The sequence below is a fragment of the Mesoflavibacter zeaxanthinifaciens subsp. sabulilitoris genome, assembly GCF_014191595.1.
Taxonomy (GTDB): Bacteria; Bacteroidota; Bacteroidia; order Flavobacteriales; family Flavobacteriaceae; genus Mesoflavibacter; species Mesoflavibacter zeaxanthinifaciens.
Genome location: NZ_JACHWV010000001.1, coordinates 230687 through 346029 on the forward strand (window position 1 = coordinate 230687; position 115343 = coordinate 346029).

Consider the following 115343-nt stretch of genomic DNA (forward strand, 5'->3'; position numbering starts at 1 on the left):
ATCTGTTAAATGACCTTCGTCTAAAACTTGTAATAAAATATTGAACGTATCTGGATGTGCTTTTTCAATTTCGTCTAACAATACCACTGAATAAGGTTTACGTCTTACTGCTTCGGTTAATTGTCCTCCTTCGTCATAGCCAACATATCCTGGAGGCGCACCAACTAATCTACTAACGGCATGACGTTCTTGATACTCGCTCATATCTATTCTTGTCATTGCGTTTTCGTCATCAAAAAGATACTCGGCTAACGCTTTAGCAAGTTCTGTTTTACCAACACCAGTTGTTCCTAAAAATAGGAATGTACCAATTGGTTTTTGAGGGTTTTGTAAACCTGCGCGACTACGTCTAACGGCATCACTTACTGCTTCTATAGCTTCTTCTTGACCAACAACACGTTTATGTAGCTCGTCTTCAAGTTTTAAAAGCTTTTCGCGTTCGCTTTGAAGCATTTTTGTAACAGGAATACCTGTCCATTTTGCAACAACTTCCGCAATATCATCATAGTTAACTTCTTCTTTAATTAAACTATGTTCAGATTGCGATTGTAAGTCTTTTTGAAGGCTTTCCAGTTTTTCTTGAGCTTCTTTTATTTTACCATATCTAAGCTCGGCTACTTTACCATAATTACCTTCTCGTTCTGCACGTTCGGCTTCAAGCTTAAAGTTTTCAATATCTTGTTTTGTGTTTTGGATATTGTCTACAACTTCTTTTTCGCTTTTCCACTTGGCATTAATCTCATTACGTTCTTCTTTAAGATTAGCAAGATCACTTCTTAAAGATTTCAGTTTTACTTCATCTTTTTCGCGCTTAATGGCTTCGATTTCAATTTCTAACTGCATTATTTTTCTATCCAAAACATCTAGTTCTTCTGGTTTAGAATTAATCTCCATACGCAGTTTTGAAGCCGCTTCATCCATTAAGTCGATAGCTTTATCTGGTAAAAATCTGTTGGTAATGTAGCGTTGTGATAACTCTACAGCGCCAATAATAGCTTCGTCTTTAATACGTACTTTATGATGCGTTTCGTACTTTTCTTTAATACCTCTAAGTATAGAAATGGCGCTTTCTGTATCTGGCTCGTCTACCATTACTTTTTGAAAACGACGTTCTAAAGCTTTGTCTTTTTCGAAGTATTTTTGATACTCGTCAAGTGTTGTTGCACCAATAGATCTTAACTCACCACGTGCTAATGCAGGTTTTAGGATGTTTGCTGCATCCATTGCACCTTGCCCGCCACCAGCACCAACAAGCGTATGGATTTCGTCTATGAAAAGAACGATATCACCTTCGCTAGTCGTCACTTCTTTGATTACAGCTTTAAGACGCTCTTCAAATTCTCCTTTAAATTTAGCACCTGCAATAAGAGCACCCATATCTAAAGCAAAAATTTGCTTTTCTTTTAAGTTTTCTGGTACGTCACCATCTACAATACGATGTGCTAAACCTTCGGCAATAGCGGTTTTACCTGTTCCAGGTTCACCTACCAAAATAGGGTTGTTTTTGGTACGACGCGATAAGATTTGTAAAATACGTCTAATCTCTTCGTCACGACCAATTACTGGATCAAGCTTACCGTCTTTTGCTAATTGATTTAGGTTTTTTGCGTATTTGTTTAAAGAATTATAAGTGTCTTCTTGACTTTGAGACGTTACGCGATCACCTTTTCTAAGCTCTTCTATTGCTGCTTTTAGACCTTTTTCTGTCACGCTTTGGTCTTTTAGCATTTGTGCAATCTTACTATTAGATTTTAAGATAGCTAAGATTAAATGCTCTACAGACACAAAGTCGTCTTTCATGTTTTTAGCAATGATAGACGCTTCGTTTAGTGTTTTACCAGCTTCGCGAGATAACATAAGATCTGCGCCAGAGACTTTTGCAAAACTTTCTAGTTGTTTATCTAAAGCTTGTTTTAAGACTATTGTGTTAACATTTAACTTTTTTAATAAAAAAGGTAACACGTTTTCATCAACTTCTAAGATACCTTTAAAAAGGTGTTCGTTTTCTATTTGTTGATGACCATAACTTTGCGCAATTTGTTGCGATTGTTGTATGGCTTCTTGCGATTTTATTGTATAATTGTTTAAGTTCATTTTTTTAAAATTTAGCATTGTTTGATTGCTTTATTTCAATTATCTTACCAATAGTATTTTAGCGACAAAATGTCTGTTAGCTACTGGTTTTTAGTGACTTTTAGTCAGTTTGTAAGTTTTAAAAATGAAGTCGACTTACTATATAAATTAACTTTCGCTATTGCGGAAAATGAAGTATACATTATGTTTGGAAAACTTTTTGGAAATAATAAAATACCTAAGGAAGAGAAAGTACTACCTTGGCAGAATTTAACTACGATAAAACAATTAGATGACATTGAATTATCATCTAAAGGAAAAACACAGGTTATATTTAAACATTCTACAAGATGTGGAATTAGTAGAATGGTTTTAAACCAATTTACTGAAGCTTATGATTTAGATCTAAATGCAGATTTATATTATTTAGATTTGTTAAATTATAGAGATGTATCTAATGAGGTTGGTTACAAATTTCAAGTGATGCATCAATCACCACAATTACTAATTATTAAAAATGGATTAGTGGTTGCTCATGCTAGTCACGGTGAAATAAATGATTTAGATTTAAGTAAATTTGTTTAAATTTAAAAGATGAAAAATTATTTGTTTTTAATACTTCTTGTATTTGTTGTTTTAGGATGTAATCATAAAACAGAAAATGAAGCTTTACCATCTAATAATTGGCAAGCTATGAAATGGACCGAAAGCTTGTCAGACTCGTTGGTATCAGGATCAACATACCTGTCTGTTTATTCTCATATTTATAGTACAACAGAGCATAAAACACACGACTTAACTGCTACAGTTAGTATTAGAAACATTAATAAGCAAGATACTATTTTTGTAAAAAATGCAAGTTATTACGATACTAAAGGCAATTTAATAAGAACTTATTTTAACTCTCCAATATTTGTAAAACCTATGCAAACCATAGAGATTGTTATAGACGAAAAAGATAAGTCAGGAGGATCTGGAGCTAATTTTGTATTTGATTGGTTGGTATCAAAACAATCCAACAAACCTTACTTTGAAGGTGTTATGATTACGACTTACGGACAACAAGGCTTGTCGTTTACTACTAGAGGTATTGAGATAGAATAGGAATAATGAAAAGACTTATATTATTAGTTTTAGTTATTGTTTTTGCTTGTAAATCTTCAGATTCAAGAAAACTTATTTATGATAGAAAAACACCTAATATTAATAATAAATTAAAATTAGATGGGTTTTATTATAACGAAGTTGAAGAGAAAGGTAGAGTGTTTTATAATGAAGAATATGGTGATGGTGGTATCTATAAATCAGAAGTTATATTACTTAAAAAAATAAGAGGAGTTTACTTGTCTAAAGATGGAAGTATTAGATTAAGTGATGGACCTATGAGTGGAGTATATAAAAGCGATTATTTGGACAAATGTGGAATAGATTATAATAATAATACTGAAACTGCTATCGCTTTTTTTGGTTGTTCTTTAAATACACCAATTTCTGAGTCATTTAAAAATCATGAATATTTTAGTAAAAGGCATTACGAGATATATGGAGATTCAATTAAAATTCAATATTATTTTACAAACCATTCATTTTATTTAGCTGAAAAAAAAGGAATAATATTAAACGATACTACTTTCAAATTTGTTGAATATTACGATAATAAGACTAAAAAAATTAAAATAATTGATGAATTGTATAAGTTTAAAGGATTTAAAGTGAAAAACTAAATATCTACAAATTCAAAACTCAATAAAAAAAACTCTCAATTGTTATTGAGAGTTTTTAGCTTAATAGAACGTCATTCGTTTAATAATATCTTTTAGTTTTAACTTTAAGTCTTCATTAGTATCATAAACCATTTGCTCATTTGTTGGAAATGGTACAGCTCTATTACCTAGCAACCTTTTATCATCATCACTTAAAGCACGTCTATCTCCTCTAAATCTTCCGTAGAAGTTTTCAAAAATAAATTCTGAATCTATAGGGAAACTCTCTAACACCTGATTTTGTTTTAAGTCAGTAAATACAACTTGACCTATAACTTGAGTCGATTTTACTTGCTGTACTTCAGATAATCTAGCTAAAACTCTAACTATTTTATCTTGTTTTATATCATTTCCAGAACTGTCTTTAGCAACATTTCCGTTTTCATCTAAAACATATTCCCAACCATCTACAATTTCTGCTTCTCTAACATATTCTTTTTCATAAACATGTTCTGGAGAGATATTTATACGTTTAAGCTGCAATTGCATGGCATAATCATAATTAATTTCTGCAGATGCATTAGCATGATATAAAGTCCAAAAATTATCGTTTAAGCCATAAGTATCAAAGTCTAATAATTCTTCTTCTAATCTTGTAGGTACAATTTGGTTAGTTTCATTTTTAATAGAAACTATTACAAAGTCTATTCCTTTAAAATGTGCTTGGTCCATTAAAGATCTAACATCTTTAAAATTAGGGTTGATGCGCTCTATGTCTTCTAATAAACCGTAGGCTTCTCTTGCGTTGTATTTATCTGAAGTGCTTAATAATTGTATTGCTTGACTGTATTTATAGTCGGAAACTTTAGATTTATAATCTATAATATCTGAGGTATAATTATTAAATTTAAATTTAATTGTTTTACCATTTATTTGAAGTGGTAAAACACTTTTTATAGAGTTTTGTCTACTATTTAAACGTGTGTAAAGATTGTAAATAGTCTCATAATACTCTGGATTACCATCTTGTTTTAGTTGGTTAATTCTGTAATGATTATCCTCTACAACTTTATAATAAGCGTCTCTTAACATAAGCACATAATCTTGTTTACGCTTAGCATTCTTATTTGTTTCAAGCTTTTTTAATGCATTATTAATTGCTTGATCGTAGTTACCAGTGTTTAACTGTTTTTCGATTTGTTTTCTTCCCACACAAGACGATAGTGCTAGAAAAAGTACTGTAATAATTGTAAAGTTTTTCATCTTCTTTGGGGTTTAAGGGTTATTAGGTTAAGTATTTTCAAGATGCGTGCCAAAACTAAAAATAAAACCCTTTAGATGGTCTAAAGGGTTTTATTTTTATAAAAAAAAGATGTTGTTTATCTATTTATTTTTTTTAGGTTCAAAAACAGGTAATAGTTTTGTTTTTACTTCACCAAAACCAATGCGTGTTCCGTCTTTTTCGCAATAACCACGCATAATTACAGTATCATTGTCATTTATAAACTTACGCTCGGTACCATCTGCCATTTTTAAAGGCTTTTCTCCGCGCCATGATAGTTCTAGCATAGATCCGTAACTGTCTGGTGTAGAACCAGAAATTGTTCCGCTTCCCATCATGTCTCCAGAGTTAACAGGACATCCATTAACAGTATGATGTGCTAATTGTTGGGACATGCTCCAATACATATATTTAAAGTTAGATTTACTAACTACTTTTTCTTTAGCTTTTTCTGGTTGGATTGCAACCTCTAAGTTAATATCATAACTTTTTTGTCCTTTTTGTTGTAAGTAAGGAAGTTGCTTTTTTAAAGGTTTAGGTCCATCTGTTTTAAATGGTTGTAATGCATCTAATGTTACTATCCAAGGAGAAATTGAAGAGGCAAAGTTTTTAGCTAAGAAAGGACCTAATGGTACATATTCCCATTTTTGAATATCACGTGCAGACCAATCATTAAATAAGACTAATCCAAATATGTATTCTTCAGCTTCATCTACAGGAATTGGTTCTCCTAAATCGTTAGCATCTGTTGTTATAAAAGCCATTTCTAATTCAAAATCTACTAATTTACTTGGACCAAAAACAGGCTCTTCAGCACCAGCAGGTAAAGTTTGTCCTTGTGGTCTGTGTACTGGTATTCCTGAAGGAATGATAGAGCTACTTCTACCATGATAACCAACTGGTATGTGTAACCAGTTTGGTAACAATGCGTTATCTGGATCTCTAAACATAGTACCAACATTTGTAGCATGTTCTATACTAGAGTAAAAGTCGGTATAATCACCAACCTGAACAGGTAATTGCATTTCAATTTCATCTAATCTAAATAATACAATTTCCTTGTGTTTTACATTGTTTTTTAATGTGTCGTTTTCAGCATCAAAAATTTCAGCAATTCTATTTCTTACAGCGCGCCATGTGTTGCGTCCATCTGCAATAAAATCGTTTAAAGTGTCTTGTAAGAAAATATCGTCAGTTAATGGGATACCGTCAAAATAACCTAATTGATGTAAAGCGCCTAAATCTATTGCAGTATCACCAATACGTGTTCCGATGGTAATTATATCATCTCTGGTTAAAAAAACGCCAAAAGGTATGTTCTGTATAGGGAAATCTGAATTTTTATCGACGTGTAACCACGATTTTCTATCCGGATTGTTAGCTGTTAAAGGCATAAATATTTGTTGATTTGTTGTTTATAAATTCTAAGTAAATATATGTTTTTTGAATTATTTACAAGACATATTTCTTATTTTTGATAAATTTTTAACGAGTAACAAAAATTATGCAACGCGACGAACAAATATTTGAATTAATTGAAGCAGAAAAAGACAGACAGTTACACGGTATAGAGCTTATTGCTTCCGAAAACTTTGTAAGCGACCAAGTTATGGAAGCTGCTGGATCTGTACTAACTAATAAATACGCCGAAGGTTATCCTGGTAAGCGTTATTATGGTGGATGTGAAGTTGTTGATGAGGTAGAACAAATTGCAATAGACCGTGCTAAAGCATTGTTTGGTGCAGACTATGCTAACGTACAACCACATTCTGGTAGCCAAGCTAATACAGCAGTTTACCATGCGTGTTTAAAACCAGGTGATAAAATTTTAGGTTTTGATTTATCTCATGGAGGACATTTAACACACGGATCGCCAGTAAATTTTTCTGGTAAATTATACAATCCTGTATTTTATGGAGTAGAAGAGGAGACAGGTATTTTAAATTACGATAATATACAAGAGATTGCTACCAAAGAAAAACCTCAATTAATCATTGCTGGTGCTTCTGCTTATTCTAGAGATATAGATTTTAAGCGTTTTCGTGAAATAGCAGATAGCGTAGGAGCTATTTTACTAGCAGATATTTCTCATCCATCTGGATTAATTGCTAAAGGTATTTTAAACGATCCAATGCCACATTGCCATATCGTAACTACAACGACACATAAAACATTACGTGGTCCAAGAGGCGGAATGATTTTAATGGGTAAAGATTTTGAAAATCCGTTTGGTATAACACTTAAAAACGGAAAACCACGTATGATGTCTTCTTTATTAGACTCTGGTGTGTTCCCAGGTAATCAAGGTGGACCATTAGAGCATATTATTGCTGCTAAAGCAATTGCTTTTGGTGAAGCTTTAACAGATGACTTTTTACACTACATGTTACAAGTAAAGAAAAACGCAGCAGCTATGGCAAAAGCGTTTGTAGATCGTGGTTATAACATTATTTCTGGTGGTACAGATAACCACATGATGTTAATCGATTTACGTAACAAAAATATTACCGGTAAAGATGCAGAACAAGCATTGGTAAAAGCAGATATTACTGTAAACAAAAACATGGTACCTTTTGACGATAAAAGTCCGTTTGTAACTTCTGGAATTAGAATTGGTACACCAGCTATAACTACAAGAGGCTTAAAAGAAGGCGATATGGAAGCTATAGTTAATCTTATTGATGAAGTGATTACAAACCATGAAGACGAAGATAAACTAGATACTATTGCTGTAAAAGTAAATGCAATGATGAGTGATTTACCATTATTTGCTTAAATAGATAATTTCGCTTTCGCGGAAAAAAAGCCAGCCAAATAGCTGGCTTTTTTTTATAAAATAAAATTTTATAAAGGTAAGTTATAGATAGTCTTCAGAGTCGTCATAAGTAGTCATGTTAGTTGATTTGTAAAATGGACAAAAAGCTGTAACACTTGCAAATAAAAACATGGCTGAAACTACTATAATTATAAAAGCTATCGGACCATTAAATTCTCCTACATATAATATTGATATAAGCAATAAAACCACGATAAAACGAACTAATCTATCAAAATTGCTCATATTTCTTTTTAATTTTATCATCATTTAATAATTGAGGGTATTATTTAGTCCAAAACTAAAAGAAAAAACAAATACTATTTTATTCTTTCGTTCAATCTAGAAGATGATATGTTGAAATGCACCTAAGTCTGGATTATTGGTTCTATTAATCCCCAAAATGTCATTTGGGACTTGCGTAGCAAACGTAGCATTACCTTGACCATTTGCTGCAGAATTTTCACCAATAATTAAATCGTTTTCAAAAGGTGCTCTAAAATTAGGCGCTTCATTAAAAATAATATTTTCGTAATGGTTGATGTTGTTAAAATCATAATTATCACCATCAAAATTTCCGCTAGAATTATCAAATCGTAATAAGCAGTTGGTTAATTTAAAATTAAAAACTACGCTTGCGTCTTCAATTTCATCTACAATTAATTCAGGATTATCATTACCGTAAATAATACAGTTGTTAAAATTAGCTTCGGTTAAATCTGCTATTGTTGCAGAGTTATCTGCGTTAATTACAAAGTTATTAATTAGTAATGCAGGAAATTGTCTAAAACTGCTATCCCAATAATTAGCAATCGTACTATGTGTTACGTTATATTTTCCTCCTAAAGTTGCGCCAAAACTAGCTTGACCAGAATTGTTGATGACTAAATTTTCGGCGTTTATTGATGTGTTTCTTCCTAAAATACCAAAAGTACTAGAGTTATAAATCTGCGAATTGGTAATGGTTAACTTGTTAATTGGCATGTCTGCATTTGGGTTAGCATCAGATAAAATACCAACCGTACCATTTTTGATAGTTGCGTAATTTATGATGTTATTTTGGCTGTCTTCAAATAGCCAAATGGTTCCCCATTGTCCTGGTACATCACTATAAATAGGCTCTAAACGGTCGCCTTCAAAAATAACTTCGTTTTCTAAAAGGTCTTGGTCATTACTTAACGCACCATTTACATTTAAAGAGGCATTTTCTTGAACAATTAAACCTGAATTGGCATGAAAATGCACACGTGCACCAGCTTCTACAGTTAAGGTTTCGCCAGCTGGTACAGCTGCGTAACCGTAAATAACGTAAGGTTTCTCGTCGGTAAAGGTTAATTCTTCAGGTAATAACTCGCGACCTTGCAAATCGGTTTCAACAGGTTGTCCATCAATAGTTAGGGTTAATGTTTCTACAATTTGAGTAGTTTCATCTCTATCAGGGTAAATAAAAACAGCATCTTTTATTAAGGTTACTAAATCTACGTCTTGTTGTAAATTGCCTGCCTCAAAAAGGATTTTGTCGGTGTATAAAAATTCAAAATCTGTTGCCATATGATTTTGAATATCTTCGGTAATTTCTATAAAAACAAACATGCTGTCTTTGGCTAAAATTTCGACATTGTCAAAGTTTTTTCCAGACATTCCGTCTACGTTTAATCGGTAACCAGATGTTTCTCCATTTTCTAGTCTAATGTTTGGTACGTAGATGTCTTCATCTGAATTATTATAGACTTTTAAAGTGTAAGTACTTGAGCCAATGTTGGTAAAAACAGTGTCTAAATACACAGTGTCCTTAGAGAAACCTAAAGTACCATTGCTTGGTTGAAAGTCAAAATCTTTACGACAAGAACTCCATGTTAAAATGAAAATAAAAAGTGCAGTAAAATAGAGTAGGCGCTTCATATAATTGGCAGTTATCCTTTTAATAGTTGACTAAAATATAACTTTTTTAAAGGCTATTTAGTATGTGTGTTTAAAATTATTAAAATCTATTATAGAATTTCTTGAAAACCTTCAATTTGAGTGAATTTTACGATTGAAAATGGGAAAAGTTGAATAGAGAATAGAGTTTTTTAATTCAAACAAGTTCTCGATACAGTTTTTCGTACCTCAAAACCACTCGAACTGACGCTTAATTATTATTTTGAAATCAAAATGAACAACAGGTTTAAACTGACAAAAATTAAATCATGCTTTAAATTAAAATAGGTCGATGATTTCTTGCGGAATTCGGTTTGGTTTTAAAGTTTTACTATTCATAAAACACCATTTGGTTTCAGAATAGGCGCAAAGTTTTTTATCCACTAAAATTTCGACAATACGTATAGAAAATAAACCTTCACAAGATTTTACATAGGTTTTTAGTGTTACTGTTTCTCCTAAAAGAATTTGATGTTTATACTCAATGTTGTGAGATAACATAACCCAAAAATACTGGTCTAAAACAGTTGTTGATACTTCGGTTTCCCAATGAGAAATAGCAATATCATTAACCCATTTTACATATCTAATGTTATTAACGTGGTTATTTTGGTCTAAATCCTCTTTGGTAACTAGTATTTGTGTTTGATGAATTTTCATAACGCTAAAATTAGTCTTTCTCTTTATAAGCTTTAACTATGGCGTTAAATTCTTTTGCAGATTGCACTAAATATTCGATTAAATACACTTCTTTTTCTGGTTGTAATAGCTTACTATCTATATACGAAGCTTCTATGTATTGAATAAATAAATCCTGTTGATGATTTTGTATTTTTAATGTGTTTTTGAAGAAGAATTGATCTAGTATTTTAGAGTTTTCAAAGGTTGAAATTAACTCTTCGTAAGTAGCATATTGTATAGGTTGTTGTTTGTTTTTATTTTTAAAAAGTTTACCAATCATATTAAAGACTTGAATAAAATCTATACCACCATCATTTAAATTTCCATATAAATGTGGATTGTTTTTTATGTCTTCTAATAGTTGATTATGTAAATTAGTTTCTACCTCTTCTATAGTTGCTAATTTAGGCATGTGTTTTTCTTTTAAAACAACTTCTTCTAATTCGTTATTAATTTTTTTTAATTCGATTACAAGTGTATCATTTGTATGCGAAGCATTAATAATTAAAGTTTGTTCGTGATAAAAGATAGAACTAAAATGTAATGTGTCATTAACTTTTGCTGGAATAGTAAATTGTCCTTTTTTATTAGAAACCGTAAACTTTTTTGTATTGAGGTTTACAATCTTAATATTTTCTATTGCAGCAATAGAGTTGTAAACTATTCCATTTACTTGTTGAGCATTAGCAAAAAAACAAGTAAAGAGCGTTAATATAAAAGAAAAATACCTCAATAGACTTTAGGTTAGTTAGTCCATCAAAAATAGAATTATTGCCTAGCTAATTTTAAAAATTATAAAACTTTAACGCTTTGTTTTTAAATGTTTAACAGTGTTTTACTGGATGATTTTTACCTCAAACAACTTGTCCCAACGTTTACCAGTTAAGAAAAAAGTTTTGGTTTCTGGGTTGTAGGCTATACCATTAAGCGTATTTTCGTCTAAAGAAAAATTGTCTATTTGATCTGTTAATATTTTGCAGTCTATTACAGCATCTACAGCGCCATTTTTTGGATTAATTACAGCAATACCTTTACGTTGCCAAATGTTTGCATATATTTTATTATTTGCCCATTCTATTTCATTTAAACGACCAATTTTTCCTTTAGCTGTACATACTTGGATATGGTCAGTTTCTACTAAAGTTTCAGGGTTTATAGTCCAAATCAAACTTGTACCATCGCTTTTGTAAAGCTGTTTACCGTCATTACAAAATCCCCAACCTTCTTTACTTTTACCGTAATTAAAGCTTCCTGTTTTTTCTAAAGTTTCTGCATTGTAGGTAAATCCTTTTTTTGACATCCATGTTAAATGGTAAACTTTGTTATTTAAAATGGTTAAACCTTCTCCAAAAAAAGCATCAGGAATACTTATTTCTTGTAAAACATCACCAGTTTTATAGTCAATTTTTCTAATTTTAGACTCACCGCGTTGTCCAGTACTTTCATATAAAACGCCATTATTAAACTCTAATCCTTGAGTAAAAGATGTTTTATCATGTGGATAGGTGTTTAATATTTCAACTTTATAAAATTTAGGATTTTTATCATTTAATACTGAAATAACTTCGGTTACTTCAACAGTTTCACCATCAAAATTTACAGTTGCTGTAATGGTATGTTCACCTAATTTAAAATCTGATAGTGGTTGATTTTTAGAAATCGGTTTACCATCTAAAGAAAAATCTACCGAAGAAATTTCAATATTTTTTGGATTAATAAGAGCGACTTCTAGCGTTTTATCAATGCTAATTGTGCTGTTTTCTGTATTAGTTTTTATAGATAAACTCTTTTTTAGGGTTTCTGCGTCTTCACCGCAAGATGTTAATAAAACGGTTAAAATTATGATTGTAAGCTGTTTAAGTGTATTCATTTTAAAAATAAATTATTCAGCAAGTTATTTATTAAAATTCATTATAAAAAATCATTGTGAAAAAATTAAAAGTGTGTATCTTTGCAGCCGGCAAGTCCTACACAACCAGCTCCTGCTGAATCCTCCAGGTCGGGAACGAAGCAAAGGTACGCGGTCGTAGCGGTGTGATGTAGGTAGCTTGCCTTTTTTTGTACCCAAAACTTAACGTTTTAGAGTTAAGATTTTTTAAATTCGCTTTACTTTTATTTTAAAATTCAAAACTTATTTTTCTACAATGTCTAAAGTTATATTAATTACAGGAGGATCTTCAGGAATTGGTAAATCTATAGGTGATTTTTTAACCCAAAAAGGGTACATTGTTTATGGTACCAGTCGTAACCCTAAAAACTACACCAATAGTAATTTTAATTTAGTCGCTTTAGATGTTAATAATACAGCAACTATTAACGAAGCTGTACAAACCGTTATTGACGCCGAAGGTAGGTTGGATGTTTTAGTTAATAATGCAGGAGTAGGTATTACTGGAGCTATTGAAGAAATACCTGCAGAACAAATACAGCATAACTTTAATACTAACTTTTTTGGACCAATTAATGTAATAAAAGCGGTATTGCCACAAATGCGAAAGCAGCAATCTGGTTTGGTTATTAATATTACATCTATTGCTGGCTATATGGGATTACCTTACAGAGGAATTTACAGTGCAAGTAAAGGTGCTTTAGAGATTTTAACCGAAGCATTTAGAATGGAAACTAAAGACTTTGGAATCAAATTTACAAACATTGCTCCAGGTGATTTTGCAACTAATATTGCTGCAGGACGTTATCATGCACCAGTATTAAAAGACTCGCCATATACAAAATACCCAAACGTATTAAAAGACATAGATGAAGATGTAAGTAGTAGTGGATCACCAATTGCAGTTGCCAAAAAAGTACATGAAGTAATTAATACTAAAAATCCAAAAATACATTATAAAGTAGGTGCTTTTATGCAGAAGTTTTCTATTGTATTAAAGTTTTTACTTCCAGATAAAATGTACGAAAAATTGCTTTTAAACCACTACAAGCTTTAAGAAGATAAAATGTTAATATTATTTAATATTAAATTTTAATCAACATGTATTAAAGTTGTACTTTCGTAAGCACAAATTATACACAACTAATAAATACTATTTAAAATGAAATTTTTTATTGATACTGCCAATTTAGACCAAATTAGAGAAGCGCAAGATATGGGTATTCTTGATGGTGTTACTACAAACCCATCTTTAATGGCTAAAGAAGGTATTACAGGTCATGATAATATCTTAAAACACTATGTAGATATTTGCAATATTGTAGATGGAGATGTAAGTGCAGAAGTGATATCTACAGACTTTGAAGGTATGGTAAAAGAAGGTGAAGCTTTAGCCGAATTACATGACCAAATTGTTATCAAATTGCCAATGATAAAAGATGGTGTAAAAGCTTGTAAATATTTTAGTGATAAAGGAATTAAAACTAATGTAACATTAGTATTCTCTCCAGGTCAAGCTTTATTAGCAGCAAAAGCAGGAGCGACATATGTAAGTCCGTTTATTGGTCGTTTAGATGATATTTCTACAGATGGATTAAACCTAATTGCAGAAATTAGACACATCTTTGATAACTACAATTTTGATACTGAAATTTTAGCAGCTTCTGTACGTCACACAATGCACGTTATAGATTGTGCTAAGATTGGTGCAGATGTAATGACTGGACCATTAAGTTCTATTGAAGGTTTACTAAAACATCCTTTAACAGATAGTGGTTTAGCTAAGTTTTTAGAAGATTATAAAAAAGGAAACTAGTTATATTACTAGAATAGAATAAAAAAAGTCCTAAGCATTTTGCTTAGGACTTTTTTTATTGATCATTTTCTACTTTTTTCCACATGTGTTCAGAATTAAGGTAAAAACTACCTACAAAATCAAAATTACATTCCGAAGGAGCAATTATTGATAAAAACGGTAAGTTGTTTTTATCTCTGTACAAGTGATAAACTTCACCTAAAATAGGCTCGAAATTAAATTTAGCATTATAGACAAGGTTATTATACTCAAGCTCTTCCATCATTCTATCATATTCTGCTTTAAGCTCTAAATATTTTGCCTTTATTTGTTTATTGGCTTTATGTATGTTTTTATTTTTCCAAGTAATATTTTCTTTTACAACAATAGCTGGCGCACCAACATTGGTTGCATACGGTTTTAATGCAGCATCATAAGAATTTGTGTCAGTATTAAACACTACATTATCAGGTTTTTTCTCTGTAGACATTGCTAATTTCTTTTATGCAAAGATACTAATTTTAAGAGCTACAAGATAGCATAGAACAACCTACTTTATGTCTTGCCCATTCTGGTCGTTTTGCAAACCATTTTTCATGTTCTGGTTGCTCAGCATAAGGTTGTTTTAACAGATTATATAACTCGTCGATTAAACAATAATCACCTTTATTAGCATCATCTATTGCTAGTTGTGCCATGTAGTTTCTTAAAACATATTTTGGGTTAATACTGTTCATTTGTTTTTTTCTCGCTTTCGCGGAAATTGTCTCACGCTTTAATCGTTCAGCATAGGATAAAAACCATAAATTCCATCGTGTTTTGATGGCTTCGGTAATTATTTTTGGTGTATAAAATGCTTCAGAAATTAATTGAAATCCTTCCGCATATTTTTCACTTTCAAAATCTGCTAATAACCTAAAAAATATAGTGAAATCAGTTTCAGTAAGTTGTAAGCAATCTTCTAACTCTTGAATCAAAATAGCGTCTTTTTCATCTTTCAATTGTAACCCTAATTTAGAACGCATCATAGCTTTGTAACGTTCTATTTTTTGTTCTCCAAAGTAGCCTAAAATAGCTTCAAAACCTTCAGCTTCATTTACTAAAGGATATAAAGCATTAGCAAGCTGAAATAAATTCCAATGCACAACATCTACTTGTGCGCCATAACGGTAACGTTTGTGTTGTGCATCTGTGGTATTTGGTGTCCAACTTGGCTCGTAACCTTCTAACCAACCATATGGACCATAATCTATGGTTTGCCCTAAAATGGACATGTTATCGGTGTTCATCACACCATGAACAAAACCAACGCGTTGCCAATGCATGACCATATCAAGACTTCGGTTGGCTACTTCATTAAAAAACTTTAAATAAACGTCTTTACTTGGTTTTCCTAAAAACGCATAATGTGTGTTAATGGTATAATCTACAAGCGTTTTTAAGGTTTTAAAGTCTTGTCTTGCCGAGAGAATTTCAAAATTACCAAAGCGTAAAAAGCTTTGAGACACACGACAAACAATTGCGCCTTTTTCATATTCTAGATTGCCGTCATATAATTTATCGCGCAACACTTGGTCGCCTGTAAGTGCTAAGCTTAAAGCGCGCGTTGTTGGAATGCCTAAATAGTGCATTGCTTCGCTACATAGATACTCACGGATAGAACTTCTTAGAACAGCTAACCCGTCAGCACTTCTAGAGTAAGGCGTTTCTCCAGCACCTTTTAACTGTAATTTCCAGTTAGTGTTATTGTGTTCAACTTCAAATAAATTAATAGCTCTACCATCGCCTAATTGTCCTGCCCAATGTCCAAATTGATGTCCGCCATAACACATGGCGTAAGGTTTGGTGTTATCAAGAATTTTATTTCCTGTAAAAATGTTTAGAAACTCTTCAGTATTTGCATCTTCGGCAGTTAAACCTAAGATTTCTAATACTTCAGGAGATATATGAATTAGCTTTGGATTAGATGTTTTTTTAGGTGAAACAAAGCTATAACACGCTTCCTTTACTTGTCTGCGACTGTTTTCTGTTTTAGAATCTGCAGGAAGTTGATTTATAAAGCTATTTTTTATGTTGAATTTCATTAAACCTTTTCTTTTTCAACACAAAGATAAGGATTGTTTATTTGCTTCTTTAATTAACTAACCACATTAAATTGTTTTAAATTTTATGATAAACTAACATATTAAAGCCTTAATTTACTAATATTGTTAAATGATTTTTATTTAAAATAATTAGAGTTCATTACAGATAATGATAGATAATAAGTCTATAGCTGTTCTACCTTTTGTCAATATGAGTAATGATATTGATAACGATTACTTTTGTGACGGAATTACAGAAGAAATTATTAATGCTTTAACCAAAATTAAGGGACTAAAAGTAATTGCTAGGACTTCTTCTTTTGCTTTTAAAAACAAAAGCATTGATGTTAGACATATTGGTAGTCAATTAAGTGTAGCAACCATCTTAGAAGGTAGTATTAGAATATTTAAAGATAGAATACGCATTAATACCCAGTTAATACGAACAGATGATGGATTTCAAATTTGGTCACAAAATTTTGATAGAAAATTAGATCATATTTTTGAACTTCAAGATGAAATAAGTTTAATTATAGCAGAACAGATTAGGGAAAACTTTGGACACTTACATATACATAATCATATATCTATAATTGGAACTAAAAATATTTATGCTTATAAATTATATTTAAAAGGTAGAGCTTATCAACTTAATTGGGTTTTAGAAGATTATCTTAAAGCAATAGATTATTATAAAAAAAGTATAGCAGTTGATACAAATTTTTATGATGCTTACTTTGCATTAAGTAGATCCTATGGTATTTTATCTAGTTGGGGATTTATAGATAAAACAGAAGGAGAAAGATTAGCTAAAAATTATTTAAATAAAGGCTTAAAAATTAATTCATCATCTTATTTAGCATATTTTTCTCAATCCTCATTAAGTTTTTGGAACCAATGGAATTACACAAAAGGCATAAATTTATTAAAAGAGACATTACATAAAAACCCAAACTATGCTATAGCTTATGAAGGTATTGCCGAAATATATATGGCTACTAATCAGTTAGAAAAAGCTTTGCTAAATATTAATAAGGCTATAGAAATTAGTCCATTATCACCTAATCATCATTTTACTAAAGGAAATATTTATTTTCTAAAAAAAATGTATAACGAATCTATTTTACATTTAAATGAATGTTTAAGAATAGATCCAAATTTTAGTTTAGCAATTGAAACTAAATTAGCATGTTATATATTTTTAAACGACGTTTCAAAATTTGAAAATTTTATAGCTGTAAAGCCACAACTAAATTATCCTGAAATTTGCAAAGCGTTATTTAGTTTGATTAATAAAAAACAATTAAAAAGACCTATTGACATTGCCACTATTGATATAGATGAAAGTTTTAAATATATATATCCTTGGCATTTTTATTTACTGATACATTATGGTAATACAGAAAAAGCACTAGATGTTTTTGAAGATAAAATGAAATTAAAAGTAGGTCAATTAGTTAATTTTCAATTAGATCCTTTTTTAGATTCTTTGAGAGAAAACAAGCGCTTTCAATTAATAACAAAACAAATTATTTCTTCAGAATCATTCTCAGAACACAAAGAAGTTATAAATAAAATTGAAAGAGAAATTTCAAAACCTTTTAATGATTCTGAGATTAAGGAATATAAGTTGATTTTAGAGAATTTTATTAAAAAAAGTAAGCCATTTTTAAATCCAAATCTTTCATTAAAAGAACTAGGTGAAAGTATTGATTTACATCCTAATAAATTGTCTTGGTTACTTAATACTGAATTCAATAAGAATTTTAATGATTTTATAAACTACTTTCGTCTTAATCATTTCAAAACTATAGCCTTAGATCCTAAAAATTCTCATCTTACTATTCTTGGGTTGGCTTTTGATAGTGGTTTTAATTCTAAAAGCGTATTTAATACATACTTCAAAAAAGCTGAAGGTATTACACCTAGAGTTTGGATGAAGCAAAACTTGTAGTAAATTATAATCAGTTCGTTTCAGATTATAATTTAGCACGACTCATAACTGTTTATACTTCAATTTTGCAGTATCAAACAATCAATTAAAAAACGAACAGTTATGACAACATTACACAAACTTTTAATGGCATTTATAATAGCTATTGTAATGCTTTTTACATCATGTTCATCAGATGATGACAACAACACAGCTTCCATTGATTACACAACCGCTGAAAATTTATTAACTGACATTAACTTTCAAGGTTATGCCATTATCACAAAAAATGGAAGCGATTTAGTCCGACAAGGATTTGGTTTAGCAAATGAAAATACTGCACTTCCTCAAGATTACCAATTAGCCTATCGTATTGGTTCAGTATCAAAAACCTTAACTGCAGCATCAATTATTCAGCTAAAACGCGATGGTTACATTACGAGCTTTAATCAAACTTTGGATGAATTCGATTCAGAATTCCCAAACGGTGATCAAATAACAATCGCACACTTATTATCGCACCAATCAGGTATTCCAGATTATCAATTTGTGGTTGAAGATGCTGCAGCACAAGGAAGCTTTTTTGATGAAGAAGACATCTATGAGGTGATTATTGAACTAATTACAGAAAACGGACTCAACTTTACACCTGGTGCCGGAAAACAATACAGTAACTCTAACTACCTTATTGCTGCGTTGTTGATTCAGGAATTAACTCAGATGCCTTATCATGATTATATTCAACAAAATATCTTTAACCCTTTGGAAATGACAAACACTTACAGAGGAACAGATCATATTAACCCAAATACACATGCAGAAGGCTATAATAACGGTAGCGCAAACAGTATTTACCCTATGAATTTAGCGTTTGGCGCTGGCGATTTTAGTAGCACACCAAAAGATATGGAAACGTGGACGAATGCTGTAAAAACAAACTGGTTTTCAGCTACAGAAAAAAAAGAAGACATATTTGCGCAAGATGTACCAAGCGGCTATGTAGATTTTGGTTTAGGTTGGTTTACCACACAAGAAGGCAACACCACACTTTACTGGCATGGTGGCGATATAGATGGGTATTGGAGCATGATTGGTTTTGTGCCAGAATACAACGCAACTATTGTATTATTAAGCAATCAACAAGACGATTCTGGCGAACAACGCAATACCATAATTCAGCAACTGTTAACTAATGAATTTAATTAAGGTTCAATCTTAAACATCACTCAAAATGCAACATACCAATATATTATTAGCAGGTGCTACTGGTTATCTTGGTAGACATTTATTAAAGGTTTTAATAGAAAAACAAAACCAGGTGGTTGCTATTGTCCGTAAGCCAAATCAGATAGATAATCCTAATGAAAATTATCTAGAAATTAAGCAAGCCGAAGTCACCAAACCCGAAACTTTAAGAGACATTTGTAAAGGGATAAATACGGTCATTTCAACCGTTGGTATTACGAGGCAAAAGGATGGCTTAACCTATATGGATGTCGATTATCAAGCAAATATGAATTTACTTGAAGAAGCAAAAAAGTCTGGTGTAAGCCACTTTGTTTATATGTCTGCTATTAATGGCGATAAACATCGACATTTGAAAATTTTTGAAGCCAAAGAAAAGTTTGTTGATGCTTTAAAAACATCAGGATTGAACTATACCATTGTTAGACCTAACGGATTTTTTTCTGATATGAAAGATTTTCTGCAAATGGCAAAATCAGGTCGTGTGTATTTATTTGGATCAGGAAATCAAAGATTCAACCCAATTCATGGTGAAGATCTAGCCAATGCGATTGTCGATAACTTAGAAGATTACAATAACGAATTAACCGTTGGAGGTCCTGATATATTAAGCTTAAATGATATTAGTAAACTCGCACTGACTTCATTAAACAAGCCAATAAAAATAACGCATTTACCAGATTGGATAAGACGATTCACCATTTGGACTTTAAGAACATTTACCAGCGTTAAAACCTACGGTCCTATTGAATTTTTCCTAACTTTAATGGCAGACGATAATATTGCACCAACCTATGGTAAACACCATTTAAAAGACTATTTTAGAGAAGAAGCTAATACACTAGAGATATGAATATTCCGGATCCAAATACCGTTTTTCCTTTAGCAAATTACGATAAGTTATGTTTTTTAAAAAACTACATCAACAATCCTAATATTGAAGTTGGTGACTACACCTATTATGATGATTTTGAAGATGTTTCTAACTTTGAAAAAAACGTAAAATATCATTTCGATTTTATAGGTGATAAACTCATCATTGGTAAGTTTTGCATGATTGCTTCTGGTGCTACCTTTATTATGAATGGTGGTAATCATTTAACTGAATCCACATCAGCCTATCCGTTTGCCATATTTGGTGGTGCATGGCAACATGCTATGGATGACAAAACCTATCCAACCAAATGTAATACCGTAATAGGTAATGATGTTTGGATTGGTCACAATGCTACCATTATGCCTGGTGTAACCATTGGTGATGGAGCAATAATAGCAACAAAATCAGTAGTTACAAAAGATGTTGCACCTTACACTATTGTTGGCGGAAATCCTGCAAAACCGATTAAAAAGCGGTTCTCTGAAGATACCATTTCAAAACTACTAGAACTTAAATGGTGGGATTGGGATATTGAGAAAATCACTAAAAATGTAGACAAACTTACATCGCATCCTGAAGCGTTGTTTTAAAATAAAACTTTAAAAATTAACATAAGGTTTAGCACTAATTGTGTTAAGCCTTTTTTTTATTGAAACAACTCAAATCACTGTAAGTACTGAATTTCAAAAAGGTTTCAAATCATAATTCAGGACGATTGACATTCACTTCTTTAACATCTTTGTCACATCAAATAATCAAACAAAAAACGAACAATTTAAACATCAATCACAATGAAAAAATTACTAATTATTTGTTTAGCACTATTCACAATTCACGGTTTTGCTCAACAGATTTCAAAACAAGAAAAAAACCATGACACAGATTTAAAATACAGAGTTAGTTTTCCGGCAATTATTTTAGGAAATATTGGAAAAGGAGGAGAAAGAACCAACACACAACACATTGAATTACACGTTAAACGTGAGCTTGACGCCAAAAACATCGTTGGTTTTAAATTTGCTACATGGAGATTATTTCAACCTATGGGCATTCAATGGTGGGACGGACTAAAAGATAAAATAGACTCTGAAACCGAATTTTATCCTGGTTATTTACGCGAAACAGGTATAGGTATATCTTATCAACGTATGCTTTGGAAAGGATTATTTGCTTCGGTTGAAGTTTTACCGTTATACAAAACCTATTTAGATCTTGATGACAAAAAAATAACTAACGGTTTTAAACTTTACAACTCATATCATATAGGTTATCATTTTGCTTTTGGAAAAAAGAAACAGTTTTTTATAGAACCACAATTTCATTGTAATGTTTGGCATTTTGACACCAATACGCCAGATTCATTTAAGCAACTCGACAATGAATGGGATTCTTATTTTCTATTTGAACCCAACCTTTATATTGGTATAAAATTTTAACTTATAAAATCATCATTCAACAAATTACAAATATTATGAAACATCTATTTTTTAGCTTACTCTTTTTTATAGGGTTTTCAGCAATATCACAACAATCCATAGAGACAACTATTGAAGAACGTTTTAAAACCGAATTAGAAAAAGAAAATATTAAAAGCGGAATACTACATGTATATTCTGAATCTCGTGATATCGATATTCAGTTAACGGAAAGTAAAGAAGATACTATTTCAATAAATCACCCATTTTATACAGCTAGCATTACCAAGATGTTTACCGCAACAGCAATTGGTATTTTAAAGGATCAGAATAAATTAAATTTTGAAGATAAGATTGCTGGATATTTACCAGATTCATTGATTACTAATCTTCATGTTTTAGGAGGTAAAAACTATTCTGAAGAATTAACCATAGCAAATCTATTACAACATATCTCTGGTTTACCTGATTATTTCACCGATGAAACAAATGACGGAAGTCCGAATATCATCAATCAACTATTAATGAAACCCAATAAATTGTGGTCAGCTGAAGAACTGATTCAGTTTTCAAAGGATAATATGAAGCCTCTTTTCGTTCCTGGTGAAGGTTATCATTATACAGATACGGAATATGTGATTTTGGCGTTGATAATTGAAAACGTAAGTGGTTTATCGTTAGGTGAGTTCTTTAAGAAACACATTTTTCAACCTTTAAACATGCATAGTTCGTACATGAACTTAAAATCTAAAGCTATAGATAATAAACGTTGTATAATTAAATTCTATGCAAGTCAATACGAGTTGTCAACACTTAAAAGCTTAAGCGCAGATTGGGGAGGCGGCGGTTTAGTCTCGACCACTCACAATTTAATTGCATTTTTAAAAGCCTTTAATACCGATAAAATTGTAAAGAAAGAAACACGTTTAGCCATGCAAAATTGGGTAACTGAAACAAAAGGTATGGAATACGGTTTTGGAATAAGACATGTGTCTTTAGGTGAATTAACTAACACAGAATCGGACTTGCAGCTTATTGGTCATTCTGGATCTACAGCGTCGTTTTTATGGTATTGTCCGCAATTAGATACATATATTTCGGGGACTTTTAATCAATTAGAAGTTTCGAAAAGCGCTTTAATACTAGTATATAAAATATTAACAATGATAGAAAAACAATAGGCTTATTCTTTTTTAGCTAGAATACATAAATTTACACCCATATTTATACCTAAAAGTAAAAACCCTTGCAAAACAATGTTTTACAAGGGTTTTAGCGGAGAAAGAGGGATTCGAACCCCCGGAGGTGTGACCCTCAACAGTTTTCAAGACTGCCGCATTCGACCACTCTGCCATTTCTCCAGTGTGTCTCATTGGGTATTTCCCAAATGCGAGTGCAAATATAGATAGCTTTTTCATTTATTTCAAATAAAAATGAACTTTTTTTATAAAAAAATTTTTTCAAACTCTGCTAGAGTTTAAGTATGTTAAATTTATCTTTTTAGGACTCTATATATCAGTAAGCTATATTATTTTTGCTCAAAAAATTAAGATGGATATTACACAAGATTTAAAATGGAGATATGCTACAAAAAAATTTGATAATAATAAAAAAGTATCTAAAGATGATATCGATAAAATTTTAGAAGCTTTTAACCTTACAGCTTCTTCTTACGGTTTACAACCAATAAAACTTGTTGTTTTGCAAGATGAATTAAAACAAGAAGAGTTAGTAAAATTTTCAATGATGCAACAACAAGTAAAGGATGCATCACATGTTTTAGTTTTTTGTATAGACTCTGAAGTTAATGAAGATAAAATTTCAGACTATTTTAATTTAGTAAAGCAAACTAGAAATACTCCAGACGATATTTTAAATCCTTTTAAAAAGTTTTTGATTGAAGATTTCAAACTAAAAACTCAAGAAGAAATTGAAGCATGGGCAAAAAACCAAGCATATTTAGCTATGGGAAACTTATTGACTGTTTGTGCTATGTTAAAAATAGATTCATGTCCTATGGAAGGTTTTAATCCAGATAAATTTGATGAAATTTTAGGTTTACATAAACTAAATTTAAAAAGTGTATTGGTTATGCCTATAGGTTATCGTTCTGAAGACGATTTTATGGCTAGTCTAAAAAAAGTGAGAAAGCCTATAGAAGATATGATCATCTTTAAATAATGTAATATTTTGGCTTAATTGTTGTTATTTAGATATAAATAATACATTTGTACATATAATTTTTAAGTAATGAAACATATAATTTTCATATTTAGTTTATTTTTTTCTTCACTTTTATTTTCTCAAGAAGAAGAACATTCAAGTTTAAATTGGTTAACAGACTTGAACAAAGCAAAAGTAGAAGCAACATCTTCTAAAAAACCAATTTTAGTATTATTTACAGGAAGTGATTGGTGTGCACCATGCAAAATGTTAAAAGAAGATTTTTTTGATTCTAATGAATTTGAAACTAAATCTAAGCAATTTGTTTTATTAATGATTGATATACCAAGACGTACAGATATAATTACAGAAGAACAAAGAAAAAAGAATTTTGAAGTTGTAAGAAAATACAATAAAGAAGGTAGTTACCCTAACCTTGTTGCTTTAGATGATAATTTGAAAGTAATAGGAGAGCTGTCAGGCTATACTTTTTTAAGAGAAACAGATAGACATTTTGCATTTATAGATTCAATATTAGAAAACTATTAAATATTAATAATTAATAAAAAAAAGCGTTGTGACTTTATGTTATGACGCTTTTTTTTTCTTCTTATTAATAGTAAATTTGAAATTAATAAAATAAAAATTATGCCAGGATTTGAAAGCTTTGGTGAAGCAGAGCGAAAAGAAGTACAAGATGTATTAGATAGCGGTATATTAATGCGTTACGGATTTGATGCTATGCGAAACGGACATTATAAAGCTAAATCTTTAGAAGAAGAGTTACAGTCTACTTTACAAGTAAAGCACGCACAATTAGTTACAAACGGAACAGCTGCAGTTTCTGCGTCATTAGCAATAGCAGGCGTAGGAGCAGGAGATGAGGTTATTGTACCTTGTTTTACATTTGTAGCGTCTTTTGAAGCTATTATGATGCTAGGAGCTATACCTGTTTTAGTAGATATAGATGATACATTAACTTTAAGTCCTGAAGCAGTAAAAAAAGCAATCACACCAAAAACTAAAGCTATAATGCCTGTACATATGTGTGGTAGTATGGCAAATTTAGATGCGTTAAAAAAGATTTGTAATGACTATAATTTAGTTTTAGCAGAAGATGCATGTCAAGCTGTTGGTGGTACTTATAAAGGAAAATATTTAGGAACATATGGTGATGTAGGTTCTTTATCCTTCGATTTTGTAAAAACTATAACTTGCGGTGAAGGAGGAGCAGTACTAACAAATAATCCAGAATTTGCCAAACATGCAGATCAGTTTAGTGATCATGGTCATGACCATGTTGGTAATGATAGAGGAGCAGAATCTCATCCAGTTTTAGGTTATAACTTTAGGATTTCAGAACTTAATGCTGCAGTTGGATTAGCTCAAGTAAGACGGTTGAAAGACTTTATAGCTATTCAAAAGAAAAATTACACAATTCTAAGAGAAGCGCTATCCGAAATTGAAGAAGTTACTTTTAGAACTGTTCCCGAAGGAGGAGAAGAAAGCTATGCTTTTTTAAATTTCTTTTTACCTAATTTGGATACAGCAAGGAAAGTTATTGCTTCATTTAAAGAGAAAGGTGTAGATGCTTGTTTTCATTATTACGATAACAATTGGCATTATGTGCGTAAATGGGATCATTTAAAAGACATAAAAACTCTATATCCTGTATCTAAAGAGGTAAAGGAAGGTTTGTCTTATCTAAAGCATAAAACATTTGATCAATCAGACCACTTTATTGGTAGAAATATCTCATGCTTAATCAAATTATCTTGGACTGAAGCAGAGGTGAAAGAAAGAGCTAAATTAATGGTTCAAGCTATAAAAGAATCTCTTTAATAATTTACATATTCTACAATTTCTAACCCATAACCAATCATTCCTACGCGTTTGGTTTGTTGTGAGTTAGAAATTAATTTTAATTTATGAATATTTAAATCATGAAGTATTTGGGCTCCAATCCCAAAGTCTTTATTGTCCATTGCTATAGCAGGAGCTTTTGTAATTTTATTAGGTACCTGTTTTTCTTTTAAAACCGAAAGACGTTGTAGTAAATTCATACTTTCAGCTTGTTGATTAATAAATAAAATGGCTCCTTTACCTTCTTTATTTATTACTTTAAACATATTATCTAACTTTTGGTCTGCATTATTAGTTAAAGTACCTAAAATATCATTATTAACTAAAGTAGAGTTAACTCTAGTTAATACTTCATCCTTACTAGTCCAATCGCCTTTAGTTAAAGCAATATGAATTTGGTTATTAGTGGTTTGTTGGTAAGCTCTTAATCTGTAATTACCAAAACGTGTTTCTATATTAAAATCTTCCTTTTTAATAATTAAAGAATCATGCTCCATACGATAAGCCACTAAATCTTCAATAGAAACTATTTTTAAATCGAACTTTTCAGCAACTTTTATTAATTGAGGTAAGCGCGCCATAGTACCGTCTTCATTCATGATTTCAACGATAACACCAGCTGGTTGTAGTCCAGCTAATCTAGCAAAATCTATAGCTGCTTCAGTATGACCAGTACGTCTTAAAACACCACCTTCTTTTGCTACTAAAGGAAATATATGACCTGGTCTTGCTAAATCATAAGGTTTTGTGTTTGGATTTATTAAAGCTTGAACGGTTTTAGATCTATCTGCAGCAGAAATACCTGTTGTTACACCTTGACCTTTTAAATCTACAGATACTGTAAATGCTGTTTCCATGTGGTCTGTATTATTAGTAACCATCATGTGTAGGTCTAATTCTTTACATCTTTTTTCGGTAAGTGGTGTACAAATTAATCCTCGACCATGTGTTGCCATAAAGTTGATCATCTCTGGAGTAACTAATTCGGCAGCAGCTAGAAAGTCGCCTTCATTTTCTCTGTCTTCATCATCAACAACTATAATTACTTTTCCTGCTTTAATATCTTGAATAGCTTCTTCTATAGTGTTTAATTTTACGTCTACTGCGCTAACTGTTTTTGTGCTCATTACCTTAAAATTTGTGCAAAGATAAGCTATTTTTAAGCTTTTATAGGTTTAAGAATTGATTTTTAGATTTCTATTAACATGAATAATAGGATAGAGGATAAAACCTAATATTTTAAATAAAAGTGTCTCTTTAGTTTTATTTAAAGTTTTAAGTATTTTACTGTAGTGCCTAAATGTTTTTATATAGTTAAAAATAAAAACTATATATGATATTGCACTAATCTGTATTCCTGCTTCTGCTAATTGTGGTAACTTATTGTTTTTGAAAACAAAAAATAATATAAATAAAGCTAGAGCCAATATATAGGTTATAAAGCTAATTTTTGAAAGCAGTTTAAATTCTTTTAAAGTAGTCTTATCTATTGGGTTAACTTTTGGTTTAATGATAGTTTCAGTAGTTTCACCTAAAGCCTCTGCTACAATAGCTCTTTTTTTGTCTTGATTGGTTGTTTGTGTTTTTGATTTTTTACTTCCAAATTTAGAGTTGTACCATTTTTTAATTGGTACTGTTATGTGGTCAAATTCAAACAAGCCTCTATCTTCTGTAGCACGTTTTGTTAAAAATATACTTAGAGGAAACATTATTAATGTGGAAAACCAAGCCGAAAGAACTGGATTTAATTTACCATTTTTAGCACTATTTTCTGCAAATAAACCAATAAAATGATAGGTTAAAAATAATACAATAGCAATAACCATTGGTAACCCTAATCCACCTTTTCTAATTAAAGCGCCTAAAGGAGCTCCTACAAAAAATAGAATAATACAAGCTACAGCTAAAGCAAACTTTTTATGTAATTCTATACCATGTTTGTTAATCCAAATACTCTTGTTTTTTAGAGTTTTTTCTTTAGAAGTCATTATTTGTTTTGTACTTGATACATTATTTACAGCATAATCTAATAACTGCACTTTAAATCTAGTATCAAAGAGGTCTAATAATGGTCCTTCGTATATAGTATCTTTTTTTGACTTTAAAGAGATGTTTAAGGTAGCAATGTTTGTTCTATTGTACATGGATTTAGAAAACTCCATGACATTATCTTGTCTTTCTAATTTAAGAGAATCTAAAGTGTGATTTAGCTCTGCTATATTTAGCATCGTGTATTTATTATCAACATTTTTTTCGTCTAAATCTACATTATTCAGCTCTGTTAAATCAATGTTCATAATGTGCTTCTTAAACTCACTTTTTACAAATGGTTTTTTCTGGCGGTCTTTTAGTTTTTTGGGAGGTGTATCATCATAATAATACCCATCATAAAGAATTAGTTTTAATATGTTAGAATCTTCTTGACTTGCTAATTCTCCCGTTTCGGCAATTATAACAGTATGGTTTCCTGCAACTCTAGTACTACTTTTTTTATGTATAGTAACACCTTTTAAAAACTTACCGTTTTCGCCACTTTTTTCTTCAACTTTAATATTAAAATTATCACCAATGTCGTTAAACTGTCCTTCTGCTATTGCCATAGCTGGTTTAACTTTGGCTATATTTTTTCTTAAGTTATGGCTTTCGTAATGTGCCCAAGGAATAACATTATTACTAAAGAAAAAAGTTGTTATAGATAGAATAAATATGAAAACGCCTAAACCAGACATTGCTCTTTGAAGAGAAATACCTGTACTTTTCATTGCAGCAAACTCATAGTTTTCAGCAAAATTACCAAACACCATTATAGAAGATAACAAAATAGTAAGTGGTAAAATTAAAGGAATAAGTGTAGGAGTGATGTACATTAAAAACTTAAGGATAGTAACTACGTCTAAGTCTTTTCCTGCTAATTCTTTAATGTATAACCATATGGCTTGTAAAACAAAAATCAGCATGAGTATTACAAACACGCTGATAAAAGTTTTTAAGTAAGAGGTTAATATGTATCTATCTAGTATTTTCACCCCAAAAAATTAATCTAATTTGTTGATGTAGTAGTCCTTATACTTTTCTTGATCAAATGTAAATAAGGATTTTGATAATGTTTCGTTAGTTTTAAAAGAATTAACAGTTAGGGTTGTTTTAGTACCGTTTTTGCCAATTTCAATTAATCTATAAATGTGTTTCGTTTTATTATCTATGCCTAAAAGCACATATTTAATTTCTGAAGAAGAGTCTATCGGAGTTAATTTTACAAATTGTATTTTTCTTCCTTGTACATTTTGTACAATGTCCATTTTATAAGTAAATCCATCTTCGTAAAAGCTAAGCATTTTACTTGGTGTAATTGTATTTTGATCTTCACTAGAGGCTTTAGAGACAGTAACTTCTTCATCTTCTGGGCTTATACTGTATAAATTTTGACCATCAAAAATACGTGTAATACCTAATATGTTAAGTCTATATTTTTCACCTTCCATGATTACATCACCACGTGTTTCTTGTCTTATATTCTCTTCAGTATTTTCTAATACATATTTAAAGTCAATACTTATGTTTTTGTAATTTTTAGCTTTTGTAGAAACCTCGTCTAATAAAGCTTTTGCTTTAGCGTCTTGCGCATAAGTTGTTAGAGTAAAAATTGTACTTAAAAAAAGGAATAATAACTTTTTCATTTTTATTTTGTTTCGTTTTCTAATAGTTGTTCTAAAGCTAGTAAATCAGGTACTAACACTTGTCTTGCTTTACTACCTTCAAATCCGCCAACAATACCTGCAGCTTCTAATTGATCAATAATACGACCTGCACGATTGTAGCCTAATTTAAGTTTACGTTGTAGTAAAGAAGCAGATCCTTGTTGTGCTGTTACAATAATTTCTGCAGCTTCGCGGAAGAGTTTATCTCTGTCCGATATATCTATATCAAGACTTGTGCCACTTTCTTCACCAACATATTCTGGTAATAAATAAGCATCAGGATATGCTTTTTGTGCACCAATAAAATCTACTATTTTTTCTACTTCTGGAGTATCTACAAAAGCACACTGTATACGTATCATATCATTACCTTGTGTGTAAAGCATGTCTCCACGTCCAATTAATTGGTCTGCTCCAGCGCCATCTAAAATGGTACGCGAGTCTATTTTTGAAGTTACTCTAAAAGCAATACGTGCAGGGAAATTGGCTTTAATAATACCTGTAATTACGTTTACAGAAGGACGTTGCGTTGCAATAATAAGATGAATACCAATAGCACGTGCTAATTGCGCTAAACGTGCAATAGGTGTTTCTACTTCTTTACCAGCAGTCATAATTAAATCTGCAAATTCATCAACTACTAATACGATGTAAGGTAAAAACTGGTGTCCGTCGTTAGGGTTTAGTTTTCTAGCTTTAAACTTGGCATTGTATTCAGAAATATTTCTACAAAGTGCATTTTTAAGCAATTCGTAGCGATTATCCATTTCTATACACAACGAATTTAATGTGTTAATAACCTTTGTGTTATCCGTTATAATAGCATCTTCACTATCGGGTAATTTTGCTAAATAATGTCTTTCAATTTTATTAAAAAGTGTAAGTTCAACTTTTTTAGGGTCTACTAGTACAAATTTTACTTCAGCAGGATGTTTTTTGTATAAAAGTGAAGTTAATACTGCATTTAAACCAACCGATTTACCTTGTCCTGTTGCACCAGCCATAAGTAAATGAGGCATTTTGGCAAGGTCTATAACTAATGTTTCGTTACTAATGGTTTTACCTATAGCTATTGGTAATTGCATTTCTGATTTTTGAAATTTTTGAGATGCAATTACAGATCGCATTGATACGATTGTTGAGTTTTTATTAGGCACTTCGATACCAATAGTACCTTTACCAGGAATTGGCGCAATTATACGAATACCAAGCGCAGCCAAAGATAAAGCAATATCGTCTTCTAAGTTTTTAATTTTAGAAATACGCACACCTGCTTCCGGAACAATTTCGTAAAGTGTTACTGTTGGACCAATGGTAGCTTTAATACTATCTATACCAATTTTGTAGTTGTTTAAGGTTTCTACAATTCGGTTTTTGTTTTCTTCTAACTCTTGTTGGTTTATAGTTACACCTTCGTTATCATATTTTTTAAGTAGATCTAATGGCGGATATTGATATTTACCAAGCTCTAAAGTAGGGTCAAATTGTCCAAAATCTTCAACAAGCTTGTTAGCAAGATTATCAGTTTCAGATTCTTCTTCTTTTACTGTTTCTACTTCAATTTTAACGTCTCCTTCACCATTTTCTTCTTTAATCGAAGTTTTTAAAATAGGTTCTTCAACTTCCTCTTCATCTTTTGGTGTAGACACTTCAAATGTTGTAGATGTTTCGGTTGTTGAATGATTAGTAATTGTAGGCTCTACATCTTTATTGACTTCAAAAGCAGATTTTATATTTTCTGCTTCTTCAGAATGAGAATTATCAACAGGAGTAAAATCTTCTTTTAAATCGTCTTTAATTTCTGCTTTAGCTTTATTAAAAAGCGAAGCTATACGTTGCGGAGTAAATTTAAAACGAACTGCTAAATAGGTTATAAAAGCAAAAATTAATAGAAGTACAGTTCCTAGTTTTCCTATATAATCTTGAAAAAAGGTGTTGACTTCAAAGCCTATTGTTCCGCTTAAAATGTCATTTTTAGAAGTAAAAAATCCGAATAAAATCGAAAACCATATAATTATTAATGTACCCCAAAACCAATGTCTTCTTAATTTGGTTTTGCTTAAATCCATTAGTACAAATACACCTGAAAGAAAAGTTAAGCCAGAAAATATAAATGACGCAATACCAAAACCACGTTGGATAAAAACATCACTTAACCAAGCACCAACTTTACTAAGCCAATTTTGTGTTTCGACATCTCTAGTTGTAAATTCTGATAAGGCACTTTGATCAGCTTTTCCGGTAAAAATAAAGGATAAAAAAGCAGTAAACAGCAAAAATCCAAGTATTACCAAAAAGCTACCTAAGACTAACTTTTGTTGATTGTTCAACGTAAAATCAGGTTTTTTAAAGCGTGACTTGTTTTTGGTTTTAGATGTTTTTTTTGCTTTGGCCATTAACGGTTTTTTAATTTGGGTAAAAATACAAATTGTTAACGTTTATCCTAATGGATAATTGTTTAAAAAATCTTAGGAAAATAAATTATTAAACCAATAATTGACGCAGCGATTGAAGCAATAAAAACAGCGCCAGCTGCAACATCTTTAATTATTCCAATTTTAGGATGATGATTGGGATGGATAAAATTTGCGACTTCTTCTACAGCAGTATTTAATCCTTCAATACTCATAACCATTCCAATAGCAAAGCATTGCATAATCCATTCTGTGTTAGAAATGGAGTAATAAAAGCCAGCAACAGTTACAATAATTGCAATAACAAATTGTATCTGTATACTAGCTTCTGTTTTAATTAAGCGTAACATACCTAAAAAGGCATATTTTACACTTTTAAGACGATTTATAATAAAAGGTTCTTTTGTTTTACTCATTAGATAAAGCGCTAAGAGCTGCTTCATAGTTAGGTTCGTCTGCTACTTCTTCTACTTGTTCTGTGTAAATTACTTTTCCATTTTCATCTAAAATAACAATACATCTAGAATGTAAAGTTTCAAAAGGTCCATTTTTAAACGCTAAACCATAATCATTACCAAACTCATCTGTTTTAAAATCTGATAGCATTTCTAAGTTGTCAATACCTTCTGCGCCACAAAATCTAGACATAGCAAAAGGTAAGTCTCTTGATATGCAAATTATTTTTGTGTTTTCTACTTCTGATGCTTTTTTGTTAAAAGTTCTTACCGATGTTGCACATGTACCAGTATCAACACTAGGAAATATGTTTAAAACCACTTTACTTCCTTTGTAATCAGCAAGTGTTTTTTCTGATAAATCTGTGTTAGTTAAATTAAAATTTGGAGCATCATTACCTACTTTAGGTAAATTTCCAACAGTTTCTACAGGATTGCCTCCTAGGGTTATTTTTGCCATAACATTTAATTTTTTTTTTTCAAATTTAAAAATAATACGTTAAAAACATTTTTTAAATACTGTTTATTGTTATAATTTGAAATTATTGTTTTTTAAAATTAAATAAATTTAACTTATAATTAAATAGTAACAATCAATTTTTTTGATCAATTTTTTGTAAATTTAATAGTTAATTTTATTGAAATATTATAAAAACTTAAAAACTATTAATATGAAAAGCAATTCTAATGAAAATCCTAACGGAGAGAACTTTGAAATTAATGAAAGTTCAGCAAAATGTCCTTTTCTTAGCGGAACTATCAAAAAAACAGCTGGTGGCGGAGTAAAAAACCGCGATTGGTGGCCTAACGAATTAAAATTAAATATTTTACGTCAACATGCACCAAACTCTAATCCTTTAGACGATGATTTTGACTATGCTAAGGAGTTTAATAGTCTTGATTATAATCAACTTAAGCAAGAAGTCATAGATTTAATGACAGATTCTCAAGATTGGTGGCCTGCAGATTATGGACATTATGGCGGATTTATGATTAGAATGGCTTGGCATAGTGCAGGTACTTACAGAGTAGGAGATGGACGTGGTGGCGCTGGTGGCGGTAACCAAAGATTTGCCCCAATTAATAGTTGGCCAGACAATGGTAACCTTGACAAAGCAAGACTTTTACTTTGGCCTATAAAGAAAAAATACGGACGAAAAATATCTTGGGCAGATTTAATGATACTTGCAGGTAATTGTGCTTTAGAGTCTATGGGCTTTAAAACCTTTGGATTTGCAGGAGGAAGAGAAGATATATGGGAACCAGAACAAGATGTATATTGGGGAAGTGAAACAGAATGGGGCGCAAATGAAGATAGATATGGCGACAGTAAAGATGTTGAAGAAAGAGACCTTGAAGATCCTTTAGCAGCAGTAATGATGGGTTGGATTTATGTAAATCCAGAAGGACCAGACGGAAAACCAGACCCAATGGGTTCTGCTAAAGATGTAAGAGAAACTTTTGGTCGTATGGCGATGGATGATGAAGAAACTGTTGCGTTAGTAGCAGGTGGACATACGTTTGGTAAAGCGCATGGTGCAGCAGATCCTGGTAAATATGTTGGTGCAGAACCACATGGAGCTTCAATTGAAGAAATGAGTACTGGTTGGAAAAACACCTTCGGAACTGGAGTTTTAGATGATACAATTACTAGCGGAATTGAAGGTGCTTGGACACCAAACCCAACACAATGGGATCATGATTATTTTGATGTGTTACTAAATTATGATTGGGAATTAACAAAAAGTCCAGCAGGAGCACACCAATGGAAACCAACTGAAGCTTCTAAAGCAAGAAAAGCACCAAAAGCAGGTGATCCAAATGGCTCTCAAGATTTAATGATGACTACTGCAGATATTGCTTTAAAGACTGATCCTGATTATTTAAAAATTTCTCAGAAATTCCATAAAGATCATAAAGCATTTGAAGATGCTTTTGCTCGTGCTTGGTACAAACTAACGCATAGAGATATGGGACCGATAGATCGATATTTAGGTCCAGAAGTACCAAAAGAACAATTGTTATGGCAAGACCCAATACCTAAAGTTAATTATAACCTTTCAGATGGTGATATCTCTAAATTGAAAGATATGATAGCTAATTCTGGGTTATCAATTTCTCAAATGGTAACTACAGCTTGGGCATCTGCTTCAACATTTAGAGGATCAGATAAACGTGGTGGCGCTAATGGTGGAAGACTTCGTTTAGAACCACAAAGAAGTTGGGAAGTTAATAATCCAAAAGAATTAGACAAAGTTTTATCAAAATTAGAAAGTATTAAAAATGATTTTGATGGTGAAGTTTCTATAGCAGATTTAATTGTGCTTGCAGGAAATGTTGGTGTTGAACAAGCAGCAAAAAAAGCAGGTCACGATATTGACGTGCCATTTGCCCAAGGAAGAGGTGATGCTTCACAAGAACAAACAGATATTGAAGGTTTTAATTATTTACAACCTATTGCAGATGGTTTTAGAAACTATATAAAATCTGATTTACAAATTGCAGCCGAAGATTTACTAGTAGATAAAGCTAATCTTTTAACGCTTACTGTTCCAGAAATGACAGTTTTAGTTGGAGGATTAAGAGTTTTAGGTGCAAATTATGACGGTTCTGATAACGGTGTATTTACCAATAAAAAAGAAACGTTAACTAACGATTTCTTTACTAATATTTTAGACTTTACTTACACATGGAGTGCTACAAGTGAAGACGATAGATATTTTGAAGGTAGAGACAGACGTACTGGAGAAGTGAAATTTAAAGGAACTCGTGCCGATTTAATTTTTGGTTCTAATACCGAATTAAGAGCTGTAGCAGAATTTTATGGTGCAAATGATGCACAAGAAAAATTTGTGAAAGATTTTGTAAAAGCTTGGACCAAAGTGATGAATTTAGATCGCTATGATTTAAAAAAATAATTAAAAACAATTAATTTAAGAGTGCTTGCGTGTCAAGCACTCTTTTTATTTTATAAAGCTATGACAGAAAACGAATTATTTTTTGCCACAATACAATCTGGCAATGAAGACAATATAAAAGCACAATTAAATAGAAACCCAGATTTAGTTAATATTCAAGATCAAAGAGGTTTTACGCCATTAATTTTTGCAACTTATTTTAATAAAGAAAATATTGCCGAAATATTATTAGAAAACAACGCAGATATTAACAGTAAAGACGCATCTGGTAATACAGCATTAATTGGTGTTTCTTTTAAAGGAAATACTTCAATTGCAGAAAAACTTTTGCAACATGAGGCGGACATTAATGCTAAAAACAATGCTGGTATTACAGCATTAATTTATGCAGCAATGTACAATCAAGTAGATATGGTAAAACTATTGCTAAACCATAAAGCAGATATTACAATAAAAGATAATGAAGGTAAAACAGCAAAAGATTATGCAAAAGAAAAAGGCTTCAACACTATTGCTGAAACCCTAAAATAAAAAAAACACTTCATTTGAAGTGTTTTTTTTATTTATCAATCGATCCTAAAACGCGTTGCATAAAGCTGTTTACAGCTTCTTTTTTAGGCGTACCATCTTTGATCATTTTATTAACTTCAATAGCACCGTACATATTAGAGATTAACTCGCCAATAACATCTAATTCTTCATCTTTTAATGAAGGTACTTCAGTTAAGGCTTCTAAAGTTTCAATAGTTTCAACTACGTAATCTTCGTCGTTGTCTTCTATAAATTGTGTAAGGTGTTTTATTACAGGTAATTTCATAATTTATAATTAAGCAACTTCGTTTACTAAATCTTTTAAAACGTCAAATTTGTTGGTTTGTACTTGATTAACAAAGTTTCCGTTTTTAAATGTTGCAAATGTTGGTAAGTTATCTACTGTTGCTAATTTTCTTGACTCAGGAAATTTTTCCGCGTCAGCGATAACAAAGGTTACATTGTCTAACTCGCTAGCCAATTTTTTTACTTTAGGCTTCATAATTCTACAGTTACCACACCATGTTGCCGAGTATTGTACAACTACAGTATCGTTACTATTAACTAACTCTTGTAGGTTATCTTGGTCTAATTCTTTAAGCATAATTGAAAGTTTTAGTGTAAACACCAAATTCTAAAATGTAGAATTTGGTGTTTTTAAATTAAGGAATTATTTTAGTTTGCGTGAGTTGCTAAGTAACTAGCAACGCCATCTCTGTTAGCATTCATTGCTTCTTTACCTTCTTCCCAGTTTGCTGGACAAACTTCTCCTTTTTCTTGTACGTGAGTTAACGCATCGATTAATCTTAAGTATTCACCAACGTTTCTTCCTAATGGCATGTTGTTAATGCTTTCGTGTTGTACGTTTCCTTCTTCGTCAATGATATATGTAGCTCTATAAGTTACGTTATCTCCTTCTACTGTTACAACACCAGTTTCTTCGTTGTAAGTTTCGTTAGTAATATCTAAAATACCTAATGTAGAAGCTAAGTTACGGTTAGAATCTGCTAAGATTGGGTAAGTTACACCTTCGATACCACCGTTATCTTTTGGAGTGTTTAACCATGCAAAGTGTACTTCTGGAGTGTCACAAGAAGCACCAATTACGATAGTGTTTCTTTTTTCAAATTCTGCTAAAGCAGCTTGAAAAGCGTGTAATTCTGTTGGGCAAACAAAAGTGAAATCTTTTGGGTACCAGAATAATAATACTTTTTTATTGTTTTTTTTTGCTTCTTCAAGAACGTTTAATTTAAAGGTTTCACCCATTTCGTTCATTGCGTCTACGTTTAAATTTGGAAATTGTTTTCCTACTAATGCCATGATTAAATTTTTATAAATTATTAATAAGTTTTATGTCACAAATATAAGCAGGACTTAATTATTTTAACATTAAAAAAATTTTAAAAATTTATAAAGGAATAAGTTAAAACTATCGATATAATATTTTGTTATAAATATTGATTATTTGTTAGATATTTGTCTAATTTTTATGGATAATGCAGCAAAAATTAATGTTGTTACAGGGCTTAGCCAGTTAAAAATAGCATAGGCAAAATATTCTGCAACACCAACACCTAAAACTCCACTTTGATAAGCTCCGCAAGTATTCCAAGGAATTAAAACAGAAGTAACTGTACCAGAGTCTTCTAGTGTACGACTTAAATTTTCTGGTGCTAAATTTTTGTCTTGATATGCTTTTTTAAACATTTTACCAGGAATTACAATTGCTAGGTATTGGTCTGAAGCAATAGCATTCAAACCTAAACAACTAAAAACAGTACTTGCAAAAAGACCAAATACAGTTGTTGCTATTTTTAAAAGCTCGTTAGTAATTCTTGCTAAAGCACCAATTGCATCCATAATACCACCAAATACCATTGCGCAACAGATTAATAAAATGGTCCATATCATACCATTCATTCCTCCAGATGAGAATAGTTCGTTTAACTTTTCGTTGTTTGTAGCGATTTGAGTATCTGTTAAAATAGAATTAAAAATTGCAGCAAATTTAGAATCTGATAAACTTGTTAAAATTTCAGGTTGAAAAATAAAAGCAAATATTGCAGCAAGAACAACTCCTGTTAATAATGCAATAAGAGGTTTGGTTTTCATTAAAATTAAAGCAATTACAACTGCAGGGACAATAAATAAAAGAGGTGTAATATTAAACGTATTATTTATACTGGTTAACAAGTTGCTTATATCTGCATTACCAGTTGTGTCTATAGTTGCGCTTAAAATAGAAAATATAATAATTGTAACTAACACAGTAGGTACTGTAGTAAAAGACATATATCTTATGTGTGTAAATAAGTCTGTGCCAGCCATAGCAGGAGCAAGGTTTGTAGTATCGCTTAAAGGCGACATTTTATCTCCAAAATAGGCTCCAGAAATTACAGCACCAGCAATCATTCCTGTTGGTATACCTAACGCACTACCAATACCTATTAAAGCAATACCAACAGTAGCAGATGTTGTCCAAGAACTACCTGTTGCGATAGAAATTATAGCAGCAATAACTACAGAAGCAGGTAAGAATATTTCTGGACTTAAAACTTGTAAACCATAATATACCATAGCAGGTATAATGCCGCTTACTAGCCATGTTCCTGCTAAAGCACCAACTAAAAATAAGATAAGAATAGGGACAAAAACACTTTTTAAGTTTTCCCAGATTTCTTTTACCATTAAGTTAAAAGATACCTTGTTAAATATACCTACTATAGCAGCAATGCCACCACCAATTAGTAATATAATTTGGTTGGTATAAACACCAAACCATTCTTGATCATCAACAAAAAATATGTTGTAAGCTAGTAGCGCCATAAGGCAAACTACTGGTATTAAAGCTTCTATAAGATTTAATTCTTTGTTTTCTACAATTCTTTGATCATTAATATCTATATCAGAAAGGTTATTGTCTTGCATATTTTAGTTAGTTTTTCAAATGTAATGTTACGATTTTAGACAGAGCTATGCAAATTGAAATTATCTTTTAGGTTAACTTAACAGATCTGTTAAAACGATATTTAAAACTTAAGTTTTAAGTATAGATATTAATAGATTGATAAATGTTATTTTTAAAAAATTTAAGTGATAAAACTAATCTTTAAACTATTATAATTTAGCTATTTATAAAGATTAGTTTTATCACTTTAGTTATAGTTGTATCTAATTAGTATTACAGTATACCAACTTCTTTCATACATTGATTCATCATATTGTATGTACGCTCTATATCGGCATCTAATCCAATAGAAAATCTAATTAATCCATCACTTAAACCCATTTCTTCTTGTTCGTCTTCAGGTATTTCAGAAGATGTAGAAGTTCCTGGAGCAGAAAATAAGGTTTTATAAAATCCTAAACTAACAGCTAAATAACCTAAGTTTTTTTCTTGCATTAATTCCATTAAAGCATTAGCCTTATCTAAGCTACCAACGTCTATGGTAAGCATGCCTCCAAAACCATACTGTTTGTTCATCATATTTTTAAATAATTGATGAGAAGGATGAGATGTTAATCCAGGATATACAGTTTTTAGCCCTAATTTTTCAAATTTTTCTGCTAAGTAACTAGCATTATGACTATGTTGTTGCATGCGTATATGCAGTGTGCGTAAGTTTTTTAAAATAGAAGAAGCGCGTAAACTATCCATTGTACTACCTAGTAGCATACAAGCACCATCGTTAACACTTCTTAATTCATTAATAAAGTCTTGTGTGCCGCAAACAACACCTCCAACAGTATCACTAGACCCATTAATAAATTTAGTTAAACTATGTATTACAACATCTGCTCCTAATTTTGCAGGTGAAATGGATAAAGGCGAAAACGTATTGTCTACTACTAATTTTAAATTATGTTTTTTTGCAAGCTTAGCTAGTCCTTCGATATCTGCTACTTCTAATAAAGGGTTACTAACACTTTCACAATACAAAACTTTAGTATTATTGGTAATTGCGGCTTCAACTACATCTAATTTTGTTATATCAACAAAAGATGTTGTAATATTTAATCTAGGAGCAAAATTCTTTAAAAAAGCATAAGTACCACCATAAATAGTTCTGCTAGAAACTACATGGTCACCAGCTCCACAAAGTTGCATAATTACAGGTGTAATTGCACCCATTCCAGAAGCTGTTACATTTGCAGTTTCTGTACCTTCCATAGCGGCTAACGCTTCACCTAAATATAAGTTAGAAGGAGAAGAATGACGAGAGTATAAATAACAACCATCTGCATTACCTTCAAAGGTGTCAAACATGGTTTTAGCTGATAAAAAAGTATAAGTTGAAGAGTCTGAAATAGAAGGGTTTACACCTCCAAATTCTCCAAAATACTGTAAATCCTGAATATTATTTGCTGGTTTAAAAGACATAGTTTTAAGTTTTATTACATCAAAATTGATAAATACTAGAATTTAAAACAATAATGTTAATGTATTTTAGAAAATTAAACTGAATTTTAATAATTTTACAGAAAATTAGTATTGTGTTTTAAATATAATAATTTGTTTTACAGAAAATTTTTCAACTATGGTATTTGACGATATTGACAAAAAATTACTTCAACTTTTACAAAACGACAGTAAACAAACCAATAAAGCTTTAGCAAACCAATTAAACTTATCTGTTACAGCAGTTTTTGAGCGTATAAAAAAATTAGAAAACCAAGGTGTTATAAGTAAATATGTAGTCTTAGTAAATAAAGAGAAAATAGATAAGTCTTTTGTTACTTTTTGCCACATAAAACTAATACAACATATGCAAGAATATGTAATTCAGTTTGAAAAAGAAGTGAATAAATTAACCGAAGTTATAGAGTGTTATCATATAAGCGGAGATTATGATTATCTTTTAAAAGTAGCAGTAAAAGATATGGAAGAGTTTAGAAAATTTATGGTAGAAAAATTAACCAATATAAAACATATTGGTAGCACACATAGTATGTTTGTTATCAGTGAAGTAAAACATACTACAGCAATTTCGGTTTAAATAAAAATAATTATATTGTGGTGTAAATGTTAGCTATTATCCCTTATGAAATACTCTAAAATTAAAGAGCTTTATAGCACAATTTTTGATTCTTACGCAAAACCTTCTTTAGAAACTCACATAAAGAAAATTATAGAATTAGATCAGTTTTTACCCTACAGTTCTACTTTTTTTTGCGTTACAAACACACAAGATTTAACTTTTGAATATGTAAGTAAAAATTTTACTAGCTGTTTGGGGCTAGATGATAACGATTTAAAGATTAAAGGTATGCGTTATTTTTGGAGTCGTATTCATCCAGATGATGTCGAAATATGGCTTTCTGCCATGCATCATTTAATGGACTTTACCTTAACCGAAATACCTATTAAACAAAGAAATAAAGCAAATTATACTTGGAATTATCGCTTTAAAAACGAAAAAGGAACCTATGTAAATATAGTGCAAAACACAACACCTTTAGATTTTGATAATGAAATGAAACCCATTATAGGTTTAGCACATTATACCGTTTTAGATCCTAAAATAAATATGCAAATAACAGCAACAGCAAAGCTTTTAAATGATCAAAATGAATATGAAACAGTGTATTTTAATAATTTTTCTCAAAAATTATTAAAAGAAGGAATTTCTAATAGAGAACGTGATATTATTAGGCTTTTAGTATTAGATAAAACAAGTAAAGAAATTTCAGAAAGTCTAAATATAAGTTCTCACACAGTAGATACACACAGAAGAAATATCTTGAAAAAATTAAAACTTTCATCTACAGGAGAACTAGTAGCAATGATTAAATTAAATAATATAATTTAAAAAATACTCAAATTGAGTATTGCACAAACTTTAAGATATACTCAATTTTACAATGCTATTAATCAATAAATATAAGCCTGTTTTAAATCAGATGTAGAACTCTTGTTTGATTTAACAATGGGCTTTTTTTAGGTTATAGAGTTTCTTCTAAAGCTTAGACAAATTATTCAAAATTATACTTAGAGGTTTACATTCAAAATCGTATTTTTGTATTAGTTTTTAATAAAATAATTTCCGCAAAAGCGAAAAATCAACACATATGAGTCAATACGATGTAGCAATTATAGGTTCTGGACCTGGTGGATACGTAGCCGCAATACGTTGTGCACAATTAGGTATGAAAACCGCAATAATCGAAAAATATTCAACTTTAGGAGGTACTTGTCTTAACGTAGGATGTATACCAAGTAAAGCGTTATTAAGCTCTTCTCATCATTATGAAGAAGCAACAAAACACTTTGAAGATCATGGCATCGAAATTCCTGGAGAAGTTAAAGTAAATCTAGAAAAAATGATTGCGCGTAAGCAATCTGTAGTAGATCAAACTACTGGTGGAATTGACTTTTTAATGAAAAAAAACAAAATTGATGTTTATCAAGGTGTTGGAAGCTTTAAAGATGCAACTCACATTACTATTAAAGGTGAAAAAGAAGAAGAAATTGAAGCTAAAAACACTATTATAGCTACAGGCTCTAAACCTTCTAGCTTACCATTTATAAACATTGACAAAGAAAGAATTATTACTTCTACAGAAGCTTTAAAACTTAAAGAAGTGCCTAAACACCTAATTATTATTGGTGGTGGCGTTATCGGTTTAGAGCTAGGACAAGTGTACAAACGTCTTGGTGCAGAAGTAACAGTTGTAGAGTATATGGATCGTATCCTTCCAACTATGGATGCAGGATTATCTAAAGAACTTAATAAAGTTTTTAAGAAAGCAAAATGCAACATGATGGTGTCTCACAAAGTACAATCTGTAGAGCGTAACGGAGATGAAGTTGTTGTAAAAGCAGAAAATAAAAAAGGTGAAGTTGTAGAGTTTAAAGGCGATTATTGTTTAGTGTCTGTTGGTCGTCGTCCTTATACAGACGGACTTAACGCCGAAGCTGCAGGAGTAAAACTTAACGATAGAGGACAAGTTGAAGTAAACGAGCATTTACAAACATCTGCAAGTAACATTTACGCAATAGGAGATGTTATAAAAGGAGCAATGTTAGCGCATAAAGCTGAAGAAGAAGGTGTTTTTGTTGCCGAAACTTTAGCTGGTCAAAAACCACATATTGACTATAACTTAATTCCTGGTGTAGTTTACACTTGGCCAGAAGTTGCAGCAGTAGGTAAAACAGAAGAAGAACTTAAAGAAGCAGGAACTAAATACAAAGTAGGACAATTCCCGTTTAGAGCTTTAGGTCGTGCAAGAGCATCTGGAGATATCGATGGATTTGTAAAAATTCTTGCAGATGAAACTACAGACGAAGTACTTGGTGTACATATGATTGGTGCACGTTGTGCAGATTTAATTGCAGAAGCAGTAACTGCTATGGAATTTAGAGCATCTGCCGAAGATATTTCGCGCATGTCTCATGCACATCCAACTTTTGCAGAAGCTGTAAAAGAAGCTGCTTTAGCAGCAACAGAAGATAGAGCTTTACATGTATAGTAAAACACTAAAAAGACTATTTATATAAAATTAAAGCGAGCTTTTTAGCTCGCTTTTTTTAATTTAAAAAATATATGAATCAACTAACATTAACAACGCCAGCCTTATTATTTTCAGCAATATCCTTAATCATGCTGGCGTACACTAACAGGTTTTTAGCTTATGCGTCTGTTGTAAGAAACTTAAAAGAAAAGTTTTTACAACAACAAGACGAAGCACTTTTACTTCAAATTAATAACTTAAGAAAACGGTTATACTTAACAAGATCTATGCAGATTTTTGGTATTTCTAGTTTGTTACTTTGTGTACTAACTATGTTTTTGGTTTACATAGAACAAAATGATATAGCCGTTTGGGTTTTTGGAGTTGCACTGTTATTATTAATTTTATCCTTAGGATTTTTGATAAGAGAAATTCAGATTTCGGTAGATGCGCTAAATCATCATTTAACTGATATAGAAAATCATTTATCAGATAAAAAGTAGAGTTTAAAAACGTTCTAGTTTAGCTATTACATCCTTTTTATAACTCCTGCTAATGGTTAAACACTTACCGTTTACAATCATTTCTTCATTGGTAAACGACTCAATACTTGCTAAGTTTACAATGTATGATCGGTGTATTCTTAAAAAATCTTTCTGTGGAAGTTTAGCTTCAATTGCACTAATAGTTTCTCGGGTAATGATAGATTGATCTTTTAGATGAATTTTTAGATAATCACTCAAACTTTCTATAAAAATAATGTCTTTAAACGTAATTTTTAACATACGTCTATCTGAACGAACAAAAATAAAATCGTTAGTTTCTGAAGGTTGTGATTGTGTTTCAGTTTGTTGCGTATTAACTTCAAAATATCTATTTATAGCTTGTAACATTCTTTCAAAAGAAATAGGTTTTAATAAATAATCTACAGCTTGAAGATTAAAACCTTCTACTGCATAATCACGATAGGCAGTAGTAAATATTATTTTAATGTTCTTATTTATTGATTTTGCAAATGCAATTCCAGAAATTTCAGGCATATTAATATCTAAAAAAATAAGATCTACTGCATTGTTATTTATAAAATTAAATGCTTCAATAGCATTTTTGCATTGGGCAATAACTTCAATATTTTCTATTCTAGATAAGTGCGATGCTATGATCTCTCTAGCCACATTTTCATCATCTACAATTATACAAGAAATAGGATTACTCATTAGTTAGTTTAGATTTAATATTTAGCTGTAAGTTAACTGTAAATTTAGATGGTTCTTGAAAAATATCTAATTGATATTGATTTGGATATAACAATTCTAAACGTTTTTTAATGTTTTGTAAACCAATACCTTCATTTTGTTTTTTCTTGTTTAAGCTACTATTAGAAATTTTAAAAATAATGATTTCTGAAGTTGTTTTTATAGATAAATCTATGTGCAAAACACCATTTTTTAAAGTCCCATGTTTAAAACTGTTTTCAACAAAAGGAATAAAAAGCATCGGCGCTATACTTATAGTATTTGAATGAATATCTTTAGTAAAAGACACGTTTAAGGTCTCATTAAATCGCATTTTTTCAAGACTTATATAATCTTCTATATGATTTATTTCATCTTCTAAACTCACAAACGGTTTATCAACTTGGTATAATAAATAATCAAGAAGATTAGATAGTTTTAAGATCATATTTGGTGTGTCATCAGCCTTTTTTAAAGCAGCGCCATACATTGTATTTAGTGTGTTGAACAGAAAATGTGGATGAATCTGCATTTTTAAATAATTAAGCTCTTGCTCTTTTAGTTTTAGCTGAGTTTCTAAAATTTTAGATTCTAATAAAGCTGTTTTTTTGTTTGATTTTAAGTTAAGCTGTAATAGTTTAAATGCACTTACCAAGATAACGACAAGATAGACACTAGAAGTTACTAAAATGATGTTTCTGGTAATTGGATTCATTTGATCAAATTCAAAATTTGATAAATAAATCAAACTAAAAAATATGGACAGCATAATTAAATACAACGAAATAATTAAAGTGTAAACACTATATACCGTAAACGCTGTATATCGTTTTGTTATTAAATAATCAGGTATTAATTTGTAAATAGATACATAAGTAGTTGCTATAGTTGTTGGCATTAAAAAGGCACTAAACATTAAAGTGTCTTTAAAATGTTTACTTCCAGCACTAAAAAAATAAGTAAAAAATAAAAGCACAACAGACCAAAATAGTATGTGTTTAGTGGCTTTAAAAAGTAATAATTTGATTAATTTTTGAGTTTTCAATGCTTAAAAAAATATATACAATATTACAATTTTTAATTTTTGAGTTTTTATTTTGTAGACCAATAACCAATTTAGCAAGTGATTTGACATGTTGTTAAATCGATATCTAATTAGGTTGTTTATCGCATTTTGTAAAAGCCTAAGCTATTTAAAAATAAGTTTGTAGCAGGTTTAATCAAAAAATGAAATTATGACTTTACTAACTATTTTAAATCAACAATTTTTAGTTGCCAATCTTTTTTATGAAGGCGGACCGCTTTTTATGTCTTTAATACTATTGGCATTATTAACTTCGCTATTCTTTATCATTAAAGGTTTTATCGCTTTAAAATCAAACAAAGAGCAAACTTTTAAAATGCTAAAACTAGCTGTTGATGCTAGTTTGCTAGCTTTGGTTTTAGGTTTTTTAGGTTCTGTTTTAGGGCTTATTCAAGCGTTTGATAGTGTAGAAGCAATGGGTAATCCAGATCCATCTATATTTGCTGGCGGATTAAAAATATCTTTGTTAACAGCAACTTTTGGATTGTTTTCTTTTGTTGTAACTAGAATAGGAATATTTATTTTAAGACTTGCAAATAAATAAAACTAAAAAGCCAATCTTTACGATTGGCTTTTTTTATTTTTTCTTATTACGCTTATTATAATTTTTATCACCTCGTGTTTTAGGTTTTTTATATTTTTTAGCGATTTCGCGTTTGTAACTTCCACCTAAATTAACCTTTTTATTTTTTTCTTTTTTCTCATGAAAAGCAGGTCCTGGTGCATCTTCGTCAAGTCTTCGTTTTGTAGGATTGTAACGCTCTTTTATCACTTCGCGTTCTTCAGGAATTAATTCTTCAGAAATTGAAACAGTTTCAGGTATTTCAACTAAATTAATTTCCATTTGCATTAATTTCTCAATGCGTTCTAATGCGTCTTGTTCTTTTTCTGTAGAAAATACTAAAGCATGACCTTCGCGTTCTGCACGACCAGTTCTACCAATACGATGCATGTAGTTTTCTGGATATTCAGGCGTGTCAAAGTTAATTACATGACTAATATTATCAATATCTAAACCACGCGCCATAACATCTGTTGCAACTAAAATTCGATTAACACCTTCTCTAAATTGCTCAATACTGCGTAATCTGTAATTTTGCGTTTTGTTAGAGTGAATGACACATAATTCTTCTTTAAAGAATTGATCTAAATCTTCAAAAAGCCGATCAGCCATACGTTTATTAGATACAAAAACTAAGACTTTGTTGTATTGTTCTTCGTCTTTTAAAAGTTCGATTAAAAGATTCTTTTTGGTGTGATAATTTGGGACGCTGTATTTAGTTTGTTCTATATTTTCTAAAGGCGTACCAGAAACTGCAATCGAAACACGTTCTGGAGCGATAAAAAAGTCGGTAATTAAATCGTCTACATCTTCCGTCATTGTTGCAGAAAACATGATGTTTTGTCTACGTTCTGGAAGTATATCAAAAATATTGATTAATTGATGTCTAAATCCTAAATCTAGCATCACATCAACTTCATCTATCACTAATTTTTGGATAGATTTAAGCTGTAACGCTCTACTAACCGCTAAATCATATAATCTTCCTGGTGTAGCAACAATAATATCTAAACCTTGTACTACAGCTTGTTTTTGGGTATTTATGTTTGTACCACCATAAACACCAAGTACGCGTACATTGATGTATTTGGCTAGTTTTTCTATATCATCAACCACTTGTACTACAAGTTCTCTAGTTGGAACTAAAATTAAAACACGAGGATTATCCTGTCTTGAAAATTTTAAATTTCTTAAGATAGGCAACATGTAGGCATAGGTTTTACCAGTTCCTGTTTGGGCAATTCCTACCACATCTTTACCACTTGCAACAATACTAAAAGCTTCTGCTTGTATTGGCGTAGGCGACGTAAAGCCTAAATCGTCAATAGCATTGTATAATGGTGTGTTTAATTTTAAATCTTGAAAAGTCACAGCTATAATTTAGGCTACAAAACTACTACTTATATTTTGTTTATTCCAAATGCAGGTTATGTATTTGTATGCTGTAGCTAGCTGTAAATGTTTTATTTGCTGCTAATTTAATAATACCTTCCTTTTTTGTGATATCTTGGTTGGTGTTTTCATGATCCGCAATTCCTAACCAAGGTTCTATACACACGTAAGGTGCATTTGGTTTTGCCCAAATCCCTAAATATTTAAAATCAGGAAAACTAACATTTAAAATTTCTCCGTGGTTTTTACTTACTAATGCTACTTTTTTAGAGGTTAAATCTTTAAAAATTAAAGCATCTTCATTAAATAAATCTGGTTTTAAATTAATGGTATTTTTGGTATTGAAAACTGGTTTTGTCTGGTCTGTAACAAGACCGTTATCCATATTTAGTAAGTAACTTTTTGCAGTTTCAGGATGTTCAAATTCTAAATGATAATCAGTGTAATTCTCTTCATCATAAAAAGGACATTTAAACGCAGGATGACCACCAATTGAAAAATACATATTAGAATCGTTTAGATTTTTAACTGTATGAGTTAAGGTTAATGTGTTATCTGTAAGGGTATATTTTAATAAAAGTTCAAAATCAAACGGAAACCATTTGCTTATCTGTTTGTTTTGTTTCAAGCTAAACGTTAAGCTATTTTCGGTTTGTTCTAAAAGTTTAATATCTTCATTATGTCTAACAAAACCGTGCTTTGGCATATGATAGGTTTTCTCATTAAAAACATAACTATCGTCTTTCATCGATCCAATTATTGGAAATAAATTTGGTGCGTAACTAGCCCAAACTTTTGGATCTGCATGCCACATAAATTGGCGGTTATTTTTAACTGAAGAAATCTCACAAAGCTCAGCACCTTTAGCTTTTACTTTGATGTTTAATAAGTCGTTTGATAATTGAAACATAATAATGGTTTTAAACTACTGTCAAATTAATCGTTTTTTTCTTAAATCTGCTTAACTTTACACTTCAATTTTTTTATTTGAGAACACATAAAACATATAAAGTTGCTAATGTCCAACAGTTTAAACAACATTTGTTAAACTGGAGCAACCAATTTGAAGATATTATTTGGTTAGACAGTAATAATTACAAACAGCAGTATTCTAATTACGATGCGGTTTTGGCAGTAGATGCATTTACTAGTTTACAAACCGATTTTCATCAAGCTTTTGATAAACTAAAAGATTACCAAACTACGACTAACGATTGGATTTTTGGGTATTTATCTTACGATTTAAAAAATGATATTGAGCCTCTAAAATCAGAAAATTTTGACGGATTACATTTTCCAGATTTGTATTTTTTTCAACCTAAAAAACTATTTTTTTTAAAAGGAAATTCGGTTGAATTACACTACTTAAAAATGGTTGATGATGAAATGGACACTGATTTTGAAACTATATCAAATTTTGAAAATGTAGAACAACCTTCATATAAATCACCAATTAAAATTCATCTTCGTATTCATAAAGATGAATATTTTGAAAAGCTAGAAAAAATGTTAGCTCACATACATCGTGGTGATATTTACGAAGCTAATTTTTGTCAAGAATTTTATGCTGAAAATACAACGATAAATCCGTTAGAGATTTACAATAAGTTAAACGCTATTTCTACGCCACCATTTGCTACATTTTTAAAGCAAAATGACAAGTATTTATTAAGTGCTTCACCAGAACGTTACTTAAAAAAAGAAGGTCAAAAGGTAATATCTCAACCTATAAAAGGGACAGCAAAACGTGATGAAGATTTTATGATAGATAGCTTGCTTAAACACGATTTGGTAGCTAACCCAAAAGAGCGTAGTGAGAATATTATGATTGTAGATTTAGTACGTAACGATCTGTCTTTAACTGCCAAAAAAGGAAGTGTAAAAGTAGAAGAATTATGTAAAGTGTATACTTTTGAGCAAGTGCATCAAATGATATCTACAGTCACGTCTCAAGTTAGGGAAGATGTACATCCTGTAGATGTGATTAAAACCACTTTCCCTATGGGAAGTATGACTGGTGCACCAAAAATTTCGGCAATGAAAATTATCGAAGATTTAGAGGCTACAAAACGTGGATTATATTCTGGTGCTGTTGGTTATTTTTCGCCAGAAGGCGATTTCGATTTTAATGTAGTGATAAGAAGCATTTTATACAATCAATCTAAAAAGTACGTAAGCTACTCGGTTGGTGGCGCAATTACAGCAAAAAGTGATCCGACACAAGAGTATGAAGAATGCTTGATTAAAGCCAAAGCTATGCGAACAGTTTTGGAGGATTAATAATATTTTAATATTACTTTTATAGTATGCTAAAAGCTTTCAAAAATCACATAAAACAAAACCTTCCTTTTTTAAAAGAAAGTAAGCTGTTAATTGCTATTTCTGGCGGCGTAGATTCGGTGGTTTTAACGCATTTGTGTAAAGAGGCGAAGTTGGAATTTGCTTTGGCACATTGTAATTTCAATTTAAGAGGAAATGAAAGTGACGCCGATGAGAGTTTTGTTTTAGAGCTTGCAGAAGACTTAGATGTTGAAGTATTTATCCAAAATTTTGACACAGAAAGTTTTGCAAAAAACGAAAAATTATCCATACAATTAGCCGCAAGACAACTTCGCTACGATTGGTTTTTTGAACTATCCGAACAATTAAATTTTGATTACATTTTAACAGCGCATCACGCAGATGATAATTTAGAAACCTTTCTAATCAACTTGTCACGCGGTACAGGTTTAGAAGGTCTAAAAGGTATACCTGAAGTTAATGGAACTATCGTTAGACCGTTGTTATCATTTTCAAGAGAAGACATTGAAGATTATGCAAAAACAAACCATTTAAAATGGAGAGAAGATAGCAGTAATGCCTCTACAAAATACTTACGCAATAAGTTGCGTCATGATGTGATTCCTGTTTTAAAAGACATAAATCCAGATGTTTTAGCAAACTTTCAAAAGACATTGACGCATTTAAATGATAGTTCAGCTATCGTAGAAGGTGCTGCAGATTCCTTTTTAAATAAAGCAATTGTAACCATTGACGATAACCAAATTTCATATAAAATTTCAGAATTTGAAGCGTTAAATAATCCAAAAGCTTATTTATTTGAAATCTTTAAAGATTATGGTTTTACACAATGGAAAGACATTAAAAATTTACTAAAATCGCAAAGCGGAAAGTTGGTATTTTCTAAAACGCATCAGCTATTAAAGGATAGAGGTTATTTGATTTTAAGTGAAATTTCTTCAAAAGAAAACAATGAAACAGTTACAATTCTTGAAGATCAAAACGAAATAAAATTACCAAACGGAATTTTATGTATAGAGTCTGTTGAAGAAATAGGCGAAACAGATAAATCCACCATTTATATTGATAAAAAAACGTTAAAGTATCCTTTAACTGTAAGACATTGGGAAAAAGGCGACTATTTTTACCCATTAGGAATGCAAGGAAAAAAGAAATTAAGTAAGTTTTTTAAAGACGAAAAATTATCTTTGCTAGACAAACAAAAAACCTTGCTATTGTGTAGTGATCACCAAGTGGTTTGGGTGATAAATCACAGAGCAGATAATAGGTTTAAACTAACTAAACAAACCCAAGACATTTTAAAAATTAAATATCAAAAATGAAGCATTTATTAGCTTTTTTAATTGTACTGTTTTCAATTCAAACTGTTTTTTCTCAAATAGAACCTGTAAAATGGTCTACAGAAGTCGAAAAAATTAGTGATACAGAATATAATCTGATTTACAAAGCAGATATAGAAGATCATTGGCATTTATATTCTCAAACTTTACCGGAAGGAGGCGCAATTCCTACCGAGTTTATCTATAATGAAGATGCTTTAAAAAATGACTTCAAATTAGTTGGTAAAGCTATAGAAAGCGAGAGTATTACTAAGTTTGATAAAGTATTTCAAATGGATTTGACTTATTTTGATAACGCAGCAACTTTTACTCAAAAAATAAAGCTTAAAAATCCCAATATAACACAAATTGAAGCCGAAATTAGTTACCAAGCTTGTGATGATGCCAGATGTATTTTTGAAAGTGAAATCGTTACATTTAACTTACAAGAAGGAAAAGTAAGTCAAAAGACTTTTGATACGCCAAATCTAGATGCTGAAAATTTAGATAAATCAAGACAGTTAGATTTAAATATTACAAGTTGGAACAATTACAAACAAGAAGAAGTTAAAGAAAAAACCAACTTTGGTATTTTCATTCTTGGTTTTATTGGCGGTTTAATAGCATTATTAACACCTTGTGTGTTCCCAATGATTCCCTTAACGGTTTCATTCTTCACAAAAAGCGCAGAAAACAGTCAAAAAGGTATTGCAAATGCAATATTATACGGATTTTTCATCCTTTTAATTTATGTGCTTTTAAGTTTACCATTTCACTTTTTAGACTCTTTAGATCCAGAAATTTTAAATACTATTTCAACCAATGTATGGCTTAATATTATCTTCTTTTTAATCTTAGGCTTTTTTGCGTTTTCATTTTTTGGTTTTTACGAAATCACATTACCAGCGTCTTGGGGAAATAAAATGGACGAAAAATCATCAAGCATAGGTGGTTTTATAGGTATATTCTTTATGGCGTTAACCTTAGCAATTGTTTCGTTTTCTTGTACGGGACCAATTTTAGGTTCATTATTAGCAGGATCATTAACAAGTGATGGAGGCGCAATGCAATTAACTGCTGGTATGACAGGTTTTGGTTTAGCATTAGCATTACCGTTTACCTTATTTGCAATGTTCCCAAAATGGTTAAATGCATTACCAAAATCGGGTGGTTGGTTAAATAGCGTTAAAGTAGTTTTAGGATTTTTAGAACTAGCTATGGCGTTTAAATTTTTATCAAATGCAGATTTAGTGTCGCATTGGGGACTTTTAAAACGTGAAATTTTCTTAGCAATATGGGTGATTTTAGGTATTGGGTTGTTCCTTTATTTAATAGGGAAAATCAAATTTCCGCATGATAGTCCATTAAAAAAGTTAAGTTTTTTAAGGATTAGTACCGCTGTTTTAGTCATCTCATTTGTTATTTATATAGCACCAGGAATACTAAAAAATCCAACATGGGACTTAACAGCGTTAAGTGGTTTTCCGCCACCAATTTCATATAGTATTTATGAAAAAGATTCAGAATGCCCTTTAGGTTTAGATTGTTATAAAGATTTAGACGAGGGTATTGCTGCAGCCAAAGAAGCTAACAAACCAATAATGTTAGACTTTACAGGTTGGGCTTGCGTAAATTGTCGTAAAATGGAAGAACAAGTATGGAGTCAGAGTAAAATCTATAAAATACTTAAAGAAGAGTATATCATTATTTCATTATACGTAGATGATCGTAAAGAACTGCCAAAAGAAGAGCAATTTAAATACGTAAAACCTAACGGAAATTTAAAAAATATTAGAACGATAGGCGATAAATGGGCGACCTTACAAACGCTAAACTTTCAAAATAACTCACAACCATTTTATGTGTTGTTAAATCATAATATGGAATTGTTAAATCACACAACTGCGTACACACCAAACGCAGACGAGTATTTTGAATGGCTCCAAAAAGGCGTTGAAAACTTCAAGAAATAAAAAACTAATCCTGCAAATGCAGGATTTTTTTTAGTTTAATTTTGTGACATAAATAAATAAGAATGAAAACAATCCAAGGTCAAATAGTAGACATACAAAATAGAACAATTTTTAGCGGAAGTATCTTAGTAGAAAACGGAAAAATTAAAGCTATTAAAAAAGAAGAACATAATGTAAAACACTACATTTTACCTGGTTTTGTAGATGCACATATTCATATAGAAAGCTCCATGTTAGTACCAAGCGAGTTTGCCAAAATAGCCGTAAAACATGGTACGGTTGCAACTGTTAGTGATCCGCATGAAATCGCCAATGTGTTAGGCGTAAAAGGTGTCGAGTTTATGATTGAAAACGGTAAGCAAACACCATTTAAATTCAATTTTGGAGCACCAAGTTGTGTGCCTGCAACCACTTTTGAATCGGCTGGAGCTGTTATAAATTCTGATGATATAAAAACCTTAATGGCAAATCCAGACATTAAATATTTAGCCGAAATGATGAATTATCCTGGCGTTTTATTTGATGATTCTGAAGTTTTAAAAAAGATAGAATGGGCAAAACATTATAACAAACCTATTGATGGTCATGCGCCAGGTTTACGTGGTGAAGATTTAACCAAATACATTAATGCAGGAATAACAACCGATCACGAGTGTTTTACCTACGAAGAAGGCTTAGAGAAACTTCAAAAAGGAATGAAAGTCCTTATTCGTGAAGGTAGCGCAGCCAAAAACTTCGAAGCGCTTATAGATTTACTTCCAAAGCATTATCAAAACATCATGTTTTGCAGTGACGATAAACATCCAGACGATTTATTGTTGCATCATATAAATAAATTATGTGCCAGAGCAGTCGCAAAAGGTAACGATGTATTTAATGTCTTACAAGCAGCATGTATAAATCCTGTAAAGCATTATAATTTAGACGTTGGATTATTAAATGAAGGTGATACTGCAGATTTTATTGTAGTTGAAGATTTAAAAGCATTTAAAACATTACAAACCTATATTAATGGCGAATTAGTTTTTGATAACGGTACATCTTTAATGCCTCATATTAATTTTGAAAATCTTAATAATTTCAACACAGAGAAGAAGCAGGTTTCCGATTTTAAAGTTGAAAGTCAAGCAAAAAATATTAGAGTAATTGAAGCTTTAGATGGCGAGTTAGTGACTAACCAAATCTTAGCAGAAGCTACAATAGAAAACGGAAGTTTAGTCTCTAATACCCAAACAGATATTTTAAAAATGACGGTTGTTAATCGTTATAAAAATGACACGCCAGCAATAGCATTTATTAAAAATTTTGGATTAAAAGAAGGCGCTATCGCAAGTTCTGTTGGTCACGATTCTCATAATATTATTGCTGTTGGCGTAGATGATGAAGCGATTTGTAAAGCAGTAAACTTAATTATTGAAAATAAAGGCGGGATTTGCGCAGTCTCTAACACAAAACAAGATGTTGTACCTTTACCAGTTGCAGGAATTATGAGTGACCAAAATGCCGAAACTATTGGTAAAGCCTATGCCAAATTGGACCAAATGGCAAAAGATTTAGGCACCACTTTACACGCGCCATATATGACGTTATCGTTTATGGCATTGTTAGTTATACCAGCTTTAAAATTAAGTGATAAAGGCTTGTTTGATGGTAGTAAGTTTGAGTTTACAAGTTTAGAAGCCTAATGCCAATCCTAAACACAACATACAAACCCAATTTACTATTCCGTAATGGTCATATAGCTACGATTTATTCAGGATTGTGGCGTAGGGTAAAAGGCGTTAACCAAAAACGCGAGCGTATTGTTTTACCAGATCAAGATTTTTTAGATTTAGATTGGAGTTTTTCAACTAAAAAAACTAATCAATTACTAATCGTTTTACACGGTTTAGAAGGTAACGGAAATAGGCATTACGTACTTGGATCGGCTAAAATAGCTAACCAAAATAATATGCATGCTGTTTGTGTTAATTTTAGAGGCTGTAGTGGCGAAGTCAACAAAAGTTTTCAGTCGTATCATTCTGGTAAAACAGACGATTTATCTGAAGTTATTAAACACCTTACAACGCATTATCACTACGATACAATTTACTTAAACGGATTTAGTTTAGGCGGAAACGTTATTTTAAAATATTTAGGTGAAACTGAAGATATACCAAAGCAAATTAAAGCAGCAGTTGTAGTTTCGGTACCAGTTTATTTAAAAGGATCTTTACAGCGTTTGATGGCTTTAGATAATAAAATGTATTCCATTAAATTTTTAAGAGATTTAAAGCGAAAACTGAAAGAAAAACAAGTTTTATATCCAGAAAAAATTTCAAATTCCATAATAAAATCGGTAAAGACTTTAAAAGATTTTGACGATGCTTATACTTCAAAAGCACACGGTTTTAAAGATGCTTACGATTATTATGAGCAATCCAGTAGTCTTCAGTTTTTAAAACAAATTTCAGTACCAACGTTATTAATTAATGCGCTAAACGATTCGTTTTTATCAAAAGAATGTTATCCAATAGAAGAAGCCAAAAACAACCCAAACCTATTTTTAGAACTACCAAAATATGGTGGACACGTTGGGTTTCATTATAAAAACAATATTTATTATACTGAATCTAGAATGATTTCATTTTTAAATCAAATTTCTAATTCATTTTAATGTTTAAAAGCGTCAGGAAATCCTTCGATTGTAATATTCCAAAGCAATGGAAGGATAAAGTAAACAAACAAGGTTAATAAAATAATTGATACTAAATTCATCACAAAACCTTTTTTTACCATATCTGGTATACGTAAATAGCCAGATCCAAAAACTACAGCATTTGGTGGCGTTGCAACAGGTAGCATAAAAGCACAAGACGCCGCAACAGCAGCTCCAACCATTAATATAAATGGATGAATATCTATTGAAATAGCCATAGGAGCCAACACCGGTAATAGCATTGCGGTTGTTGCTAAATTAGATGTGATTTCGGTTAAAAAATTAACCGCAGCAATTAATAATAATAGTAAAATGATGGTTGTTACACCTGCAAAAGTGGTCATTTGTTCGCCAATCCATTTCGCTAAACCTGTAGTTTCAAAACCTTTTGCTAAAGCCATTCCACCACCAAACAATAAAATAATTCCCCAAGGAATTTTCACTGCATCATCCCAACTCAACAACTTAGTTCCTTGTTTTTTAGACGGTAACAAAAACAATACGATAGAAAAAGAAATAGCGATAATAGTATCATCTAACGCAGGTAAAATAGTTTTAAATAAAAACGAACGCGTAATCCAGAAAAAAGCGGTTAAACCAAAAATAAAAGCGACCAATTTTTCTTCGTAACTAATTTTGCCTAAAGCTTTTAATTGACGGTTAACTTCGGCTTTTCCTCCAGAAAATTCTTTCTTTTCAAATTTAAAAGCAACTTCGGTTAGGTATTTCCAACAGATAAATAATAATATAATTGAAATAGGAAACCCAAACATAAACCATTGTAAAAAAGTAATTTCGTAATTATAAATATCTGAAACTACTCCAGCTAACACTAAATTTGGTGGCGTACCAATTAATGTGGCAATTCCACCAATAGAAGCGCTGTAAGCAATCGCTAACATTAAGGCTTTTCCAAAGGTTAAGTTTTCGTCTTCTGGCGTATTTGGATTATCTTTTAATTGTAAAATGATAGCTACACCAATGGGAAGCATCATCACAGACGTTGCAGTATTACTAATCCACATAGATAAAAACGCGGTAGCTAGCATAAAACCAAGGATAATTCGTTTTAGATTAAACCCAATTATTTTAATGATATTTAAGGCAATACGTTTGTGAAGATTCCATTTTTCAATAGCAATCGCGATTATAAAACCGCCTAAATATAAAAACACAAATTTATGTCCAAAAGCACTTGTAGTATCACTTAAATTAAGTCCGCCAGACAATGGGAAAAGTGCAATTGGCAATAACGCAGTTACCGCAATTGGTATTGCTTCTGTAATCCACCAAATAGCAATCCAAGCTGTAGCAGCTAATACAGCACGACCTTCTGTAGATAAACCTTCAGGTTTAAAAAATAATAGTAGGAGTACAAAAACGATAGGTCCTAAAACCAATCCAAATTTTTGAGTGTTTTTCATTTACATTGAATTGAATAAAACGAAAGTACAGAATTTATTTTTTTAGAGTGAATGTGGTTTTCAATTTTTAAATAATTAAAAGTTGAATGATTTTTCATTAACCTTTTTTATATATTAGTTTTTGTTAATCAATAAATTAAAAATTATGACCGAAGAACAAGCAAATGATATGTTAGACTTTTTAGAGTCTATTAATTCACATCTTGAGCGAATTGCAGACCCAACTTATGATTCTAGTGATGTCTGTGATAGATTAGATACAGTTACTTAGTAGATTAAGTGATTTAGAAAGTGCTGTTGGAAATGTAGAAGATGCAATTGATAGAATGAGTTAATATTGCATAATAATTGTTATAATAAAGCCAAGAATAATCTCTTGGTTATATTTATTTAAACTAATAAAATGGAAAAAATCGATAAACCAACCGAACAAACGTTAAATAGAGTAGTAGAAAAGAACTTTGATTTAATAAAAAAATATATCTATTTATTAATTTTAATTCCTACAGTAATTGGTATTTTATGGCAATTTATGGGGTTAATAGGGGTAGGTGTTGAATACCTAAGGTTCTTCTCTTTTAAACAATTAATATCTGATGGGTTAACATTACTCATTCCTTTATTACTTATTATTTTATTAGCGTTAGCAGTTTTACTTCCTTTTGCTGAATATGTTAACAATATACTTCTTATTGCTAAAAATAAAATTGAGTCATTAGAAACAAAAAAAATAAACATACTTAATGGGTTAATTCTTATAATTATTCTTTTGATGATTTATTATTGTTTTTACATTATTAAAACTTTTGTTAATATCAATGACCCATTAACATATTTAATAGTTTTCTTATCAGTTTTTTATTTACCTTTTTTTTATTTCAGTGGACAAATAATAAAGTTTATTGAAGATAATTTTATTGAGTTTAATTTAAGATATTTCGATTATTTAAAACAACCATTTTATGCAACCAAAGTCATTTCACTTTATTGTTTTTTCTATTTTGTTATAAAAGGTGTTTTTTGGTTAAACGTTTACTCATTTCCTGATAATTTAATAAATATTGAACATCTAAATTCAAGAATTGCAAATGAATATGGAATAGATAAAAATAAATATGAAATTTCATATATGAATGATAACTACATTTTTATTGAAGCTGTTTTACTTGATGATATACAAATTAAGAAGCTGAGAGATAATGACGAAAAAATACCAAAAAAGGTCATTATGTATAAATTTGAGGAATTATTTAAGATTAATTAAAAGTAATATAATAGAGAATAAAAAAAGTTAACTAAAAAGACTAGCCGTTAAGCTAGTCTTTATTTAAAGGTTGAACAATCGATAAATTATAAATGATTCTAAATTTTATAAATCATTATCGTCTTTAAAAAATTTCTCATAAACAATGAAAACAAGTTCAATAGCAGTTTTTGAGAAACTCAAAATGAATATCATCCATTTCATAATACAAAAATTTAAAGATTATTGTAGGTAACAAGAATGGGGTATTAAAGTGTCAACTCATAATTTTAGAATTTAAAGGGTTGATAAGAACTTGTTTAACTTGAATTTAATCCAAATCATTTATTTTAAAAAATAAAAATGTTTAAGTGTTCAATAAAATCTACAAAGTGTTTAAAAATTAACCTTCGAATGGCTTTTCATTCAAAATTTATATAAATTGAAACGCTAAATCAACTAATTATGCTCAAAAAAGTATTTGGAAGTGCCGTTTTTGGTGTCGAAGCAACAACTGTAACCGTAGAAGTTAATGTAGATACCGGTATAGGTTATCATCTTGTTGGACTGCCCGACAATGCTATAAAAGAAAGTAATTATCGTATTGCAGCTGCGTTACAAAATAACGGTTATAAAATCCCTGGAAAGAAGATTATCATTAATATGTCTCCAGCAGATTTACGTAAAGAAGGCTCTGCTTATGATTTGACGTTAGCTATTGGGATTTTAGCAGCATCTAAACAAATTAAAGCCGAAGATTTAGACCGTTATTTAATTATGGGCGAGTTGTCTTTAGACGGAAATTTACAACCTATAAAAGGTGCGTTGCCTATTGCAATTAAGGCTAGGGAAGAAGGTTACAAAGGATTTATTTTACCTATGCAAAATGCAAAGGAAGCAGCAATAGTAAACGATTTAGAGGTTTTTGGTGTAGAAAATATTAAAGAAGTAATTAACTTTTTTGATAAAGGTGAAGCATTGCAACAAGTTAAAATTGATACCAGAAAAGAATTTGAAAAAAATCTAGACTTCCCAGAGTTTGATTTTGCAGACGTTAAAGGACAAGAAAGTATTAAACGTTGCATGGAAATTGCTGCAGCTGGCGGACATAACATTATTTTAATTGGTCCACCAGGTGCTGGAAAAACTATGTTAGCCAAGCGTTTGCCTAGCATTTTGCCACCAATGACTTTACACGAAGCTTTAGAAACCACAAAAATACACAGTGTCGTTGGTCGTGTAAAAGACACAGGATTAATGTCGCAAAGACCATTTAGAAGTCCGCATCATACGATATCAAATGTCGCCTTAGTTGGTGGTGGAAGTTATCCGCAACCAGGAGAAATTTCTTTAAGTCATAATGGTGTGTTGTTTTTAGACGAGTTGCCAGAATTTAAAAGAGAAGTTTTAGAAGTAATGCGTCAACCTTTGGAGGATAGAGAAGTAACCATTTCTCGAGCAAAATTTACTGTGACTTATCCATCATCGTTTATGTTGGTAGCAAGTATGAATCCAAGTCCTGGCGGATATTTTAACGATCCTGATGCGCCTGTTACTTCAAGTCCAGCTGAAATGCAACGGTATTTAAGCAAAATTTCTGGTCCGTTGTTGGATAGGATAGATATTCATATTGAAGTAACTCCAGTACCTTTTGAAAAACTATCTGATGATCAAATAGCAGAGAGTTCTGTAGATATTAGAAAGCGAGTGACTAAAGCTAGAGAAATTCAGACAAAACGTTTCAAAGATTTTGAGAATGTACATTACAATGCGCAGATGTCTACCAAACAAATACGTAAATATTGTAAGTTGGACGATGCTTCACTTCAGCTTTTAAAAACAGCAATGGAGCGATTAAATCTTTCGGCTAGAGCTTATGACAGAATTTTAAAAGTAGCCAGAACTATTGCCGATTTAGAGCAAAGCGAAACCGTTTTGGGTAATCATATAAGTGAAGCAATTCAATATAGAAGTTTAGATCGTGATGGTTGGTTGGGGTAGTTGATTTATAATATTAACAAAATTTTTCCTACTTTTATGAAGTAAATGAGTTCTTAATCAAACTAAATTTAACCAAATGCCAAAACCACAAGGAATAATCTCTGCTCAAGAAGCACAGACATTAAACGACAACTGGACAAACTTAAGAGCAAAAGCTAATGAAGCAGCTGCAGGACAACCAGACAATAGATCATCTTGGTACTCTTTAGATGATATACAAAACTTTTTAGACTATATAAAAGAAAATAACGATAATGTTAATGGCGTACGTTTTTATTTAGGAGTAGAAACTACTAAAGAAGACCCAAAAGGAATGACGACTATTTTTATGGTTCCTACAGAAGAAAAGGATGGTAAAAACATTGATATTGAAGGTGCAGAAGTTATGGATAGAGGCTTAAGAGGCGATCCGCCACCTGCTAATTATCCTCAATAATTAATGGATTCTTTTATATATTTTATAAAATCAAATTACGATTTACTTTTTAAAAGTGCAGAAGTTTTAGCAGCTATTATTGGTATATTTTTGTTTAAAAAATATAAAAATGATAATGCTGCTAGGCTTTTTATATATTTTTTAATTTACGTTAATATAGTTGAAACAGTAGGAGCTTATCCACATGTTTTAAGAGGTTATCCTGATGATAATTGGGTTAACTTAGCCTTAAAAAACACCGTTTTTTATCAAAATACTTGGTGGTATACCTTAATGTGGGATATAGGCGTATCTATATTTTTATCTTTTTATTTTTTTAAAATATTAAAAACAAATTTCTTCAAAAAAGTTGTCAAGTACTTTAGTGTAATTTTAATATTATATCAAATTATACTATTTATTTACAAGTTTGACCTATTAATTAACAGTAGTATTTTAAATATTACAATGCTTCATATGATTTTGGTAGTCGTATTAACTTCACTTTATTTTATAGAGTTAATTAATAGCGATTCAATTATTAAATTTTATAAATCATTACCCTTTTATGTAGCAACTGCAACCTTAATATTTACAATAATACAGACACCAATCTATTTTTTTGAAAGCTACTATAATACAAATGATGAAAGTTTTATAGCACTACAAAGAACGATTAACGTATTTTCTATTATACTAATGTATTTTACTTTTGGTTATGGTCTTATTAAATCAGAGCCAGATACAACTACTTAAAATAATTAAGTAGTAAACTAATAAGCATTAAATTGCTGTAATGATTATACTAAATTTTTTTTATTACATTTAACCACATATTAGCTATTAATTAAAACTAACCAAAAATGAAAAATTTATTTAGCCTAATTATAGGATTAATTATCGGAGCTTTTGTTTCTTATTATTTTTTCTGTCCTTCTGGATTAACCACAGCTCCACCAACTAGCGTTGTACCAAAAGGAATCATATCTCCAAGTCAAGCCCAAGATTTAAGTGATAATTGGACTACTTATAGAAAAGCAGTAAACGACTCTGTAGCTTATAAAGGAGAAGAAAACCGATCGTCTTGGTATTCTATAGAAGATATGGAGTATTATGTTAATTATGCTCAAGATTCTTTAAACGCTAACGGGATACGTTTATATTTAGGAGTTAACACAACTTTTGGTGATGGAGGTTTAACAACTATATTTATGGTACCAACTCAAGAAGGAGATACAAGATCTTCTCCTCCTAAAGATATCTCAAATGCAGATGCTTTAGATATGGGACACAACGGAATTCCTCCAGGACACGGTTACCCAAATTAAGAGCTTTGGAAAAGTTTTTTATTGAAAATTATTCATACCTAACTTATTTTGTTGAGTTAGTAGCAGTTATTGCTGGAATTATTACGTACAAAAAATATAAAGGAACACCAGCTACTTTTTTTATTAAAATTATTTGGTTTAGTTTTTTTATAGAACTTATTGGAAGCTATTCTAATTATTATAATACTTTTGATTTTTTAAAACCTATACTTAATTCTATTTTTAAAGTTAACTATTGGTGGTTTACCTTAACCTATTTAATAGGTGTTGTAATATCTATATCCATATTCTATCAGAAAATTTTAGAAAACATCAGATTTAAACTGTTTTTAAAATATTTAACTGTAGCTTATTTTTTATCTGCAGTTATATATTTGCTAATAAATCCAGACTTGTTTTTTAGTCAAATACCGCCTATAATATCTATTTTAGCAGGTATATTGGTCTTAACATCTTGTGTGCTTTATTTGATAGAATTATTGTTAACAGATAAGATTATAAATTTTTACAAATCAGTTTATTTTTATATAACAGTCGGACTATTTTTTTGGTGGATTGTAGTTACACCTTTAACATTTTATGACGTTTATATGGTTAATAGTGATTGGAAATATATTCTTTTAAAATGGCAGGTTTTTCTGTCCTTAAATTTTATGATGTATATTGTATTTGCTGTAGGGCTACTAATATCTAAACCAGAAAAAGTCAATGAGTAATTTTATAATTTTATTATTAAAAGATCCAGCAACATCAACAGCTGCAGAAAGATATTTGCTTATCTACATGATATTTGTTTTAATAGCAATTACATCTTTAGTAATCTTATTTTTTATAGTATTTCAAAAAAGAAAAAATAAGCTTTTGATAGATAAAATTAAGCAGAAACAAGCATTTGAAAAAGAATTATCCAATGCGCAAACCGAAATACAAGAACAAACTTTAAAAAATATTGGTTGGGAACTTCATGATAATGTTGGTCAATTACTAGCAGCAGCTAGTATGCAACTTAATATTTTGAAGACAAAATTAGATAATGATGACGTTTTAAATTCATTTAAAGATGCTTCAGATACTGTAAAAGAAAGTCTAAAAGAAGTACGCATGCTTTCTAGATCATTAAATAATGAAGTTATTTTAAATATAGGTTTTGAAAAGTCTATTAGTAATGAATTAGATCGCCTTAAAAAGATGAAGTTTGCTAGTGCAGAGCTTAATGTAAAAGGAGATATAGTAGAATTTGAAAATAAAAAACACGAGATAATTATTTTTAGAATTCTTCAAGAGTTCTTTTCTAATACCGTTAAGTATTCTGAAGCAAAAAACCTATCTGTTATTTTAGATTATCAAGAAAATCACCTAAAGATTATAGCTAAAGATGATGGTGTAGGTTTTGATATGAGCACAGTTAATAAAGGTGCAGGATTATTAAATATGCAAAGTAGAGCAGAATTAATTAATATGGAATATCAATTATTATCTCAACCAGGTGATGGTGTTACTTTAGAACTACTTTATCCTTACAAACACGATACTTTAGAGCCATTTTAGTAAAGATTTTAATTTTTTTAATTTACCAGAATAAGGTGCGTATCGCAAGGGAATATCTAGCCAATTTGCTTTTTTTACAATAGCTTTTTTATGGCTAAAAGTATCAAAAGTATACTTTCCGTGATAAGCGCCAATACCACTATTGCCAACACCTCCAAAAGGTAATTTATGATTTGCAAAGTGAACAACAGTATCATTAATACAACCACCACCAAAAGAAAATTCTTTAATTAATTTTTTGGCTTGTGTAGTATTTGTACTAAATACATAAAGGCTTAATGGTTTTGGATAGCGGTTTATAATTTTATGAACTTCATTTAAATTTTTAAATGAAATAACAGGTAAAATAGGACCAAATATTTCATCTTCCATCACTTTACTGTTTAATGAAGGTTCATCAATTATTGTTGGAGAAATATAAAGGTCTTCTGCATTAGTTTTTCCACCAATCATGCAGTTTTCATTTGTTAGCATTTCTGATAGTCGATTGAAGTTTTTCTTATTAATTATACGAGCAAAATCTGAAGATTTTTCAGGGTTTTTGGTATAGATAGTAATAAGTTCATCTTTTAAAACTTCATAAAACTTATTCTTAATAGACGCATCAATTAAAATGTAATCTGGAGCAATACAGGTTTGACCAGCATTAATAAACTTACCCCAAACAATACGTTTTACAGTTAGTTCTATATTAGCAGTTTTATCAATAATACAAGGATTTTTTCCTCCTAATTCTAAAGTTATAGGTGTTAGATTAGGTGCAGCTGCTTTAGCTACAATTTTACCTACACCAACGCTACCTGTAAAGAAAATATAATCCCAAACTTGATTTAGTAGTTTGGTAGAAGTATCTACACCACCTTCAACCACGGTTACAAATTCTGGTGGAAAAACATTTTTTATAATTTTTGTAAGTAAAGCTGATGTATTAGGTGTTAACTCACTTGGTTTTAGCACTACAGTATTTCCTGCTGCTACAGCACCAATTAATGGAGCTAAAGCTAGTTGGTAAGGATAATTCCATGGTGCGATAATTAAAACTGTTCCGTAAGGTTCAGAATATAAATAGTCTGATGAAGGAAAATTTAATAAGCTAGGAAATACACGTTTTGGTTTTGCCCATTTGTTTATATTATTTATTGTACGTTTTAAGTCTTGTAAAACAATAGCGGTTTCTGTTATGACAGATTCAAATTCTGGTTTTTTAAAATCGTCATAAAGCGCTTTAACAATAAGATCTTCTTGGTTAATTATTTCTGATTGAAGTTGTTTTAGTAATTGCTTTCTGTAGGCAATAGTTTTGGTTTTACCAGTTTTAAAAAAATCTTTTTGAGAATTTACTATAGCTTCAATCATGCCTTATTTCTTTTTTAATAAAAATAAGAATTATTAAACTAAATACAGGCGTCCCAAACAGGATCTTTTGGTAATGGTGCTGTAATATCTAACTCTTCTTTAGATACAGGATGAATAAATTTAATATTTCTGGCATGAAGACTTATACTAGCATCTTTGTTACTTCTATCAAAACCATATTTTAAATCGCCTTTTATTGGACAACCAATAGTGGATAATTGAGTACGTATTTGATGGTGTCTACCTGTTTCTAAAGTAACTTCTAATAAGTAGAAATTATCTAGTTTTTTGATAATTTGATAGCTTAAAATAGCTTTTTTACTGTCTTTAACTTCGGTAGAATGTGCGTAAGATTTATTGTTTTTAGGATTTTTTTTTAGCCAATGTACAAGTCTATCAGAATCCTTTTTAGGTTTATTTTTAACTAAAGCCCAATAGGTTTTTGTGATATCTTTAGCAGCAAACATCTTGTTAAGTCTTGGTAATGCTTTGCTAGTTTTAGAGAAAATCACCAAACCAGAAGTAGGTCTGTCTAATCGATGAACCGTTCCCAAATAGACATTTCCTGGTTTGTTGTATTTATCTTTTAAATAAGATTTGACTACATCGCTTAACGGTTTATCACCAGTTTTATCACCTTGCACAATATCTCCTGCACGTTTATTAACGACAATTATATGGTTGTCTTCGTGTAAGACTTGTAGATTGTTTTTGTTGGATAGATGTTTCGATTTTTGGATCACTAGATGATTAGATTTTTAGATTAGTTTAAAGAAGTATTAAACTTTGAAGTCATTTTGATTATTGAATTTAATTCATTTAATAATGATTCTAAATCTTCATCTGAAATAAACTTTAAATCAGAAGCTATTAGAAGTTGAGTTTCAATTTCAAAAGCAGAACCTAATGTTATTTGTAAAAATCTAGCAAAATCTTTATTTGATTTTCTAGAAGAACCTTCAGCAATGTTAGATGGAATTGATACAGCAGCTCGCCTTAATTGATTTGCTAGCCCGAATTTTTCAGATTCAGGAAAATTAGAAGTGACTTTATAAATAGCAGAGCAAAAAACTCTACTACGTTTCCAAATTTCTAAATCCTTAAATCTATGCATAAATAGTAATCTAATTAATCTAACAATCTAACAATCCAGTAATCTATATCAATATTGCTCCTTCTCACTAGGAAAATCAACCGACTTTACATCATCCACATATTGAGATATTGCAGAAGTCATATCGTCATAAAGATTCATATAGCGGCGTAAAAATCTTGGATTAAACTCATGGGTCATGCCAATCATATCGTGAAGAACTAATACTTGACCATCTACACCATTACCAGCACCTATACCAATTACAGGAATTGACACACTTTCTGCAACTTCTTTAGCTAATGTAGCAGGGATTTTTTCTAGAACAATAGCAAAACAACCTGCTCTTTCTAACATTATTGCATCAGATTTTAGTTTTTCAGCTTCAAATTCTTCTTTAGCTCTTACTGTATAAGTTCCAAATTTATAGATAGATTGTGGCATAAGCCCTAAATGTCCCATTACAGGTATACCAGCGTTTATTATACGTTTAATAGATTCTTTTACTTCTTTTCCACCTTCAAGTTTTACCGCATGTCCGCCAGATTCTTTCATAATTCTAATAGCAGATCTTAAGGCTTCTTTAGGATCACTTTGGTAAGTTCCAAAAGGTAAATCTACCACTACTAACGCACGTTTTACAGCACGAATTACAGAAGAGGCATGGTAAATCATTTGGTCAAGAGTAATTGGTAATGTAGTTTCATGACCTGCCATTACATTACTTGCAGAATCACCAACTAAAATTACGTCTACACCAGCGCCATCTACGATAGTAGCCATAGTATAATCGTAAGCGGTAAGCATAGAAATTTTTTCGTTATTAGCCTTCATATCGACTAATGTTTTTACAGTAACTCTCTTATATTCTTTTTTTGCGGTAGACATAATTTTTAATTTGATAGACTGTAAAAATACTAAAATTAAGGCGTATTGCTAAATTTTTCTTTTAGTTGAAAATCTTATATTTACAATAAATTATGTTTAAGATGAAATCAATTTTCTATGTTATTTTGCTATTAATTTCTGTTGAAACTTTTGCACAAAGTGAAGCTGAAGTACAAAAAACTATCGAAACGTTTTTTGAAGGTTTTCATAAACAGGATTCTACACTATTAAATCAAGTGGTTTATAAAGATGTTACGTTACAAACGATAGTGATTAACCGAGAAGGAAAAACCATTTTGCACACCGAAGATTATTCAAATTTTATAACTTCAATTTTATCAATTCCTAAAAATCAAAAATTTAAAGAAAAACTATTAGATTTTGATATTAAAATTGACGGAAATATGGCAAATGCTTGGACACCTTACCAGTTTTGGTTTAACGACCAGTTTAGTCATTGTGGTGTTAATTCATTTCAATTAATTAAAGTTGATAATGCTTGGAAAATCTTCTCTTTAGTAGACACAAGACGTAAAGATTGTGAAGAATAATTTAATTTATTTTTTTGCGTAGTCGAAGCTAACAATCAGATAAACTTACTCTAACCGCTAATCCTCCTTCGCTGGTTTCTTTATATTTAGTATGCATGTCTTTAGCAGTTTCCCACATGGTATCTACTACTTTGTCTAGTGGTACTTTTACGTTTTTAGGATCTGTATCTAAAGCTAATTCGGCAGCGTTAATTGCTTTTATTGCGCCCATACTATTACGTTCTATACATGGTATTTGCACTAATCCAGCAATTGGATCACAGGTTAGTCCCAAATGATGTTCCATTGCAATTTCTGCAGCAATCATGACTTGTTCTGGAGTACCACCAAGTAATTCGGTTAAAGCACCAGCAGCCATAGCAGAAGAAACGCCAATTTCAGCTTGACATCCGCCCATAGCAGCACTAATAGTTGCTCCTTTTTTAAAGATACTACCAATTTCACTAGCTACTAAAAGAAAACGCTTTATGTCGCTAAAATCGCCATCATGATTTTCAATAACCATATAATACATTAACACAGCAGGAATTACACCAGCACTTCCGTTAGTTGGTGCTGTTACTACACGACCTAAAGATGCGTTAACTTCATTTACAGCTAAAGCAAAACAGCTAACCCATTTAAGGATTTGCCTAAATTTTACTTCACTTTCTCTTATACTTTCTAACCATTCTTGTGGTGTAGTGTAAGGGACTTCGACATTTAAACGTTTATGCGTGTCATAAGCACGTCTTCTAACATTTAAACCGCCGGGTAGATTACCTTCTGTATGACAGCCTACAAACATACATTCTAGCATGGTTTGCCAAATGCGATTTAATTCAAAATCAATTTCTTCGTCAGTACGAAGTGATCTTTCGTTTTCAAGTACAATTTCAGAGATACTAAGATTTTCTTTATGGCAAAATTCTAGTAACTCAGTTGCTTTGTGTATTGGATATGGAAATTCTTTAAGCAGTTCTACATTTTCTTCATGTACAGTACGTTCTTCTTTAACCACAAATCCGCCACCAATAGAGTAGAATGTAGACTCATGCGTTTCATTTTCGGCGAAAGCGGTAAACTTAATTCCGTTTGCATGAAACGGTAAAAACTCACGGTTAAACACAATATCTTTTTCGGGTTCAAAAGGAATTACTAACTCATTGTTTAAAACTAATTTGTGCGTGTTAGTGATAGACGCAATTACAATGTCAATAGTATCAGTAGGTATACGTTCTGGATCAGCACCACTTAAACCTAGCATAACGGCTAAGTCAGTAGCATGACCTTTTCCTGTTAAGGATAATGACCCATATAGGTCAACTTTTACATTAATAATGCGGTCAAAAAAGTTATCTGCTTTTAGCTCATAAATCCAGCGTTCGGCAGCACGCCAAGGTCCTAAAGTGTGAGAACTTGATGGACCTACGCCAATTTTAAGCATATCAAAAACCGAGATACATTCCATTTACGAAAACGTTATATTTTTCGCAAATATACATTTGTTATTTGTGTTACAATAAAAAAGAGAAAATATTAACTATTAATAAAGTTTATCGTCTTTTAAACGACTTTATATCAAGTAGCTCTATAACATTATTAATATCTGAATAATCAATTCTACCAACGTTATCTGCAGGAACAACTACAACTCTAAATATTTGATTATTTGTCCAAACAGGATCTAAAGTACTAAAATTAGTATCTCCTTCTAAGAAAAACCTTACATCGTTTTGAGTAAAATCAAAGTTGTAAGTTAAAGATGTATTGTCTTCAAAAGTGGTGCTTTGAGGTAACAATCGCCAGATATCTTGACCGTTATCTGTATCCCATAAAATATAAACGAGTGTCATGTCGTAAGGAAACAAATCAAAACCATATGGTTCTATAAATTCATAATTATTTTCAGCAGTAAAATCTATTGCAATTTCAAAAGCACTAGAAACAATTAATCCTCCATCTTGACCATCAAATCCAGGAGGACCTTGCGGACCTTAACAAGCAAATAAAAAAGCGACAATAACTAAGGACAATAATTTTTTCATAACTAAAATTTTAATTTTTATAAAGTTACAATTATGTTTTAAAATACTGTGTTTATTGATTATCTAAATTTAAATATGACATCGTGTCAGTAAAAATGTCTTGGCATATTAATTGACTTAATGACGTCGAATAAGTTTTTTAAAACACAACAAAAAAATAAATTATATAAAATTATGAGTAAGATTATTGGAATCGATTTAGGAACAACTAACTCTTGCGTTTCTGTAATGGAAGGTAACGAACCAGTAGTTATCCCTAACGCAGAAGGTAAGCGTACTACACCTTCTGTAATCGCTTTTGTTGAAGGCGGAGAGATAAAAGTTGGTGATCCAGCAAAACGTCAAGCAGTAACAAACCCAACAAAAACTGTTTATTCTATTAAACGTTTTATGGGTAATAAATATTCTGAGTCTAAAAACGAAGCAGAACGTGTACCATATAAAGTAGTAAAAGGTGATAACGATACACCTCGTGTAGATATTGATGGTCGTTTATATACGCCACAAGAATTATCTGCAATGGTACTTCAAAAAATGAAAAAAACAGCTGAAGACTACTTAGGACAAGACGTAAGTGAAGCAGTAATTACTGTGCCAGCTTACTTTAATGATAGCCAACGTCAAGCAACAAAAGAAGCAGGAGAAATTGCTGGTCTTAAAGTTAGACGTATCATTAACGAGCCTACAGCAGCAGCTTTAGCTTATGGATTAGACAAAAAAGGAACAGATCAAAAAATTGTAGTATTTGACTTTGGTGGTGGTACACATGACGTATCTATCTTAGAATTAGGAGATGGCGTTTTTGAAGTATTATCTACAGACGGAGATACACATTTAGGTGGTGATGATGTAGATGAAAAAATTATTAACTGGTTAGCAGACGAGTTTCAAGCTGAAGAAAACATGGACTTACGTAAAGATCCAATGTCTTTACAACGTTTAAAAGAAGCTTCAGAAAAAGCTAAGATAGAGTTATCATCTTCTGAGCAAACTGAAATCAACTTACCATATATCACAGCTACAGCAAGCGGACCAAAACACTTAGTGCGTACATTAACACGTAGTAAATTTGAGCAATTAATAGACGATTTAGTAAAACGTACTATAGAGCCATGTGAGTCAGCATTAAAGTCTGCAGGATTAAGTAAAAGTGACATTGACCAAATAATCTTAGTTGGTGGATCTACACGTATTCCAGCAGTACAAAAAGCAGTAGAAAGTTTCTTTGGTAAAGCGCCAAGTAAAGGTGTAAACCCAGACGAGGTTGTATCTTTAGGAGCAGCAATACAAGGTGGTGTATTAACAGGAGATGTAAAAGATGTATTATTATTAGATGTAACACCATTATCATTAGGTATCGAGACTATGGGTAACGTATTTACTAAGTTAATCGAAGCAAATACAACAATCCCAACAAAAAAATCTCAGGTATTTTCTACCGCAGCAGATAATCAGCCATCAGTAGAAATCCACGTATTACAAGGAGAACGTGCTATGGCGGCAGATAATAAAACGATTGGACGTTTCCATTTAGACGGAATTCCACCAGCACAAAGAGGTGTACCACAAATTGAGGTAACTTTTGATATTGATGCTAATGGTATTATTAAAGTATCTGCAACAGATAAGGCAACAGGAAAATCTCAAGATATTCGTATTGAAGCGTCTTCTGGTTTAACTGAAGACGAAATCCAAAAGATGAAAGCTGACGCTGAAGCAAATGCAGAAGCAGATAAAAAAGCAGCAGAAAGTGCTAAGAAGTTAAACGAAGCAGATTCTATGATTTTCCAAACGGAAAAACAATTAAAAGAATTTGGTGATAAATTATCAGACGTTAAGAAAAAGCCAATTGAAGATGCTTTAGAAGAACTTAAAAAAGCTTACGAAACAAAAGACTTAGCAGTAATCGAGCCAGCGTTAGAAAAAATTAACGAAGCTTGGAAAGTTGCTAGCGAAGAAATGTACAAAGCACAACAAGAAGCACAAGGAGCAGCTGGTGCAACAGACGCAGGTGCAGGCGCACAAGGTCAAGCAGCAGACTCTGGTAGTGATGTTGAAGATGTTGACTTCGAAGAAGTGAAATAATTTATCATTTCTTAGTAAAACTTAGAATCTAAATAAAACTAAAAACGCAATCTTTTCGGTTGCGTTTTTGCATTTATATAACCTACATTTGTAGTAAAATTAGTAGATGACTTTTTCAGAAAAAATAAAAGCAAATTATCAACCTAAACGCCTTGCTGTAAAATTAAATGCAAAAGGCGAGCAATTTGTTGTAAAAGGTCATCCTTGGGTATTTTCTAATAGTATTGTTAAGATAAATGACGATGCAAAAACAGGTGATTTAGCTATAATCTTCAGTAAAAACAAAAACAAAGTTATTGCTTTAGGTTTGTTTGATGCTAATTCGCCTATTCGTATCAAAATTATACACAATTCTCAAGAAAAGGTTGAAGTCAATTCCGCTTTTTTTCATCATAAAATAGAAAACGCATTTGCATTAAGACAACCGTTATTGCAAACCAATACTAATAGTTATCGCTTATTGTTTGGCGAAAATGATGGATTTCCTGGGTTAATAGCAGATGTGTATGACAAAGTTTTGGTCGTTAAATTATATTCTGAAATCTGGCTACCTTACATAGAAACTATTATTCCTAGTTTACAGCAAATTTCTAAAGCAGAAACTGTAGTTGTTAGATTAAGCCGAAGTCTGGAAAATTCATCTAATCACCAATTAAAAGATGGCGATGTTATTTATGGTACTTTAGAAAATGAAGTTGTAGAATTTGTTGAACACGACGTAAAATTTTCAGCTCACGTTATTAAAGGTCACAAAACAGGTTATTTTTTAGATCATCGTGCTAATAGAAAACAAGTAGGCGAGTGGAGTAAAAACAAAACCGTATTGGATGTGTTTAGTTATGCTGGCGGATTTTCGGTACATGCATTGTATAATGGCGCAAAAGAAGTAACTAGTTTAGATATAAGTAAACAAGCGCTGGAAGTTGCTGTTCAAAACGGAAAATTAAACGATTATACAGGAATACATAAAACCATTGCAGGTGATGCTTTTGAAGCACTGAAGCAACTTATCAAAGAAAACAAAACGTTTGACGTCGTTGTTATCGATCCGCCAAGTTTTGCAAAACAAGCGTCAGAAATAGATTTAGCTAAAAAGAAATACGCACAATTAGCCCAATTAGGAGAACAACTTACTGCTAAAAATGGACTATTAGTTTTAGCGTCATGTTCTTCTAGAGTTGTTCCTCAAGCGTTTTTCGATATTAATAAACAAGTGTTGTTAGATAGTAATAGGACTTTCAATTTAATTTTAAAAACTGGACATGACATTGATCATCCAGTAACCTTTCCAGAAGGAGAATACCTAAAATGTGGTTATTATAGATTTCAAAACTAAAAAGTGTTATGCGTGCATAATATTTTTGTATATTTAGACCTTCTAAATTATAACAAAATGCAAACTAAACTTACAGAGTTACTTAATATAAAACATCCTATCATAATGGCGCCAATGTTTTTGGTGTCTAACGTTGCAATGGTTAAAGAAGCAATGAATTCTGGTATTGCTGGATGTATACCAGCATTAAACTATCGTACTTTAGAGGAATTAAGAGCAGCAATTAAAGAACTTAAAGCTAGTAAGCCTGAAGGTGGCGCATTTGGTTTTAACTTAATTGTAAACAAGTCAAACCCTAAAGCTAAAGCTCAATTAGATGTTTTATGCGAAGAAGGTTGTGATTTTATTTTAACGTCTTTAGGTAACCCAAAAGAAACTATAGAACATGCTCACAAAGTCGGTATAAAAGTGTTTTGTGATATTACCGATTTACGTTTTGCCCAAAAAGTAGAAAGTTTGGGCGCAGATGCTGTTGTTGCAGTAAATAACGAAGCTGGCGGACATAGAGGAAATATCTCACCAGAAGAATTAATTTCAACTTTAAAAAACAATTTAAATATACCTGTAATCTCTGCTGGTGGCGTTGGCTGTAAGGCAGATATTGATAAAATGTTAAGTTATGGTGCTGTTGGCGTATCAGTTGGAAGTCCGTTTATAGCCTCAGAAGAAGCTGGTGTTACAGATGAATATAAGCAAGCTTGCGTAGATTATGGCGCAAAAGATATAGTTATGACCGAGCGTATTTCGGGTACACCATGTACAGTCATTAATACACCTTATGTTAAAAAGATTGGTACAAAAGCTACTTGGATAGAAAACCTGTTAAACAAGAATAAAAAATTGAAAAAATGGGTAAAAATGATTCGTTTTTCAATAGGAATGAAAGCTACCGAAAAAGCAGCTAAAAAAGCGACTTACAAAACGGTTTGGGTTGCAGGTCCAAGTATAGAACACACAAAAGAAATCTTGCCTGTAAAAGACATTATTGCAAATTTAGTCTAAGATGAAATACTTATGCTTTATTCTAGTCTTAATAGTCTCTTGTGCAAAAAAAGAGACTATAAAAACTGGTGATGTTATTTTTAGAGAACCAATAACAAACAGTCAACTTTCTGAAGCTATAAATGAAGTCACGCAAACCAAAAAAGTGACTAATTATACGCATATGGGTATTTGTTTTATTGAAAATGATTCGGTAAAAGTCATTCATTCAGATGCAGATTTAGGTGTTGTAATTCAACCGTTACAAGTGTTTTTACAACCAGAAGATTCTACAACTTATTTTGCAGATGTTTACCGTATAAATCAGCTTGAATCTTCTCAAGCTTTAAAAGTTATTAGTAACGCAAAAGCATTGGTTGGTCAGCCTTATAATACCACTTATATTTTTGAAGATGAAGGTTATTATTGTTCAGAATTTGTCTACGAAGCCTTCAAAGATCATCAAGTGTTTCAATTAGAACCAATGACGTTTAAAGATCCAAAAACTAATCAGTTTCACGAAGGTTGGATTAGTCATTACAAAGCATTAAATATCGAAATTCCCGAAGGTAAGTTAGGTTGTAATCCTAACGGGATGGCTAATAACAAAAACCTAACTTTAGTAAAAAGCTTTAGAAATTAGTTAATAAAATATTAATCTCTGAAATTGATTTTTGAAGGTTTTTTAAGTTTTGTAACTTGTAGAAAACCAACTTAAATCTTAATGAAACGAATTTTATATTTTTTTATAATTCTGTTAATAATAGCTTTAGGCCTGTTATACTGGTCAACTTCTTCTACAGACCAAGTTTTCAAAAAGGCAGAATTAATTAATATTAAAAACATCAATTCGGTAGATTTTAAAACTAAAGATTCTGTGTTAGTTGCAGCAAGTGATTTGTATCAAGCAGATGAGGTTAAAAAACTAATGCAAGGCGAGCAATACCGTAAGGCTTGGTCAACACCAGTAAAAGTGCCAGTTATGTATTTAGATACTTTATTTGGTGGCGTCACTATTGAAAAAGAAGGTGGCGGAAAACAAACCCATTCTTTAAAATTAAAAACCAAAAATGATATCGAATTAACGTTACGTAGCGTTAATAAAGATCCAGAAGCTTTAATCCCAGAATTTGCAAAAACTTTAGGTTTAGAAAATATTGTGGTAGATGGCATTTCTGCACAACATCCTTACGCAGCTATTTTGGTGGCTAAATTAGCAGATTACGCCAAAGTACATCACACAAGACCTAAATTAGTCTTTGTACCAAAACAGAAAACATTAAAAAACTACAATGACAAATACGGAAATAGATTGTTTCTTTTAGAATATGAAACCGAAAGCAAAACCAATTGGACTAAAGAAAATAATGTAATTGAAATATTAGATACAGACGATTTACAAGAGCTAAAATTAGAGCAACCAGAACAGCTTAGTATAGATAAAAAAGCTTTGATTCGCGTCCGTCTTTTTGATTTATTAATTGGCGATTGGGACAGACATACCAAACAATGGGGCTGGATTGTAAAACAAGAAAAAAAAGTGCTAAAAGCTATTCCAATTGCAGGAGATAGGGATAATGCTTTTTTTAGTGTAGATGGCGTTTTACCAACCATACTTTCAGATAAAAATGTAGTTCCAGAATTAAGACCATTTACATCAGAAATAGATTTTATGCCAGGATTAGTCTATCCTTTTGATCAATATTTTCTTATAAATACGTCCGAAGAATTATTTGTCGAGCAAGCAAAACAGCTTCAAAAATTATTAACCGATGAGGTTTTAGAACAATCGTTGTCTGTTTGGCCAAAACAAATAGCAGAAATAGATGGAGAAGAAATCATCTCGAAAATAAAATCAAGACGTGACCATTTAATAGAATATGCCAAGCAATTTAAAGTAGAAATTGATAAAAAAGGTGTAGTAAATCAACCGTTAAAAGGTTCGGAAGACATTAATTTGCCTGAAAAATTATTACAGTGTTTTGAGTGTAATAATTAAAATTCTTCTAAAATAGTTAGTAAATTTACAGCTCAAAATTATAACAATGCAATACACAAAAGAAGAAGTGCTAGCACAAGCCAATAAAGCTAGTAAAAATACATTAATGGAAACTTTAGAAATAGAAATGGTAGATTTTGGACCAGATTTTTTAGTTGCCAGAATGCCAGTTACTTCAAAGGTACATCAACCTGATGGTGTGTTACATGGTGGCGCAACAGCAGCACTAGCAGAAAGTGTAGGTAGTTTTGCATCGGTTATTTTTACAGACTCTAATTTAATGGTTAGAGGCTTAGAAATTACTGCAAATCACGTGAAAAGTATTAGAGAAGGATTTGTATTTGCAAAAGCAACATTTTTACACAAAGGTCGTACCACGCAATTGTTGGATATTAGAGTTACCGATCAAGATGAAAACCTAATATCTATCTGTAAATTGTCAACTATTTCTTTACCAAAAAAGAAGTAATTAATGCAGCAATCGTTTTTCAATCAATTACAAAATCGTTTAGAAAATCAGTTACCATTTGTAGCGTATCGTAAGCCAAATGAGACTAGCGTTTATGCTATTTTACAAAAGAATGATGCTTTAAATTATTGTCAAGATTTTACTAATTCTGGTTTTGTGTTTTCACCTTTTGAAAATATTGAAAACGCCATTATTTTTCCTTTAAATCAAAGTGAAATTATTGAATTTAAAGATGAAATAATTTTAGATGAAACTGAACATTCTCAATCAAATTTCAATTTAGAAAATAGAGAAAAAGCAAAGCAATTTCACGTTAATTTAGTTGAAAATGCTGTAAATGCAATTAAAAACGAAAGTTTTAAAAAAGTAGTCGTTTCCAGAGTTGAACAATCGCCATTTAATAGTTCAGAAACTATTTTGCTATTTAAAAGATTGCTAAATAATTACAAGACCGCAATGGTGTATTGTTGGTACCATCCAAAAGTAGGTTTGTGGTTAGGAGCAACACCAGAAACGTTATTAAAAATTGAAGGTAACCGATTGCAAACAATGTCGTTAGCAGGTACACAACCGTATGTAAATACAACAGATGTAACTTGGCAAAATAAAGAAATTGAAGAGCAGCAATTTGTGACCGATTTTATTGTAGATAGCCTTAAACCATTGATAAATACAGTAAGTACTACAAAACGACAAACTATAAAAGCTGGTCAATTACTACACTTACAAACAAAAATTTCGGCAGTTTTTGATAAAGCTAATTTCAACTTCAAAAATGTTTTAAAAGCGTTGCATCCTACGCCAGCAGTTTGCGGATTACCAAAAGCGACAGCAAAAGATTTCATTTTAAAAAATGAAAATTATAATCGTGAGTTTTATACCGGTTTTTTAGGCGAACTTAATTTTACTCAAACAAAATCAAGAAATACCAACCGTAAAAATGTAGAAAATAATGCCTACCAAAGCATTAAAACTGTCACTAATTTATTTGTTAATTTACGTTGTCTTCAAATAAAAAATAATCAAGCATTAATCTACGTTGGTGGCGGAATTACAAAAGATTCTAACCCAGAAAAAGAATGGGAAGAAACCGTTGCTAAAAGCTTAACCATAAAAAGCTTACTTTAGGCTAGATTTCTTTTAAAATCAAATTCATTTAGACTTAAAAATTGCGTATTTTTGTAAGTAGAATGAAGTACCCAAAAATTCCTTTAGCACAGACCGTTGTTCAGCTTTGTAAAGTTAAACAGATTCAACATATTATTTTATCACCAGGTAGTCGTAATGCGCCGTTAACCATAGGTTTTACGCATGACGATTATTTTAAATGTTACAGTATTGTAGACGAGCGTTGTGCGGCATTTTTTGCTCTTGGTATTGCACAACAAATTAAAGCGCCAGTTGCAGTTGTTTGTACGTCTGGTAGTGCTTTGCTAAATTATTATCCAGCAGTTTCAGAAGCGTTTTACAGTCATATTCCTTTAGTGGTTTTAAGTGCCGATCGACCAAAATATTTGGTTGGTATTGGTGACGGACAGACGATTAATCAAGAAGATGTCTATAAAAATCACATTTTATATTCGGCAAATTTGAAGTTAGATTTAGACGAAAAAAAATCTAAAAAACAAGACGATTTACCGATAATGAAAAACATTGAAAATAGATTAGAGTCTTTTTTAGGTTTACAGCAGAATATTCAAGACTATAATGAAGCCGAAATTAATATAGCCATTAATATTGCTTTAGAAAATGAAGGTCCAGTACACATTAATATTCCTTTTGAAGAGCCACTTTATGATAGAGTAGAAGCACTTTCGGTTAATCCAAAAGTGATACAACTTAATGTTGAAGATGAAATTGAAAGTGATTACCAAACATATGCTGAAATTTGGAATAAAGCAGATCGAAAACTGGTTTTAGTAGGTGTTTTAAGCCCAAATTCTGTAGAGCAAAAATTTATCAATCAATTGGCAGAAGATGATAGTGTTTTGATTATGACAGAAACTACATCAAACCTTCATCATCCTAAAATAGTGCCAAGTATTGATAAATTAATAGCTGCGTTGACACCTGAAGAGTTTCAAGTTTTAAAACCTGAAATTGTATTAACATTTGGAGGTTTAATAGTTTCAAAAAAAATAAAACGCTTTTTAAGAGATTATCAACCAAAACACCATTGGCATGTTGGTAAAAATAAAGCTAACGATACATTTTTTGTTCTAGATAAAGTCTTTAAACAAAATATAAATTCATTTTTTAATGCTTTTTTACCATTAACTATTGCTAATCAAAGTAAATATGCTTCATTTTGGTTATCACAATTAGAAAATCGTAGAAAAAATCATATTGATTACTTAAATAAAATAGAATTTACAGATTTTAAAGCATTTCATTCTATTTTAAATACTGTACCAAATAATTGGCAACTTCAAGTAAGTAACAGCTCTACAATTAGATATTTACAGTTATTTGATGTCAATCCTACTTTAGAAGTATTTTGTAATAGAGGAACAAGTGGTATAGACGGTAGTACAAGTACAGCAATTGGAGCAGCGATAGGTAATACAAAACCAACACTTTTTATTACAGGAGATTTATCTTTCTTTTATGATAGTAATGCCTTGTGGAACAACTACATCCCAAAAAACTTCAGGATTATTGTTATAAATAATGAAGGTGGTGGAATTTTTAGAATTCTTCCAGGTCATAAAAACACTGCTAATTTTGATTATTATTTTGAAACCAAACATCATTTAACAGCAGAACATCTTTGTAAAATGTACAATTTTGAATATGAAAGAACTAAAGATGAATTTGAGTTAAATGAAGCTTTATCAAAATTTTATGAACCATCAAACAAACCAAAGTTGTTAGAAATTTTTACACCATCTACCCAAAATGATGATGTTTTACTTAATTACTTTAAAGCTGTAAAATAATTTTATCGTAAAAAAACACCTTTTATCGTATTTGTTATATTTATTAATAGTAAGTAATTATAGTAAATCAAAAAATTGTACCTTTAAAGTAGCTAAAAACATTAATCTATAAAAAGTTATTATTATGAGTAAACGCGATGAATTAATTACTAAATATGCAGCAGATTTAAAAGATAAATGTGGTGTAAATCCTGATATGGATTTGTTAACAAAAGTAACGATAGGTTGCGGACCATCAATTTACAATGCAGATGCAGCAACTGTTTCAGGATCTGATCAATCAGAATTAGATACAGTAAAAAACAATTTTTTAATTAAAAAATTAGGTTTAAATGATGGGCCAGAATTAGATAAAGCAATAGATGCTGTTATGGAAACTTACGGTAAATCTAACAGAAATAAATATAGAGCTGTTGTATACTATTTATTAACTAAACATTTTAATAAAGAATCTGTATATTAATAGATAAAAAATATTAAAAAAAGCGTTACACATTTCTGTAACGCTTTTTTTATATGCTTACATTTGCAAAATGATACAAATAGGAGAATATAATACACTTGAAATTTTAAGAGACACACAACCAGGATTATTTCTTGGTGATAGTGAAGGTAACGAAGTATTGTTGCCAAACAGATACGTACCAGAACATTTTGAAATAGGAGATAAGATTGAAGTATTTGTTTATCTAGATAATGAAGAACGTATCATAGCAACAACAACAAAACCTTACATTAAAAACGGAGAGTTTGCAATGCTACGTTGTAATGAGGTTTCTAAATATGGTGCTTTTTTAGACTTTGGTTTAGTAAAAGAATTATTCTGTCCGTTTAAAGAGCAAGCTTTCCCGATGAAAAAAGGAGGTTGGTATTTAGTAAGGTGTTATATAGATGAAAAAACAGAACGTCTAGTAGCTTCAAGTAAAACCAATAGATTTCTAGATAATACTAATCTAACCGTAGAACAGTTTGAAGAAGTAGATTTAATAGCATCACATCCAAGTGATATTGGTATGAATGTTATTGTAAATAATATACACTCAGGATTAATTTATAAAGACAATATTTATCAAGATATAAGTGTTGGAGACAAGCTAAAAGGAATAGTTAAAAAAATTAGACCAGGTAATAAATTAGATATAACTCTAGGTCAAATAGGTTACAGAAGTATAGAGCCTAATGCAGATAAAATCTTAGAAGAATTAAAAGATAACTCTGGTTTTTTACCTTATAATGATAAATCTAGTCCAGAAGATATTAAGGATGCTTTAGAGATGAGTAAAAAAAGCTTCAAAAAGGCAATAGGTACACTTTATAAACAAAAATTAATATTAATTAAAGAAGATGGTATACACCTTAACCAACATTAAACTGTCTATACTTACTTTGATTTCTTAATCTACACCAATTTATAGCTTCATATAAATCATTAAATCTTTCCATCTTAAACCTAAAGAAAAATTTTTCCATTAAAGCACTTTGCCAACTACTTTCAAATTCTGTAACTATAGCATAACCATTTAATTTTAAATTTCCTTTTTGAAATTTTAACCAATCTTGTGGTTTAACAGAGTATTTGTTAACTCTATTAGATATGTAACAAATCTGTTTTCCAGAAGGATAATGTTTTAAAGCTTCATGTATAATTTCTTGGGCTTCGTCCCATGTATAGGTAACACCTTCATTAATTTCAGAAATTATAATTCCGTCTAAAAAATAAAAGATACCACTATCAGATACATAAACATCTTTTATTTGATTGGCTAAGTTTGTGTTTTCAACTTTCATAAAAATTAATAGCGTTAAATTTCTTATAGTTCAAAAATATTTCATTGGTAAATGAAACCATAAATTCAGGGTCAATTAAAATAAACTTTCGATAAAATTCACTTTTATAACGACAAACAAAAATAAAATGAAGAATAAATTATGTGTCTGTAACTGTTTGAAAATTAGTTTTTTTAACACCTAAAACGTTTTAGATTTGTAAGAATTAAGCAAATTACTTACAAGTTATTTCTTGGTAAAACACACTAAAATTATATAATTACTTATTTTTACATTATAAAAAATAACATCATGAGCCAAATTAATTGGGAAACAGCCAAAGAATATCAAGATATAACTTATAGAAAATGTAATGGTGTTGCACGTATTGCATTTAACAGACCAGATGTACGTAATGCGTTTAGACCACAAACAACAAAAGAATTATACGATGCTTTTTATGATGCAAATGAAGACACATCAATAGGTGTAGTTCTTTTATCTGCAGAAGGACCATCTTCTAAAGATGGAATTTATAGTTTTTGCTCTGGTGGCGATCAAAAAGCTAGAGGACATCAAGGTTATGTTGGAGAAGATGGTTACCATAGGTTAAATATTTTAGAGGTACAACGTTTAATTAGATTTATGCCAAAAGCTGTAATAGCTGTTGTACCAGGTTGGGCAGTTGGTGGCGGACACAGTTTACACGTGGTTTGCGATCTAACTTTAGCAAGTAAAGAACATGCCATTTTTAAACAAACCGATGCTGATGTAACTAGTTTTGATGGTGGTTATGGATCTGCATATTTGGCAAAAATGGTAGGACAAAAAAAAGCACGCGAAATTTTCTTTTTAGGAAGAAATTATTCTGCCCAAGAAGCGTATGAAATGGGAATGGTAAATGCAGTTATACCACATGCAGATTTAGAAGACACTGCTTACGAATGGGCACAAGAAATTTTAGCTAAATCACCAACATCTATCAAAATGCTAAAGTTTGCAATGAATTTAACAGACGATGGTATGGTTGGACAACAAGTTTTTGCAGGTGAAGCTACACGTTTAGCTTATATGACTGACGAAGCAAAAGAAGGTCGTGATGCCTTTTTAGAAAAACGTAAGCCTAATTTTCCTAAAAAATGGATTCCTTAAGATGAAAAACACTTTAAAATGGATATCTGCAATGCGCTTGCGTACGCTACCATTATCAATATCAGGAATAATTATAGCGTCTTGTTTTGCAGAATATAATGGTGTTTTTGATATAAAAATATTTGTATTAGCTATTTTAACAACACTTAGTTATCAAATCCTATCCAATTTAGCTAACGATTATGGAGATGGTGTAAAAGGCACTGATAATGATGATCGTATTGGACCACAAAGAGCATTACAAAGCGGTGCTATCACTAAGGAAGAAATGTTTAATGCAATAAGAATAAACATATTAATATCTATAGTTTTAACTGTGGGATTGGTCTATTATTCTTTTGGATCGGATAATCTTCTATTAGCTTTACTTTTTTTTGGTTTAGCAGGACTGGCAGTTAGAGCTGCTGTTAAATATACTGTTGGTAAGTCAGCGTATGGCTATCGAGGAAAAGGAGATATTTACGTATTTATATTTTTTGGTTTAGTAAGTGTTATAGGTTGTTATGTGCTTTATGCTAAGCAGATAGACCATGTAGTAATTTTACCAGCTATTAGTGTTGGTATGTTAAGTACAGCAGTATTAAATCTTAATAATATGAGAGATATAATCTCTGATACAAAATCAAATAAAATTACATTAGCGGTCAAATTAGGTAAAGAAAAAGCAAAAAACTACCATTACTTTTTAGTTGGAGGCGCTATGATTTGTGCTCTTGTTTTTAGTGTTTTATATTATACTTTTTCTCCTTTTAGTTTATTATTTATCATTTCTTACATACCATTACTTATACATTTATCTAAGGTTAAAAAAGTATCAAATCCAAAAGATTTTGATCCTGAATTAAAAAAACTAGCTTTATCTACTGTATTATTTAGTGTACTTTTAGGTGTAGGTTATTTGTTGTAAATTTTTTTATATGAAACTATTTAAACTTATCGTTTTATCTTTATTGCTTTCTAGTTGCCAGTATAACCAGTCAGTAAATAAAGACTTTAGCACTGATACTTACACTAGAGGAAAAGGTCTTGCTTGTAACAATGTTTATATGACTATTAATGATGTAGAGGATAACAGAAATGAAATTATTTACGGAGAAAAAATAAAGTTTGTTTTTGATAATATATCAGGATTTAAAGTGGTCGAAGAGAAAGCATATCCTGCAATGTCAATTTATGTTGTTAAAAACCAAAAAGATACGGTTTTAAATATTCCAAATACGATTAAAGATATATCAGTTAATGGTACAGACTTAAAACCATTGCAATTACAAGCTCATATAACTGCAGGATTACCTTATTCTAAAAATGAGACATATAAAGTTTTTGTAGATATATGGGATACAAAAGGTAATGGCACTTATAATCTAGAAATGCCTTTTACGGTTAAAGAAAATGACCTTTTAAGAGTAAAGACTGAAGGGCTAGAATATTCTAATGTTTATTTATGGGACCAAAGCAAAGAGCAAGTATTGACAAGCAAAGATAATTTTAAATTTGGTAAAGAGTATTTATTATTTATTGAAGGTTTAGATGGATTATCAGTTAAGGACAGTCTTGTATATCCAATGTTTTCTTTAGATATTATTGATAATGATAAAGAGGAAATCTTATCAAGCAGTAATTTGTTTAATGTTAGTGAAACTAAAGGAGTATCGTACAATGATATAAAAGAAAAATTTTATGTAAATTTTAGTTTTACAGAAGGTTACTTGTCTAATCCTTGTAAATTAAAATCTGTTGTTAAAGATTTATATTCAGAAAATGAAATAAGAATTTTAACAGAAATTAATATAGAAACTCAAGAATAGCTATTTACCTGACATCACTTTTAATAACTAAACGATGTAATAGTTTAGGAAAAAATCGTTTTAAATAAACTCCAAAAATTTCCTTTTTACCAATATATACTTCAAATTTTTCCTTTTGTATGGCTTTAATCATACGTTTACTAAATTCAGAAACTGTTAATCCTTTTTCAGTTGCTTGATCTTGTTTATTTTGTAAACTTCCATCACCTATTAAAGCATTTTTTGCAATATTAGTATTGACAAAACCAGGACAAACAATAGTTACTTTTATATTGTCTTTTTGATGTTCCATACGTAAAGCATCAAAAAAACCGTGTAAAGCATGTTTTGCGCCACAATATCCAGATCTGTAAGGAGAACTAAATTTACCCATCAGACTTGTAACCACTACAAAATGCCCATTTTTATTTTTGATAAAATGTGGTAGTAAAGCTTTACTTAAAGCAACAGTACCTAAATAATCAACGTCTATCAATTTTTTGTCTACACTAATATCTGTATCCACAATTAATGATCGTTGACTAATACCACCATTATTAATTAAAATATCAATATTTCCAAAGCAGTTAACTGCGGTTTCAACAACAGCTTTTATGTTATTAATTTCAGCTAAATTAAAAGGAATAACAGCTACATTTTCAGGCGTTTTACAGGTTAGTTTTATAGCTTCTAATTTGGCTTTATTTCTTGCAGAAATAATTAACTTACAATCCATATTAGATAAATGTTCAACAAGACCTTTTCCTATTCCACTAGAGGCACCAGTTATCCAAACAACTTTATTGTTGAAGTTCATTTTGTCTATTTTTTAACCATTCATTTCTTAAATCATCGCTTAGTTTTCCTGTACCATCGTGTTTCCAACCTGGTGGTTTTATTAGATAATTAATTCTATTTTTTAAAGAAATTTTATGTTTAAAAGTATCTTTAAACATAAAAAACCATTCTATAAAAGCAACTTTTACAGGATTATAAGTTTTAATGTTGCTAACTAATCCATAGATCACCTTTTCTTCATCTAATTCTTGTTGAAATGTTCCAAAAAGTTTATCCCAAATAATTAAAATACCAGCATGGTTTCTGTCTAAATAAATAGGATTGCTTCCATGATGTACTCTATGATGCGATGGCGTATTAAATATAGCTTCAAACCATTTAGGCATTTTGTTAATAGCTTCTGTATGTATCCAAAATTGATACAGTAAACTTATTGACATTTGAAGTAAAATCATACCAGGATGAAATCCAACTAGAGGTAACCATAACCAAAAAATAAAGGTGTAAAAACCACCAGACCACGTTTGCCTTAAAGCTGTACTTAGGTTATAATGTTGAGAAGAATGATGAACAACATGCGAAGCCCAAAATAAACGACATTGATGTGATATACGATGAAACCAATAATAACTAAAATCGTCAGCAAAAAAGATTAAAACAAAACTCCACCAAGTAACAGGAATCGTAAAAAGCCTAAAGTTATCATACACAAAATAAAAAGCAGCAATAACAATAGCTTTGCTTATAAAACCAAGTAAGACATTGCCAATGCCCATACTTAAAGACGTTACAGAGTCTTTAGTTTGGTAAGATTTTAAATTTAATCTAACAGTATAGACCACTTCTACAACCATAGCTATTATAAAAAAAGGAATAGCATATAGTATGATATTGGGAAATTGATGCATTATAATTTGGGTTATATATGCACTAAAAATACAAAAATAATTACCTATTTTTGAAACTAACTTTATGAAAGCAACCTACAAAAAACATATTTTAAATTTTAAAGTGCCTAGTAGTACATCTAGAGGTATTTTAAAAACCAAAGAAACTTGGTTTATAATTATAGAAAATCATGGTAAAAAAGGTATTGGAGAATGTGGAATTTTAAGAGGCTTAAGTGCAGACGATAGACCAGATTACGAAGCACAATTACAATACACTTGCAATAATATTGAAAAAGGTTTAGATGTTCTTTATTCTGAAAACGAAGAATTTCCTAGCATTCAAATTGGATTAGAAATGGCTTTTAAAAGCTTAGAAGCTAAAGACCCTTTTATCTTGTTTCCATCTAATTTTTCAAAAGGTAATGACTCTATTCCGATCAACGGATTAATTTGGATGGGAGATAAGTCCTTTATGAATCAACAAATCAAACAAAAAATAGCAGATGGTTTTGATTGTATAAAGTTGAAAATTGGCGCTATAGATTTTCAAACAGAACTTGATATTTTAAAAGGAATTAGGCAAAATTTCAGCGAAAGCGATATAGAAATAAGAGTAGATGCTAATGGCGCTTTTAGTATTGATTCTGCTTTAGAAAAACTTAAACGCCTATCTGACTATAAATTGCATTCTATTGAGCAGCCAATAAAACCAAACCAATGGGATCAAATGGCAAAACTTTGTGAAAAAACGCCTTTGGCGATAGCTTTAGATGAAGAATTAATAGGTGTTTTTAATGAAGAAAATAAGCAAGAATTATTAAGCACTATCAATCCACAATATATCATCTTAAAACCAAGTTTTATAGGTGGTTTTAAAGGCAGTGATACTTGGATTAGTCTTGCCGAAAAACAAAATATTGGTTGGTGGATTACTAGTGCTTTAGAAAGTAACGTTGGACTTAACGGTATTGCACAATACACGTATTTAAAAGGTGTCACAATGCCACAAGGTTTAGGGACAGGTAGCTTATTTACCAACAATATTTCTTCACCATTAACAGTAAAAAATGGTACATTGCAATACAATACAAATTTAAATTGGGACTTTAATTTTTAACCTATGGATTATATAAAACAAGCTTTTTACGCTAAGCATGATGTATGGCGTTATATTGTTGGATTATTAATAATATTAGTTGCTTGGCAGTTTGTTGGCGCTATACCTTTAATGATTGCTTTAGTATTAGCAGTCGTTAAACAAGGAGGCAATTTAAATAATACGCCAACAGATATAGCAGGGTTGGTAGATCTTTTAGGTCAAAATAGCTTTTTGGTATTAATGTTAATCTCGTTTTTAATTGGTCTTATAAGTTTATTTTTAGTTGTTAAATTTATTCATAATCAATCCTTTACTTCATTAACAACAGCTAGAGCAAAAGTAGATTGGAAGCGTGTATTCTTTTCGTTTTTCTTTTGGGGAATTATATCATCTGCTATGGTGGTTTTAGACTATCAATTAACACCAGAAGATTACGTGTGGAATTTCGATTTACAAAAATTCTTAGTTTTAGCAGTTATCGGTATCGTGTTGCTACCATTTCAAACCAGTTTTGAAGAATATTTATTTAGAGGTTATTTGATGCAAGGTATTGGTGTTATTGCAAGAAATAGATGGTTACCACTTGTAATTACTTCAGTAATTTTCGGCGTCATGCACATTGCAAATCCAGAAGTAGAAAAACTAGGTTATGTTATTATGGTATATTATATAGGTACGGGTTTTTTCTTAGGAATCATAACTTTAATGGACGAAGGTATGGAGCTTGCACTTGGTTTTCACGCAGCAAATAACTTGTTTACAGCATTACTGGTAACTGCAGATTGGACAGCTTTACAAACAGATTCTATTTTAAAAGACATTTCAGAACCTGGTGAAATGGCTTTAGGAGAAATCTTTGTTCCGGTGTTTATAGTGTTCCCAATTCTATTATTTATTTTTTCTAAAATGTATAAATGGAATAACTGGAATGATAGATTATTTGGTAAAGTTGAAGCTCCAGAATTAGATATAACTACAGATATTGGCAATGACACCAACGTATAAAAACATTCATAATCGTTTTAAGTTAAACGGTACACATTACAATTTTGAAGATTTAAAAGAAGTCGCTTATAGTTTTATTAAAGAAGGCTTAGATTTTGAAAAGCAAATAGGAGACTTTTTAAATCATTGGCAAGATGATAGCGAGTTTATCGATGTAAAAACTTCAGGATCTACAGGTCAGCCAAAAACCATTAGTTTAAGTAAACAAGCTATGGTAAATTCTGCAATAGCTACAGGAGATTATTTTGGGTTAGAACCAGGTAATACAGCCTTAATGTGTCTTCCTGCAAATTATATAGCAGGAAAAATGATGTTAGTCCGTGCACTAATTTTAGGTTTAGAAATTGAAGTAATCGAACCAAAAACAAATCCAGTTTTTGATAACGAAGTGCACTACGATTTTTGTGCAATGATACCTATTCAAGTACAAAAAGCAATACAAAGATTAGATCATATTAACACGTTAATAATTGGTGGCGCTTCGGTAAATTATCAATTAAAAGAAAAGCTTCAAAATTTAAAAGTGAATGCTTATGAAACTTATGGAATGACCGAAACCATTACTCACGTTGCTGTAAAAAAGCTAAATAACTTCAATACAGATAAGGATTATAATACTGTTGAAGCGTCTTATTTTGAGACCTTACCAAATATCAAAATATCGCAAAACAAATCGCAATGTTTAGTTATTGATGCACCAAATATTTTAGAGGAAACAATAGAAACAAACGATGTTGTAAAATTACATTCTGCAACTAGCTTTGAATGGTTAGGACGTAAAGATAATGTGATTAATTCTGGTGGAGTAAAACTGTTTCCAGAACAAATTGAAGCCAAATTACAGCCTCAAATAGCTTCACGATTTTTTATTTCAAAAGAAAATAATGATAAGTTTGGAGAGCAAGTTATACTTGTTGTAGAAGATAAAGATTTCAACTTAAAATCTTCAGATTTAAAAGATTTATCTAAGTTAGAAGTGCCTAAAAATATCTACACTGTAGATAAATTTATAGAAACATCTTCAGGAAAAGTAAACAGAGGTAAAACATTACAACTACTTCAAAAGTAGACTTCACTCAACAAAAAATACACTTTACTCAATAGTAGTTTTATAAGTATTGGTTTGATTATAGTTTAGTTATAAACTTTAAAACCAAGGATTATGAAAACAATTCTATCATTAGTATTATTTCTGTTTTTAACGGTCATTAATGCACAAGAAACAACGCTCACAACTAAATCTTTAAAACTTGATAATCTAATTTCATTTGTAGCAGACAATTTTCCTTTGCAATCAGAAAATAATAACGAAGATGACGAAGTTTATGAAGAAGAAGTAACTCAATTAAACTATCAAGTTACTTTTTTATTAGAAACAACAATTTCAAATTTTTCTGATGAAGATGAAATTATATTAAAGCAAGCCTTTAAATTTTTATCAAATAGATTAAGTAAAGAAGATAAGCTTTCAATAGTCGTTTATTCTGGTCAAAACGGATTATTATTAGACAACCAATCACCAAAATCACTTAAAAAAATTCTTCATGCATTAAGTGATGTAAAAAAGAATATCATCGAAGAGTATGATGATGGAATTGAAGACGCTTATTCTCATGCAAACTCAAATTTCAACACAGAATCTCATAATATTTTAGTTATGGTAAGAAATCCAGATGCTAAAGTAGAAACTAGTGAAACAGAAGAAATTGTTGAAACCTTAAAAGCAAACGGAGCAAAAACTAAGGATAATAGTATCGTGCTTTTAACAGCTATTTCATTACTACCAGAATTAATCGAAGTTATTAAAAAATAAAACCATCAATTATGAAACTATTTTTAAAATCAATTTTAGTACTTTTTACAATAGTACAAATACAAGCACAAGAAAAAGTAATAAGCGGTGTTGTCTCTGATGAGAATGGGTTACCATTACCATCTGCAACCGTTTTAGTTAAAGGAACATCAAATGGCATTCAAACCGATTTTGACGGAAAATACACTATAAAAGCACAACTTGGAGATTTATTAGTATTTAGTTACGTTGGTTACAATACAAAAGAAGTTACAGTAGGATCTTCTAATACAATAAATGTTAGTATGGTACCAGATAATAATTTAGACGAAGTTATCGTAGTTGGTTATGGTACAACTAGACATCGTGTAAAAAAAGAAAGAATAAAAAATGCTAGTCAATTAGTTAGTAACAAACAGCAAGAATCTTCTAATGTCACTCAAGCTTTAACGGGACAAGTGGCAGGTGTAGCTGTAATAAATTCTTCTGGACAACCTGGTAATACAGCTAATATTAGAATTAGAGGCTATAATTCAATTAATGATAACGAACCTTTATACATAATTGACGGAAAAATTTCTAGCAAAGACGATTTAAATACTATTAAAGCAAGAAAAGTATCAGAAGTTAAAGTTGCTAAAAATTTTGTTGGACAAGCACTTTATGGAGACAAGGGAAAATACGGAGTGGTTTTTGTAAAAACTAAAAATAGCAATTATGTACTACCAGATATAGAAAGTATTGAAAACGAATCTTACACAAAAATTCACGAGAACAAGTTTAAAACTGTAAGTGCTTCGCCATTATCAACATTTTCAATAGATGTAGATAAAGCAGGTTATAGCAATGTAAGACGCTTAATTAATAACGGTCAATTTGTACCAGCAAATGCTGTGAAAATTGAAGAAATGGTTAATTATTTCAATTATAATTATCCGCAACCAAAAGACGAGCATCCATTTTCTATCCATACAGAAGTCGCAAAAACACCATGGAATCAAGACACAAAATTGGTTAAAATTGGATTACAAGGTAAAATTTATGAAAATGAAAATTTACCAGCAGCCAATCTTACATTTTTAATTGATGTATCTGGTTCTATGGGAAGTCCAAATAAGCTAGGATTATTAAAACAAGCATTTAAATTATTAGTAAATCAGCTTAGAGAAAAAGACAAAGTATCTATCGTGGTTTATGCTGGAGCAGCAGGAGTTGTTTTAAAACCAACATCTGGTAAACATAAAGATAAAATTATTGAGGCTTTAGATAATTTAGAATCCGGCGGTTCTACAGCTGGTGGCGCAGGTATACAATTAGCATACAAATTAGCACAAGAAAACTTTAATAAAAAAGGCAATAACAGAGTGATTTTAGCAACCGATGGTGATTTCAATGTTGGCGCATCTTCAGATCAAGATATGGAAGATTTAATTACTGAAAAACGTAAATCTGGCGTATTTCTTTCGGTTTTAGGTTTTGGTTATGGAAATTACAAAGATTCTAAATTAGAAACTTTAGCCGATAAAGGTAACGGTAATCACGCTTACATAGATACAATGCAAGAAGCTAGACGTATTTTTGAAAGTGAATTTGGCGGAACGTTATTTACCATTGCAAAAGATGTAAAATTACAAGTAGAATTTAATCCAAATAAAGTACAAGCCTACCGATTAATTGGTTACGAAAATAGATTATTAGCAGACGAAGATTTTATTGATGATACTAAAGATGCTGGCGAATTAGGTGCAGGACATACCGTAACAGCACTTTATGAAGTGATTCCTGTTGGTGTAAAAAGCGAATTTATTAAAGATGAAATAGATTTAAAATACACAGACAAAAAAGCAAATAACAATTATTCTGATGAGTTGTTTACAGTAAAATTCAGATACAAAAAACCAGACGAAGATACGAGCATAGAAATGGTTCATGTTCAAAAAGATGAAACAACAGAAGCTTCCGAAAACATGAATTTTGCTAGCGCAGTTGCTTTATTTGGTATGCAATTAAGACAATCTCAGTTTTATAATAACGCATCTCAAGATTTAGTGATACAATTAGCAGAAAAGGGAAGAGGAGAAGATAAAAACGGTTATCGTGCAGAATTTATTAGACTCGCAAAAACACAAACATTTTAATTAATTGTTAATGAATTTAGAACTAGATTGTATTTTTAATTTTTAATCATTTATTTTTACGGTCTAACTTAAAATACAATCTATGAGTTCTAAATTTTACGATTTTAAAAACTTAAAAGGAGATTTAACTGGCGGATTAGTAGCTGGTGTAGTTGCTTTACCTTTAGCATTAGCATTTGGTGTACAATCTGGTTTAGGTGCAATTGCAGGACTTTATGGCGCAATAGCGGTTGGTGTTTTTGCTGCTATTTTTGGTGGTACAGCAACACAAGCAAGTGGACCAACTGGTCCAATGACGGTTGTTTCTGCAGCATTAGTTGCTGCTTCCATAGAAATTACCGGTAGTTTGGAAGCTGCAATGCCAATCATAATTCTTACGTTTTTATTAGGTGGAATTTTTCAGATTGTTTTTGGATTTTTAAATATTGCAGGTTACGTTAAATACTTTCCATATCCTGTAGTTTCTGGATTTATGAGTGGCGTAGGATTAATAATAATTATCCTTCAGTTGTTCCCATTTGTAGGTTTAAGTTCGGCTAAATCTACATGGTTAGTCATGCAGGATTTACCTAGATTGTTTTCTGATTTTAATTGGCAAGCTTTAGTGTTAGGTGTCATAACAATTATTGTTTATTTTGTTTTTCCGTATATAACAAAAGCGATTCCTAGTGCTTTGGTTGCTTTAATTTTTTCATCTGTATTATCATTTTTGTTAAAATGGGACGTACCAATTATTGGCGAAATTCCTTCAGGTTTACCAAGTTTACAAGTTTCTGGATTATTTTCAATAGATGCTAGTGCTTATGCTTTAGTGTTAGAATACGCTTTGGTTTTAGCTGTTTTAGGCTCGATAGATTCGTTATTAACTTCAGTTATTGCAGATAATATGACCAAAACAAAACACAATAGTAACCGCGAATTAATTGGTCAAGGAATTGGTAACTCAATTGCTGCAATTTTTGGTGGTATTCCTGGTGCTGGCGCAACCAAAGGAACAGTGATAAACATAAATTCTGGCGGACGTACAAGATTATCTGGCGCAACACACGGTTTGTTTTTATTAGCGGTTTTATTAGGTTTAGGTAAGTTAGCAGCATTTATTCCGTTATCGGTTTTAGCTGGATTATTAATTCCAATTGCGTTTAAAATTATTGATGTTAAAGGCTTAAAACATTTACTAGTTGTACCAAGAGCAGATGCTGTAGTTTTAATAATTGTTTTATTAATTACCACATTTGGTAGTTTAATACAAGCAGTAGGAATTGGATTGTTATTAGCCTCTTTATTATTTATGAAACGCGCTAGTGATATTGGTGAAAAAGGTATGGAAGTTGGTACTTTGGCTGGTTTTGATGGTGAAAAACCTTGGCAAGACGAAAAAGAATTTTACGAAGCGCATAAGGACAAAGTATACATTAAACACCTTTATGGACCGTTATTTTTTGGATTTACCTCTCATTTTCAAGATGAAATCGCAAACATTCCTGAGCAAGTAAAGGCGTTAATTATTAGATTAGATCGTGTACCATACATTGATCAATCTGGTTTATATGCTTTAGAAAATGCAGTGTTAGAATTAGAACAACGTGGTATACAAGTACTTTTAACAGCTGTACAAGAACAACCAAAAGACAAATTAATATCTATAGATATTGTACCAGATTTAATATCTGAAGCACATATTTTTGATACTATAGAAGATGCTTACGCGTATTTAAGAACACATTTTAAACTATAGCCGTTTACAACCTATCTTTGTAGACCAAATCTTCGTTTAGATTGTAAGCTCTCCAAAGTCCGACTTGTTTGTCTTTTCGGTATTTACCGCTAATTTTTAAAATACCATTTGGATAAAATTCTTGGTATTTACCGTGTTTTAAACCGTCTTTAAGTTCGACTATAATATGTGGTTTTCCGTTAGCGTAGTTTTTGGTGAATGTTTTTGCAGTTAAGTCTGTTGGATATAATTCGGCAACATTAAATACTGTGTTTTTATCTAAATTTTCTTTGGTAATTTCTATAGAATAAGATGAAGTATATTGCTTTTCTTCTTTAAAGGTGAAATTGTTTTTAACAGATTCTAAATCATCGTATTGTATAACAATTTTACTGCTAAAAAACTTGTTTTCTGGTGTTAATTGTAATCCAATTTGAGGAAAACAAATAAAGTAATCTTTGTTAGCTTTTAGTTGTTTTTTGGTGTCATTATCTACAAATTGGTAAGCCGAATTATATAAACTTGGCGTGTTAATGTAGGCAAAAACACTTGATCTATTTTCAAATCTATCTTCAAAATCTATAAAAGCTTCAAAATTAGTAAGCGTTTCTTTGTCAATGTAAGTGTTTATAATACTTTTAAGCGTGTTTGGATGATTGCTAAACACCACATAATCATCAATTATAGTGAAGTAAGGCTTTTCAATATCTTCAAATAATCCGCCTAAAAATAGCTTAAAAAAGCCTTTAATTTGCATGAAATTAATAGCGTAACCTTTGTAGTTTATTTCTTTGAATTTTACAGGACTTCGTTTTCTAATTTGTTCTAAAACAAAACCCAAATTTTCTTTAGCATCATCTTTATGTTTTGCTTTTAAAACTAAAGCGACATCTTGTTTAGATTGCGAAACCGACGAATGTAATTGAAGTAAAGCCACTTCATCATCAACCCAATTTATAAAGTGTCTTTTAATGTTTATTTTAAGGAAACTTTCGACTTGCTCTATACCTTCGGTATAAGATTTAAATTGTTTTGGGTTTTCTTTTTGAAGCGCTTCAAAATTCTGATAAAATTCAGAAAAACGACTAAAACCAAAGCTAAGGTACAATGCGGTTTGTTTTGGCGCTATTCCGGTAATGCTGCGTCCACCTTTACCTGATTTTTGTAAGGCTTTAAGGTAGATACCAGCATTTGGATTAACATTTGTAATTCCATTTGCGGTAATGATATTTTTATTTAAGTCGAAACTAAAGCCACTAAACGCTAAACTTTTACTAATTGATGTGGTTAGTGTGTTGGGTTTATTGGAGAATACTTTGACAAATTCATCTAAATAATCATATTGAAAATATAGACGAAACATATCATCACCGTCGACTTCTTTTTTAACCTCTAAAAAATTAAGATTCCTACCAATTTCTGGTTCTAAAAATTGATCAATAGAGGCTTCTACTAACGTGTGCACGTAGGACGCAATCATTTGATTTTTAATAAAACTTATGTATAGCGTTTCGTGTGTTTTGTTATCGTAAACTTCAGTGATTTCATGAGTTTTATAATCTCGTTTACTCACTTTGTAATTGTTGTTTACAACAGTATTTAAATGCGACTTTAATACATTTAACCGAGATAGTTTTTGTAGGTCGACTACATAAAAAAAGCCATATTTTTTTGGCGCATACACGTGAGCAGAAACTAAAACATCTCTGTTACCAATACGATTAAAAACCGATTCTTTTTCTTTAAAAATAGAATCGAGTTTATTTAGATTTTTAGCAAGCGTATTAAAATAGTCGTTAGTGTTTAGATGTTGCCAAATTTCACTTTCACTAATGGTAGCCCAATTATCTACAGGTTGATCGGTTTCGATAACATAAACCGCATCTTTTGGTACTAAATATATGGATTGAATGTTATCGTTTGTAGCAAAGTAAAACACATAAACTTGATACAAACAAAAAGCTATAAACAATACTCCTAAAGCAGATAAAATGGGGCGTTTTTTCATTAATTAAACTTGTAAAACACCCATATTAAAAGGTTTTTCGATAGGCGAGTGGTTAGCTGCTTCTATACCCATACTTATCCATGTTCTTGTATCTAACGGATCTATAACTGCATCTGTCCAAATACGTGCTGCAGCGTAATAAGGTGATACTTGATTGTCGTATCTCGCTTTTATTTTATTAAATAATTCTTCTTCTTTTTCTTTAGTAATGTCTTCACCTTTTTTCTTTAAAGAAGCAGTTTCTATTTGTAATAAAACTTTTGCAGCGCTATTACCACTCATAACTGCTAACTCTGCACTTGGCCAAGCAGCGATTAAAGTAGGATCATAAGCTTTACCACACATTGCGTAGTTACCAGCACCATAACTATTACCAACTACAATTGTAAATTTTGGAACAACAGAATTACTAACTGCATTAACCATTTTGGCACCATCTTTAATAATTCCAGAGTGTTCACTTTTGCTACCAACCATAAAACCGGTAACATCTTGTAAAAACACTAATGGGATTTTTTTCTGGTTACAATTAGCAATAAATCTGGTTGCTTTATCTGCGCTATCATTATAGATTACTCCACCAAATTGCATTTCGGTTGGTTTGGTTTTAGAGCCTTTAGTTTTTACCAATGTACGTTGGTTGGCTACAATACCTACAGCCCAACCATCAATACGCGCGTAAGCAGTGATAATGGTTTGTCCGTAACCTTCTTTATATTCATCAAATTCAGAATTATCTACTAAGCGTTTGATAATTTCTTTCATATCATATTGATCGGCGCGAGATCTTGGTAAAATCCCATAAATATCTTCTGGATTATCTTTAGGTTTTTTAGCTTCTATACGATTATAACCAGCTTTATCATAATCGCCAATTTTATCTACAATTCGCTTAATTTTATCTAAAGCATCTTTATCGTCTGCAGCTTTATAGTCTGTAACGCCACTAATTTCGCAATGCGTAGTTGCACCGCCAAGAGTTTCGTTATCTATACTTTCTCCAATTGCAGCTTTTACTAAATAACTACCAGCAAGAAATATACTTCCGGTTTTGTCTACAATTAAAGCTTCATCACTCATAATAGGTAAGTAAGCGCCACCAGCAACACAACTTCCCATAACAGCAGCAATTTGTGTAATTCCCATACTACTCATTACCGCGTTGTTTCTAAAGATGCGACCAAAATGTTCTTTATCTGGGAAAATTTCGTCTTGCATTGGTAAATAAACACCAGCAGAATCTACAAGGTAGATAATTGGTAATCGGTTTTCTATAGCAATTTCTTGCGCGCGCAAGTTTTTCTTTCCTGTAATCGGGAACCATGCACCAGCTTTAACTGTAGCATCGTTAGCAACAACGATACATTGTTTACCACATATGTAACCTATTTTTACAACAACGCCACCAGAAGGACAACCACCATGTTCTTTATACATGTCTTCTCCTGCAAATGCACCAATTTCAATAGATTTTCTTTTGTTATCTAAAAGATAATCAATACGTTCTCTTGCTGTAAGTTTGCCTTTTTCATGATGTTTAGCAATACGCTTTTCTCCGCCACCAAGCTTTACTTTAGCTAATTTTTTCTTTAGTTCTGAGACTAATAATTTATTGTGATCTTCGTTTTTATTGAAGTTTAAATCCATAGAATGTCATTTTTTCACGAATTTACAAAAAGTAAATGCTTTTTAATACAAAAAATGTAATACGTTAATTAATTCATAAAATGTTACCGTTGTAAATATATTCCTTGGAATATAAATTTATATTTCCTAATTTTGTATTAACAAACAAAAAGATATTTACAATGAAAAAAATAATAGCTTTTGCAGGAAGTGATAGTAAAACATCTATTAATAAGCAATTAGTAACATATGCTTCTAAATTAACTAATGGTTTTGAGGTTGAAATTTTAGACCTTAATGACTATCCATTACCAACATATAGTGTAAATATTGAAAAGGAGTCAGGTTTTCCTGAAAATGCGAAGTTGTTTTTAGAAAAGTTAAAGACTGCAGATGCTTTTATAATTTCTCTTGCAGAGCATAATAACGCTTACACAGCAGTTTTTAAGAGTTTAATGGATTGGTTATCTAGAATAGAGTTAAATTTCTTTTTTAACAAACCTTTACTTTTAATGAGTACTTCACCAGGAGCAAGAGCTGCAATTTCGTCTTTTAGTATGGGTGAAGAAAGGTTTCCAAGACATTCGGCAGAGATTGTTTCAACATTTAATTTACCATCTTTCAATGATAATTTTAAAGATGAAAAAATTATTGATGATGCATTAAATGAAGAATTAAAGCAGGCGGTAGATAAATTAACATCAGTTTTAAATAAATAATAATATGTCAAGTTTTTCAGAAGCTATAAATTCATCTTTTAAAGATAATAGAGTTAAGGCTATGCTTAATATTCTATATACTGCAAATTGGATTTCTAGTCATCAAAATGAATTTTTTAAACAGTTTGGATTGTCTCCACAACAATATAATATTTTAAGAATTTTAAGAGGCGCTAAACAGCCAATTAAGGTACAAACTATTAAAGAACGTATGGTAGAACGTGCGCCTAACTTAACACGACTTACCGATAAATTATGTGATAAAAATTTAATAGAACGCATCCCTTTTGAAGGTGATAGACGTGTTGTTTTGATTGGTATTACTAAACAAGGATTAGAATTATTAGAAAAAATAGATCCGCAAAGTCCACAATTAAATTTATTAAAAAATTTAAACGAAGAAGAAGCTAACCAACTTAGTGACTTATTAGATAAAATGAGGAATTAATATTGGGAAAATATTGCTAAAAGAAAAGAAAAAAATGAAAACAATTGTACACAAAGCAGAAGATCGTGGATATGCAAACCACGGATGGTTACAAGCTAATCATAGTTTTAGTTTTGCTAATTTTTTTAACCCAGAAAAAGTTCAATTTGGAGCTTTAAGAGTCTTAAATGACGACATTATAGCTCCTAGTATGGGATTTAGTACACATCCACATGATAATATGGAAATTATTACCATTCCTTTAAAAGGAACTTTAAAGCATAAAGATTCTATGGGAAATAAGTGGGAAATGGTTGAAACAGGTGAAGTACAAGTAATGAGCGCTGGAAGTGGCGTTCAACATTCTGAAATGAACGCCAAAACAGACGAGTATTTAAATTTATTTCAAATTTGGATATTTCCTGATAAAAAAAATGTAAACCCACGTTACGATCAAAAACATTTTAATGCAGAAGATAGGCAAGGTAAATTACAAACCTTAGTTTCTTCTATAGATAATAATGATGAAGGTTTAAAAATTCATCAAAATGCTAAGTTGTCAAGAATTGATTTATCAAAAGATGAATCTTTTACCTACAATCTTATAAGTGAAAATCATGGTGTTTATATTATGACTATTTCTGGAAGTTTTTCAGTAGAAAATAATCAATTAGAATCAAGAGACGCAATAGGTATTTATGATACAAAAGATTTTTCCTTAAAGACTAAGGAAGACACTCAGCTTCTGTTCATAGAAGTACCGATGAGCTAATACATTTTTAAAGTATAATTTATAAAAAAAGCACTCTAAAAAGAGTGCTTTTTTTATTTATGTTTTCTAATTAGAATAATGATTCCCGCAAGAAGAATTCCTGTACCAGCCATAGCAGCTCCAACCCAATCTGCAGAGGTATAACCGTAACCCATTGCAATTGGTAGTCCTGCAAAATACGCACCAGATGCATTACCAATATTAAATGCACTTTGATTTAAAGAAGAGCCTAAGGTTTCAGAGCCTTTTGATGCTTTTATTATCAATAATTGTATAGGTGTTGAAATTGAAAAAGCTACAACACCGATAATAAAAGTCATTACTAAAACCATTATTTTATCATGTGCCGCATATGTATTGATGATTAAACAAATAGCCATCATAATTAATACAATAGTTACAGCATAAAGCGACGAGAATTTTTCAGCTAATTTAGCACCAACAAAATTACCTATAACCATACCTAAACCTGCCAATATCATTGCATAGGTAACAATATCCTCAGTGTGATGAGCCACTTCTGTGATTAACGGAGCTATATAACTATACCAAGCAAAAAAACCGCCAGTTCCAATAGTTGTTAAAAGAACGATTAACCAAAGTTCTGTACGTTTAAAGATTTTAAATTCTTCCAAAAAGCTTTTATCAGAAGAATTCTTTAAAAATGGCATCCAAAATTTAACACCTAGTACAGCCATAATACCAACTAAACCAACAAGTAAGAAAGATACACTCCAAGAAAAGTTTTTTCCTAAATAAGTACCTAGTGGTACACCTAAAAGGTTAGCAAAGGTTAGTCCACAAAACATAATAGCTATACCTTGTGCTTCTTTACCAGGTTTAGATAATTTACCAGCAACAACAGCACCAATACCAAAAAAAGCACCATGTGGTAAACCAGATAAAAAACGTAATATAATGAATGAATTATATCCAGTTGCAAAAGCAGATAAGGTGTTAAACACCGTAAACCAAACCATTAAACCCAAAAGCATTTTGTTTGACGGAAATTTGCTTCCAAAAGCTGTTATAGTTGGAGCACCAACAACAACACCTAATGCATAAGCAGATATAAAATGACCTGCAATAGGAATACTTACATTAAAAGCAGTTGCTACATCTGGTAGAATTCCCATAATAACAAATTCAGTAAGTCCAATTCCAAATCCGCCAATTGCTAAAGACAGTAAGGCTTTATTCATATAAAGAGGTAGTTTAAGGATAAAACAAGTTACAAATGTAATTTGTACAATTAACTTTAGAATCCTTAATTTTTATAATAATATGTTAATTGAAAACTCTCTAAAATAACCCCTAAAAAATTAATAAATAAAGAAAAAAAGAGAATCACTTTAATTAATTTATAATAGACAAATTGGTAACTCTTGTAATTAAATTTGTGTGTTAGAATTGTAAAAAAGCACTTAAATTATCTGCTTTTTTTACAAAATAAACGATATTTGTTTTTACTAAACTATAAAAGGATTTAAAATGGCAATGAATAAAAATACAGTCTTAGCATGGGCAACAACAATAATGATAATAGTAGGATTAGCGCTAATAGCACTTGGTGCTTTTAGGTATGATGATGTTGCTGGTTGGGGATTTGCTTCTGTAGGAATTGGTTTTTTTGCAATCGCATGGGTATTTAACGCACTTAAAGGTCGCGTATAATTGTAATAAATAATAAAAAATAAGATATAAAATATGTCAGACGATAAAAAAGTAATATTCTCAATGTCTGGTGTTACCAAAACGTTTCAAAGCGCTAATACACCAGTACTTAAAAATATATATTTAAGCTTCTTTTACGGAGCAAAAATTGGTATTCTTGGACTTAACGGTTCTGGTAAATCTACCTTGTTAAAAATCATAGCAGGTGTAGATAAAAACTATCAAGGTGATGTTGTTTTTTCTCCAGGATATTCAGTTGGTTATTTAGAACAAGAACCACAATTAGACGAAGAAAAAACAGTATTAGAAGTTGTTAAAGAAGGTGCTGCAGAAACAGTTGCAATTCTTGATGAATACAACAAAATTAACGATATGTTTGGTTTAGAAGAAGTCTATAGTGATCCAGATAAAATGGAAAAGCTAATGAATCGTCAAGCCGAACTTCAAGATCAAATCGATGCTTCTAATGCTTGGGAATTAGATACTAAATTAGAAATCGCTATGGATGCACTACGTACTCCTGAAGGCGATAAAAAAATAGGTGTTTTATCTGGTGGAGAAAGACGTCGTGTGGCACTTTGTAGATTATTATTAAAAGAACCAGACGTGTTATTGTTAGATGAGCCAACTAACCACTTGGATGCAGAATCTGTACATTGGTTAGAGCATCACTTAGCACAATATAAAGGAACTGTAATTGCAGTAACGCACGACCGTTATTTCTTAGATAACATTGCTGGTTGGATTTTAGAATTAGATAGAGGAGAAGGTATCCCGTGGAAAGGAAACTATTCGTCTTGGTTAGATCAAAAATCTAAACGAATGGCTCAAGAAGGTAAAGCAGCTTCTAAGCGTCAAAAAACATTAGAACGAGAGTTAGAATGGGTTAGACAAGGTGCTAAAGGAAGACAAACAAAGCAAAAAGCACGTTTGAAGAATTATGACAAGTTAATGAGTCAAGATCAAAAACAATTAGACGAAAAACTTGAAATCTATATTCCTAACGGACCACGTTTAGGAACAAACGTTATTGAAGCTAGCGGAGTAAGTAAAGCTTACGGAGATAAATTATTATACGAAGACTTAAACTTTAATTTACCACAAGCAGGTATTGTTGGTGTTATTGGTCCTAACGGAGCTGGTAAAACCACAATTTTTAGAATGATTATGGGTGAAGAAACACCTGATAAAGGAGAATTTAAAGTTGGTGAAACAGCAAAGATTGCTTACGTAGACCAAAGCCATTCTAATATAGATCCTGAAAAAACAATTTGGCAAAACTTTAGTGACGAGCAGGAATTAGTCATGATGGGAGGAAGAGAAGTTAATTCTCGTGCGTACTTAAGTCGATTCAATTTTTCTGGTAGCGAGCAAAACAAAAAGGTGAACTTACTTTCTGGTGGAGAACGTAACAGACTTCATTTAGCAATGACGCTAAAAGAAGAAGGTAACGTATTACTTCTGGATGAGCCAACAAACGACCTTGATGTAAATACACTTCGTGCATTAGAAGAAGGTTTAGAAAACTTTGCAGGTTGTGCGGTTGTTATATCTCACGACAGATGGTTTTTAGACCGTATTTGTACGCATATTTTAGCTTTTGAAGGTGATAGCCAAGTTTACTTCTTTGAAGGTGGATTTAGTGATTATGAAGAAAATAAGAAAAAACGTCTTGGTGGCGATTTAATGCCAAAACGAATTAAGTATAAAAAACTAGTAAGATAGTTTAAAAAAGCCTTCCAAACTGGAAGGCTTTTTTATGAATTAAACTTTATTCTTTAACGTTTTAATTTCTTTCTTCAATTTAAAAATTTTGTAAATACTGATTATTAGTAAACAAAATACTATTAGTAAAGAATAAGACAATATGTCCGCTAGCCTTTCTAACCAAGTTACATCAGTAGTTTCTTGAAATAAAAGAAAAATAGTTAAAACCATTTGAGCATTCATTTTAATAGTTGAGGATATAAATATAATATTTTTCTCTAAATTTCATTTTTGAGGAATTTTTAATTTTGCTAACTGCTAACTGCTAACTGCTAACTGCTAACTGCTAACTGCTAACTGCTAACTGCTAACTGCTAACTGTTTACTGATTTGGATACCATTCCAAAAGCTCTACATTAATATCAGGATTACCTTCATTTACAATAGATTTAAATTTTTCTACATCGCTCAAACCTTCAGTACCTCTAAAATGGTAAGGATAAACGGTTTTAGGTTTAAAATCTAATACAGCACTAGCTGCACTTTCAACAGGCATTGTGTAAGGTAAATTCATACAAACAAAAGCTTTATCAATGTTTTTAAGATTTCTCATTTCTGGGATATCTTCGGTATCACCAGAGATGTAAACACGTTCGTCTCCAAAGGTTAATACATAACCATTTCCTCTTCCTTTTTCATGAAATTTTAAAGCTTCTTCACGTAAATTATACATTGGTATAGCTTCAATATTTATGTCTTTAACAACTGCTGTTTGTCCATTATTCAACACTTTAAACATTGGTTTAAAGTCTTCAGGAAACTTATCTACTACAGCTTGTGGCGCTACTATTATTGTGCCATTAAGATTTAGTTCTTTTAAAGTGTCAATACTTAAATGGTCGCCATGTATATCTGTAATTAAAATAATTGTAGGTTGTTTAAAATCAGCAAATGCTGCTTTGCCACCAGTTGGATCTACATAAATAGTTTCTTCACCATAATTCATTACCATGGTTGCGTGTGTGATTGGTGTAAAATCTAAGCTAGCTTTGGTTTCTTTTTGTTCAATTACTTCTGTTTTAGCCATTTCAGAAGTCGTTTCTTGTTTCGTATTCTCTTTACAACTAGTCAATAAAACAGACATTGAAAGAGTAATAAATAGTAGTTTTTTCATTTTTTATGGTTTTCTTTTAAAGATAAGTATCAATCGATAGAAAAAATAATTTGTAACATTTTTATAACAAATAATACCAATATTATGAGCATTAAATATTTCTTCAACTAATATTTTTTAACGAAATTGCTTACAGAAAATTTGTCCAACCTTAAAACAAAGTATATATGTCTGATGATTTTGACTTATTAGAAACCAACTCTCAAGAAAAAAACGAAAAAGTAGACGTTAATTGGGGAAAAGCAATTGACACCATGAAGTCTAAACTAGCACAAGAAGACGATCCTGAAAGTCGTCAAAAAATTCTTAACGCGACCTTAGATGATGTTGTTCACATGGCAGAAAAAGACCGTACAACACTTTTAGATGCAATTAAAGACTTAACCGATTATCAAGATGAAGTTGGTATACTTTTCGAGCGTTTTTCGTCTTTAAATGAAGACGAGCAAAAAGTTATAGACGATGCACAAAAAGCTTTAGAACGTGCTAAAATCGAACTAGAAGACGCACAAAACAAACCAGATACGTGGTGGAATAACCTTTGGGGAAGAAAAAGCAAAATCAAAAAAGCCGAAGATACTTTAAAAGAAGCCGAAAAAACACGTGCAGCTGCAGATAATAAAGCAAAAGCAATGTTTCAAGAGCGTATAGAAAGTGCAGATGTACAAACCTTATTAAGTGAGCTGTCTTACAAATCTCAAGCTGCAATTACACGATTAAAAAACCGTGAGGTAGAAATCAAAGAAGTAGAGGATAAGTTACAAGATGCCATAGTAGAAGCATCTAAAAACCATACTAAAGCATTAGAGAAAAAAGCTGAAACTGAAGCTAAATTAGAAGAGCAATACGCATTATTAAAACAAGCGCGTCAAGCTTTAGAAGAAGTAGCAGATAAACAATCTACAGAATACTCAGAAGCGTTAGCTAAAGTCACAAAACTTGAGCAAAAAGTAGAAGAATTAGAAGGTCTTAAAAACGCTTACACAACTTTAGCTGCATCAAAAGATAGCTTTGTTCACAAGCATAATTTAACGATTAAAGTTTTAACGTCTTTACGCAGTAATTTACAGACGCATCGTGCAAAATTAAAGTCAGATACAGACGAACGTTTAAAGTACTACGATGGTTACGTAGTAGCGCTTAAAGCACGTACAGACCAAGAGTTTGCGTCTATTTTAGAACATTTAGGAGTAAAAACAGACGAGCATATTGGTGAGACGTTAGCAGCAATGCACACAGCAAGTGCAAGAGCACGTCAAGAGATGATGGACAATATACCAGTTCACGAAAAAGTAATGCAAGGTGTTTACAGTAGTTACGCAGAAGCCTTACAAGAAATCCGTGCTAAAGACGTAGATATTCAAAAGAATTTTGCCGAGCGTTACGGAATCGATATGAAAGAAATTTTTGAAGACTATTACAAAGCAGATGCTAATCAACCTACTGAAGATAATTCTGGAGGCGTTGGTAATGGTGCTCCAAAACAAGACACCGAAGACGATTTATTAGGTTAAAATTGTCACTTCGAGTGATTTTGAGGAACGAGAAATTGTATCGAGAAGATGGGCGTTACCTACTTTTGCTTTTAATGGCAAAAGTAGGTCAGGCTTTCCGCTATATCTTTTTTGCGAATGGTCACTGAGCGTAGTCGAAGTGAAAGTAGCAAAAAAGGATGTCGCTTCAATCCTTAACGCATCACTTAGCCAAGTAAAAGTAAAACGTAAAAGTTAGTCAATATTTACAGTGTAAAATGGATAACTTCATTCAATTTATTAAAGACAACGGATTATCAATAATCATAGTCATTGTTGGTATTTTCATTATAAAAACAACAAGTTCAGACATTGGATTAATCATTGGTAGTGTTAATGTATTAGTCTTTGGCGGATTAACATTAAAGGCATTGATTCAATATTTAAAAAAATAAATGAAAAAACAGATTTATATTTTTTTAGGCATTTTAAGCTTAGCTTTTATTTCAATTGTATGTATTCATTTTAATAATGATCATAAAGAATGTTTTGATTTAAAAGAACAAAAGGTTTTACAAGATGGAACAGTAGTTAAAATTGAAAAACATATTTATAACGAAAAGTATAACTTCTAAGATTTGCTTTTAAAAAAGTTAACAGCGAAAACATGTCAATACATCATATTACAACACCATTAGATTCGGCTATTTTAGATAGTAAAGCGCAATATGTGTTTTATCATAAAAAAGTAGATTTTGCTCTTAAAGAATTGATTGTTGCAGTACAGCAAAACAACTTGTGTACACAGCAAGAAATTGTGTTTTTTAAGCAATATGCAGATTTGTTGTTGTATTCTATCGAGGCTATGCGTATTAAATACATGTACGACGAGGAAGATAACATGAAAGTTGATGTAACGGATTCTGGGTTTCCTAATTATTTAGAGTTTAGATACCTTTATAATGATTTGTCATTACGTCATAATTACATTAATAAATTAAAAGATGTATCACAATTACAGGAAGAGTTTTTAGACCAATTATTAAGGGTAAAAGAACCAGTCAGACGTGATAAATTATTTCAAGCAGCGTCAATAGTTTATTATACCTCTGTAGAACAAAAATATATTTTCAACCGTTTTGTACAAGGTAAAATCATAAAAGCACCAGAAGGTAGTCAAGCAGAATATATGACCAGTTGGAGCTTTTATGACGTGTCCTTAAACAGACCATTTATTTGTTACATGTATTTTGATTACGATGGTAAAGATCCTTTAAAAGACAAAGAAGATATCTACGAGGTTTTAAACAAAGTAGCAGATCGCCAAATGGATTTAGATACTATGGCTTATGGTATAGATAGACGTTTAAAACGTGTATTGCCAAAACATATTAAGCGGTTAGATGTTGGTGCATTTCATAATGTATTTGCAAAAGACGAAAACGAATTAACACATACCATTTTAGAAGCAATAGCAAAAAAAGAAGTGCCTTTAGAAGCTTACGCATTGTCTTTTAAAGTACATGAGGTTATGTCTGGAAGCACATTTCAAGAAGGCGGATTTTTTAATAAGCAAGTGTTACAAAATTGGAGTCCAGTTATCAAACAAAAATACGTCTTTGCGCCTCATAGAATCATACAGCTATTATACAACAAAAACCCTGAAATAATGAATAAACTGGCTAAACCGCCATTTCAAATTTCAGATTTAAAAATTGATAAGGTGTAGTTTGTAGAAGGGAAAAGGCATAAGGCTGAAAAAGAAAAAACAGAATTACAATTAAAAAGTGAAGAAATAGGAAAATTGATTAATTATATGATTAATAATCCTAATAAATTTAGATAAAAAAATAAACTCATGTAGTTTAATAAAGTAGTGGCGCAAGACTGCAAACTGCTTACTGTAAACTGCATACTTAAATAAAAGATAATGGAACACAATTCCACATTTCCTATAAAAAAATCAGAACTAGATGTCTTACGTGATGAAGCTTCATCTTACTTAAAAAGTGTAAGTTGGGAGCAAGGCGCGCGTGCAAAAAATAGAGATAAAGATGCTAAAGACGAGTCTATTTTATTGTATCTGTCTCGTGCAAATAATGGTTCTTCAGTTTCTGTAACATCAGTTTCAAAAACCATTTTAGCGCTAAAAAAGCGTTTGTTGCCAGATAGTATTGCAATTCCAATTCATCTAAACCAGACGTTATATGCCGTTCAAGAAGGTATTACTTTAGGGACGTGGATAAAAGACAGCTATTACGATGCATCTGGTTTATCGAGTTTAAACGAGCGTAAATCGGCATTAGATAGTAGCGGAAAACGCGAATACGAAAGCAAAATGCAAACCGCAACAGCGTTTATGTTATTTGCAACATCATATTATATTCTGCATCAAATAAAACCTTATACGTCAGACGACTTAAGTGTGATGAAACAGAAGTTTGCAGGTATTCCGGAAGTGTCTTTACTGTCACCATTAAAAGGAATTTCGTGTACATTATTTTACTATGATAAATATTTAGCGCATCCTGATATAATCAAATCTGATAAGGATGTAGCCGATTTTACAGCGGTTTTTTTTGAAGCTGTAATTGACGAAATTAATTTAAGACGAAGCAGTTTAGAATACACCGAAACGATTGTAGATAGAACATACAAGTTAGAAAACAGTGATTTTGCTATTTCTGGTTGGGAAAACACGTTTCAAGGTACTGCAAAAAGTGTCGAGTTTAATAAAATTAAATTCGAGCAAATTGTAGGTAACAGAGATGCCAAACATTTTGCACGTCGTTTAACGGAAAGAATGTTAAGTTACGATTTTCAAGCGCAGAAAAATCCGTTTCAAGAATTAGGTGGATTTATGCCTGTGTTTATGGGTTACGGTATTCCTGGTACGGGAAAAAGTATGCTTATTGCCGCAATAGCAACACGTTTAAAAGAACATTGTGATAATTTAGATATTCCGTTTTTATTTCATCCAATGCCAGATACTTTAATTAGTACGTTTCAAGGTGGATCTGCCGAAAAAATGGTAGATTGGATGAAGCCTTTACAAGATCCAACAAAATTAATTTTTGCACCAATTGATGATGCCGAAAATAACTTGCAAGAGCGTACAGCACAAGGTGTTTCGGCTGGTGTAAAAGAAGTTATTGGTGTCTTTTTACGTTACACAGAAGGTGCTTATGCAGTTAATTATGGGAATAGTTCTATAGGTTTGTTTACTAACTTACCAGAAATGTTGGATAAAGCCGTAATCTCTCGTGTACAAGGACGTTTTAAAATTGATGGAGCACGTACAGAACACGACTTTTTAGATCAAGATCATTTATGGTGGCGTAAGTTTGAAAAGACAATGCCAGACTTTGTAAACATGCAAAATCCTGTAAATTATAACTATTTACAAGATCAAGGTTTGGCAAAAAATATGGGTGAAATTTTAAACGTGTCTAACAAACCAACAGAACAACGTGTTTTAGAAGCTTACGATATTGCCGAAAAGCAACACAAAACAACAGATCATTTATTTTATGCAACGTTGTATAAAGAGATACAAAAGATATTTCCGTTTTTCTCTTCTAGAGATGTTAGGAATATACAAAGCGCAATTTCGTTACGTTTAACCGATTTTGATTTAGAAGAAAGCTGGTTTGAAAATCCAGAGATTTATTTCAAAAAAGATTACGATACCAAGTTTGCGATGCTTCAAGAATTGATGAAAGCTAATATGAAAGGTTTAGATTTTTCTGAAATTAGACGACAAGAAGTAGTACGTTATTTAGATAACGTGGCAACCATTGCAGATACCGATTTTAAGCGTCAAGTAGAAGGTAGAGTTAATCAATTAAATATTGAAATGGAAGCTAGAAAGCAGTTTGATAAATCGTAATTAATCATGGAAACAACTAAGATTGAAACAACAAAGCAAAGTGTAACTAAATATAGTATTCAAGACTATATGTCTATTGGCTATTTGTTTTTATTAGTTTTAGGTGTTGCTAACCAAGCCATATTCTATGGGTTGTTAGGTGTAAATATTTTTGAATATACATCGGTTTTAGATGTGTTATTAAGTCCGTTGGCTGTGATAAGTTCGCATTGGCTAATGCCTGTTATTTTAGCAGTATTAATACCATTAATGATTGGATATTTTAAACTTTTACAATGGTATTATGTAAAACTTTCAAGAAAAGAAAAGTACCAATCTGGAAAAAAGAAAGAAAAATTAGATAAGGTGCTTAAAAGCTTAAATAAAAAGTATGCAGTAATTCCTTTTATATTAATGATGCTAATTTGTATGTTTTTAGGATTTGGATTAGGTGGCGGATATAAAAGTAAAGAAAAGTTAGAAACACAAAAATACAATTACACACATCAAATTGTTTATGAAGATGGAGAAGCTAAAGACGTAAAAATCTTAGGAAAAAACAGCTTATATGTTTTTTATGCTACGCAAGACAATAAAGATGTTCAAATTTCTCCTATTGAAGGCAATATTAAAGTAATAAAGAAATTGCCTTCTAAAGACAAAAAAGAATTAATTGAAAACTAGCAAATAGTATATAAAGTAAAAGAGTTTTAAAGTAAAAATTATTATGGATTTATAAAGGCTATTCAACCTTATAACTTTACAACTTTAAACTTTCAACTAATAATGAAATGCAAAAACTAAAACAAGCCAATTTATATAGAAGTGAATTAATTCCCGTTAGCGGAAAGTTAGTAGAGCGTTATAATAAATGCTTAATTAAGCTTGGTTTTTCGCCAACTAAACTAACTAAATTCTCTATTGATGGCGTTGGTTATAGTCCGGAAATAGCTGAAGAAAAAGGCTCGACTATGTATTTAAATAATGGTGAAGCAAATCCGCATGCTATAATCATTTCACCTTTACAAAAGGGTAAACCAGTGTATTCTCCATTTCATAGTTTTGATAAAGAAATGATGCAGCAAGTCTTTAGAATTCACGGTGATAAAATAAATGATATTACACGCGATAGTGCCATTTGCTTAGACTTTGATCAAAATATAGATGCGTTTTATGAGCCATTAGATGTTTTAAAATATGATAAAGTAAGTATCAACTTTCATCTAATAGATAATTTAAATAAAGCTCAAAAAGAACAAGAGCAACTTATTGAAAATTTTAAAAAAGGCAATAATTTTATAGATGAAAGTATTCATGAGCAATTATTAGAATCGGCTAAAACATATGGAGACTTGCGTCATAGAGATTTAAGTTTACACAGTCTTCAGCATCAGTCAGAATCTTTTTACACCAAAGCTTTTGGTGGTGTTTATGTACTAAGAGATTTTATATCTCCAATCGTGGTTTTTGAAGATTTAAAATGGTATAAAGAAGCTATAAAAGATACGATACACGATGTGTTGATTTATCATATTAATCAACCAGAATTAATGGAGAAACTTCGTGATCATATTATTGTGGAATATGATTTAGAAGCTGCTTTAAACACAGATCGATACCAACGTATTAAAAAAATGGAATTTGCAATGTCTTTAAAAGAAACACAACATCCAATACAGCAAATACTTAATGATAATGTACTTTTTAAAAGTTATTTAAATAAGTTAGATATTGATACAAGAAAAAAGATTATGGGTGTAGAATTGTATCTTGAAAAGCTTGAAGTAAGTAATCAATACAAAATACACGATTTAGTAGATATAGGAATTTTTAATGCATTACATACACCACACTCTTCATTACATGTTTCTCAACAAGATTTAATATGGAAGTTGTTAATCAATATTTCACCAAGAGATATTTTATTCTTGTTTTGGTATGATAAAGACGAATTTTACAAACAATACGCTACTTGGGATGAATCTTTTCAAGATTGGGTTGTAGAAACTATATTAAAAAATATATAAAAAAAACAGGTCTAAACGACCTGTTTTTTTGTTTCATTAAGATTATTAATCTATTTTTTTATAAACTTTTCTAAAGATTTTAAACCGTTAGAGTTAATCTCTAAAAAGTACATTCCTTGTGATAAATTTGTAATATTTATTTGATAATTAAGCGTATTATTTTCAAGAGATATTGTACTTATTAATCTTCCATTTATATCGTAAATGGTTAATTTTTCAATATTTGTGTTAGACGAAATATTTAAAATGTTTAACGCAGGATTTGGATAAACTTTATAGTTTTTAATCTCAAACTCTTCATTAGATAATGCTGTAGCAGGAGCAAAGCTATAAATACCATCAATACCTGTAAAGTCTGCGGTTAAGGTTACTCCGCCATTATAACTACCAATAGTAGCCATAACGTTTTCAACAGTGCCAGAAGTACTTTCTCTATTAATAACTAAGTCGTTTCTTGTATATGTGCCAGCAACAGCAGTTTCCCAACCAGCAACTTCAGCTTCGGTAAAATAAAAGGTCATAGTATTATTTCCAGATTGAGTAGCTTGAGTAGCAGTAACTTCAAACTGCTTATCCATAGCTAGTAAAGGAGCTACACTACCATTAATTGGTTGTCCAGCAGTTCCATCTCTATAAACACTTACATTTACACAGTCGTAATTAAAATTATCATTGTTTTCTAAACTAGCAATAATGTTACCATTACTAGAGTCGTAAGCATAAACTAATCCAGAACTAGCTAAAGGTACAATTGCATTTGTTGTTCCGTTATTAACACTAGTTTGTATGTTTGCATTACCTTGACTAGTTACAATAAAATTATCAATAGCTAAACCATAAGCCCAATTTCCTAAATCATTATATAAGAAAGAAATTAATACGTTAGATTGTCCAGCATAAGCAGAAAGGTCTACATCTACATTGGTCCATTCTGAATACGAAATAAGTTCTGGTCCTACATTTTGCCAAGTTAAACCATTATCTGTAGATGCTTGTATAAAACTATCTGAAGCATATTGATCATTACTATCTGTATAAATAATATCAAAATTTAAATTAGCTGTACTGTAAGCAGAAAAATCAAATGGAGTAGTGTACATTAAGCGTTCTTGATTCATGTTACAATTACAAGCATCATCATTAACATAAGCAAAGTTAGTTGAGTTACCAACTGTACTCCAAGAGCTAGATGAAGATGATGCAGCATCACCTATTGAGAAAGTAGGAAAACCATTTCCTGTAACAGTCCAATTAGTTAATCCAGATTCAAAATCATCCGAAGCTAAAGTTACATTACTACCTATTGAAGGAGCATAATCATCGTCAATTATAGTAAAAGTTTTTGTATCTATAGTACCTAATTGAGCGTCACCACCATTTGCATTTAAAGATAGGTTTAAAGAAAAGGTTTCATCTCCTTCAATAAAAGCATCATTATATACTCTAACAGTAAAAGTTTGGTCAGTATCATCTCCTGCTAAAAATGTTATAGGATTAGGTGTTATAACTTCAAAATCTTCAAGGTTTGTAGCCGTTTCATTAATGATATTAACCGTAACATCTGCATTGTTAGATGCAGGCATAGCAATTCTTAAATTAAAATCTATATCTTGATAATCGCAACCAGTAGCTTCATTTACAGTAGAAGTAGCACTAGAAAAAGTTACGTAAGGTGCTTCAGGGTTAGGGTCATCAACTCCACAGTTAGGCATATTAGCACCTATTGCAGCAATTAAATTATCACTTCTTCCGTAAGAACCATTTGGGCAACCGCCAGTATTATGGATTGCAACCACTAAATGATCAGAATAGCGTATTACTGGAGACCCAGAACTACCACCTTCTGTATCACATTGATATTCTACACGATTAGGAAAATCTCCTTGGTTTGTAATCATAGCAAATCCGTTTGCATCGCCACCAACATCTGTATTTACAGCAATTTCTTTTCTTCTTCCTGCTGGATGTTGAGGTATATAAATTCTTTCTCCTACAGGTGCTATTGTAGATGATAAACTTAAGTATCCATAAGTAGAAGTTGGGTTAACAGGTAGCATAACAAGCGTAAAGTCTAAATTTGCATCTGTTTGGATAAAAGTAGAAGATGTAGCTACTAGGTCTTGTAAAGCAAAAGTTGTTTCGGCACAATCAGCATATTTATAATTAAATAAAAATTCTGTATTTAATGCGTCAGTTGAGTTTTCGATACAATGGTTATTGGTCATTAAGTTTCCGTCACAACCTAATAACCAACCTGTACATAATCCACTACCACCAATAAGTAATCTACACACAGCTTCAGATTTTCTACCCATTTCTGTACCATCGTAGCAAACAATAGCTTCTTTATCATCAAAATTACATACAGTTTCTGTGTCTTGAGGTGTCAAAATTTCAAAAGCACTACTTATTTTATCAACACTATACCCATAGGCTACAGTATCAATATCAAATCCGTAATGGTTATTATTTCCGTTTTGACTGTATAATTCAACAATTATATGATCGCTCCATATAGTTGTAGACCAAAAAGTATCAATCATTTGGTCTTCATTACCAATTAATTTACCTTGGTTATAATAGAAAAACTCTTCAGAAGTTTTTGGGCTATATACCTTTACATAATCTCCAGAGTTTAAATCAAAATTCTTAAAATGTACTTTTACATAGCCAGAACCAGTAGATCTAAATTCTTTCTGAAAAACTATACCTGTTTGATTATTAGAGTAATATGGGTTTGAGGATATGTCTACACTATATTCATCCCCAATTTTTAAACGACCACTATTGTCTTGAGCTATTATTATATTAAAACAAAAAAGAAATAAAAAGAGAAGTTTTAGTTTCATTAGTTAATTAGTTAAGGGTTACAAAGTTGTAAATATATACGAAAAAAATTAATTATGGTTTTTATAATTAATTAACTAATTAAAAGAATATATCTCAAAAAAAATACTTGTTTACCTGTAACTATTGCTATAAATTTACTACAAATAAATAAAAAGGAATGACACTAGAACTTATCATATTTGTAGCCTCAATTTTATTCGGAATTTTATTGTATTGGAGAGAATCCAAAAGCAATAAAGTCTATCGTTTTTTTAATAAACTAATGTATTCTAAAGAGTTACAAATGAAATCTGATAGTAAAAAAGGATTCATTTTTCAACAAAATTTTCTGCTTAGGTTAGTTTATATAACCGTTTTGTTTTTAGTAGCAATAGTAGTTGTTCAATTTATTTTACCAATTTCAGCTTCATTAGTACAATGGTTTGTGTCTGCAATTGTAGGTACATTAATTGGTACATATCTAGCTAATTTTATACTTAAATCTAGCGATGTTATTGGTGAAAAGAGTGAATCTTTTGAAGACGTTTTAAACGAAAGTATAAACAAAGGAAAAGAGTTTATAGACGACTTAAAAACCAAAGACACTAAAGTTGTAGAAGAAGCTAAAAAAGAAATAAAAGAAGAACCTAAAAAAGAAGAAAAAAGTGCACGCCAACGTCTTAAAGACAAAGGATTAATGTAATTGCTTTAAGCTTTTTTTAAATTAGAATACAATATTTATGATAAAAAATTACTGGAATAAAGGAAGAAAACAAAAAACAATAGTCATAACAATAAGCTTGGTAGTAGTAGGACTTTTATTCTTTTTAAGAGACGATTATCAACCTGCATTATTGTTTTTTAGAAAATACATCTTCATAATAATATTAAGTGCAATTGTTTTATTTTTTGGGTTAAAAAAATTCCGAAACTCACCATCAACAGGAACACGTTTGGCTATTCTAGGTATTTTGGTAGCTTTTTTTGGATTGCTTTACGTGTTAGGTTGGCACTTAAAACTTTATGATTATATGAAAACGTATAACGTATTCAATAATTTAAATAGAGTTGAAATTAATGAGTTGCCTCTTACACAAAACGAACGTATACAACCATTACGTAACATTTTTTCTATGGCTAATGAAAGTGTTGGCGAAACCAAAGATGTATCCTTACCGCATTTAGTTAGAGTAGATGGCGAAAATAAATGGACTATGGCAATTCAGCCAACCGAAAAGTATGTTTGGCAAGGCATAAGTGATAATACAGAAGAAGTGTTTGCAGTACCAAGCACGACACCATTTCCTCGTTTTTCTAATGAAAACCGAATTCCAGTAACATTCTCAATAGGAGAATCTTTAAAATTTAGTCGCAACACATACAACGCAGTGGTACAACGTTTTAATCCTTGGATGTTATTTAATTACGAACCAAGTGATACGT

Annotated in this window: 109 protein-coding genes, 1 tRNA gene and 1 other RNA gene (2 of these 111 running past the window's edge); 70 read left to right on the top strand and 41 right to left on the bottom strand. The window is 31.0% G+C overall.

Annotation, left to right across the window (positions count from 1 at the left end; genetic code table 11):
* A protein-coding gene (gene clpB, locus FHS04_RS01085) for an ATP-dependent chaperone ClpB (protein WP_106678178.1) crosses the window boundary here: on the bottom strand, positions 1-2094 show its 5' portion. The gene continues 513 nt to the left of window position 1, outside the view; the window shows 2094 of its 2607 coding nt (coding positions 1-2094); its start codon is at positions 2092-2094; its stop codon lies off the left edge, out of view.
* A 183-nt stretch (positions 2095-2277) separates the two neighbouring features.
* Here clpB and ytxJ point away from each other — a divergent pair, with 183 nt between their 5' ends.
* Genes ytxJ through FHS04_RS01100 form a run of 3 tightly spaced genes read left to right on the top strand, consistent with a single transcriptional unit; the run spans position 2278 to position 3797 of the window.
* Entirely contained in the window at positions 2278-2658 is a 381-nt protein-coding gene (ytxJ, locus tag FHS04_RS01090; RefSeq protein WP_106678311.1) for a bacillithiol system redox-active protein YtxJ, read from the top strand.
* A 9-nt stretch (positions 2659-2667) separates the two neighbouring features.
* Positions 2668-3177 carry a DUF3124 domain-containing protein gene (locus FHS04_RS01095; RefSeq protein WP_106678176.1) on the top strand — a complete coding sequence of 170 codons (510 nt, stop codon included), beginning with the start codon at positions 2668-2670 and terminating at the stop codon, positions 3175-3177.
* Between the two features lie 5 nt (positions 3178-3182).
* A complete protein-coding gene (locus FHS04_RS01100) occupies positions 3183-3797 on the top strand; it encodes a hypothetical protein (protein ID WP_106678173.1) in 615 nt (204 codons plus the stop codon).
* Between the two features lie 60 nt (positions 3798-3857).
* Here FHS04_RS01100 and FHS04_RS01105 read toward each other — a convergent pair whose 3' ends face one another.
* Together FHS04_RS01105 and fahA are read right to left on the bottom strand one after the other, a co-directional pair.
* Positions 3858-5039, bottom strand: a complete 1182-nt coding sequence (locus tag FHS04_RS01105) for a hypothetical protein (RefSeq protein ID WP_221184945.1) — start codon at positions 5037-5039, stop codon at positions 3858-3860.
* A 120-nt stretch (positions 5040-5159) separates the two neighbouring features.
* Positions 5160-6452, bottom strand: a complete 1293-nt coding sequence (gene fahA, locus FHS04_RS01110; protein ID WP_027878783.1) for a fumarylacetoacetase — start codon at positions 6450-6452, stop codon at positions 5160-5162.
* Positions 6453-6562: 110 nt separating this feature from the next.
* On the opposite strand from fahA, the gene glyA reads away from it, so the two are divergent.
* The gene (gene glyA / locus FHS04_RS01115; protein ID WP_106678170.1) at positions 6563-7834 is read left to right on the top strand and encodes a serine hydroxymethyltransferase; all 1272 of its coding nucleotides are present in this window, start codon (positions 6563-6565) and stop codon (positions 7832-7834) included.
* 81 nt (positions 7835-7915) lie between these two features.
* Here the strand turns inward: glyA and FHS04_RS01120 are convergent, their stop codons facing one another.
* From FHS04_RS01120 to FHS04_RS01140, 5 genes are all read right to left on the bottom strand, one after another.
* Positions 7916-8119: a YgaP family membrane protein gene (locus tag FHS04_RS01120; protein WP_181256113.1), complete on the bottom strand. Its 204-nt coding sequence runs from the start codon at positions 8117-8119 to the stop codon at positions 7916-7918.
* Between the two features lie 96 nt (positions 8120-8215).
* Positions 8216-9775, bottom strand: a complete 1560-nt coding sequence (locus FHS04_RS01125; RefSeq protein ID WP_106678163.1) for a hypothetical protein — start codon at positions 9773-9775, stop codon at positions 8216-8218.
* A gap of 297 nt (positions 9776-10072) precedes the next feature.
* Complete coding sequence (locus FHS04_RS01130) at positions 10073-10453, bottom strand: acyl-CoA thioesterase (protein WP_106678161.1); 381 nt, start codon at positions 10451-10453, stop codon at positions 10073-10075.
* Positions 10454-10463: 10 nt separating this feature from the next.
* Positions 10464-11207, bottom strand: coding sequence for a carboxypeptidase-like regulatory domain-containing protein (locus FHS04_RS01135; RefSeq protein WP_106678159.1), 744 nt, complete (start codon positions 11205-11207; stop codon positions 10464-10466).
* A gap of 102 nt (positions 11208-11309) precedes the next feature.
* Complete coding sequence (locus FHS04_RS01140; protein ID WP_106678157.1) at positions 11310-12344, bottom strand: glutaminyl-peptide cyclotransferase; 1035 nt, start codon at positions 12342-12344, stop codon at positions 11310-11312.
* A gap of 88 nt (positions 12345-12432) precedes the next feature.
* On the opposite strand from FHS04_RS01140, the gene ffs reads away from it, so the two are divergent.
* The 3 genes from ffs (at position 12433) to fsa (ending at position 14178) form a co-directional block, all read left to right on the top strand.
* Positions 12433-12531: signal recognition particle sRNA small type (gene ffs, locus FHS04_RS01145), an RNA gene on the top strand.
* 87 nt (positions 12532-12618) lie between these two features.
* Positions 12619-13419, top strand: coding sequence for an SDR family oxidoreductase (locus FHS04_RS01150; protein WP_106678155.1), 801 nt, complete (start codon positions 12619-12621; stop codon positions 13417-13419).
* A 105-nt stretch (positions 13420-13524) separates the two neighbouring features.
* On the top strand, positions 13525-14178 hold the full coding sequence (fsa, locus tag FHS04_RS01155) for a fructose-6-phosphate aldolase (RefSeq protein WP_027878791.1): 654 nt from the start codon (positions 13525-13527) through the stop codon (positions 14176-14178).
* Between the two features lie 55 nt (positions 14179-14233).
* Here the strand turns inward: fsa and FHS04_RS01160 are convergent, their stop codons facing one another.
* Positions 14234-14647 carry a DUF2452 domain-containing protein gene (locus FHS04_RS01160; RefSeq protein ID WP_106678153.1) on the bottom strand — a complete coding sequence of 138 codons (414 nt, stop codon included), beginning with the start codon at positions 14645-14647 and terminating at the stop codon, positions 14234-14236.
* 31 nt (positions 14648-14678) lie between these two features.
* Positions 14679-16241: a protein adenylyltransferase SelO gene (locus FHS04_RS01165; protein WP_106678151.1), complete on the bottom strand. Its 1563-nt coding sequence runs from the start codon at positions 16239-16241 to the stop codon at positions 14679-14681.
* 169 nt (positions 16242-16410) lie between these two features.
* Here FHS04_RS01165 and FHS04_RS01170 point away from each other — a divergent pair, with 169 nt between their 5' ends.
* From FHS04_RS01170 to FHS04_RS01195, 6 genes are all read left to right on the top strand, one after another.
* On the top strand, positions 16411-18195 hold the full coding sequence (locus FHS04_RS01170) for a helix-turn-helix domain-containing protein (protein ID WP_106678149.1): 1785 nt from the start codon (positions 16411-16413) through the stop codon (positions 18193-18195).
* 102 nt (positions 18196-18297) lie between these two features.
* Positions 18298-19380 carry a serine hydrolase domain-containing protein gene (locus FHS04_RS01175; protein WP_106678147.1) on the top strand — a complete coding sequence of 361 codons (1083 nt, stop codon included), beginning with the start codon at positions 18298-18300 and terminating at the stop codon, positions 19378-19380.
* A 25-nt stretch (positions 19381-19405) separates the two neighbouring features.
* On the top strand, positions 19406-20272 hold the full coding sequence (locus tag FHS04_RS01180; RefSeq protein ID WP_106678145.1) for an SDR family oxidoreductase: 867 nt from the start codon (positions 19406-19408) through the stop codon (positions 20270-20272).
* Positions 20269-20886, top strand: coding sequence for a CatB-related O-acetyltransferase (locus FHS04_RS01185; RefSeq protein ID WP_106678143.1), 618 nt, complete (start codon positions 20269-20271; stop codon positions 20884-20886). The genes FHS04_RS01180 and FHS04_RS01185 overlap by 4 nt, the downstream gene beginning before the upstream one ends.
* A gap of 201 nt (positions 20887-21087) precedes the next feature.
* A complete protein-coding gene (locus FHS04_RS01190; RefSeq protein WP_106678141.1) occupies positions 21088-21732 on the top strand; it encodes a hypothetical protein in 645 nt (214 codons plus the stop codon).
* Positions 21733-21767: 35 nt separating this feature from the next.
* Positions 21768-22892 (top strand): serine hydrolase domain-containing protein, encoded by a 1125-nt coding sequence (locus FHS04_RS01195; protein WP_106678139.1) that lies wholly within the window; start codon positions 21768-21770, stop codon positions 22890-22892.
* Positions 22893-22987: 95 nt separating this feature from the next.
* Here the strand turns inward: FHS04_RS01195 and FHS04_RS01200 are convergent.
* Positions 22988-23072, bottom strand: a tRNA-Ser gene (locus tag FHS04_RS01200).
* A 190-nt stretch (positions 23073-23262) separates the two neighbouring features.
* On the opposite strand from FHS04_RS01200, the gene FHS04_RS01205 reads away from it, so the two are divergent.
* The 3 genes from FHS04_RS01205 to FHS04_RS01215 all read left to right on the top strand — a co-directional run bounded on the left by FHS04_RS01205 (position 23263) and on the right by FHS04_RS01215 (position 25716).
* Positions 23263-23892 (top strand): NAD(P)H-dependent oxidoreductase, encoded by a 630-nt coding sequence (locus FHS04_RS01205; RefSeq protein WP_106678137.1) that lies wholly within the window; start codon positions 23263-23265, stop codon positions 23890-23892.
* Between the two features lie 69 nt (positions 23893-23961).
* Positions 23962-24423, top strand: a complete 462-nt coding sequence (locus tag FHS04_RS01210) for a thioredoxin family protein (RefSeq protein WP_106678135.1) — start codon at positions 23962-23964, stop codon at positions 24421-24423.
* A 99-nt stretch (positions 24424-24522) separates the two neighbouring features.
* Entirely contained in the window at positions 24523-25716 is a 1194-nt protein-coding gene (locus FHS04_RS01215; protein ID WP_106678133.1) for a DegT/DnrJ/EryC1/StrS family aminotransferase, read from the top strand.
* Here the strand turns inward: FHS04_RS01215 and ribB are convergent.
* The 6 genes from ribB to tpx all read right to left on the bottom strand — a co-directional run bounded on the left by ribB (position 25713) and on the right by tpx (position 32764).
* Positions 25713-26864, bottom strand: a complete 1152-nt coding sequence (ribB, locus tag FHS04_RS01220) for a 3,4-dihydroxy-2-butanone-4-phosphate synthase (RefSeq protein ID WP_027878804.1) — start codon at positions 26862-26864, stop codon at positions 25713-25715. The genes FHS04_RS01215 and ribB overlap by 4 nt on opposite strands.
* Before the next feature lie 48 nt (positions 26865-26912).
* Complete coding sequence (locus tag FHS04_RS01225; RefSeq protein ID WP_106678131.1) at positions 26913-28763, bottom strand: LptF/LptG family permease; 1851 nt, start codon at positions 28761-28763, stop codon at positions 26913-26915.
* Between the two features lie 9 nt (positions 28764-28772).
* Positions 28773-29414, bottom strand: coding sequence for a LolA family protein (locus tag FHS04_RS01230; RefSeq protein WP_106678128.1), 642 nt, complete (start codon positions 29412-29414; stop codon positions 28773-28775).
* Positions 29415-29416: 2 nt separating this feature from the next.
* Entirely contained in the window at positions 29417-31831 is a 2415-nt protein-coding gene (locus FHS04_RS01235) for a DNA translocase FtsK (RefSeq protein WP_106678126.1), read from the bottom strand.
* Between the two features lie 62 nt (positions 31832-31893).
* Positions 31894-32265 (bottom strand): diacylglycerol kinase, encoded by a 372-nt coding sequence (locus FHS04_RS01240; protein WP_106678123.1) that lies wholly within the window; start codon positions 32263-32265, stop codon positions 31894-31896.
* Entirely contained in the window at positions 32258-32764 is a 507-nt protein-coding gene (gene tpx / locus FHS04_RS01245; RefSeq protein ID WP_106678120.1) for a thiol peroxidase, read from the bottom strand. The genes FHS04_RS01240 and tpx overlap by 8 nt, the downstream gene beginning before the upstream one ends.
* A gap of 211 nt (positions 32765-32975) precedes the next feature.
* Here tpx and katG point away from each other — a divergent pair, with 211 nt between their 5' ends.
* Positions 32976-35222, top strand: coding sequence for a catalase/peroxidase HPI (katG, locus tag FHS04_RS01250; RefSeq protein WP_106678307.1), 2247 nt, complete (start codon positions 32976-32978; stop codon positions 35220-35222).
* Between the two features lie 60 nt (positions 35223-35282).
* The gene (locus tag FHS04_RS01255; protein WP_106678116.1) at positions 35283-35753 is read left to right on the top strand and encodes an ankyrin repeat domain-containing protein; all 471 of its coding nucleotides are present in this window, start codon (positions 35283-35285) and stop codon (positions 35751-35753) included.
* A 28-nt stretch (positions 35754-35781) separates the two neighbouring features.
* Here the strand turns inward: FHS04_RS01255 and FHS04_RS01260 are convergent, their stop codons facing one another.
* The 5 genes from FHS04_RS01260 to FHS04_RS01280 all read right to left on the bottom strand — a co-directional run bounded on the left by FHS04_RS01260 (position 35782) and on the right by FHS04_RS01280 (position 40134).
* Positions 35782-36039 carry a DUF6952 family protein gene (locus tag FHS04_RS01260; RefSeq protein WP_106678114.1) on the bottom strand — a complete coding sequence of 86 codons (258 nt, stop codon included), beginning with the start codon at positions 36037-36039 and terminating at the stop codon, positions 35782-35784.
* Between the two features lie 9 nt (positions 36040-36048).
* Positions 36049-36357 (bottom strand): thioredoxin family protein, encoded by a 309-nt coding sequence (locus tag FHS04_RS01265; protein ID WP_106678112.1) that lies wholly within the window; start codon positions 36355-36357, stop codon positions 36049-36051.
* A gap of 71 nt (positions 36358-36428) precedes the next feature.
* On the bottom strand, positions 36429-37073 hold the full coding sequence (locus tag FHS04_RS01270; RefSeq protein WP_106678110.1) for a peroxiredoxin: 645 nt from the start codon (positions 37071-37073) through the stop codon (positions 36429-36431).
* Positions 37074-37214: 141 nt separating this feature from the next.
* Complete coding sequence (gene nhaC, locus FHS04_RS01275; protein ID WP_106678108.1) at positions 37215-38681, bottom strand: Na+/H+ antiporter NhaC; 1467 nt, start codon at positions 38679-38681, stop codon at positions 37215-37217.
* 253 nt (positions 38682-38934) lie between these two features.
* Positions 38935-40134, bottom strand: a complete 1200-nt coding sequence (locus tag FHS04_RS01280; RefSeq protein WP_106678106.1) for an aminotransferase class I/II-fold pyridoxal phosphate-dependent enzyme — start codon at positions 40132-40134, stop codon at positions 38935-38937.
* 157 nt (positions 40135-40291) lie between these two features.
* On the opposite strand from FHS04_RS01280, the gene FHS04_RS01285 reads away from it, so the two are divergent.
* From FHS04_RS01285 to FHS04_RS01300, 4 genes are all read left to right on the top strand, one after another.
* On the top strand, positions 40292-40750 hold the full coding sequence (locus FHS04_RS01285; RefSeq protein ID WP_106678104.1) for an Lrp/AsnC family transcriptional regulator: 459 nt from the start codon (positions 40292-40294) through the stop codon (positions 40748-40750).
* Positions 40751-40795: 45 nt separating this feature from the next.
* On the top strand, positions 40796-41563 hold the full coding sequence (locus FHS04_RS01290; protein WP_027878818.1) for a LuxR C-terminal-related transcriptional regulator: 768 nt from the start codon (positions 40796-40798) through the stop codon (positions 41561-41563).
* 259 nt (positions 41564-41822) lie between these two features.
* On the top strand, positions 41823-43223 hold the full coding sequence (lpdA, locus tag FHS04_RS01295) for a dihydrolipoyl dehydrogenase (RefSeq protein ID WP_027878819.1): 1401 nt from the start codon (positions 41823-41825) through the stop codon (positions 43221-43223).
* A 74-nt stretch (positions 43224-43297) separates the two neighbouring features.
* Positions 43298-43708, top strand: coding sequence for a DUF2721 domain-containing protein (locus FHS04_RS01300; protein WP_106678102.1), 411 nt, complete (start codon positions 43298-43300; stop codon positions 43706-43708).
* Between the two features lie 3 nt (positions 43709-43711).
* Here the strand turns inward: FHS04_RS01300 and FHS04_RS01305 are convergent, their stop codons facing one another.
* The gene (locus tag FHS04_RS01305) at positions 43712-44422 is read right to left on the bottom strand and encodes a LytR/AlgR family response regulator transcription factor (protein ID WP_106678100.1); all 711 of its coding nucleotides are present in this window, start codon (positions 44420-44422) and stop codon (positions 43712-43714) included.
* Positions 44415-45485: a sensor histidine kinase gene (locus tag FHS04_RS01310; RefSeq protein WP_244906272.1), complete on the bottom strand. Its 1071-nt coding sequence runs from the start codon at positions 45483-45485 to the stop codon at positions 44415-44417. Before FHS04_RS01310 ends, FHS04_RS01305 begins: the two co-directional genes overlap by 8 nt.
* 190 nt (positions 45486-45675) lie before the next feature.
* Here FHS04_RS01310 and FHS04_RS01315 point away from each other — a divergent pair, with 190 nt between their 5' ends.
* A complete protein-coding gene (locus FHS04_RS01315; protein ID WP_106678098.1) occupies positions 45676-46068 on the top strand; it encodes a MotA/TolQ/ExbB proton channel family protein in 393 nt (130 codons plus the stop codon).
* Positions 46069-46101: 33 nt separating this feature from the next.
* On the opposite strand, the gene FHS04_RS01320 is transcribed toward FHS04_RS01315, so the two are convergent.
* Both FHS04_RS01320 and FHS04_RS01325 read right to left on the bottom strand, forming a co-directional pair.
* The gene (locus tag FHS04_RS01320) at positions 46102-47457 is read right to left on the bottom strand and encodes a DEAD/DEAH box helicase (RefSeq protein ID WP_106678096.1); all 1356 of its coding nucleotides are present in this window, start codon (positions 47455-47457) and stop codon (positions 46102-46104) included.
* Between the two features lie 40 nt (positions 47458-47497).
* Entirely contained in the window at positions 47498-48388 is an 891-nt protein-coding gene (locus FHS04_RS01325) for an aldose 1-epimerase family protein (RefSeq protein WP_106678094.1), read from the bottom strand.
* Between the two features lie 77 nt (positions 48389-48465).
* Between FHS04_RS01325 and pabB the strand changes: the two genes are divergently transcribed.
* The 5 genes from pabB (at position 48466) to FHS04_RS01350 (ending at position 55727) form a co-directional block, all read left to right on the top strand.
* Positions 48466-49758, top strand: a complete 1293-nt coding sequence (pabB, locus tag FHS04_RS01330; protein ID WP_106678092.1) for an aminodeoxychorismate synthase component I — start codon at positions 48466-48468, stop codon at positions 49756-49758.
* Positions 49759-49784: 26 nt separating this feature from the next.
* Positions 49785-51101 carry a tRNA lysidine(34) synthetase TilS gene (gene tilS / locus FHS04_RS01335; RefSeq protein WP_106678090.1) on the top strand — a complete coding sequence of 439 codons (1317 nt, stop codon included), beginning with the start codon at positions 49785-49787 and terminating at the stop codon, positions 51099-51101.
* The gene (locus FHS04_RS01340; RefSeq protein ID WP_106678088.1) at positions 51098-53071 is read left to right on the top strand and encodes a protein-disulfide reductase DsbD family protein; all 1974 of its coding nucleotides are present in this window, start codon (positions 51098-51100) and stop codon (positions 53069-53071) included. The genes tilS and FHS04_RS01340 overlap by 4 nt, the downstream gene beginning before the upstream one ends.
* A gap of 62 nt (positions 53072-53133) precedes the next feature.
* Positions 53134-54756 (top strand): adenine deaminase, encoded by a 1623-nt coding sequence (ade, locus tag FHS04_RS01345; protein ID WP_106678086.1) that lies wholly within the window; start codon positions 53134-53136, stop codon positions 54754-54756.
* Entirely contained in the window at positions 54756-55727 is a 972-nt protein-coding gene (locus FHS04_RS01350) for a YheT family hydrolase (protein WP_106678084.1), read from the top strand. The genes ade and FHS04_RS01350 overlap by 1 nt, the downstream gene beginning before the upstream one ends.
* Here FHS04_RS01350 and FHS04_RS01355 read toward each other — a convergent pair.
* On the bottom strand, positions 55724-57193 hold the full coding sequence (locus FHS04_RS01355; RefSeq protein ID WP_106678082.1) for an SLC13 family permease: 1470 nt from the start codon (positions 57191-57193) through the stop codon (positions 55724-55726). The two genes, FHS04_RS01350 and FHS04_RS01355, sit on opposite strands and share 4 nt — an antisense overlap.
* A gap of 145 nt (positions 57194-57338) precedes the next feature.
* Between FHS04_RS01355 and FHS04_RS14310 the strand changes: the two genes are divergently transcribed.
* From FHS04_RS14310 to FHS04_RS01390, 8 genes are all read left to right on the top strand, one after another.
* Entirely contained in the window at positions 57339-57464 is a 126-nt protein-coding gene (locus FHS04_RS14310; RefSeq protein ID WP_260155736.1) for a hypothetical protein, read from the top strand.
* A gap of 132 nt (positions 57465-57596) precedes the next feature.
* Positions 57597-58457, top strand: a complete 861-nt coding sequence (locus FHS04_RS01360) for a hypothetical protein (protein WP_106678080.1) — start codon at positions 57597-57599, stop codon at positions 58455-58457.
* Between the two features lie 444 nt (positions 58458-58901).
* Positions 58902-60437, top strand: a complete 1536-nt coding sequence (locus FHS04_RS01365) for a YifB family Mg chelatase-like AAA ATPase (RefSeq protein ID WP_027878832.1) — start codon at positions 58902-58904, stop codon at positions 60435-60437.
* 76 nt (positions 60438-60513) lie between these two features.
* The gene (locus FHS04_RS01370) at positions 60514-60873 is read left to right on the top strand and encodes a hypothetical protein (protein ID WP_106678078.1); all 360 of its coding nucleotides are present in this window, start codon (positions 60514-60516) and stop codon (positions 60871-60873) included.
* Between the two features lie 3 nt (positions 60874-60876).
* Positions 60877-61608: a hypothetical protein gene (locus FHS04_RS01375; RefSeq protein ID WP_027878834.1), complete on the top strand. Its 732-nt coding sequence runs from the start codon at positions 60877-60879 to the stop codon at positions 61606-61608.
* Between the two features lie 107 nt (positions 61609-61715).
* On the top strand, positions 61716-62180 hold the full coding sequence (locus tag FHS04_RS01380; protein WP_106678076.1) for a hypothetical protein: 465 nt from the start codon (positions 61716-61718) through the stop codon (positions 62178-62180).
* Positions 62181-62185: 5 nt separating this feature from the next.
* The gene (locus FHS04_RS01385) at positions 62186-62896 is read left to right on the top strand and encodes a hypothetical protein (protein WP_106678074.1); all 711 of its coding nucleotides are present in this window, start codon (positions 62186-62188) and stop codon (positions 62894-62896) included.
* A complete protein-coding gene (locus FHS04_RS01390) occupies positions 62889-63728 on the top strand; it encodes a sensor histidine kinase (RefSeq protein WP_106678071.1) in 840 nt (279 codons plus the stop codon). Before FHS04_RS01385 ends, FHS04_RS01390 begins: the two co-directional genes overlap by 8 nt.
* On the opposite strand, the gene FHS04_RS01395 is transcribed toward FHS04_RS01390, so the two are convergent.
* Genes FHS04_RS01395 through panB form a run of 4 tightly spaced genes read right to left on the bottom strand, consistent with a single transcriptional unit; the run spans position 63714 to position 67065 of the window.
* A complete protein-coding gene (locus FHS04_RS01395) occupies positions 63714-65084 on the bottom strand; it encodes an aldehyde dehydrogenase (protein ID WP_106678067.1) in 1371 nt (456 codons plus the stop codon). The two genes, FHS04_RS01390 and FHS04_RS01395, sit on opposite strands and share 15 nt — an antisense overlap.
* A gap of 38 nt (positions 65085-65122) precedes the next feature.
* On the bottom strand, positions 65123-65827 hold the full coding sequence (locus tag FHS04_RS01400; protein ID WP_244906271.1) for an RluA family pseudouridine synthase: 705 nt from the start codon (positions 65825-65827) through the stop codon (positions 65123-65125).
* A gap of 20 nt (positions 65828-65847) precedes the next feature.
* Positions 65848-66198 carry a four helix bundle protein gene (locus tag FHS04_RS01405; RefSeq protein WP_106678062.1) on the bottom strand — a complete coding sequence of 117 codons (351 nt, stop codon included), beginning with the start codon at positions 66196-66198 and terminating at the stop codon, positions 65848-65850.
* 48 nt (positions 66199-66246) lie between these two features.
* The gene (panB, locus tag FHS04_RS01410; RefSeq protein ID WP_027878841.1) at positions 66247-67065 is read right to left on the bottom strand and encodes a 3-methyl-2-oxobutanoate hydroxymethyltransferase; all 819 of its coding nucleotides are present in this window, start codon (positions 67063-67065) and stop codon (positions 66247-66249) included.
* Positions 67066-67166: 101 nt separating this feature from the next.
* Between panB and FHS04_RS01415 the strand changes: the two genes are divergently transcribed.
* Positions 67167-67616 (top strand): nuclear transport factor 2 family protein, encoded by a 450-nt coding sequence (locus FHS04_RS01415; protein WP_106678060.1) that lies wholly within the window; start codon positions 67167-67169, stop codon positions 67614-67616.
* Between the two features lie 28 nt (positions 67617-67644).
* Here the strand turns inward: FHS04_RS01415 and FHS04_RS01420 are convergent, their stop codons facing one another.
* Entirely contained in the window at positions 67645-69066 is a 1422-nt protein-coding gene (locus FHS04_RS01420; RefSeq protein ID WP_106678058.1) for an L-serine ammonia-lyase, read from the bottom strand.
* An 85-nt stretch (positions 69067-69151) separates the two neighbouring features.
* On the bottom strand, positions 69152-69451 hold the full coding sequence (locus tag FHS04_RS14315) for a hypothetical protein (protein ID WP_244906270.1): 300 nt from the start codon (positions 69449-69451) through the stop codon (positions 69152-69154).
* A 366-nt stretch (positions 69452-69817) separates the two neighbouring features.
* Between FHS04_RS14315 and dnaK the strand changes: the two genes are divergently transcribed.
* From dnaK to FHS04_RS01475, 10 genes are all read left to right on the top strand, one after another.
* On the top strand, positions 69818-71728 hold the full coding sequence (gene dnaK, locus FHS04_RS01430) for a molecular chaperone DnaK (RefSeq protein WP_106678056.1): 1911 nt from the start codon (positions 69818-69820) through the stop codon (positions 71726-71728).
* Between the two features lie 106 nt (positions 71729-71834).
* Positions 71835-73064, top strand: coding sequence for a class I SAM-dependent rRNA methyltransferase (locus FHS04_RS01435; protein WP_106678054.1), 1230 nt, complete (start codon positions 71835-71837; stop codon positions 73062-73064).
* 57 nt (positions 73065-73121) lie between these two features.
* Complete coding sequence (locus tag FHS04_RS01440; protein ID WP_106678052.1) at positions 73122-74066, top strand: NAD(P)H-dependent flavin oxidoreductase; 945 nt, start codon at positions 73122-73124, stop codon at positions 74064-74066.
* Position 74067: 1 nt separating this feature from the next.
* Positions 74068-74688 (top strand): YiiX/YebB-like N1pC/P60 family cysteine hydrolase, encoded by a 621-nt coding sequence (locus FHS04_RS01445; RefSeq protein WP_106678050.1) that lies wholly within the window; start codon positions 74068-74070, stop codon positions 74686-74688.
* An 81-nt stretch (positions 74689-74769) separates the two neighbouring features.
* Positions 74770-76044, top strand: coding sequence for a hypothetical protein (locus FHS04_RS01450; protein WP_106678048.1), 1275 nt, complete (start codon positions 74770-74772; stop codon positions 76042-76044).
* Between the two features lie 46 nt (positions 76045-76090).
* Positions 76091-76513, top strand: coding sequence for a PaaI family thioesterase (locus tag FHS04_RS01455; RefSeq protein ID WP_027878851.1), 423 nt, complete (start codon positions 76091-76093; stop codon positions 76511-76513).
* 3 nt (positions 76514-76516) lie between these two features.
* On the top strand, positions 76517-77641 hold the full coding sequence (locus tag FHS04_RS01460; RefSeq protein WP_106678046.1) for a chorismate-binding protein: 1125 nt from the start codon (positions 76517-76519) through the stop codon (positions 77639-77641).
* 62 nt (positions 77642-77703) lie between these two features.
* A complete protein-coding gene (gene menD / locus FHS04_RS01465; protein WP_106678044.1) occupies positions 77704-79452 on the top strand; it encodes a 2-succinyl-5-enolpyruvyl-6-hydroxy-3-cyclohexene-1-carboxylic-acid synthase in 1749 nt (582 codons plus the stop codon).
* 124 nt (positions 79453-79576) lie between these two features.
* Positions 79577-79915: a DUF2853 family protein gene (locus tag FHS04_RS01470; RefSeq protein WP_106678042.1), complete on the top strand. Its 339-nt coding sequence runs from the start codon at positions 79577-79579 to the stop codon at positions 79913-79915.
* 70 nt (positions 79916-79985) lie between these two features.
* Positions 79986-80822 carry a CvfB family protein gene (locus tag FHS04_RS01475; protein WP_106678040.1) on the top strand — a complete coding sequence of 279 codons (837 nt, stop codon included), beginning with the start codon at positions 79986-79988 and terminating at the stop codon, positions 80820-80822.
* Here the strand turns inward: FHS04_RS01475 and FHS04_RS01480 are convergent.
* Positions 80809-81240, bottom strand: coding sequence for a hypothetical protein (locus tag FHS04_RS01480; protein ID WP_106678038.1), 432 nt, complete (start codon positions 81238-81240; stop codon positions 80809-80811). The genes FHS04_RS01475 and FHS04_RS01480 overlap by 14 nt on opposite strands.
* Positions 81241-81531: 291 nt before the next feature.
* Here FHS04_RS01480 and FHS04_RS01485 point away from each other — a divergent pair, with 291 nt between their 5' ends.
* The 3 genes from FHS04_RS01485 to FHS04_RS01495 are packed head-to-tail and all read left to right on the top strand — an operon-like array spanning position 81532 to position 84179.
* On the top strand, positions 81532-82371 hold the full coding sequence (locus FHS04_RS01485) for a 1,4-dihydroxy-2-naphthoyl-CoA synthase (protein WP_027878857.1): 840 nt from the start codon (positions 81532-81534) through the stop codon (positions 82369-82371).
* Position 82372: 1 nt separating this feature from the next.
* Complete coding sequence (menA, locus tag FHS04_RS01490) at positions 82373-83278, top strand: 1,4-dihydroxy-2-naphthoate octaprenyltransferase (protein WP_106678036.1); 906 nt, start codon at positions 82373-82375, stop codon at positions 83276-83278.
* 10 nt (positions 83279-83288) lie between these two features.
* On the top strand, positions 83289-84179 hold the full coding sequence (locus FHS04_RS01495; protein WP_106678034.1) for a hypothetical protein: 891 nt from the start codon (positions 83289-83291) through the stop codon (positions 84177-84179).
* A 4-nt stretch (positions 84180-84183) separates the two neighbouring features.
* On the opposite strand, the gene FHS04_RS01500 is transcribed toward FHS04_RS01495, so the two are convergent.
* A complete protein-coding gene (locus FHS04_RS01500) occupies positions 84184-84975 on the bottom strand; it encodes an SDR family oxidoreductase (protein WP_106678032.1) in 792 nt (263 codons plus the stop codon).
* Positions 84959-85864 carry a sterol desaturase family protein gene (locus tag FHS04_RS01505; RefSeq protein WP_106678030.1) on the bottom strand — a complete coding sequence of 302 codons (906 nt, stop codon included), beginning with the start codon at positions 85862-85864 and terminating at the stop codon, positions 84959-84961. The genes FHS04_RS01500 and FHS04_RS01505 overlap by 17 nt, the downstream gene beginning before the upstream one ends.
* 64 nt (positions 85865-85928) lie before the next feature.
* Here FHS04_RS01505 and FHS04_RS01510 point away from each other — a divergent pair, with 64 nt between their 5' ends.
* The 6 genes from FHS04_RS01510 to FHS04_RS01535 all read left to right on the top strand — a co-directional run bounded on the left by FHS04_RS01510 (position 85929) and on the right by FHS04_RS01535 (position 93618).
* Positions 85929-86963 carry an o-succinylbenzoate synthase gene (locus FHS04_RS01510; RefSeq protein WP_106678028.1) on the top strand — a complete coding sequence of 345 codons (1035 nt, stop codon included), beginning with the start codon at positions 85929-85931 and terminating at the stop codon, positions 86961-86963.
* 3 nt (positions 86964-86966) lie between these two features.
* Positions 86967-87950, top strand: a complete 984-nt coding sequence (locus tag FHS04_RS01515; RefSeq protein ID WP_106678026.1) for a CPBP family intramembrane glutamic endopeptidase — start codon at positions 86967-86969, stop codon at positions 87948-87950.
* Positions 87934-89019, top strand: a complete 1086-nt coding sequence (locus FHS04_RS01520) for an AMP-binding protein (protein WP_106678024.1) — start codon at positions 87934-87936, stop codon at positions 89017-89019. The genes FHS04_RS01515 and FHS04_RS01520 overlap by 17 nt, the downstream gene beginning before the upstream one ends.
* Before the next feature lie 93 nt (positions 89020-89112).
* Positions 89113-89763 carry a vWA domain-containing protein gene (locus FHS04_RS01525; protein ID WP_106678022.1) on the top strand — a complete coding sequence of 217 codons (651 nt, stop codon included), beginning with the start codon at positions 89113-89115 and terminating at the stop codon, positions 89761-89763.
* 11 nt (positions 89764-89774) lie between these two features.
* The gene (locus FHS04_RS01530) at positions 89775-91880 is read left to right on the top strand and encodes a VWA domain-containing protein (RefSeq protein ID WP_106678020.1); all 2106 of its coding nucleotides are present in this window, start codon (positions 89775-89777) and stop codon (positions 91878-91880) included.
* Positions 91881-91962: 82 nt separating this feature from the next.
* Entirely contained in the window at positions 91963-93618 is a 1656-nt protein-coding gene (locus FHS04_RS01535; protein WP_106678017.1) for a SulP family inorganic anion transporter, read from the top strand.
* Positions 93619-93622: 4 nt separating this feature from the next.
* Here the strand turns inward: FHS04_RS01535 and FHS04_RS01540 are convergent, their stop codons facing one another.
* Entirely contained in the window at positions 93623-95605 is a 1983-nt protein-coding gene (locus tag FHS04_RS01540; protein ID WP_106678015.1) for a DUF3352 domain-containing protein, read from the bottom strand.
* A 3-nt stretch (positions 95606-95608) separates the two neighbouring features.
* Entirely contained in the window at positions 95609-97252 is a 1644-nt protein-coding gene (locus tag FHS04_RS01545; protein WP_106678013.1) for an acyl-CoA carboxylase subunit beta, read from the bottom strand.
* Positions 97253-97413: 161 nt separating this feature from the next.
* Between FHS04_RS01545 and FHS04_RS01550 the strand changes: the two genes are divergently transcribed.
* Genes FHS04_RS01550 through FHS04_RS01560 form a run of 3 tightly spaced genes read left to right on the top strand, consistent with a single transcriptional unit; the run spans position 97414 to position 99149 of the window.
* The gene (locus FHS04_RS01550) at positions 97414-97950 is read left to right on the top strand and encodes an NADPH-dependent FMN reductase (RefSeq protein WP_106678011.1); all 537 of its coding nucleotides are present in this window, start codon (positions 97414-97416) and stop codon (positions 97948-97950) included.
* Positions 97951-97954: 4 nt separating this feature from the next.
* On the top strand, positions 97955-98398 hold the full coding sequence (locus FHS04_RS01555) for a MarR family winged helix-turn-helix transcriptional regulator (protein ID WP_106678009.1): 444 nt from the start codon (positions 97955-97957) through the stop codon (positions 98396-98398).
* A gap of 34 nt (positions 98399-98432) precedes the next feature.
* Positions 98433-99149, top strand: coding sequence for a pirin family protein (locus FHS04_RS01560; protein WP_106678007.1), 717 nt, complete (start codon positions 98433-98435; stop codon positions 99147-99149).
* Positions 99150-99202: 53 nt separating this feature from the next.
* Here the strand turns inward: FHS04_RS01560 and FHS04_RS01565 are convergent, their stop codons facing one another.
* Positions 99203-100351 carry an MFS transporter gene (locus FHS04_RS01565; protein WP_106678005.1) on the bottom strand — a complete coding sequence of 383 codons (1149 nt, stop codon included), beginning with the start codon at positions 100349-100351 and terminating at the stop codon, positions 99203-99205.
* A gap of 289 nt (positions 100352-100640) precedes the next feature.
* Here FHS04_RS01565 and FHS04_RS01570 point away from each other — a divergent pair, with 289 nt between their 5' ends.
* Together FHS04_RS01570 and ettA are read left to right on the top strand one after the other, a co-directional pair.
* Positions 100641-100823 (top strand): CAL67264 family membrane protein, encoded by a 183-nt coding sequence (locus tag FHS04_RS01570; RefSeq protein WP_027878875.1) that lies wholly within the window; start codon positions 100641-100643, stop codon positions 100821-100823.
* A gap of 33 nt (positions 100824-100856) precedes the next feature.
* Positions 100857-102548 (top strand): energy-dependent translational throttle protein EttA, encoded by a 1692-nt coding sequence (gene ettA, locus FHS04_RS01575; protein ID WP_106678003.1) that lies wholly within the window; start codon positions 100857-100859, stop codon positions 102546-102548.
* A 364-nt stretch (positions 102549-102912) separates the two neighbouring features.
* On the opposite strand, the gene FHS04_RS01580 is transcribed toward ettA, so the two are convergent.
* A complete protein-coding gene (locus FHS04_RS01580) occupies positions 102913-103704 on the bottom strand; it encodes an MBL fold metallo-hydrolase (RefSeq protein ID WP_106677999.1) in 792 nt (263 codons plus the stop codon).
* Positions 103705-103871: 167 nt separating this feature from the next.
* Here FHS04_RS01580 and FHS04_RS01585 point away from each other — a divergent pair, with 167 nt between their 5' ends.
* From FHS04_RS01585 to FHS04_RS01615, 7 genes are all read left to right on the top strand, one after another.
* The gene (locus tag FHS04_RS01585; protein WP_106677997.1) at positions 103872-105218 is read left to right on the top strand and encodes a coiled-coil domain-containing protein; all 1347 of its coding nucleotides are present in this window, start codon (positions 103872-103874) and stop codon (positions 105216-105218) included.
* A gap of 236 nt (positions 105219-105454) precedes the next feature.
* A complete protein-coding gene (locus FHS04_RS01590) occupies positions 105455-105631 on the top strand; it encodes a hypothetical protein (protein ID WP_155912552.1) in 177 nt (58 codons plus the stop codon).
* A complete protein-coding gene (locus FHS04_RS01595) occupies positions 105632-105811 on the top strand; it encodes a hypothetical protein (protein WP_106677995.1) in 180 nt (59 codons plus the stop codon). It begins immediately after the preceding gene.
* Positions 105812-105843: 32 nt separating this feature from the next.
* Entirely contained in the window at positions 105844-106905 is a 1062-nt protein-coding gene (locus tag FHS04_RS01600) for a hypothetical protein (RefSeq protein ID WP_106677993.1), read from the top strand.
* A gap of 201 nt (positions 106906-107106) precedes the next feature.
* Positions 107107-109065, top strand: coding sequence for an AAA family ATPase (locus FHS04_RS01605; RefSeq protein WP_106677991.1), 1959 nt, complete (start codon positions 107107-107109; stop codon positions 109063-109065).
* 6 nt (positions 109066-109071) lie between these two features.
* The gene (locus FHS04_RS01610) at positions 109072-109728 is read left to right on the top strand and encodes a hypothetical protein (RefSeq protein WP_106677989.1); all 657 of its coding nucleotides are present in this window, start codon (positions 109072-109074) and stop codon (positions 109726-109728) included.
* 107 nt (positions 109729-109835) lie between these two features.
* Positions 109836-111071, top strand: a complete 1236-nt coding sequence (locus FHS04_RS01615) for a DUF6638 family protein (protein WP_106677987.1) — start codon at positions 109836-109838, stop codon at positions 111069-111071.
* A 50-nt stretch (positions 111072-111121) separates the two neighbouring features.
* On the opposite strand, the gene FHS04_RS01620 is transcribed toward FHS04_RS01615, so the two are convergent.
* Positions 111122-113920, bottom strand: coding sequence for a trypsin-like peptidase domain-containing protein (locus tag FHS04_RS01620; protein WP_106677985.1), 2799 nt, complete (start codon positions 113918-113920; stop codon positions 111122-111124).
* Between the two features lie 158 nt (positions 113921-114078).
* On the opposite strand from FHS04_RS01620, the gene FHS04_RS01625 reads away from it, so the two are divergent.
* Both FHS04_RS01625 and FHS04_RS01630 read left to right on the top strand, forming a co-directional pair.
* On the top strand, positions 114079-114603 hold the full coding sequence (locus FHS04_RS01625; RefSeq protein WP_106677983.1) for a hypothetical protein: 525 nt from the start codon (positions 114079-114081) through the stop codon (positions 114601-114603).
* Positions 114604-114640: 37 nt separating this feature from the next.
* A protein-coding gene (locus tag FHS04_RS01630) for a hypothetical protein (protein WP_106677981.1) crosses the window boundary here: on the top strand, positions 114641-115343 show its beginning. 1058 nt of this gene lie beyond the right edge of the window; the window shows 703 of its 1761 coding nt (coding positions 1-703); the start codon lies at positions 114641-114643; its stop codon lies off the right edge, out of view.

Excerpts from the sequence above, each read along its gene's own strand:
- FHS04_RS01165 (WP_106678151.1), bottom strand. The coding sequence starts at position 16,241 with ATGAAATTCAACATAAAAAATAGCTTTATAAATCAACTTCCTGCAGAT.
- FHS04_RS01255 (WP_106678116.1), top strand. The coding sequence starts at position 35,283 with ATGACAGAAAACGAATTATTTTTTGCCACAATACAATCTGGCAATGAA.
- FHS04_RS01190 (WP_106678141.1), top strand. The coding sequence starts at position 21,088 with ATGAAAAAATTACTAATTATTTGTTTAGCACTATTCACAATTCACGGT.
- FHS04_RS01470 (WP_106678042.1), top strand. The coding sequence starts at position 79,577 with ATGAGTAAACGCGATGAATTAATTACTAAATATGCAGCAGATTTAAAA.
- FHS04_RS14315 (WP_244906270.1), bottom strand. The coding sequence starts at position 69,451 with ATGACACTCGTTTATATTTTATGGGATACAGATAACGGTCAAGATATC.
- FHS04_RS01355 (WP_106678082.1), bottom strand. The coding sequence starts at position 57,193 with ATGAAAAACACTCAAAAATTTGGATTGGTTTTAGGACCTATCGTTTTT.
- FHS04_RS01375 (WP_027878834.1), top strand. The coding sequence starts at position 60,877 with ATGGATTCTTTTATATATTTTATAAAATCAAATTACGATTTACTTTTT.
- FHS04_RS01270 (WP_106678110.1), bottom strand. The coding sequence starts at position 37,073 with ATGGCATTAGTAGGAAAACAATTTCCAAATTTAAACGTAGACGCAATG.
- FHS04_RS01160 (WP_106678153.1), bottom strand. The coding sequence starts at position 14,647 with ATGTCTACAGAGAAAAAACCTGATAATGTAGTGTTTAATACTGACACA.
- nhaC (WP_106678108.1), bottom strand. The coding sequence starts at position 38,681 with ATGCAAGACAATAACCTTTCTGATATAGATATTAATGATCAAAGAATT.
- FHS04_RS01235 (WP_106678126.1), bottom strand. The coding sequence starts at position 31,831 with ATGGCCAAAGCAAAAAAAACATCTAAAACCAAAAACAAGTCACGCTTT.
- FHS04_RS01565 (WP_106678005.1), bottom strand. The coding sequence starts at position 100,351 with ATGAATAAAGCCTTACTGTCTTTAGCAATTGGCGGATTTGGAATTGGA.
- FHS04_RS01125 (WP_106678163.1), bottom strand. The coding sequence starts at position 9,775 with ATGAAGCGCCTACTCTATTTTACTGCACTTTTTATTTTCATTTTAACA.
- FHS04_RS01390 (WP_106678071.1), top strand. The coding sequence starts at position 62,889 with ATGAGTAATTTTATAATTTTATTATTAAAAGATCCAGCAACATCAACA.
- FHS04_RS01475 (WP_106678040.1), top strand. The coding sequence starts at position 79,986 with ATGATACAAATAGGAGAATATAATACACTTGAAATTTTAAGAGACACA.
- FHS04_RS01440 (WP_106678052.1), top strand. The coding sequence starts at position 73,122 with ATGCAAACTAAACTTACAGAGTTACTTAATATAAAACATCCTATCATA.
- FHS04_RS01215 (WP_106678133.1), top strand. The coding sequence starts at position 24,523 with ATGCCAGGATTTGAAAGCTTTGGTGAAGCAGAGCGAAAAGAAGTACAA.
- fahA (WP_027878783.1), bottom strand. The coding sequence starts at position 6,452 with ATGCCTTTAACAGCTAACAATCCGGATAGAAAATCGTGGTTACACGTC.
- FHS04_RS01120 (WP_181256113.1), bottom strand. The coding sequence starts at position 8,119 with ATGAGCAATTTTGATAGATTAGTTCGTTTTATCGTGGTTTTATTGCTT.
- katG (WP_106678307.1), top strand. The coding sequence starts at position 32,976 with ATGAAAAGCAATTCTAATGAAAATCCTAACGGAGAGAACTTTGAAATT.
- FHS04_RS01105 (WP_221184945.1), bottom strand. The coding sequence starts at position 5,039 with ATGAAAAACTTTACAATTATTACAGTACTTTTTCTAGCACTATCGTCT.
- FHS04_RS01305 (WP_106678100.1), bottom strand. The coding sequence starts at position 44,422 with ATGAGTAATCCTATTTCTTGTATAATTGTAGATGATGAAAATGTGGCT.
- fsa (WP_027878791.1), top strand. The coding sequence starts at position 13,525 with ATGAAATTTTTTATTGATACTGCCAATTTAGACCAAATTAGAGAAGCG.
- FHS04_RS01265 (WP_106678112.1), bottom strand. The coding sequence starts at position 36,357 with ATGCTTAAAGAATTAGACCAAGATAACCTACAAGAGTTAGTTAATAGT.
- tilS (WP_106678090.1), top strand. The coding sequence starts at position 49,785 with ATGCTAAAAGCTTTCAAAAATCACATAAAACAAAACCTTCCTTTTTTA.
- FHS04_RS01555 (WP_106678009.1), top strand. The coding sequence starts at position 97,955 with ATGTCAAGTTTTTCAGAAGCTATAAATTCATCTTTTAAAGATAATAGA.
- FHS04_RS01505 (WP_106678030.1), bottom strand. The coding sequence starts at position 85,864 with ATGCATCAATTTCCCAATATCATACTATATGCTATTCCTTTTTTTATA.
- FHS04_RS01370 (WP_106678078.1), top strand. The coding sequence starts at position 60,514 with ATGCCAAAACCACAAGGAATAATCTCTGCTCAAGAAGCACAGACATTA.
- FHS04_RS01340 (WP_106678088.1), top strand. The coding sequence starts at position 51,098 with ATGAAGCATTTATTAGCTTTTTTAATTGTACTGTTTTCAATTCAAACT.
- FHS04_RS01605 (WP_106677991.1), top strand. The coding sequence starts at position 107,107 with ATGGAACACAATTCCACATTTCCTATAAAAAAATCAGAACTAGATGTC.
- FHS04_RS01600 (WP_106677993.1), top strand. The coding sequence starts at position 105,844 with ATGTCAATACATCATATTACAACACCATTAGATTCGGCTATTTTAGAT.
- FHS04_RS01615 (WP_106677987.1), top strand. The coding sequence starts at position 109,836 with ATGCAAAAACTAAAACAAGCCAATTTATATAGAAGTGAATTAATTCCC.
- FHS04_RS01195 (WP_106678139.1), top strand. The coding sequence starts at position 21,768 with ATGAAACATCTATTTTTTAGCTTACTCTTTTTTATAGGGTTTTCAGCA.
- FHS04_RS01585 (WP_106677997.1), top strand. The coding sequence starts at position 103,872 with ATGTCTGATGATTTTGACTTATTAGAAACCAACTCTCAAGAAAAAAAC.
- FHS04_RS01140 (WP_106678157.1), bottom strand. The coding sequence starts at position 12,344 with ATGAATACACTTAAACAGCTTACAATCATAATTTTAACCGTTTTATTA.
- FHS04_RS01625 (WP_106677983.1), top strand. The coding sequence starts at position 114,079 with ATGACACTAGAACTTATCATATTTGTAGCCTCAATTTTATTCGGAATT.
- FHS04_RS01485 (WP_027878857.1), top strand. The coding sequence starts at position 81,532 with ATGAGCCAAATTAATTGGGAAACAGCCAAAGAATATCAAGATATAACT.
- FHS04_RS01185 (WP_106678143.1), top strand. The coding sequence starts at position 20,269 with ATGAATATTCCGGATCCAAATACCGTTTTTCCTTTAGCAAATTACGAT.
- FHS04_RS01595 (WP_106677995.1), top strand. The coding sequence starts at position 105,632 with ATGAAAAAACAGATTTATATTTTTTTAGGCATTTTAAGCTTAGCTTTT.
- FHS04_RS01435 (WP_106678054.1), top strand. The coding sequence starts at position 71,835 with ATGACTTTTTCAGAAAAAATAAAAGCAAATTATCAACCTAAACGCCTT.
- ade (WP_106678086.1), top strand. The coding sequence starts at position 53,134 with ATGAAAACAATCCAAGGTCAAATAGTAGACATACAAAATAGAACAATT.
- FHS04_RS01175 (WP_106678147.1), top strand. The coding sequence starts at position 18,298 with ATGACAACATTACACAAACTTTTAATGGCATTTATAATAGCTATTGTA.
- FHS04_RS01415 (WP_106678060.1), top strand. The coding sequence starts at position 67,167 with ATGAAATCAATTTTCTATGTTATTTTGCTATTAATTTCTGTTGAAACT.
- FHS04_RS01590 (WP_155912552.1), top strand. The coding sequence starts at position 105,455 with ATGGATAACTTCATTCAATTTATTAAAGACAACGGATTATCAATAATC.
- FHS04_RS01205 (WP_106678137.1), top strand. The coding sequence starts at position 23,263 with ATGGATATTACACAAGATTTAAAATGGAGATATGCTACAAAAAAATTT.
- FHS04_RS01540 (WP_106678015.1), bottom strand. The coding sequence starts at position 95,605 with ATGAAAAAACGCCCCATTTTATCTGCTTTAGGAGTATTGTTTATAGCT.
- FHS04_RS01525 (WP_106678022.1), top strand. The coding sequence starts at position 89,113 with ATGAAAACAATTCTATCATTAGTATTATTTCTGTTTTTAACGGTCATT.
- lpdA (WP_027878819.1), top strand. The coding sequence starts at position 41,823 with ATGAGTCAATACGATGTAGCAATTATAGGTTCTGGACCTGGTGGATAC.
- FHS04_RS01420 (WP_106678058.1), bottom strand. The coding sequence starts at position 69,066 with ATGGAATGTATCTCGGTTTTTGATATGCTTAAAATTGGCGTAGGTCCA.
- FHS04_RS01365 (WP_027878832.1), top strand. The coding sequence starts at position 58,902 with ATGCTCAAAAAAGTATTTGGAAGTGCCGTTTTTGGTGTCGAAGCAACA.
- FHS04_RS01350 (WP_106678084.1), top strand. The coding sequence starts at position 54,756 with ATGCCAATCCTAAACACAACATACAAACCCAATTTACTATTCCGTAAT.
- FHS04_RS01610 (WP_106677989.1), top strand. The coding sequence starts at position 109,072 with ATGGAAACAACTAAGATTGAAACAACAAAGCAAAGTGTAACTAAATAT.
- panB (WP_027878841.1), bottom strand. The coding sequence starts at position 67,065 with ATGTCTACCGCAAAAAAAGAATATAAGAGAGTTACTGTAAAAACATTA.
- FHS04_RS01170 (WP_106678149.1), top strand. The coding sequence starts at position 16,411 with ATGATAGATAATAAGTCTATAGCTGTTCTACCTTTTGTCAATATGAGT.
- ytxJ (WP_106678311.1), top strand. The coding sequence starts at position 2,278 with ATGTTTGGAAAACTTTTTGGAAATAATAAAATACCTAAGGAAGAGAAA.
- glyA (WP_106678170.1), top strand. The coding sequence starts at position 6,563 with ATGCAACGCGACGAACAAATATTTGAATTAATTGAAGCAGAAAAAGAC.
- FHS04_RS01395 (WP_106678067.1), bottom strand. The coding sequence starts at position 65,084 with ATGATTGAAGCTATAGTAAATTCTCAAAAAGATTTTTTTAAAACTGGT.
- FHS04_RS01100 (WP_106678173.1), top strand. The coding sequence starts at position 3,183 with ATGAAAAGACTTATATTATTAGTTTTAGTTATTGTTTTTGCTTGTAAA.
- dnaK (WP_106678056.1), top strand. The coding sequence starts at position 69,818 with ATGAGTAAGATTATTGGAATCGATTTAGGAACAACTAACTCTTGCGTT.
- ettA (WP_106678003.1), top strand. The coding sequence starts at position 100,857 with ATGTCAGACGATAAAAAAGTAATATTCTCAATGTCTGGTGTTACCAAA.
- menA (WP_106678036.1), top strand. The coding sequence starts at position 82,373 with ATGAAAAACACTTTAAAATGGATATCTGCAATGCGCTTGCGTACGCTA.
- FHS04_RS01210 (WP_106678135.1), top strand. The coding sequence starts at position 23,962 with ATGAAACATATAATTTTCATATTTAGTTTATTTTTTTCTTCACTTTTA.
- FHS04_RS01545 (WP_106678013.1), bottom strand. The coding sequence starts at position 97,252 with ATGGATTTAAACTTCAATAAAAACGAAGATCACAATAAATTATTAGTC.
- FHS04_RS01550 (WP_106678011.1), top strand. The coding sequence starts at position 97,414 with ATGAAAAAAATAATAGCTTTTGCAGGAAGTGATAGTAAAACATCTATT.
- FHS04_RS01510 (WP_106678028.1), top strand. The coding sequence starts at position 85,929 with ATGAAAGCAACCTACAAAAAACATATTTTAAATTTTAAAGTGCCTAGT.
- FHS04_RS01515 (WP_106678026.1), top strand. The coding sequence starts at position 86,967 with ATGGATTATATAAAACAAGCTTTTTACGCTAAGCATGATGTATGGCGT.
- FHS04_RS01535 (WP_106678017.1), top strand. The coding sequence starts at position 91,963 with ATGAGTTCTAAATTTTACGATTTTAAAAACTTAAAAGGAGATTTAACT.
- FHS04_RS01530 (WP_106678020.1), top strand. The coding sequence starts at position 89,775 with ATGAAACTATTTTTAAAATCAATTTTAGTACTTTTTACAATAGTACAA.
- FHS04_RS01290 (WP_027878818.1), top strand. The coding sequence starts at position 40,796 with ATGAAATACTCTAAAATTAAAGAGCTTTATAGCACAATTTTTGATTCT.
- FHS04_RS01280 (WP_106678106.1), bottom strand. The coding sequence starts at position 40,134 with ATGTCTTTTAAACCAGCAAATAATATTCAGGATTTACAGTATTTTGGA.
- FHS04_RS01560 (WP_106678007.1), top strand. The coding sequence starts at position 98,433 with ATGAAAACAATTGTACACAAAGCAGAAGATCGTGGATATGCAAACCAC.
- FHS04_RS01450 (WP_106678048.1), top strand. The coding sequence starts at position 74,770 with ATGAAACGAATTTTATATTTTTTTATAATTCTGTTAATAATAGCTTTA.
- FHS04_RS01405 (WP_106678062.1), bottom strand. The coding sequence starts at position 66,198 with ATGCATAGATTTAAGGATTTAGAAATTTGGAAACGTAGTAGAGTTTTT.
- FHS04_RS01180 (WP_106678145.1), top strand. The coding sequence starts at position 19,406 with ATGCAACATACCAATATATTATTAGCAGGTGCTACTGGTTATCTTGGT.
- FHS04_RS01315 (WP_106678098.1), top strand. The coding sequence starts at position 45,676 with ATGACTTTACTAACTATTTTAAATCAACAATTTTTAGTTGCCAATCTT.
- FHS04_RS01325 (WP_106678094.1), bottom strand. The coding sequence starts at position 48,388 with ATGTTTCAATTATCAAACGACTTATTAAACATCAAAGTAAAAGCTAAA.
- FHS04_RS01620 (WP_106677985.1), bottom strand. The coding sequence starts at position 113,920 with ATGAAACTAAAACTTCTCTTTTTATTTCTTTTTTGTTTTAATATAATA.
- ribB (WP_027878804.1), bottom strand. The coding sequence starts at position 26,864 with ATGAGCACAAAAACAGTTAGCGCAGTAGACGTAAAATTAAACACTATA.
- FHS04_RS01300 (WP_106678102.1), top strand. The coding sequence starts at position 43,298 with ATGAATCAACTAACATTAACAACGCCAGCCTTATTATTTTCAGCAATA.
- tpx (WP_106678120.1), bottom strand. The coding sequence starts at position 32,764 with ATGGCAAAAATAACCCTAGGAGGCAATCCTGTAGAAACTGTTGGAAAT.
- FHS04_RS01285 (WP_106678104.1), top strand. The coding sequence starts at position 40,292 with ATGGTATTTGACGATATTGACAAAAAATTACTTCAACTTTTACAAAAC.
- FHS04_RS01480 (WP_106678038.1), bottom strand. The coding sequence starts at position 81,240 with ATGAAAGTTGAAAACACAAACTTAGCCAATCAAATAAAAGATGTTTAT.
- FHS04_RS01570 (WP_027878875.1), top strand. The coding sequence starts at position 100,641 with ATGGCAATGAATAAAAATACAGTCTTAGCATGGGCAACAACAATAATG.
- FHS04_RS01380 (WP_106678076.1), top strand. The coding sequence starts at position 61,716 with ATGAAAAATTTATTTAGCCTAATTATAGGATTAATTATCGGAGCTTTT.
- FHS04_RS01520 (WP_106678024.1), top strand. The coding sequence starts at position 87,934 with ATGACACCAACGTATAAAAACATTCATAATCGTTTTAAGTTAAACGGT.
- FHS04_RS01460 (WP_106678046.1), top strand. The coding sequence starts at position 76,517 with ATGCAGCAATCGTTTTTCAATCAATTACAAAATCGTTTAGAAAATCAG.
- FHS04_RS01445 (WP_106678050.1), top strand. The coding sequence starts at position 74,068 with ATGAAATACTTATGCTTTATTCTAGTCTTAATAGTCTCTTGTGCAAAA.
- FHS04_RS01130 (WP_106678161.1), bottom strand. The coding sequence starts at position 10,453 with ATGAAAATTCATCAAACACAAATACTAGTTACCAAAGAGGATTTAGAC.
- FHS04_RS14310 (WP_260155736.1), top strand. The coding sequence starts at position 57,339 with ATGACCGAAGAACAAGCAAATGATATGTTAGACTTTTTAGAGTCTATT.
- FHS04_RS01500 (WP_106678032.1), bottom strand. The coding sequence starts at position 84,975 with ATGAACTTCAACAATAAAGTTGTTTGGATAACTGGTGCCTCTAGTGGA.
- FHS04_RS01240 (WP_106678123.1), bottom strand. The coding sequence starts at position 32,265 with ATGAGTAAAACAAAAGAACCTTTTATTATAAATCGTCTTAAAAGTGTA.
- menD (WP_106678044.1), top strand. The coding sequence starts at position 77,704 with ATGAAGTACCCAAAAATTCCTTTAGCACAGACCGTTGTTCAGCTTTGT.
- FHS04_RS01095 (WP_106678176.1), top strand. The coding sequence starts at position 2,668 with ATGAAAAATTATTTGTTTTTAATACTTCTTGTATTTGTTGTTTTAGGA.
- FHS04_RS01260 (WP_106678114.1), bottom strand. The coding sequence starts at position 36,039 with ATGAAATTACCTGTAATAAAACACCTTACACAATTTATAGAAGACAAC.
- FHS04_RS01360 (WP_106678080.1), top strand. The coding sequence starts at position 57,597 with ATGGAAAAAATCGATAAACCAACCGAACAAACGTTAAATAGAGTAGTA.
- FHS04_RS01580 (WP_106677999.1), bottom strand. The coding sequence starts at position 103,704 with ATGAAAAAACTACTATTTATTACTCTTTCAATGTCTGTTTTATTGACT.
- FHS04_RS01230 (WP_106678128.1), bottom strand. The coding sequence starts at position 29,414 with ATGAAAAAGTTATTATTCCTTTTTTTAAGTACAATTTTTACTCTAACA.
- FHS04_RS01455 (WP_027878851.1), top strand. The coding sequence starts at position 76,091 with ATGCAATACACAAAAGAAGAAGTGCTAGCACAAGCCAATAAAGCTAGT.
- FHS04_RS01495 (WP_106678034.1), top strand. The coding sequence starts at position 83,289 with ATGAAACTATTTAAACTTATCGTTTTATCTTTATTGCTTTCTAGTTGC.
- FHS04_RS01150 (WP_106678155.1), top strand. The coding sequence starts at position 12,619 with ATGTCTAAAGTTATATTAATTACAGGAGGATCTTCAGGAATTGGTAAA.